Below are 115343 nucleotides of genomic sequence, written 5' to 3' on the forward strand. Positions count from 1 at the left end.
CCTCCATGCGTCAGCGGTTAATCGGTGGTCGTTCGTCGAAGTGGCTCAACGGTTACAGACAAATCACGGATTTGACCAAAATTACTTGCCACCGACTGGCAACGTTCCCGACAACGATTGCGTGAAAAAAGGCGTCGAATCCTTTTTTTTCGCTCAGAACGGTCAGTAACCTTACCGGGGATAACCGACCTGCGTGATGCACCTGTCAGCCGACTACGTCCTCAATCACCCGCCCGCCACGGCGGCTCAACGCCCCCCCGCTGCGCTGCTGCAACTGCCCGAAAAGGTGCTGCAATTTGGTACCGGTGCCCTGCTGCGTGGTCTGCCCGACTACCTGATCGACAAAGCCAACCGGCAGGGGTTGTTCAACGGGCGGATCGTCGCGGTGAAATCGACGGAGGGCGGCGATTTGGCGGCCTTTCGGCGGCAGGACAGCCTGTATACCCTTTGCATCCGGGGCGTCGATCAGGGGCAGCTGATCGACGAAACCGTTGTTTGCTCGGCCATCAGCCGCGTGCTGTCGGCCAAACGCGACTGGGCCGAAATCCTGCGCGTGGCCGCCAACCCCGACCTGCAACTGGTTCTTTCCAACACCACCGAAGTCGGCATTCAACTGGTGCAGGACAACATCCGGCAGGCCCCCCCGCAGTCGTTTCCAGGGAAGCTGCTGGCCGTACTCTATGCCCGCTATGGGGCGTTTGCGGGCGATCCGGCGCGCGGGCTGGTCATTGTCCCGACCGAACTTATCCCCGAGAACGGCACCCGGCTGGAGGCCATCGTGCTCGAGCTGGCCCACCGCAACGGGCTGGAGGCAGCGTTTATCGATTGGCTCGAATCGGCCAATACATTCTGTAACTCGCTGGTCGATCGGATTGTACCCGGCGCCCCGGATTCCGCCACGCAGCCGCAATGGCACGCCCGGCTTGGCTATACCGATGCCCTGCTGATCATTACGGAACCCTACCGGCTCTGGGCCATCGAACTGCCCACTGAGAGTGACTCCGAACAGGTACGTTCGGCCTTGTCGTTTCAGGCGGCCGACCGGGGCATCTGGGTGCAGCCCGACATCACGCTCTTTCGGGAACTGAAGTTGCGGCTGCTCAACGGGGCGCACACCCTCAGTTGCGGGCTGGCTCAACTCGCGGGTTGCCAGACCGTGCGCGACACCATGCAACACCAGACGCTGGCGGCTTATGTGCGCAGCCTGCTGCTGGCCGAACTCGTGCCGGGCATGCCCTACGCGCTGGACGACAAACTGGTGCAGCGATTCGCGCTCGACACCCTCGATCGATTCCAGAACCCTTATATCGAGCACCGCTGGCTGTCGATCACGCTGAATTATTCGGCCAAAATGCAGGCGCGCGTGGTGCCCACGCTGCTGCACTATCAGGCCCGTTTTAGTACGGTGCCGCGCTATATGGCGCTGGGGCTGGCGGGGTATTTGTGCTTCACCCGCCCCCTTTACCAGCACAAGGGTGTGTGGTACGGCGACGAGAACGGCACCCCCTACCCCATTCAGGATGAACGTGCTGCTTATTTCGCCGAGCTGTGGCAAACCACCCCGCCCGAGGCCCTCGTGCTCACGGTGTTACGAAATCGCTCGCTATGGGGGCACGACCTCACCCAACTACCCGGCCTGACCGACGCCGTAACCACGTACCTGACCGACCTGCTCACCGCCGGGGTTACGCCTACCGTGGCTACGTTGTTCACCCGCCCCGAATCGATCCCGCTATGACTCTACAGGAACGGCCTTGGCACAAGACCATCGGGGCAATCAGCAAGCGCGCCATCGACCCTGTACGGACCCTCGCTGGGCCACCAGATCACCCGCCCGATTGTGGTTCTGGAGCGGCTGACGCCAAAGCAGTTGGGGCGGTCCGTTCGGTAAACGGGCGGCCGTTGTTGCGGCCAGTGCAGGGGGTTCGGGCCAAGCCAACAAATTGGTTCACTAGTAGAAACGGCTACAATTGGGCTTAGGCAATGGTTCGGTATGCGTACCGACGCCGCCTGGCGACGGTTGCGCCCGTTCGCGGGTAAACCGGGCTTGCCCATCTAAATCTGTCGTTCCGCCTTTTTTCTAAACTAGTATGAACACACCTCCTCTTGGCCGATATCGGTGGACCATCGTTGCGCTGCTGTTTTTCGCCACCACCATCAACTACCTCGACCGACAAGTCATTGGCCTGTTGAAGCCCACGCTCGAAAAAGAGTTTAGCTGGACCGAAACCGACTTCAGCCGCATTGTGCAGGCGTTTACGCTGTCTTACGCGCTGGGGTTACTTATTTTCGGGCGGGTCATCGACAAAATCGGTACGAAACTAGGCTACATCATCTCGGTGGTTGTCTGGAGTGTGGCCGCCATGGCCCACGCACTGGCCGGTGGTCTGCTGGGTTTCGCCGTGGCGCGGTCGGTGCTGGGGCTGGGCGAATCGGGCAACTTCCCGGCAGCCATCCGGGCCGTCACCGAGTGGTTTCCCAAGAAAGAGCGGGCCTTTGCCACGGGTATTTTCAACTCCGGGGCCAACATCGGGGCGGTGGTTACGCCCGTGATGGTGCCCTGGATTCTGGGGGCGTATGGCTGGGAGGAAGCGTTCATCGCCACGGGGGCCATCGGCTTCATCTGGCTATTTTTCTGGTGGCGCTATTACGAAGTGCCCGCCCGGCACCCCCGCCTGACGCCCGAAGAAAACGCGTACATCCACAGCGATGTCGACGAAGCCGCCGTTGCCGGGCAGCCGTCGATTGGCTGGGGCAAGCTCTTTGGCATCCGGCAAACGTGGGCGTTCGTGGTGGGTAAATTCATGACCGACCCCATCTGGTGGTTTTTTCTCTTCTGGCTGCCCAGTTACTTCTCCACGACCTTCAACCTCGATCTGAAGAAACCCAGCCTGCCGCTGGTGGTCATCTACACGGCCACGACCATCGGCTCTATCGGCGGGGGTTATCTGTCGGGCTATTTCATCAACCGGGGCTGGACGCCGGTGCGGGCGCGGCGCACGGCCATGTTCCTGTTTGCGCTGGCGGTGCTGCCCATCGTGCTGGCTCAGTTTGCCACCGGCATGTGGCAGGTGGTGGGCCTTATCAGCCTCGCCGCCGCCGCCCACCAGGCCTGGAGCGCCAACATCTATACCACCGCGTCTGACTTTTTCCCGAAACAGGCCATCAGTTCGGTCATCGGTATTGGCGGCATGGCGGGGTCAATCGGCGGCTTCCTGTTCCCGTTCCTGATCGGCTACCTGCTCGATACCTACAAAGCGGCGGGTGACCTCAACGGCGGGTACAACCTCCTGTTTACCCTCTGCGGCTGCGCCTATCTGATCGCCTGGGGACTGATGTACTGGCTCACGCGCACGGGAAAACCCGTCGTATTGCCCACCAACCAACCGACGACCGTTGCCTGATTACGCGCTTATGACACAGTTTAGTAAACGCCACGCCTGTTCGCCCGACGAGATGCGCGGCATGACGACCCAGTCACTTCGGGAGCATTTTCTGATCGAGACACTCTTCTTGCCCGACGCCTGCTGCTGGACGCTCTCCTTCTATGACCGTTACCTGACTGGCGGCGCCATGCCTACGAGTCAGCCCCTGCCGCTGGACAACCCGGCCGACCTGCGGGCGAGTTACTTCCTCGAACGGCGCGAGTTAGGGATCATCAACGTCGGCGGTGCCGGGCAGGTGATCGCCGACGGGGTAACGTACCCAATGGCCTACAAAGAAGCGCTCTACCTGGGCCGGGGCACGCAGTCGGTCGTCTTTCAGTCGGATGATGCCGCCACGCCCGCCCGGTTCTACCTGAACTCCACGCCCGCCCACGCCACGTACCCCAACCGACTGGTTACGCGGGCCGACGCCGAGGTAGTCGAGTTGGGTAGCCCGGCCACGGCCAACCACCGGACGATCAACAAACTGCTGGTCAACAGCGTGTTGCCAACCTGCCAGTTGCAGATGGGCATGACCGAACTGAAATCGGGCAGCGTCTGGAACACCATGCCCGCCCACACCCACGACCGACGGATGGAAGTGTATTTCTACTTCGAAGTGCCCGAGGGGCAGGCCGTCTGCCATTTTATGGGCGAACCGCAGGAAACGCGCCCCATCTGGATGCAGAACCAGCAGGCCGTGATTTCGCCTTACTGGTCGATCCACGCGGGGGCCGGTACGTCGAACTACACCTTCATCTGGGGCATGGCCGGCGAAAACCTCGACTACGGCGACATGGACTTCTGCGCCATCACGGATCTACGGTAATTGAATGAATAATGTATGATGAATAATGCACAATGAGCTGACGCACAATTGAGTTGACGCCCCCTTGTACATTGTGCATCGTACATTATTCATTGTCCATCATACATTATTCATTACCTCACCCCTTTATTCATTACCTCACCCCTTTCTATGCAACAAGCGTTTTCCTTAGCGGGTAAAGTGGCGCTGGTAACCGGGTGCCGCCGGGGTATTGGCAAAGCGATGGCCGAAGGGCTGGCTGAAGCCGGAGCCGATATCATCGGTGTGTCGGCGTCGCTTGAACTGTCGGGTTCCGACGTCGAGCAGGCCGTGACGGCGCTGGGTCGCCGGTTCTACGCCTATCAGGCCGATTTTGGCAACCGCGATGCCCTGCGGGCTTTCGTTGAGCAGGTACGTGCCGACCACCCGATGATCGACATTCTGGTCAATAACGCCGGTACGATTCTGCGGCAGCCCGCCGCCGAGCATGCCGACGCCTACTGGGATGAGGTCATCGCCATCAACCAGACCGCGCCGTTTATCCTGACCCGCGAACTGGGCCGCGACATGATTGCGCGGGGGTCGGGTAAGATTATTTTTACGGCCTCTCTGCTCACCTTTCAGGGCGGTATCAACGTACCTGGCTACGCCGCCAGCAAAGGCGCCGTGGGTAGCCTGGTGAAAGCCTTTGCCAACGAATGGGCCGGGCAGGGTGTCAACGTCAACGCGATTGCACCGGGCTACATTTCGACCGACAATACCGAAGCCCTCCGCAACGACCCGACCCGCAGCGCCGCCATTCTGGGGCGTATTCCCGCCGGGCGCTGGGGTGAGCCCGACGATTTCAAAGGACCCACCGTGTTTCTGGCCTCCGACGCCGCCCGGTACGTCCACGGCACCATCCTGACCGTCGATGGCGGGTGGATGGGGCGATGACACGAACCGGTGCGTTCCAGCTCAGCCTTCTTTTGACCTCCTACCCGCATGCGACTCCTCCCTTTTCTGCTCCTGCTCACTACCACTCTCCACGCGCAGCAACCGCCTTACTCGCAGCGCATGGCCGATTCGTTTATGCGCTGGCATCCCGACTCCATCGTGGTGGGCAACCTGAAAGCGACCCGCTGGGATTATGAGCAGGGGCTGATGCTGCTGGCCCTGCAACGAGTCTGGGAACGCACCGCCGACGCCCGGTACGTCAACTACATCGTTCACGACCTCGATCTGTTTGTGGGAGCTAAAGGGCAGATCAAAACCTACCGCCCCGACGACTACAACCTTGACAACCTGACGCCCGGCCGGGTGCTGCTCATGCTGGCCCGGCAAAGCCTGCCGGGGCGCGAAAAATACCAGCTGGCCGCCCAGACCCTTCGTCAGCAACTGGCCGTCCAGCCACGTACCCAGGCCGGTGGTTTCTGGCACAAACAGCGCTACCCCAACCAGATGTGGCTCGACGGCTTGTACATGGCCGAGCCTTTCTACGCCGAGTACAGCCAGCTGTACGGCGAAACGGCCAATTTCGACGACATCGGCAAGCAGTTCGCCCTGATTGAGCAACACCTCGTCGATCCCAAAACGGGCCTGCTCTACCACGGCTACGACGAAAGCCGGCAACAGAAGTGGGCCAACCCGCAAACGGGTCAGTCGCCCAACATATGGGGTCGGGCGATGGGCTGGTACGCGATGGCGCTCGTCGACGTGCTCGACTACGTACCTGCCAGCCACCCGCAACACGCCAAACTGGTGCGCTACCTGCAACGGCTGGCCCCCGTGCTGGCCAAGTACCAGGACCCAAAATCGGGCGTCTGGTATCAGATCATCGACCAGGGCACCCGCGCCGGTAACTACCTCGAAGCGTCGGCCTCGTGCATGTTCGTGTATGCGCTGGCCAAAGCCGCCCGCCTGGGGTACATCGCGCCGACCTTTGCTCAAAATGCCCGCACCGGGTACACGGGTATCCTGAAAACCTTCGTCGCTACCGAACCGGACGGCACGCTGAGCCTCAACGGCACGGTCAGTGTCGGGGGCCTCGGCGGAAGTCCTTATCGCGACGGCAGCTACGACTATTACCTGAGCGAACCCATCCGCAAGAACGACCTGAAAGGCGTCGGGCCTTTCATCCTGGCAAGCCTGGAGGTGGAGCTGTTGCCCAGCCTGCGCATCGGTAGTGGCAAAACCGTCGGGGTCGACACCTATTTCAATCACGAGTTGCGGGCCAACGTGCTGGCGGCCAACCGCCCTGCAACCAACACGACCCTGCCGGAACGCGAGCCCTACCACTACACCTGGGAGGATCGCATGCACTCGGGTTTCTGGTGGTGGGGTAACCTGTTCCGGGATCGCGGAGCCAAAACGGTGTCGGTAAACGCGCCGACGGCCCAAAGCCTGGCGGGTATTGATGTGTACATCATCGTCGACCCCGACACGCCCAAAGAATCGCCGCAGCCCAACTACATCGGCCCCGCCGACCGCAAGGCCATTGCCGACTGGGTAAAGGCGGGTGGCGTCCTGGTGCTGATGGCCAACGACACGGCCAACTGCGAGATCCCGCATTTCAACGAACTGGCGAGCCAGTTTGGCATCCGGTTCACCAACAAAAGTCGCAACATGGTGCAGGGAACGAAGTTTGAGCAGGGCACCGTCAACATTGCACCGGGCAATCCGGTCTTCCCCACCACCCGCGTCACGTACCTGAAAGAGTTGGCCACGCTGGCCGTGCAGCCCCCCGCCCGCGCCATCGTATCGGCCGAATCGGATGTGATTATGGCGGTGGCAACGTACGGCAAAGGCACCGTTTTTGCCGTTGGCGATCCCTGGATTTACAACGAATATGTCGACGGGCGGCGCGTGGCGGCCCCTTTCCAGAATGCCCTGGCCGCGCAGGAACTGACCGACTGGCTGCTCGCTCAGGTACGTCGGCCAACCGCCTTATCACGTACTCCAAAACCCTAATCGTTTATGCGTCACTTTATGCTAACCGCTGCCCTGATTGGGCTGACGGCATCGGCCTCCCTGGCCCAACGTACCCAGGCGGGTATAGCCAAAGCCGTCGAGCAACTTCGGCTGGCGCTCATCGACCCCACCGAAGCCCGCCTCACGGCCTTAGTTGCCGATTCACTGAGCTACGGCCATTCGAGTGGCAAGGTCGAAGACAAAGCCGAGTTTATGCGGGCGCTGCTCAGCAACGACTCTGATTTCAAGACCATCAACGTAACCGACCAGACCATCACGCTGGTCGATCAGGTAGCGATGGTGCGGCACGTCTTGCAGGCCGAAACCGTCAACAAAGGCACGCCCGGCACCGCCAACCTGTCGGTGTTGCTCGTCTGGGTCTATCAGCGCGGCAGTTGGAAACTCCTCGCCCGGCAGGCTGTCAAGCGAGCCTAGCGTCATCAGGTATTCATCCGGTTCACTCCCTACTGCGTTGACCAGCCGACCTTCGGTTGCCTCACTGGCCCAGATGGTTTCAGTAATGGGGCATCCATTACTCACCCTGCCCTTGGGTGCCTTGGTTCTTCTGGTGCGCTACGAGACAACGGACCGAGCCATTGGCCTGTCGGCCTTGCTGATTGGGGCCCTGTTTATTCCCCTGGCGGTCGTTATGTACCGCAATCAGGCCAAAGGCACGTACACCAACTTTGACGTATCGGATCAGGCGCAGCGCCAGCGCTGGTATTGGTTGGCACTGAGCTTGTTGACCGGCGTTTCGCTGCTCGTTTTTATAACGAATCAGCCCTATCTGATACGGATCAGCCTTGCTTGTGCTACGCTCTTACTAGGCACGTCTCTTCTGCTTAACCTCCTCATCAAAAGCTCCTTACACGTCTCGCTGAACACGTACCTGGCCTGCCTCCTCTGCTTATTTGATCCCCAGGCAGGCGGGCTGTGGCTGGCGCTAGTCCCGCTGATTGGTTGGTCGAGGTACCAGTTGGGTCGGCATACACTCGCCGAATTAATGGTGGGCGGCATGCTCGGGTTAAGTGCTGGCGGTCTGTTCCTTTTTCTCGCCCAATAGCGCATCAATCGCGTCGATAACCTGCTGTTTCCGGGCGGCATACACGCGGCCCGACACCACGACGTAGTGGATGCCGCGCCGGGTCAGGGCCTGCTCGAATAAATGGTACATTTCCTCGCGGCGATCGCCCAGATCGCGGAGGCCGTCGGCGACCCAGGGTACGTCGGTATTGAGCAGAAAATACGCATCGAACTGCTCCTTCGCGGCCAGTTCGGTCAAGATGGGCGGATGCGCTACGCCGTAGACATCGGCGTACAGCTGCGTGGTAATCAGGTCGGTATCGCAGATCAGCACCCGGTTGGCCAGGGGCAGGGCGCGCGTTACGGCCTCGGTCTGCGCGACGGCAATGCGGGCGTAGTCGCTGCTGTTCAGTTCTACGTTCGTCAGGTCGCCCGACAGAATCAGATCGCGGGCGACTTCAGGTACGTATACCGTGTGGTAATGGTCGGCCAGCTGCTGGGCCAACGTGGTCTTACCAACGCTTTCGGGGCCGTAAAGGCAAATTTTTAGGGGGTCGGGCATGAGGGGTGGCGCCAGCCTGAGCACCCATCGGCGTACTCAGCAGTTGCGTAATATCGTCGTTATCGAGCAAACGTACCTCGCCGGGCTGCATCCCCGCCGCCGTCAGGGGCCCAATGGACCAGCGCACCAGCCGCAACGTCGGGAACCCCACGGCGGCCGTCATCCGACGGACCTGCCGATTTTTCCCCTCGGTCAGCGTCAGGGCGATCCAGGAAGTCGGGATGTTGGCCCGGAAGCGGATGGGCGGGTTACGGGGCGGCAGATCGGGCTCGTCGGTGAGGCGTTGGGCGATGGCCGGGCGGGTGCGGTGCGCTTTCCCATCCACGCTGATCGTGACCCCCTCGGCCAGCTGACGCAGCGCCTCGTCGGTGATGGCTCCGTCGACTTGCACGTAGTAGGTCCGTTCGTGGGCAAACCGGGGGTCGAGCAGGCGGTGGTTGATGCGTTTGTCGCTCGTCAGCAGCAACAGCCCTTCACTATCCGCGTCGAGCCGCCCCACCGGATATACGTCTTTCGCGAAGGCGAACGGCAGATCCGCCAGCGTTTGGTTTTCGCCTTCCGGCGAAAACTGCGAGAGCATCAGGTACGGTTTGTAGATCAGAACGTGCATGGAATAATGAGATAAAGAGTGAAAGAGCGAATGAGTGAATGGGCTGACGCGTTCATTGCGCCTGCGTCAGCCCATTCACTCATTCACTCATTCGCTCTTTCACTCTTTATCTCATTGATCGCTACCCAAACCGGGCCGTGGTCGGAGTGGACAGCTTCGGGGTGGTGACCGGCCGCCTGAATGCGGTCGGCGATGGACTCAGCGACGGAGATGTAATCGATGCGCCAGCCTTTGTTGTTGGCCCGCGCCCCGGCCCGGTAACTCCACCAGCTGTATTCAACGGCATCGGGATTTTTCGTCCGAAATGCATCGACAAAGCCACTGGCAAACCAGCGGTCCATCCAGGCGCGCTCCTCGGGCAGAAAGCCCGTCGTATTTTTATTGCGGGCGGGGTCGTGGATGTCGCGTTCGGTATGGGCGATATTGTAATCACCCACCACGATCAGGTTGGGGCGCGACTGCCGCAAGTCCTGCACGTAGTCGAAAAACTCGGCCAGAAACTGCATCTTCACCCCCTGCCGCAGTTCGCCCGTCGTGCCCGAGGGGAAGTAACAGTTCAGCACCGTGATGTCGTCAAAATCGGTGCGCAGGATACGGCCTTCGCAATCGTAATGCGCTAAGCCACAGCCCAGCACGGCATAGTCGGCGGGGCGTTTCGAGAACGTAGCCACGCCCGAATACCCTTTTTTCTCGGCCGCGTGCCAGTGGTAGGTGTAGCCCAGCGCCTCAAACAGGGCCAGGTCGACCACGTCGTGCGTGGCCTTCACCTCCTGAAAACAGAGTACGTCGGTCGGGTGCTGCTGCAGCCAGTCGATCAGGCCGTTTTTGATGGCTGCCCGGATGCCATTGACGTTGTAGGTAAGCAAGCGCATAGAGGCGCAAAGATACGCGCTGTAGAATTTTAAGGGGCGAAAGGTCGTTTGGTCTGTACAGTTTGTCGTCTGATGCTCGTCATGCCGACAACCACTATCCTGTACTTGTTAACTGTACGTTCATGCGCCTTTGCGTCATTGCCGCCACGCTGTTGCTTACCGCCTGTGCCGCCCCGAAACCGTTCGTGGCCGAATTAAAACCCAACTCCCTCAAAGCCAACAACCTGGAAGAAACGTTGAGCCGACGCGACGAAGTCATGCTGGCCTATTCGCTGGTGAGCTACGACGCCAAGAACAAAGCCGTGGGGGTCGTCAATGGCGGGTGGGGCGTGCAGTCGCTCAAAAAAGGGCAGCAGGCCGACCTCTCAAACGCCCAGACCATTCAGCTGCCCATCCCGCAAAACGGGCGTATTGTGGCGTCGCTGGTGCTGCTGGAAGTGGACGATTACAACCAGGCCTCGACCCTGGTGAGCAAAATTCAGCGGGTCAATAACATCGTCAGCGTACCGGCGGGCGTTTTATTGTCGAGTGTGGAAGCGCTGACGCCCCTGAAATACGTATCGGCCGGACTGGCGGCGGCGGGTTTTGGGCTTCAGTTTGCCAATCAACTCGACGACGATGATGTGTTGGGGCAAAGCAGCGTCGAGCTGACCGATGCGCAGTTGAAGCAGTCGAGCAAACGGTCGATGCGCGTACCGGTCCGGTTTACGGGCACGCACCTGCGCGATTCGTTCGATTACGAGCTGACCTACGATGTGGTGTTAAAAAACGTCAAAATCAAGCCATCTGGGCAAGATTGACTATCTTTGTAAGTTAGTTTTCAGTTGATGCGTCACCCCTTTCCGGTTGGTTTGCCGGCCAGAAATTGGGGTACTGCATACGCCAACTGAAAACGCTAAAAACTGGAAATTGAGCCTTTTCCCATTGCGTAATTCACTCGTTCATTCCGTCCGGCTTACTGGCCCCGCCCTGCTGTTGTTGCTGGCAGCGGCCTGTAAAACGTCGGCACCCGTCGCGACTACGGCTCCGCCGCCAGTACCCGCCAAACCGGCCGTGCTGACGCTGGGCGGCACCAAAGCCTTTTCGAGCGACGAGTTTTTCGATTCCTTCACGAAAAATCAGCTCTCGGCCGATTCGTCGCAGCGCACCGATATTCGTGGTTACCTCGATCTGTATACCAACCTGAAGCTGAAAGTGCTGGCTGCCGAAAAGCAGGGGCGCGACACCACCGAGGCGTTTCGGGAAGAGATGGCGACCTACCGCAAGCAGTTGGCCCAATCGTACCTGACCGACAAAACACTGGTCGATCAGCTCACGGCCGAAGCCTACCAGCGGATGCAGCAGGAAGTCAATGCCTCGCACATCCTGATTGGCGTGGCGGAAGATGCCGAACCGGCCGATACACTCGCGGCCTATCAGCAGGCCCTCTCGGTGCGGGAGCGGCTTCAGAACGGCGAATCGTTCGAGGCGCTGGCCCGGCAGGTATCGAAAGACCCGTCGGCGAAGCAGAACAGCGGCAACCTGGGTTATTTTACGGCCTTCCAAACGGTGTATCCGCTCGAAACGGCGGCCTACACGCAATCGCCGGGTACGTTGTCGACGCCCATCCGTACCCGGTTTGGCTACCACATTCTGCGGGTCAACGACCGCCGCCCGTCGCGCGGAAAAGTGCAGGTGGCTCACATTCTGGTGCGGCTCTCGCCCACGGCCGAGCCGCAGGGGGCCGCTGCCGCCAAAACCCGCATCGACGAAGCCTACGCCAAGTTGCAGGCCGGTGAGTCGTTTGAAACGGTTGCCCGCACCTACTCCGACGATACGCAGAGCAAAGGCGCGGGCGGTAAGCTGCCGGCTTTTGCCACCGGGCAGAATGTACCGGCCTTTGAAGAGGCCGCTTTTGCGCTCACCACGCCGGGCAGCTACAGCACTCCGTTCAAGACTAATTACGGCTGGCATATCGTGAAACTCATTGGCCGCCAACCGATGGAATCGTTCACCGAACTGGCCCCCGCCATCCGGCAGAAAGTTGTCACCGACTCCCGCGCCGACGTGCTCCGGCAGGCCACGCTGGCGCGCCTGAGCCGCGAGTACAAGGTGATCGAAAACGAACCGGTCAAAGACGCTGCCCTGGCCAAAGGCGATTCGAGCCTGTTTATGGGCAAATGGCGGGCGGGCAAATTCCTCGACGACCCCTTTACGACCCAGCCCCTGCTGACGATCGACAATCAGGCGATTCCGGCCCGGAAATTCTTCGATTATGTGGAGCAGAAGCAGTCGGCCCGGATGGAGCCGAGCGGTCCGCCGCGGGGCCTCATGCGCCGGTTCTACAACCGCTTCAAAGGTGATCAGCTGATCGCCGCCGAAGAAGCGAATCTGGACCGAAAATACCCTGAATTCCGCGCCCTGCTCAACGAGGTGCGCGATGGCGTGCTGCTGTCGCAGGTGATGGAAGAACAGGTCTGGGAACGGTCGATGGCCGATTCGCTGGGGCAGAAAGACTTTTACGAGAAAAACCGGGCGAAGTACCAGTATCCGGAACGGGCCGTGGCGACCATCATCGACGCCGCCGACGAGAAGCTACTGGCCGAAGCCAAAGCCCGGCTGGCCACCAGCCCCTACACCCTGAAACGGTCGGCACCCGGTCTGCAATTCAGTTCCAACCAGACAACCCTCTCGACGGAAGGCGACGAAGTGCTGTATGAGGTGATGGTGACGATGGTCAAGAATCCGGCCTACGTGGTGGAAGTGACGGCCTCGCGCGACGCCTCGGAAAGCGACACGGTCTCGACGGCCCGGCTGCGGAGGGTGGTAAACTACCTCACGAAAAACGGCGTTCAGTTAGCACGGATCACCGAAAAAGATGTGCAGGCGTTTCGACCCAATGCCAACGGTGCCGCCGCCCGGCGGGTCACGTTTACGTATGGCAGTACGTCGAAGCAGGACGTGGCGCGGGTGCTGAGCAGTCAGCAGCCCAACGCCGTCGTGATCACCGAAGGCATTTTCGCCAAAGGTCAGAATAAATTGGTCGATGAATTGCCCTGGCAGAAAGGTACCAGCACGTTTACGGCTAATAACCGGGTGGTGCAGGTGACCATCAGCCGGATCGATGCCCCCCGCCCGCGCACCTTTGCCGAAGCCCGAGGCGCCGTTATTAACGATTACCAGGCGTTTTTAGAGCAGCAGTTTATCGCCAATCTGCGCCAGAAATACCCCGTTCAGGTGAACGAGGACGAGTTAAAGCGACTAGTAAAGTAAGGTCAAGGTCTCCGGTTCAAGCGGTCCGCCGCTACGGGGTCGAGGTTAGCTGCCAAGTTAGCCAACCCCGGCCAATGAATCTGGGCCATTGAATCTTGAACAGACATCCATGAACAAGAGTCAAACCATTTCCCTGAGTGTGCTGGGCGTTACCCTAACGCTGGCTCAGGCCTTCAGTACGGGCGGTTTTGCGTCGCGGAAGGCGGTGTTGCCGCAGCCGCTCCGGTCGGAAGTAGCCGCGCGCGACACCATCGAAGACCCCAGCGCGGTCGTCCTGAACAAGATCATCGCCAAGGTCGACAACTACTACGTGTTGCAGTCGGACCTGGAGGAGTCATACAACTCGTATGCCGCGCAGGGGCAGCAGGCGCCCCAGAAGTGCCAGTTGCTCGAAAGCCTCGTCATCAACAAAATGATGCTGGCCAAAGCCGAGATCGACTCGGTGGTGGTCGATGATAAGCTGGTGGATAGCCAGCTCGACAGCCGGATGTCGTACATGATTCAGCAGTATGGGTCCGAGAAAAACATTGTCGAGCAGTTTGGTAAGAGCCTGGAGATGCTCAAGAGCGAGGTACGTACCCAGGTGAAAGACCAGATGCTGACCCGCAAGATGCAGGAGACGATCACGGCCAAAACCAAGGTGACGCCCCGCGACGTGCTGAAATTCTTCAACAGTATCCCGAAAGACAGCCTGCCCTACATGCCCGCCGAAGTAGAAGTGGGGCAGATTGTGCGGTACGCCAAAGTGAGCAAAGCCCAGAAAGACCAGCTCATTCAGCGGCTGCGTTCGTTGCGTGACAGCGTTGCGGCCGGGGCTGACTTCGCCGCCCTGGCTAAAGCCAATTCGGAAGACGTCGTTTCGGCGCAGAACGGCGGCGACCTCGGCTACGCCAAACGCGGGATGATGGTCGCTCCGTTTGAAGGGGCCGCCCTGAAACTCAAGCCCGGCGAGATGTCGGACGTAGTGGAGTCTGACTTTGGGTATCACCTGATTCAGTTGATCGAAACGCGCGGCGCCGAGTACCACGCCCGCCACATTCTGCTGCGCCCGGAATACGCCCGCCTCGACGTCAACGAGCCGACCCGTTTTCTGGACAGCCTGAAGCATCAGATCGAGATTGACAGCATCAAATTCGACAAAGCGGCCAAAGATTTTTCGGAAGACAAGGCTACGGCCGATGCGGGTGGCATCATTCGTGATCCGCAATCGGGAGGGTCGCGGCTGGCGATGGACGGCTCGATGGACTACGCCATGTTTACGATTCTCGACACAATGACGGTTGGCAAAATCACGCCGGTACTCCCCTACCGCTCCGACGACGGCAAAACCGGCGTGCGGATTTTGTACTACAAAACCAAAATCCAGCCCCACACGGCCGACTATAAGGTCGACTTCGAAAAGCTGCAGAATATCGTTTTGCAGAACAAGAAGAACAAAGCCATCGACGAGTGGTTTCGTAAATCAGTCAGTGACGTCTACATTACCGTCGATCCGCAATACACGGGTTGTCGCATCTTCGGCACCACCCAGACAGGCAGTGCCCAGGCCAGTAACAATTAATGAATAATGTACGATGCACAATGTACAATGGGAGCGCTCAGGTGACGTACCTGGCCGTTACGAGGTAGCCGCCCATTGTACATTGTGCATCGTACATTATTCATTCCTTACCCTACGTTCATTCTTAAACTCAACTACTAGTGCCTTATACTTCCGACGTGGCGGCTGCAGAAGCCCTGAAAGACGCTTATAAAAAGCTTAGTACTGAAATTGGTAAGGTCGTTATCGGGCAGGACGAAACCGTCCGGCTGCTGCTTACCGCTATGTTTTGTCAGGGACACTGCCTGCTGGTGGGCGTGCCGGGGCTGGCTAAGACGCTGCTGATTCAGACGATTGCCAACGCCCTGCACCTCGATTTCAACCGGATTCAGTTTACGCCCGACCTGATGCCGTCGGATATTCTCGGCTCCGAAACGCTCGATCAGGACCGGAACTTCAAGTTCATCAAAGGCCCCATTTTCGCCAACATCATCCTGGCTGATGAGATCAACCGGACGCCGCCCAAGACCCAGTCGGCCCTGCTTGAGGCCATGCAGGAATACAAGGTGACCATTGCCGGGCAGAACTACCCGCTGGGCCGTCCCTTCTTCGTGCTGGCGACGCAGAACCCCATCGAGCAGGAAGGGACGTACCCACTGCCCGAAGCGCAGCTCGACCGGTTTATGTTTAACATCTACCTCGATTACCCGTCGTATCAGTCGGAGCTGGCGATCGTGAAGAGTACGACCAGCGACGAGCGGTATCAGGTAAAACCGATTCTGACGGGCGAAGAAATCTCGGAGTTTCAGCACCTGGTTCGGCGCGTCCCCGTGGCCGACAACGTGGTGGAATACGCCGTAAAACTGGTGCACAAAACGCGCCCCAACACCGAATTGGCCGCCCCCGATGCCAACCAGTATCTGGAATGGGGCGCGGGTCCGCGGGCCTCGCAGTCGCTGATTCTGGCGTCGAAGTGCAATGCCTTGCTCAACGGCAAGTATTCACCCGATATCGAAGACGTGCGCGCCGTGGCGTTGCCCATTCTGCGGCACCGCATCGTCCGCAACTTTAAAGCCGAAGCCGAAGGCATCACCGTCGAGCAATTGGTGAAGAAGTTGATGTAGACTTTTGTAAGCTGGAAAGTCAAAAGTCCGGAGTCTGGAAAGTCCGTTTTTGTGATGCTTCTGCAAAACAAGTACTGGCAACTTTCCATACTTCGGACTTCATCTTTCTAAACCGACTTTCCAGACTCTACTTAATTGCCCAACGCCTCCACCTGCGCCCAATAGTCGAGGTCGACGGCGGCGGGTTCAAAGCCGATCTGAGCCAGGTCGGCTTTGTTTTTAATGATGACCCATTTGGGTGCTTTCTCGTCGGTGAGGGCGAGCAGCGCATCGGCGTAGGTACGTCGGAACAGGGCGGGCATGTGCACCTGATCGGCGTAGCGCGTGGCCACGATGCCTTTACCACTTTCATCCTGCGTGGCCACCAATTGCTGAAGCAGCGCGGGCGTCAGAAACGGCTGATCGCAGGGCATGATGACGAAGGCCTCGATGCTTGGCTGCATCATAAAGAGACCAACCATGCCCATCTTCACCGACGACGCAATGCCCTCGCTATAGGTGGGATTATCGATTAGGGTCACGCCCAAGCCGTCGAGTTCGGCGGCGACAGCCTCACGCTCATGCCCCAGCACGACCACTACAGGCCCGCCTAATTCGGCTGCCAACGCGACTTCGGCGGCCGTTCTGACGAGCGACGTGCCATTGATACTGAGTAATTGTTTGTTGATACCCCCAAAGCGTTTGGAAGAGCCTGCGGCGAGTACAATGATGCCTATTGTCATGAATGTCGTTTCTCAAAAACCGATTCGGGGTAGCTTACTTCGGTTAGGAACAGCCCATTGGGTGGTGCGGCCCGGCCTGCCCGCGTGCGGTCTTCGGCCTGAATAATGGCTTCAAACTCGGCTACGGTCATCCGCCCCTGCCCCACCTCCAGCATCGTCCCGACCAGGCAGCGCACCATCCCGTACAGGAAGCGGTCAGCCTTGACGTGGTAAACGAGGTGGTTGCCCTGCCAGCGCCACTCGGACCGCATCAGCTTGCAATGGTAATGGTTAACCTCCGTCCTGACTTTACTAAAGCTACGAAAATTGCTGTAGCGGAGCAGCGTAGCGGCCGCTTCGTTCATGGTGTCGACGTCGAGCGCAGGCCGGAAAATATAGGTCTGATGCGTATCAAACGGGCTTTTCTGCCGACAGATGTGGTATTGGTAGTAACGCGCCGTGGCCGAGAATCGGGCGTGATCGGTGGGGCCAACTGGAAAGATGTCGTAGATGGCGATGCCATCGGGCAGCATGTTGTTGAGCGAGTAGATCAGCAGGTCCGTCTCGGGCAGGTCGCCGTCCGTCTCGAAGTGGGCGAACTGCTGGGCCGCATGCACGCCCGCGTCGGTACGCCCACTACCCACCACGTAGATCGGGCGGCTCAGGCGCTTGGTCAGCGTTTCCTCAAGCACCTGCTGCACACTAATGCCGTTCGGCTGGTACTGCCACCCATGAAATTCGGTGCCTTTGTACGCTAACTCGATAAAATAACGCTGCATAGGGGAATGTCAGTAGGCTGCGCCGTCATTTGACTTCGTCGTCATTGGTGGTCATTGATTGTCATTTGTCGCAAAACAACGAATGACAATCAATGACCACCAATAACGCGAAGCAGATGACAGCGCAACCCACCTAATCAGTCAAATTTTCCGCTGATCACGCAAGGCCAGCATCGTGTTAACGACTAACTCGTTGTGGTTGAACGTTCCGCCAGCCATGGCATAGACCTGACCGGCGTCGAACTCATAGCGAATATCGCTTTGCTGCTCGAGCGTTTCGTAGTCTGGGTACGTTAGCAAACGGAATTGGGTGGTTGGCTCCATTCGTCAGGTACGTTGTTACGCCATGATCTTGCCCAGCGCGTTATTGTACAGCGGAGCGGCTTCGGCGGAGGTCAGCACGGTCTGCCCGTTCACCACAAAATCGGCGGGGGTTACGTTGCCGATCTGGCTGTAGGCGATGTGGGTACGTTCCATGAACTGCTCGAACGCCGACTGCTGCTCCGCCGCGACCGACACGACCACCCGGCTCTGGCTTTCGCCGAACAGGTACGCGTCGGTGCGGTAGTCGCCGTCGGTGGTGATGGCAAAGCCCGTGTTGCCCGCCATGGCCGACTCGGCAACGGCCACAAACAGGCCACCGTCGGAAATGTCGTGGGCCGAGGCGATCAGCTTCTTCGTGATCAGTTGTTTCACCGTCGCCTGCACGGCCAGTTCCTGCTCGATGTCGAAGGCCGGCGCGGGCGAGGCTTTCACCTTCCGGTACGAATAGAGGTATTCCGACGAGGCGATGTCGTTCTGCGGTGAACCGATCAGGTAGATCAGGTCGCCGCCCGCCGGCCGGAAGTTGAGCGTCATGCGGTTGTCGGGGTTTTCCATCAGGCCCAGCATGCCAATGGTCGGCGTCGGGAACACGGGGCCGTCGTCCGACGACTGGTTGTAGAAACTCACGTTGCCCCCCGTCACTGGCGTTTCAAAGCGGCGGCAGGCTTCGCCCATGCCTTTCACGGCTTCCACAAAGTGCCAGTAGACCTCAGGTACGTAGGGATTGCCGAAGTTCAGGTTGTTGGTCACGGCCAGCGGTTCGCCACCCGTGCAGACGATGTTGCGGGCGGCTTCGGCCACGGCGATCTGCGCGCCCACGTAGGGGTTGGCGTTGACGTACCGGCTGTTGCAGTCGACCGTAATGACGATGGACTTCTCGGATTTCGGGATACCGGCACCTTTCACCCGCACCACGGCCGCGTCAGACGGGGCGTTGGTGCTGCGGTTGCTGGTGCCCACCATCGAGTCGTATTGCTGGTAGACCCACTGCCGCGAGCAGATATTCGGGTGGCTCAGCAGGTGCGTAGCTACGGCCGATAGTTCAGCGGCTGGCACGTCGGGTACGCTCGCAATCTGAAACTTCCGGAATTCGTTGATGTAGGCCGGTTCTTTATAGTCGCGGCGGTATTGGGGCGCGCCGCCACCCAGCACCAGGTCATGAGCCGGCACGTCGGCAACGAGCTGTCCGTACCGGTAGAAATGCAGCCGTTGGGTGTCGGTCACCTCACCAATCTGGGCGCAGTGCAGGTCCCACTTGTCGAAGATCCCCTGGATGATGCCTTCTTTGCCTTTTTCGATCACGACCAGCATCCGCTCCTGTGACTCCGAGAGCAGAATCTCGAACGGGGCCATGTTGGTCTGACGGGTGGGCACTTTGTCGAGGTCGATGATCATGCCGTGTTCGCCTTTGGCACTCATCTCCGACGTTGAGCAGATAATGCCCGCCGCGCCCATATCCTGAATCCCGATTACATAGCCCGTGGCGATGATTTCGAGCGTGGCTTCAAGCAGCAGCTTCTCCATGAACGGGTCACCCACCTGCACAGCCGGCAGCTTGTCCGTCGAGGCGGCGGTAATGTCTTCCGAGGCGAACGTAGCGCCGTGGATACCGTCTTTCCCCGTGGCCGACCCGACGATGAAAACCGGGTTACCCACGCCATACGACGTAGCTTTGGCGACCTTACCTACTTCGACGATCCCCGCCGAGAAGGCGTTGACGAGCGGGTTGGTGTTGTAGCATTCATCGAAATAGATTTCGCCACCCACCGTCGGGATGCCGAACGCGTTGCCGTAGTCGCCAATGCCTTTTACCACGCCACGCAGCAGCCGACGTGTTTTGGGCAGGGTCAGGTCGCCGAACCGCAGCGAATTGAGCTGGGCGATGGGGCGCGCGCCCATCGTGAAGATGTCGCGGTTGATACCACCAACGCCCGTTGCGGCACCCTGATAGGGTTCGAGGGCCGAGGGGTGGTTGTGCGATTCGATCTTGAACGAGCACGCCAGGCCGTCGCCGATGTCGACCAGGCCCGCGTTTTCTTCGCCGGCCTTAGCCAGCATGCGCTCGGAGTCGCGGGGCAGGGTCTTCAGCCACACGATGGAGTTTTTATACGAACAGTGTTCCGACCACATCACCGAGAAAATGCTGAGTTCGGTGAAATTGGGCTGGCGACCGAGGATGGCAATGATCCGCTCGAACTCATCGGGCAGCACGCCCAGTTTACGGGCGGTTTCGACAGTTGGCAGGGGATCGAGGTTGATCTGCGGTTGTTCTGTGGCGTTCACGTGGGGCAAAAATTGAGATGAGAGAGCGATTAAACGACGACCGATGAGTCGTTCGTTATCAAGATTTTACGGGGGTTGACCACTGGCTTGACGCTGCAAAAATAGCCTTTTTTAGCCGTTCGGGGGCATTTTTTTCGGCATAGTGCTTGACAAGCGCCGGGATTTAGCCTACTTTTGCATCATCAATCACCCAGAGAGATGGCAGAGTGGTCGATTGCGGCGGTCTTGAAAACCGCTGACTGTAACAGGTCCGGGGGTTCGAATCCCTCTCTCTCTGCAACCTAAAGTGTTTATGACGAAGCCCGCCCACCACAGCGGGCTTTTTTTATGCCCTATCAGGCCAGAAACCGCTATTTGATCGTATCGGAAGAAACCAGCCGTACGATTTTGAGGTGGCATTAAAAGGGCCGAGGTGGCACTAAAAAATACCTTTCACAACTTCTTTCATATGTTTTAATGTAACTACATACGTTTGGTAGTTTCGTATCCTTTTTCTTTAAAAGAGGCAACGACTACCTATGAAACCATCTCGAATGGAAATGCTCTTTTGGGGCCATTCTTCTGCCAAAGACCCCGATATTATCTCTCTTTATTTCCGTGTTACGATCAATTCCCAACGGGCCGAACTCGGTTCTACTGGCATCAAAGTACACCGTAAGCAATGGAGCCAGGAGGGCCAGCGTCTAACCGCCCGCACACCTGAAGCCGGGCAACACAATCAAACGCTATCGATCTGGAAAACCCGCGTTCAAGCTATCTACAACGACCTACTACGGTCTGGTGAGCCTTTCACAGCATCGTACGTCAAGAAGCTTTTTCACCAGGAGGGCAAAGGATACTCCTTCATCCATCTATTCGATCATTACTTAGCGTCACTAGTAAAGAACCCGGACATAACAGAAGGGACACGCGAAACCTACGCTACTGTCAGAACAAAGGTAGGCCACTGGCTGGCATCGACTAAGCAAGGCGATCTGTTGGCGGAACGTTTTGGAAAAGCTGTACTTGAGCAGTATCGTACGTTCATGCGTAACGATGAAAGCCGCAAACCCGCCACAATTCGGAAGCACTCGAATACGATCAAACAAGTACTTTCCTACGGCTATCTAAACGACTACATTCAGCGCAATCCCTTGCAGGGCTACCGCGTCCCATCGGTTAAGCCAAACAAGCCCGTTTATCTAACCAAAGAAGAACTGGTCACGCTGATAAACTACGACTTTGGCCCCGACAAGGTATTGGGCGAAGTACGAGACTACTTTCTTATTCAGTGCTTTACTGGTCTCGCGTACTCCGACATTAAGGGTTTGCGTTACGACCACTTTTCGTATCAAGAACATGAGGAGATTGGCATGATCTGGTTAGAGAAAGACCGTGTAAAACCGGAAACACCGCCCGACAGCCGCTTCACCCCGTCGTTCAGTTCATCTTATCCAGCCGCTACGATGGCAAACCGGAAAACCTTCACGTTCGCCCAAACCAGAAAACTAACCTGTACTTAAAAGTGATTGCGTTGCGACTAGACATCGCCAAACGTATTACCACCCATACGGGCAGACGAACGTTTGCCAATCTGTGCCTGAACGGCGGATTATACGCGTCGATCTTCGCCCCAGGTGCCCGCTTGCTTGACACGGTACTTTCTAAAGAAAGCACGATAACCATGATGGGCCGTACATCGGCAAAAGGCTTGGAAGCTTACGCCAGCCCCGATGAACGGCGGATCATGCAGGAATTCAAGAAAAGCGCATAACCAAAACGCCCCGGCTAGTGTAGCCGGGGCGTTTCTGCTATTCGGTATCGTCTTCGCCGGGTTCGTCGGCTGGCATGGTTTCTTCGAGCAAAGCCAATGCTTTGTCAATACCGGCCCGTTCCCGAAGCGTCAACAGTTGCGCCGGAGTCCAAATGTCTCCATCAGCAACTGTTTCGAAGAAGTAAGCTACTGAGGCTTGTAAGGATTGAGCGGCTTCTTTAAACTCCTGGTGTTGTATGCTGATATTCTCCAGCTCGTACAGAATTGTCTCCAACGTCATCCTGATTGACATCTTTTATGGATGCAAAGGTAGCATTGTACGCGCTTACAACTCACAAACTAAAAAACTCAACGATTGGCAAATGAACCGTTATAGCAGAGCAATAACAATGCTACGTTCATGGTACTTATTATAAAAAAATTGCAGCTTAGTGACAAACGAAGCAATTCACACCTTATTCAGCTATCTTCAATAGCTATTTTTTGAAAAAATTGTGCGGTCAAATTGCTTCAATAAAGAGAAATCAACTAATTGATAATATTAGATTCATCTAACAATTAAGAACACAACACAATGGTCAAACGTTCCAACTTTGTATAGTATGGACTAGGTTCTGACGCCCTAACTCATACGCGATAAAAGGAGCGTTTTCTTGTAAATAGCTAAACTGAACTTTGTTTTTAACATAGTCTCTTATAATTCCAAGTCTGGCTTGAACTAAGTTATCATCAATATTGAGTTTCAATTTTCTGATTGTGAAATCCACTAAACTATATTGATTTGAATCAAGAAAATTAGGTTGGTTGTTTGGGTGAATAAGATAAGTTCTGAAATCCAAAACGAACCATCCATACTGAACAGTAAAAGGATCTACTATAGTATAATTTAGTTTTCGACTATTAAATCGCCTAGCAGCTAATCTAAAATTAGCCCATTCGTAAGCAAGGCTAGGGTCAACATCTCTAGATATATAATGATCTACCGTTGGATCACCAGTATGAGCAGGTATTTTTATTGCACAATATGCACAAATATTATCATAAGAAGTCTGTAACTCCGGTATACATTTCCTCCAATATTCTTTTCTAATCCATTCTGAACCTCTTGGTCTAGGTGTCGTTTTTAAGAATTTCAACCCTTTCTGACGAACTTTAATATCAAAATCGCCAGGTTCTTGCTTCGGAGTTACTGGTATCATCTCTGTTCAAATATTTTCAAAGTTTAATACCAAAGCTATCTGCATAACTACGCCACCTTGACCAAAAAATATCGAATGGACCTAGTACTTTTCTTAATTCGTTTGTTATTTTTTCTACATCATCCTTAGTAGCGTCTATATTACTCTGCATTTCGATCGCTTTGGAAATGACTTTCTCTGATTTAATACTGCCTCTCGGCTGATCTAGATTAAAGGCGTCCGAAGTTAACCACGAATCAATTGTACCTCTTTTTTCAAATTCAATGTCATTAATAGTGACATCTGCATTTTTACTATGCCTTTCACTGCTAATATCTAAGTGAAATAACCTATCCTTGTAATCGTCAAAGATGTTTTCTACAGAACCTGTTACAATTGGAGAATGTGTAGTTATCATAAACTGTATATCTAGTTCACTGCTTAGCTCACTAGAAACTTCTAGCATTGCAGGCAGTATCTTTCTTTGCCATTGTGGATGTAAGTGCACCTCTATTTCATCGATTAGAAAAACCATATTTTTGGCAATATCCTTTCGACTATTTTCTGAATATAGCTTATGTTCCTGCCAAGTCCAGACTATTAAATAGGCTAACGAAAGTATTCGTCTAACTCCTTCAGATGCGTGAATAACTGGTATTTCACCGTAAGGATGCTTGATAGTAGGCATTATTCGGCTGTCATAAGGCAATCGAACTAAGCTACCAGGTATTAATAAGCCTAAATCACTTGTATTTGGTGGAGAAAGCTGCTTGAGCACCCTTTTAAGGATGTCAAAAGACGAATCGTTAGCCTGCTGCCAAATTACCCAGTCATTAATTAGTCCATTGCAAAGATAAGTTGAAGCTCCTTTCCTTGACTTCAGGGAGTTTACGTCTCTTATATTTTCGACTAATCCTTCCCAAATTTCATTTTTAGTAAAAACTAAAGACCGGCCTTCTTTTTCTGCAAATGGGCTCGAATTAATATTGGGATCCATAACAGCGAATATACCGTTCGCTTTTGCATATATAATAAGGGCTTGATCTGAGCTTTCTTCTGTTTTTTGCCATTCTGAACTCCCCCTATTGTAAAAGGCGACCTGAAAGTTTGAAGCTCCATCATTCCCCTCTGTACCTGAAGAAATAATTGAAGGACCTTTCTTTATATTCTCAATACCTGGATAAAGAGGGTCATTTGTCCAAGTATTTGTCAACATCCACCATATAGATTCTAAAATAAACGTTTTACCTAAGCCATTATCACCAGTAATGATATTGAATCTTTTATTAAAAAAAAAGCTGAAAAGCATTAGCAGGGCCAACGTTTTCTATAGTTATGCTTTGAAGTGACTTTACCTTCTCCGCAGGGGCATCTACAGGAGCCGGAATAGAAAAAAAATTCCTGAATACCCCCCAATTAAATCCATCCGGCGACAATAAATTATTACCTCTATATTCTATAGGAATATCAAAATCAAAAAGCACAACCTCTTCTTCTGATATATTAAATTCTGTATAAAACAATTCTTTAATGGCCTCTAAGCTTAGCTTTGTTTCAATCCAATTATGATCTCTGTACAACCAAATTGCCAAACTGTAGAAAGGAATTTTATTGCCGTTTTGAAGATTATTAGCTAGTACATCAATATAATTTTCTGACCAGCCCCATAAGTTTGATCGTTTTGGATGAATGAATGCTTCGCCGAATTTCTGAGTTCTATTACTTTGTGAACCGCTATTAGCATAGTCGGACTTCAACCAAAACTTCTCTTTTTCTGACGGCCTAAATACTCTAAAAAAATACGTCGTATTAACTATTGGCTTGAAATGAATTTCTAAAAACTCCGCCTCTAAATGGCTGATCTGAAACTCTATCGTTCTTCCAATTGGCAACTTATTATGTTTGCATACTAAAAAGGTAATACCATAAAATGGCTGAACATTTTCTAAGTCAGCGAATGCTCTATGAACAGCATCTTGGCTAATGTACATAAATCAAATCGATCTTAATTGATTAACTGAGTAGTGGCAAAATTCTTCACTAATATCAATACCTGATACGTTCCGATTCATTGTTAAGCCTACTCTAGCAGTAGTTCCACTTCCTAGAAAAGGATCAAGTACCTTCCCCCCCTCAGGGCATCCTATATTTATGCATCTTTCAACAAGTTCGTCTGGGTATGGAGCTGTACCTAAATTTTGGGCTTTAGGACGGGCCGTGATTGTCCACATATCCTCTTGCGCGGCTTCCATCAGTGGAGCACGGTTAAAATAATAATCCTTATGCTTAGTCAACATAAAGATAAATTCATAACTGCGCCTTGGACGGTCTCTTACAGCTTCAGGCAGTGCATGCTGTCTGTACCATATGATTGTACTACGTAAAACCCATCCTCGACTCATCATCTCGTTTGTCACTCTCCAAGGTATTCCTATTAGAGATTTTGGCTTAATGCCGATACCCAGACCACCACTTTTGTCAACTGCTCGCAAACCGAACCTCCTCTTGCTGCTTTTCTTGTCTACTCCTTTTGATTCTCCCTTTCCTGAGTAATATGTATCTCCAATATTCATGAAAAACACACCTGATGGCTTCATGACTCGGTAGACCTCATCGAAAGTTTGGCATAAGTTATTTACGAATCCTTCGACAGAATCCTCTAGACCAATTTGATTCTCATGTCCGTAGTCTCGTAACCAGAAGTAAGGCGGTGAAGTGATAATAGTATCATAATGATTGCTCGGAAGGGTCTTCATTACGTCCCTCGAGTCACCATTATACACATTCCAAGTACATCCGTTTTTTGCAATTCCTTCGTGTGTTATGATTGTTGGCGTTGCTTTTCTCAATTCAGGTGATTCAGTAGTACTCATTAGTATCCTCTCAAAAATTCGTACCAAAATAGGGGTTACGGAACTCTCTATTCCTCTTTGAGCATAATTATATCAAGTTTTATCGTACTACTCTATCATAAGTTGTTATAAATCTGGCATTTGCACCACTTGAGCACTATGGGCCAAAATGTTGCACCCTTTTTTAAGTGCAACATTTTGGCTATCAAACATTTACACCCTGTACTCCCCCTTTTCAGACCGTATTTTACTCTCCTGACCCCGCCCTTTAGCATCTTGGAAAGTCGCACTTTCCATTTTTTCCGAATATATGAACCGGGGGGCTACATCATTTGAATATCAAAATCCCCCGCGCTTTCCTGCCTGCCGCCCTTCAACAGCCAAAGTACGTAGTAGTCTACCGTGTCGCTGTAGTGCGTCGCCCGCTCTTGCTCCATGCTGCTACTTTCGCTGCTCTTATCTTTCTCGAAGCCCCGCGTAACAGGTGAAGACGTTATCGATATGATAACCGACTTACACCGTATACCATCGAACAACAGCACATACCTTGCATCCTTACCGCTGAGTATGTCGTTGATCTTAACGTACTTGTCGTAGTGGCCGGGGTTGGTCTTAAGCGGGCTGGTACGCACTTTCCAGCCTGCCGCCTTGAGCACGTCGGCAAACTGTTGGAACATGCTTTTTGTAGAGCCTGCCGATTTATTGGCCCCGTTGCGGTCGCCTACCAGCGTTACGGTTTTGTTGCCGTGCCCGGCGTATTCGGTGGCGAATTTATGGGCCAACGTTTCCGACATCGTGAAGCCGGGGTCGGTCTCCTTTACGTGTAGCCCGTCGATGTTGCGGGCTTCCCGGCCTTGTACCTGCCAGGCCGTAAGGCTGGTAAAGTGGGCGTTGAAGTCGATACTTAAATCAATAGCCGCGCCCCGATCATAGAACGCCTTACCCTTGTAAACGGTAAAATCTTCGGTCTCGTGCTCATCGCTGACAACGTGCCGCTCGTGCTGAAACGAGGGGTAAAAACCGTTTGCCAGTCGGCTTATTCGCTTGCCTTCGACTTCGACTTCAAACACCAATTTTTGCAGCGACTTTCTAAGGGTGTCGATGTAATCAGCAGGCAAAAAGGCCATGTTGTCCCGCGTCATTATTTCCAGGTAGAAGTAGTTACCAGGCTCTTGCTTCGCCCATTCTTCGACCGAATGCAACCAAGCCGCGTCGGGTGTCCAGGGTGGCGACGAAAAGACCGCTAACGTATGGTGTAAGGCCGAATCGTACTTACCCACGTTGGCCCGGAGCGTCGGCAAGACGACCTTAAGCCAGGCTTCCCGAAAATTCAAGCCTTCGTCAATAATGTACAGATCGTAGTTACTGCCCCGGTTTTCGTCGCCGCCCAACAAAAAGCCTTCCATTTCGATCACGAAGCCATTGGGAAAGCTGATTACATTTTCCCAATTGTCGGGGCTTTCATGGGGCCGCTCGAAGTGCGGGGGCGGCTCGCGCCAAAGTACAAAACAGCCGACGCAGGTTTTAAAGTCGTATTCGGTTAGACCCCATTTTTTCCAACGGGCTTTTAAGCCTGCGGTTAATTTGGCCTTGCCTTTTTTGACGGTCTTAACGCCCCACCCACACCGCGCTTTGGGTAGGTCTTCCATTGCGTACATGAGGTAATCAGCCATTGTAACCGACTTGCCCCCGCCGCGCCCGCCGATCATGGCCGCTATCTTGTAATGATGGGTCGTAACAGCGGCCAAAAAGACCGCCTGTTTTTCGTTGACTTCGATTTCGATTTCTGCGGCATTTTCCAGAGCCGCTAAATTTTCGGGCATAGTGTTTTTTTGGGAAAGTCGGTTTTTTACTCGCTTTTTATCACTTCGTAGCCGACATCTTGCACCGCCCGTTTTTCGGGCGTCGCCTTGACGACCAACTTAATTTTGGTCGGCTTCTTGTATTCGTCAGTTTTCACTTCGGCGTCGTCTTTATAGGCTCCGTCGATCTTAGCGGCTTCTTTCAATAGCATTTGGAACGCCACGAATTCGCCCGCTTGCAGGGCTTCCATTGCCGCTTTGCGGAATAGCTCGGAATACAGAAACTTAACCCCGTCTTTGTCCTTGGACTGCCGAAGCTCGGCGAAGGTGGCGTAGGCCATGACCAAAATTTCGCGGCTTCGGCGGTCGGCCAAATGCTTGCTTTGCTTGAGCATGGTCAATACCTGACTATCGCTATAGCCTTCCCGGAGCCAGGCCCGCGCCGTGTCGATCTTGTCGAAGGTGTCGAACTGTGTCGGGGTTAGCTCTATCGTTTCATCGATTAGATACCGCTGGTAAACGGTCAATTCGTCGGCTACTTTTTGCAGGTACTTGTTATTCTGTCGCATGTGGTTTGATGAAGGAAGGTTTTGGGCGCAAATCCGGCGATTTACGCCCGTAAATGCCGCGCCGGGTTACTCGTATTGAATTCGTACCAGTTCGGCCCGGTAGTCGTTGATTAGGGCCGTTAGCCGGGCTACGTCGGCTTCCCAGGCTCCGGCCTTTTTGTCGCCGGGCTTGTCTTCGAGCTTGCGCCGGAGCTTGGAAAGGTTAACCTGGTTCTTTTGAATTTCTGCTTTGACTTGGGCTTCGCTCATGCCTAGCCGTATTTCGGTCGGCTTCGGGGCGTCGGTGGCCTGTTTGGGGGCTTCGCCCGTTTCGATCTCGTGCCGTACGGCTTTCCAGTTGGCCCGGATCGTCGTAAGCTCATCAACTACGGCTTTCCGGCCTGCTAGGTCGCCGGGGGCAAAATCGGCCAGCGTATTAGACAAAAGAGCGGCTTGCGTGTTGAGCCGGTCAGACTCAACAGCAAGCCGCTCTTTTCGGTCAGCCGTTACCGTTGCCGGGTTTACTCCGTGCTTTTTTTTGGTCGTCGTCGTTATCCTTCGCGTCGTCGTTGCTGGTTTTGGCCTTGCCGGTTTTTGCTTTGCCGGTGGCGTCGCCTGCTTCGTCGCCTTCGGCATCTTCGGCGGCCTGGTAAGCGGCCTTTGCTGCATCAAGCTCGCTTTGTGATTGCTCGCTTTGCTGGCTTTTGTGGTTCATTTCGGCTAGTTGATACTTAGCCCGGAGTTGTGCGGTTGTCATAACAGAATCTTATTTGGTTTTCGTGGAGCCAGGCAGCTCGTTTAACAGAATTTTATTTGGCCTATTCGGCCTTGCCGGGCTTTCCGGGTTTGTCTTCGATCTCTACGACTTCGACGTAAACGCCGGGGTAATGCTCGGCAATGTATTCGGCGTCGGCGACGTTCATTTTATCCGAAACGACTACGGTTTTTGGCCCTTTCTCGCCGTTAAGCTCGAAGTTGATGCCTTCGGCCTGGTTCAATACGATTACCGACCAAATGCACCACTACGCCGATGTCGGACGCTTGGACTAGAAAGGAGTTACCCAAAATCAAAACGTCGGGTACGTCGCTTGCGTCGGTTCCCTCAATGATTTCTGCCATTAGCTCAGGTGGTTAATACGTAGGCCGTTGTAGTGAGTGATTCTGTCGATAGCCAGGTTAAACGGTTGGTCGCTGTCGGCATCTTCGAGTAACAAAACGTGGTTAGTGTTCACGTTGCCCCGGTAGCCCGAAGCGCCGGGGCTTCGTTTGGTTGTCTTACGGCATCGGGCTTTATGGCCTATCGTTCCGTCAGCTTTGACGTAGGTAAGGGCGAATTCGTGAACCTGCCCGCCTTCCCGTACGGTTTGGTGAATCTCAGCGAATACGGCCCGTTTGGTTATCGTTTGCATGGCTCAAAATTCCCGCCTACGTGCCCGGCGCAAAGGACAGCCTACGCGGCCCGATTAGAACGTCCAAATCCAGCGAAGGGAAAGGGTTTTGTAGCTCCGGTAGCCGACGTAGTAAACCAGGCCCGCGCCGGTCAGGATCGTAACGGCCTGCCAACGCCTACGCCGGTTGGTTTCCAGCCCGGCCCTATCCTTTGCCTCGAAGGCATCAAAGGCTAAGGGCGTTGCCCCTTCCCGGCATTGGGCCAACCGAACGGCCAGCCGGTCTATGTGGTCGTTTGCTTTCTGTAGATCGCGGGTCAGGCTCGAAACTTCTAACCGGCGAAAGTGCAAGGCCGTAAGGCTGTCGAGCAAGGGCCGGGCGTTAGCTACGTAGTCGGCTACGATGTTTAGGCTATCAGTTACCGCGCCCGGCCTTGATTGCGCTGTTGATCTTGTGCATAGCATCAACAGTAGACAAATGGGCATTAGCCCGCATAGAATCTTTTTCCGCATGGTTTCGGATAATGGTTTTCAGTGAGTCAATCGTTTGATCTTTGGCCCGAAGGGCTACCGACGCCCGTAGGCTGTCGGCTTCGCGCTGGTTGACAAGGGCCGTGCTGAGTAAGTCCCGAAAGCCTTCTATCGGCGTCGGTTCGGTGGGCGTCAGCAGATCCACAAACAGGTACGTTAGGGTAGCCGTTATCACCGCGACAACGACTTCGCGAAGTAGATTTTGGATGTCCCTACGGCCTCAGAGCTTGAGCCTTTGAGAAACGAAAGCAATAAGTTTACATAGTGCATGTGGCCGTTTATGAGCGTTAGAACGGCTCAAAATTCCCCCCTCATACAGCGGGCCGAAAGGACAATTCTATATTTACAAACCAATCATAGTTAGTAGCTCTGACTAATGTTACCTATGCCAATAGATACACGAATGAGGGAATTTGGCGACTTACTCAAAGCAGCCAGAGGGACACGGCTTAAAGCTTTGGTGTCATATGAAATCGGCTCTACATGGTCCCGACTTACTGATATTGAAGAAGGCCTAGCCTTTCCCACACTCGAAGAGTTGGAGATACTTTGTTCATTCTACCATACTCCCGAAAGTGAAATAAAGCGTTTAAAAATATTATTAACATATTATATAACTATCATTTAAAACTTATCATATATCATGAAAATGTTGCGCCGTCAACCGAACCAGTTATCAACAAACTCAATTTATTTTTATAGCTATCCTACTGCTATGTCAAATAATATAGCTCGCAATCACAATATCTATACTATTTATATAGAACAGGTAGGTATAAAAAATCCGTTTACTGTGTTAACTCAGTTGTATTGTATTACATGTTTGCTAAACGTGCCACAAAATCGGTTAAATCAGATCATGTCAAAAAAACTAATCTAACCGTTTAATAAATTCGATAACAGTTAACATAAAGTTCTTTATCAGATTATATCATATTGCAATATGATATAATCTGATAAAGAACATGGTTGGAGATTTTTTTGTTTGGTGTGCGGGAACAGACACTAATGTATTGTCAAAGTGTGAAAATGCGGTCAGAACAAAACATATTGGTATGGGAACATTAGTTATTATCCCAGCATTGCTAGGTTTTATATCAATGTCATATGCATTGTCAACAATAGATAAGATAAACTCAAATCCATTTCTATACATTTTTGGAGGATTAGTTTGGGGGGCAATTATTTTTGCATTTGATAGGTTCATTGTATCAACCCATAAAAAACAGCAATACAATTCTCATGAGTTTAAAAACATCACGTTATATATAAGAATTTTATTCGCGCTCATACTCGGTATCGTAATTTCACACCCAATTGTATTATTATATTTTGACAGCAGCATAAAAGAAAGAATTATTAGAGATACTAATAATACGAGATTTGCCGAAGAATTAAAATTTCAAGATAATTATAAACTATTAACTATCAAACTCGACACATTAATATCAATAAAGAGATGTAATGAAAGGTTACTCACTGCGGAGCAGAGCGGAAATAAACTAAATCTTCCATGTGGTAGTTCTTCAGGCATTCCAAATATTAACGGGAAATTTCCAAGAACTAGAGAAATAAAAAACATCATCGACAAATTAGATAATGAAATAAATAAGGAAAAGGAATATATAACATTAAGATTAGATGAATTTCGAAGAGAAAAAGAAAAGTCCAAATCCGAAATATCAAACAACGTCAGTTTCGATTTCTTAAAAAGAGAAATTACATTATCTCAGCTAAAAAAAGAGTATGCAATAGTTGGCATAACTGAATTACTATTGATGATCGCCTTCGTTTTGGTAGATGTATTACCGCTTATCTTTAAAACCTTTTCTCCTTTCTCAATGTACGATAAAATTCTAGTTGATGACACTGAGATACTAAGAAACATAAATATAAATAGCAGAAAGGAATCATTGCAAAAAGCATACGATAAAATTAGCAAAATTTACACAGTAAGTAGAAGTTTAGATTCAACAAACGATTACAAAGATTTCATTGATAATCTTACTCAAAAATATAACCTGAGCAAAAGTACTATAACAGGAATAATATTGGGCTTATTTATTGGGCTATGTTCTTATTTATCAGGTTACATTGACATTACAAGTAAAGAATTATTCAGTATTGCTACCGTTTTGTCCATAATTGTTTCAGTTTTTTCTAATTTTGTAACAGATTTCATCAAGTTCTTATCAAAATTCTTCAAAAAGAAAGAATGAGAAAGTCATTAGTTTCATTTATAATAGTGGCAGTTATAAGCTTTATAACTGCATACTTACTTTTAAAAGTATTGGATAATTTTCCAAGTACTTCTGAAAGTAAAAATAAAAGTATTGATAAAACCAATAAAAATATTAGAAAGGATGACTCTATCAAATATAATAGTGCTGACACTATTCGTCAAATAGACAACAAGACTATTTCAGATTCATTACTCAATTCTGAAATTGAAAAGCAAAAATTAGAAACTGAGATATTATATAGTGCTGAACAAGCACAAAAATACACAAATAGTCCCAATAAGTCTGTGTCAATTTTAAACTATCACCTAGCCAAACTAGAAAAACTTTATAAAATAAAAGGATTATCAGATGAGCAAAATGATTTATTAAAAAAAACCATAATCAAAATCAAAAAGGTCAAAACCATAAAAAGGAACAGCCACCATAATTCCAGATCAGACAGTCTAAGTTCGAAAAATCTCAAAAAATAAATAATTTCCTGTCATTTTCCATACATTGTACTTATTGGTGGTATTACGCAAATCCTGTACTCTAAAATACCTTTGTGTCCATAGTTGAAAGCTTCGGCACATGCCGAATATAAAGGACCGTTCTTGATCCCGCTTTTGGGCAGTCGCTTACGTATTTCGCTTAGAAAACCTAGAATCGTTTGAAGAATTACATTCTTCGGCATGGCTTAGAAAAGTTTAGGTTGTTGATACTGGGTTTACTCCCGCTTTAGTTGGGCATTTTCAGCGGCAAGCATTTCGGCGGCATCGCAAACTTTCTCAATCGCTAACCGGGTAGTCTTTTCGGTGTCGTGTGAAATTGCACCGGTCTGTTTTGCTCGATTTAAGGCCATATTAAGACTACCGTGTAGCTTAGTATTTGATCGCTTCCATTGATTTAAACAGGGTTCACGCCGCGAACTATCGAAATAAGCCGGGCCGTTGTGTCATTATCAAGAATTAAGTTACATTCTTCAAACAGCAGGTCTTTTACACCCTTGCTAATCGCTTCGTCGTTCGGGTTTGCGTACTCCCAAACGTCGCCTTCGCCGATGCTTTGAACCACGCTTAACACCTTCGCTATTCGGTCTACGTCGTTCGCTTTGGCTAGTTTGTCGGCCAGGCTAACCAAGATTTGTTTAGCCTTCAAATAGATGCTTCGTTGCTCCGGCGTCAGTTGCGCCAACAGCTTGCCCCTTTGCCCTTCGGCGTACTTGTGTAGGTTCGATTTAAGGGGGCTATCGGACAGAATAAATAAGGCAAACTGGTTTAGAAAGTCGGCCTTTTTTTCTTTCTCTGTGCGGCTTGTATTCATTGCTGAGCGGCCTTTTTAGCAAATGACGCCGCCAGGATTTTGGTAAACTCAATGGGTGCCAGAATGAGCACGATAAACAGGCTTATCCCAATAAAAGCAAGGGAAATAAGCAAGCCAGCCAGCACCGAAGCAATACCCACGAGGGGGGCAAGACATAGGGTTTTCATTGCAGGAAAATGGTTTTTTTGTGAGGGGAAAGATTAGTAAGTGTGTTGTCGAGCTTCGCCAGCAGGCTTAGAAGCTCGTACCCGATAGACGCTTCGTTTAATTCGTCGCGTAGGGCCATTGCAGCGGCTAAGGGTATGTTTACTTTGAAGGGCTTATTATTGGGCCGTAGTCGCCACGTTTGGGCCATGTAAGGGGTTATTCGCCCGCGCCACTCAATTAGGATTAGTCGGCTTACCGTTTCGGTGGTTGCTTCGCGTAAGCTGTATAGGTCGGGCGAAGGAATCCAGGCCAGCAACGCTAAGAACTCATCGCGGTAAACCGACAGCGTTACTTTGTGCATTATTGCCGCCGCATGTTGGGCGTAATGTTTAGTTTTCCCTGTAAAGCCGCTACGGCGTTTTGGGCGTTTTTCACCATTTGCGCGTTATCGGCATCCATCGGCGGCAAGTCGGCGACAATGGCCGAAGCCGGGCGCACAATGGGCGATGTTTGGGGCTGCGATTGGTTGGCGTTGTAGTAGTGGCGGCATTTGTGATACCAGGCTTCTACCCGCGTCCGGCTGTAGCTCTTTGGCTCTGCCAGTAGTACCGTTTTACAGTACTCGATTAGGTGTTGCAGCGTCGGGAATTTCTCTTTGGTAAACTCGAAGTCTACCCGTTCCACTTCCCGGAATTTGCCCGTTGGCCGGGGTGGTAAGAGTTTGGCGTAATCTAAGCCGGTTTCGGTCTTACGGGCACCGTAAACCCGATCTAAGAAGTTTGCCGTTTGCAGATCAAGCGTTAATTCATCATACAGCTTGTAGGTATCTGCGAACAATTCCAGAATCAAAATATCCTTCGAGCGGTGCAAGAATGTGCGCTTAAAGAACTGCATTTGATAGCACTTATCTAAGTAGCCGTTATTCAACAGTCGGCTAATACAGTCTTGTAAAAGTGCCTGCTTATCCTGCTTTTCAGCCATGCCCACATTAGCACTATACCCGTCGAAGACGTAGCCGTTAGTCAAGTAAAGCTCCCAACGGTAGGTACTTGTTTCCTTGCAGCCGACGAAGCGGGGTTTATTGGTTTGCGTGAATGCCATTTTTTGAGGGGTTGGGAATTGCCGCCGCGTCCAAATGCGCGAAGCGGTGCGTTTCAGTTATTCAGTTAGGGGATAACTGCTTAGAATAAGCGGTTATACAAAGAGTTAATCAGCGTTACTCAAGAAGTACTTTGCTGTTAGTCTTAGGCTAACTTACTGGTTAACAATAAGTTAACTGGAAACTGGCCGAAAAAAAGCCGTTTTCAAGGGCAATAGCTTTCCACTCAGCCGAAACGGCTGTTTTTTCGAGTTTTCCGACTAACGGTAGTGTGTATACGTCGAAGGTTGTACCGTCCTTCGACTTGCGAGGCCACGCGCTGCAACGACCACACAAAGGGGGGCTTTTACATATCCCCCGGCTCAAGTGGCCGGGGGAATGCCGTTATTCCTAAACCCTTAACCTTTATGTGACTATCACATAGTCGGGGAAAACGGAGTCGAACCGCTGACCTTCGGGCGATAACCCGACGCTCTACCAACTGAGCTATTCCCTGATACCGAAGCCTTGCGGCTCCGGGTTGTGCTTCGCTGTCGAAGCGTTCGGGCGGCTGCAACCGCCCGGCCTGGTCTCTCCTATTGCAGTAGGCCCGGTTTTTCACGTTTCCGCTTTACTGGTAGCGGCCTGGTTTCTCCGGGTTCGTCGTTGGATGTTTATTTGTTGATGAAGTCGGGGGCAAAAGTGGGCGGTTAAGCCCGCGCCGAAAGGACAACTTTGTTAGGCCATTACAGCCGCTTCTTTGGGCAAGCCTGGTAGCTCCGGCATGGTGTTAGAATCAAACTGCTCATGGGTGAAGCCCATATATTGAATCATGCACGTACGAATCCAGGAAGGCAATGTCAGCAGGGTTACGCTACTAACTTTACTGACAACTGACCGCTCGAAATACCTTAACAGGTCTTCACCTGCTAACGCTGAGTTAAATTTCTTGTAGCTCTCATAGTCAGTCCGTTTCAAATGCTCGTAGTGCGCTCGAACGGTAGTTTTAGGCATAGGCGTTAGATAAATAATCGGTTAAAAATGAGACACATGAATAAAAATATATTGGACGCCTCACTTTTTGCCGCAAAATTTGTTACATTAATTGCAACAATATTTGTTACGTTTCCGTGAGGTGATGGACAAATGTAGATTAATCTAGATCGACAATGCAAGTTTATATAGAAAATAATTTTATATAAACTTATATTATTACCATAAAATTCTGTAAGTCAATGGAATACAAATTTGGAGACAAGGTAATTTCATTGCTCAAGGAGCAAGGGAAAACGAAGAAAAGTTTATACCTGCATCTAGGTATGACCGCTAACGGCTTTGAACAGATGCTAGAAAACAACACATTTTCGGCAGTGCGATTAGCTCAGATTGCCGCGTTCCTAGATGTTGACGTAACGCATTTCTATGATCTACCCGTTAGGCAATCGGAGCAAGTCGAGGCAAGTAGCTACTTGAAAGAGACGCTTAACCGTCTTGAAGCATCGTTTGCCCGGCAAGTTGAAATAAAGGATAGCCAAATTGCCGGACTGCAACGGACAATCGATTATTTGACTGGTGGGGGGCAACTCGCGCAAAAGTCTTTTAACGGGCCTGTCGCCATGACGGAAGATGAACCACGCGTTATAAAATTAAACTCAAAAAACAAAGGCTTGAAAACGGCCTAATTTTTTGGGTTTCGGTGGCATTTTCGGTGGCAGGCCGTTAGCGCACTTCGCTAACATCGTCATAAACACATACTTAGAACAGAAAGGTAAAATTCCTCTCTCTCTGCAAGAGCCATTTTTTAGAAGGTTGATATTGAGACCAAACCACGCGAAACCCGCGTGGTTTTTTCGTTTGGGCCTTTTTGTACCGCAAATCTGAACTGCCAAAGCCGATTTAACCCGGTTACGTCCGAGGTTACGGCAACCCCTAGCGGTTACGGCAAGCCCTTTTCTACGTTAACAATATTTAAGTTTCGTAGGATCATATATAGCACTCACCATTAGTATAGCAAACTGATAGACTAGATTACCCAATCTAGTCTATCCTATGTACAATATTAACCGAATGGCTCTCCTGTTCTGGTTTAGAAAATCCGAAACAATACCCGACGCAGGTCAGATCCAGATGCGACTGACCTACAACGCCGAACGAGCCGAACTCGGCTCCACTCACATCGATTGTAAAAAATCGCAGTGGGATCAACCTAATCAGTGCTTCAAGGGAAAGTCCGTCTGGGCCCAGGAGCAAAACGCCAAGTTGGCCAAGCTCACCAAACGCGTCGATGCGTTGGTGGAGAATCTGGAAAGAGATGGGCATGAACTGACCGCCGCGCTGATCAAGAATTTTTTTGCCCTGCAGCACCGCGCTGCCAAAGCCGGAGGCCCGACGGCTGGCATTGTGCACCGGCGCACCATCTTTCCCTTTAACGAACTGGCGCAACTGCATCAAGAGTCTCAGTCTAAGCGCCACAAGCTAGGCAAGATCACCCAGGCTACGCTGGACATCCAGGCTAACTATGCCGCCAACATCGCTGACTACTTCGCTCATCACAGACGCGACAAGTTGCCAGCCACCTCACTCAACGATGACTTCATGGAGCATCTGGAGATGCACCTGGCGGATGTAGAAGAGTTCGGCGGAGGTCACATTGAGAAGCACTTGAAGTTCGTCAAGCAGGTGATGAAGTGGAGCCTGGCCAAAGGCTACATCTCCAAAAACCCGCTGGCCGAGTACGTAGTCGAGGCTTATGATGAACAGCCTGACATCACTCATCTGAGCATCGACGAGTTGCAGCGGTTGATCGACTTCGACTTCCAGGCACTGGCGGATGAAGGGCGCATCAGCGCGCTGTCGGTGCCTGCGTTGAAAGAGGAGCGGGATGCCTTCGCCTTCAACTGCTTCACCGGAATGCACCACTGCGATTATACGTCCAAAACCTACACCATCGAAATTGATGAGGCGGGGGATCACTGGCTGACAGGCAAGCGAAGAAAAACGGGCAAGGAGTTCTTTATGAAGCTGCTGGAGCCAGCAGTGGCCATCTTTCAGCGCTACGGTTCGGATCTTGCCAACCTGCCAGTCAAGTCGAATCAGAAGCGCAATGACACGCTGAAGTTCATCGCGTTGTACGTGGAGCTCCCCTACAACCTGAGCACCAAGATTGCCCGCAAGACGTTTGCCGATCTGGCGCTAAACGAGATGCTGATCGCGGCGGATGACGTAGCCACGATGTTGGGCCTGACCAGCACCAAACGGCTGAAGCACTACGTACGTCCACGCCGTCAGCGCCTGTCGAAGCTGCTGGTGAGCTGGCAGCAGCTATCGAAAGTCGCTTAATTGATGAAAAGATAGTGCTTTGCCCACCTTCACTATCTATTTTAGTGCAGAGGTAGCTTTACCCTGAAGCCTTTTTGCCAGAGTGTGTAGTTAGATGACTGTTTCTGATCTAGAGAGAACGGGCGTTTATATTAGATCAAACCGTAGTGAAACAGGCTTGTTAAGTCCAACTGTACAGACGCACTGCCAATATCGCATGTTTGTAACGTCAGGGATTATATACGCAATCGGCTAAATTCGTTACTTTTGTTATATGTTGTCAAGTTAAGACTTTCGGACACAACGTTTGATTATACAACACTAAAATGGCTTCAAAAGAAGATAAGCAGAGAAAGAAGGGGATTTTGCAGGGTTTCAAAAGCCAAGAACAAGAAGCTAAGATTGCACAGATGCCTGTCTCTAAAACTGATCTGAGGGATTTATTCGACCACTTAGATTTAGCACTACAAGAGAAAGGTTGTGATAATTCGCTAACGCTCACTGATGCTTTTTTAGAAGAAAGACATTTACCAGTTGATCAAACAAAAGCTTGGTTGGCTCAATACGGTGGCTATTGTGACTGTGAGGTACTAGCCAATGTCGAAGACGAATTTTCTAAGGTCATCTGACATAGATTAGCAAAGGCAAGATTATACAACAGAAAATGGATCGTATAAATGGGGTTTGGATCTTTCATGGCGAAGGTGGCCGGTTCTCCAGTGGTGTGTTTTTAACCAAGGCAACAGCAGAAGATTGGATTAATCAACGTCAGCTATCGGGTACGCTTACTTTGTATCCGCTTGATATAGGCGTATATGATTGGTCACTCGAGAAGGGCTATTTTGTCATAGAAAAGGAGGAGCACAATAAGGCGACTTTTATCCAGCGATTCACGACAGGTAGCCAAGAGCATTACCATTATGAAGATGGTAGATTGGACTAGCCGATTAACATATTTCCACTTATACAACAAAGTCTTCTCTGATTAAACCTGACCATTTTTCACACATAACTTCTTTTCAATGAAAGTAAGGAACCTCAGTCAATACTACCTTACGCTCGTTCCATTTGTCGTAGCTATACTCGGGTTTGCCTTAGGACACAGCAGTTATAAGCTGTACATCCCCCTTTGGCTCATTAATGTCTGCTTGATGGTCTGGGCTACCCGGACGTTGAGTAAACAAGCCATCAAAAACCCCAATGAGCGTGGAAGCCATCTCCTAATTAGCTCCTTGTTTCTGATAGCTCCTTGGCTATTTATCTCCGTCTTTGCGGGTATGGGGCCGCCACCCAATACGGCGGCAAGCTGGGTAACTACGGCTGCCGAACAGCAAGTTCGCTATGTTATTCTGCTGCTTAGTGGTGTATTAATTACCATTGGGTTTACCTTTTTAAGAGCCCGACTAAACCTAGCTGGTGAGGAGGTTTATTCGTTACTTGGGCTGGTAATTATTTTTTTGGCCATGCCTCTATTTATGCTCAATATGACATATTGGGGTGGCTTTCTGACGGAATCCTTCCGGATTTTTGAGGCTTCTAATTTGGATAAAAGACCCGACTGGTATTTACCTTTGAGAGAACTGTTTGCCTGGATAAGCGGAGTTGAAGTCGGATTGACCTACTTAGCCACTGCTGCCTTCGGTGCCTCTCTGAAAACAACTCGTTGGTTTAAGCCACGAACCTGCTGGATCTATATCGGTGTTAGTCTGTTGGGCTTTCTATTAAGCGTTTTACCTGAGATTTCCTTTATGCCCCTAACAGTCGGCTCTTATCTGGTATCAATCCCAGCTATTCCTTTCATCATGCCCTACTTGATAGCAGTCAATCTATTGAGCCTTTCCACTACTCTAACCGGCTCAACAAATTAAATTATTTCGATAAAGCAGATTTAATACTGTTCGGCAATTTCCTGAAAAATTCCCTTTACATAATGGTAGTTATCTAGTAATTAGCAGAAAAGTACAAATAAGCGAACAGGCTGACGTTTGTATTTTTCGCAGATTACTCCTCCCGAATGGCGCTTTTTAAGAAGTTGCACCTTTTCACTCAGCGAAATACCAGACTGACAGGCAATTACAGCCCCCCCCTCCCGGGCCTCGCTTTTCTGTGAGTTGACCCCGCCCTTTAGCATTTTGGCAATCGCCAATTTCCATTTTTGGCGAATAGCTGAACGCCCAGGTACTGACGGATCGTGCCGATCGCGCCAGCGCCTGGGCTTTCCCATTTTACAATTATACGTGGCTCGGGCTTAGACGAACGAGATATCAAAATCGTCCAGCACCCGGGTGATCCCCACCTTCTGGCGACGGATGATGTAGTAGTCGACTGTATCGCTCAAGTGGCTCGCCCGCTCCTGCTCGATGTCAACACTCTCGCTGGAGTAGTCGGGTTCGGTCGAGTCATGCGTTCCGTCAATGTTGCAGAACCGCTTCTGCGATTGCTTCGGGCGAGTAGAACATCATCATATTGGGTTGGGCGGCCAGCACATCCGGGCGCGTATATCCCCAGGCAACACCACCGAAGGCCGTCGCTGCTTTTTGGGCCGCTTCCTTATCCCGCACTTCGTCGCCGATACAGAGCGTTTCCTCAGGCTTCACGTTTGCCTTCGCCATAGCCCGTTTAAACTTGTGCTGCTTCATAAAAAGCGAAGTGCCACATCCGTAATAACTGATCAGAGAGGCACTTTCATGTCCCAGCACCTGCCGGACGTTTTCCTCGCTGTTGGAGCTGACAATAGCCAGCTTAACCCCCTGAGTCGCCAGGTTTCGTAATAGCTCAGGTATACCGTCGAATAACCGGATCTGGTCAATATCACGCTTCATCAGCTGAATAAACGAGCGGGCAATAAGCGGCACCTTCCAGGCTGGCAGATTAGCCCGTTTCATCATCTGTCGGGCATCCAGCCCCCGCAGTCGATCCACATCCGTGGTATCAATTGTCGGGAAGCTGTACATCGTGGCCAACGTATTCATCGTCCGCAGGAAATAGGGAAATGAGTCGGCCAGGGTGCCGTCGAAGTCGAAGATAATCAGCTTGTAGGTCATGATGGGGTACGTTCTCCGGGGTCAGTTCGCGGGTGTGGATCAGTCACAAAGCAAAGTTGACAAAAGAGACGACGTACCCAAACGCAGGTTTTCCTGAACTGACGGACTATGGGCTCGACCCAACGATTCCCCAGCATCAATCGGTACGTATTGGTACCCGATCGGCCTGTACTATACCAGCGACCTTGGTCGAGCGCGCCACGGTTCGTTCCTCCAATGCGCGTCCATTGCTGTGTCGACCTGATTGTCGCTAGCCTTTGTCTCCTCACGGATGAAGTAATTCATCAGTTCCTTGCGTATAGTCTCGATTATATCAGGATTCGATTTATTTGCCATCGCGTCCTGTTGTCAATGCGCTTATGACATTTCCTCAGCCTTTGCCTGCCACACCCGATCTACGCCGTCTGCTGCTGTTCGCTACGATCTGGTTCTTTGCTCACCCGTTGCTTGGCCAGCGAAGCAACAAAACGCCCTCGCCGATTACCCCTACGATTCTTTGGAAAATTAGCGGTAAAGACTGCCCGCGCCCCTCCTATCTATTGGGGACCATGCACCTGTCCGATGCTGATTGGCTGTTTGCGTATCCGGCTGTGCAACAGGTCATTGACAATACCGAGACGATTCTAACCGAGGCGTATACTACTGATACCACAAGATTGCCGTCAGCCGATGTTGCGAACCCGTTGAAAGCGTTGCCCTTGCTTAGCCGCAACCAATATCAACTGGTGGATTCCTTCTTCGTGGCCCGAGTGGGTGAAGGCATCACTGGCAATGCCGAAGCCGAAACCATGACCGTCGCGCAGCTTGGTGATGCGATTCTGTTGACGTTGGCGTCTCAAACCACAGGAACCAACGGTACCACCAAAACCATGGACCTGGACCTGTTCAACCGGTACAGGCAGTTGGGCCGGAAAGGCGATCGCCTGGATCGGGTGGCCGTCACCGCCTTTGATTCGACCACGATCGATGAGGCCAGGCAATACCTGGCTCGTTCATTGGCTTATATCGAAGGCAGCGACAAACCCGACTGGAACCCCTACCACCAGGCTGGCGTGCAACAAAGCATCGTTGGGTACAAGCAGATGCGGTTTGCTTATAAGCTCGATCAGCAGCCCCAACCCGAACAGGTATCACCCTATTTCGATTTTGTCCCCCTAAACGTGCGCAACCGCAATTGGCTGGGCAAGATCACCGCCACGATCGCCAGGCAACCTACGCTGATTGCCGTGGGAATGGCCCACTTGTTCTATAAAACCGGGCTGATCGTGTTGTTGCGTGAGCGTGGTTATCAGGTCGAACCCGTGTTGCTACAGAGCCGTAACTGAGGGTGTGATTTTGAGCCACCCGCTAGCCGTACGAAATAGTCTCCGACTCAGTAAGTAGAACGTGAACTAGAATCGGCTGTGCTCATCAATGAAAAAACCAGCTTCGCGTAAGAGAAGCTGGTTTCTAAAGAACATAATGCGGTGATGCTATTGCGGATTTTTCAGGAAGTACGGGCTACCATCATTGAAGAACAGGCGGGTATAGCCGTTGAGTTGCGTGGGCGTGCCGGCTGGATTTTCCAGGCCGTCGGTTCCCGAGTCGCCAGCGGCAAAGCAATAGCGGCGGCCGATGTCCCACGGATCGGCGAAAAAGCCCACGTCGGAGCGGAGCAGGATGTTGCGGCCCCGAACAATAAAGGCATCCCGACCTTGGCCAGCTTCATTGGTCACGTTCTGGCAAACCCACCATTTGTTGTCGAAATAACGGGCCTCGAGTAGGGCGTCTGGATCGGGCCCAAGCCAGCTGGCGATGTAAACGCGCGATTCTACCGTTCCACCCGAACCGAAACGGGGGCTACAACTCACCCGAAACGAATTGCCCGACGGCCCCGGCTCAAAACCGGCTGGTGCCTGAAACGTGCTGACGGTGAATCCCTGCGCATCACCGGGGTCCCCCTCGAAGCACTCGATCTGACTTTCGCTGTAGGCTTTGTTGGCGATATCGCCCCGCCGTAGAAATTCTTTGCCCCGGATATAGAACTCGTTATCGCCGAAGATCTGCGCGACGTATTGGTTGTTGCCGTTGATCAACACCTGCAACCGGCTGCCCGTAACCGTCCAGGTACCCAGAAATTTGCCGTTGGTAAAGCCGCCGCAACCAGCCTGATCGAGCCGTCCACTGCGGCCTACCGATGCATTTGGTTTGACTGCCGCATCCTGCTGACGGTCGCAACTGACGGGGATAGTGAGCATCCCGCCCAGTAGAAGATAGGCGCCGATCCGTATCAGGCCTGTTTTGTAGCTGTTCATAAACGATACATTGAGTGTTTGATAACTCAACAAAAGTCTATTTCATCTACAGGTAATACAATCGGCAAATTCACTGATTTTACGTGGAGCCGCTAAGGGCATTCCACTACCAGTGCGGGATCGGGCCAAGTTAACTGTAAATTGTTGCCGGTAGCTAGATCCCTATTTTGCCTTATGTGGCCCAACGCCACACAAGGCCGGATGCTGCGTTGTTTTCTCGATCCGTTGCAGCTTCGCCATTTTTCCTATGCCGAAAAAGCCGCAGGTTCAGGTATAAACCGGTCGCTCTACTTCTTGACGCAGTTACAGCTTACATCAGAGTTGCTAACCTGCGTTTGGTGCCCATTGGCCCCAACGATGCTGTAATTCGCGGAGTTCAGGGTGATAGACAGGGTTTTGTTGTCCAGTCGGCCATTACCTGAATAATAATTTGACAGGTACGTGGTAATTCCTCCTGTGGTGTAGCTGGTCGCTATCTCAAACTGGGGAATGATAACCGATTCACCGGCAAGCGTCAGCGGGAATGTAAGTTCGCCGCTGCCCTGCTGTGTAGTCAGGCTAAGTTGCAGCGATCGCTCGCCGGTTTCAGTCATTTTGCCACTATAGGTCTTGGTTTCAACTTGTTCACTGGCTTCGGCTAGCCGGGCTGTCTTGTTGACTAACGTGCAGTCGTACGTTCCTACGTAAGCGGCGGTTGGGTTAACAGTGGGTTCTACGTGGCAACTGGTCAGTGAAAGTGAGATAGCACTACAAGCGATTAGGTAAGCGTACAAGCGCATGGTGGTATGTATTGGCTAAGTTGAAGAAAGCGATAGACCGATATGTGCGCTAAGGAACTACGTGTATTACTCAATAGAAATCCTCAACAAACTATCTGACACTATAGACATTTACACCCAGCCAAAAGTCACCATGAAATGCAATAGTTATTTTCTATAGTAAATCTACTTAGCACCCTTTCGATCGTTTATAAACAGCGCTTCAGCGACGGCAAACATTAGCAACCCAATTCCAATACAGGTACTGACTGACCGCGCGTTCTCGAGCGGGCTAGACAAAAAAACGCCCGACACCTTAACAGGGCCGGGCGTAACTACCTACTAACCAAAGCCATATGGCTACTTAACAAACAGCAGCTCACGGTATTTGACCAATGGCCAGTCTTCGTCGTCGATGAGCAGTTCGAGTTTATCGACCTCGTAACGGATGACGTCGAAATACTCTTTGACTTCCGTCGCGTACAGCCGCGCCATTTCCGTTGTGTCAGGTACGTTGTTGGCCCGTTTGCGGGCGTCGATCATCGCTTCCACATTCTTCTTGATCGTCACGACCCGGCTCGACAGTTCGCGGATGATGCCTTTCACTGGTTGGGCTTCGTTGACCATGTCCAGATCGACCAGCGACTTGGCCGTGCTGGTGAGTTGATTCATGTATTTCAGCGCCGTCGATACCACATGGTTGATGGCCAGATCGCCCATCACGCGTGACTCGATCTGCACGTTCTTGATGTACTTCTCCAGCTCGATCTCGTAGCGGGCTTCCACTTCAGCGTGGTTCATGATGCCCATCCGCTCAAACAGGGCCAACGAGTCGGGTTGGGTGTAGACGTTGAGCGCCTCGGGCGTCGAGCGGATGTTGGAAAGGCCGCGCTTTTCGGCCTCGGCGACCCAATCGTTCGAGTATCCATTGCCTTCAAACAAGATGCGTTTCGACGCGCGGTAATACTGCTTCAGCACCTCCACCACAGCCAGTTCTTTCTTGTCGAACTGCTCCAGCTGGGCCTCAAGGTCTTTGCGGAACTGCACCAGTTGGTTGGCCACGATGGTGTTGAGCACGATCATGGTCGAGGCGGAGTTGGCCCCACCACCCACGGCCCTGAACTCGAACTTGTTGCCCGTAAAGGCGAAGGGCGACGTCCGGTTGCGATCGGTATTGTCACGAATCAGGGCGGGTACGCGGTTCAGCCCGAGTTTGTAATAGACATTGTCGCCTTTATTGAGCGCAATTTCCGACTTGTTGTCGAGGTCTTCCAGCGCCTTCGTGAGCGTTTCGCCCAAGAAAATCGACATAATGGCGGGCGGGGCTTCATTGGCCCCCAGCCGGTACTCGTTGCCCGCCGAGGCGATGCTTGCCCGGAGCAGATCGGCGTGGTCGTGAACGGCTTTGACCACGTTGACCACAAACGTAATGAACCGCAGCGTTTCTTTGGGCTTACTGCTGGGCGCCAGCAAGTTAATGCCCGTATCGGTGGCCAGTGCCCAGTTGTTGTGCTTGCCCGACCCGTTGATGCCTGCAAACGGTTTTTCGTGAAACAACACCTTGAAACTGTGTTTCTCGGCCACTTTATCCATCAGGTCCATCAACAGCGCGTTGTGGTCGATGGCGAGGTTGACCTCCTCGAAGGTCGGGGCCACTTCAAACTGACCGGGGGCCACTTCGTTGTGCCGGGTACGTACCGGAATGCCCAGTTTGAGCGCTTCAAACTCAAAATCGACCATAAACGCGTTGACGCGCGGCGGTATGGAGCCAAAATAATGGTCTTCGAGTTGCTGCCCCCGCGCCGGCTGATGGCCAAACACGGTGCGGCCCGCCATGACCAGATCGGGGCGGGCGACATAGAGGGCTTTGTCGACCAGAAAATATTCCTGCTCCACGCCCAGCGTCGGGATCACCTTGTCGATGTTGCGGTCGAAATACTGGCAGACGGCGGTGGCGGCTTTATCGAGCGCCGCCAAGGATTTGAGCAGCGGCGTTTTGTAGTCGAGCGCCTCGCCGGTGTACGAGATAAACACCGACGGAATACAGAGCGTCTTGCCGCCCGCGCCGTTGTCCATCAGGAAAGCCGGCGACGACGGGTCCCAGCCCGTGTAGCCGCGGGCCTCGAAGGTGTTGCGCAGCCCACCGCTTGGAAACGACGAGGCGTCGGGTTCCTGCTGCACGAGCGCTGAGCCCTTGAACTTCTCGATAGCTTTGCCGTCGGAGGCCAGGTCGAAAAACGAATCGTGTTTTTCGGCTGTCGAGCCGGTGAGCGGCTGAAACCAGTGGGTGTAGTGAGTCGCGCCTTTGCTGAGGGCCCACGACCGCATGGCGTTAGCGACCTCATCGGCAATGTCGCGGTCGATGCGGGCGTTGTTGTCGATGGCCTCGGTGATGCGTTTGTAGGCATCGGCCGACAGCAACGTCCGCATGGTTTCTTTATTGAAGGTGTAGATGCCGTAGTAATCAGCGATGCGCTCAGCGGGGGGCGCTACCGGGATAGCCTGCCGATTCTGGGCGGTAGTGAGGGCGGAAAAGCGAAGGTTGGCCATTGGGTACGTTCAAAAGTGGTGGTCCGGTCTTCAACGGCCTCTACCGACTGTATGCGCTGGGAAAACGATCCCTCGACGACATACCGGGTTTTGTATTTTGGCTATTGACTATTGGACTGATCGACTCCAAACATACAAAGCATAGCTATACAAACCACAGCCATACCCGAGCTGTGTCGGCCTGCTCGTTGAGCCATCGGTTCCTCCCCCTGCCCTTATTCGCTCCCGATGACAGACTCATCGGCCCGATCTGCGCCAAAAAATAGCGGGAACCGGGGGGACTCAATCAGAATGCACCCTGGGTTTTATCCCAAAACGCCCTTCGTAGCGCCTCACCCGGTTAGCGCCCTTTTCTTGCAGCGCAATTGTGTAGGGCAACCCACCTCCCCGAAAAGCAGGCCGTAGTTCAGTCCATCTTTAATCATGGGCACGTTGATCGAAGGTGGTGTGAAGTCGGCTTATTCGCTTGTTACCGTGCTGCCGCCGCTTAGGTTCTGATTTAGTTGCGGGGTTCCTTTGTAGTAGAGGCGACTGCCCCCGGAAGCCGTTATCGTCAACGTACCTGACGCGGCCACCCGTGCCTCACTCCCACCCGACAAAGCCACGGTGGCGTCGGTAACGGGCGTACTGTAGCCCTCAAAACGGGAGCCTCCCGTGAGCGTCAGCAGCAGCTTTTGCACGGTGCTACTCAGCGTAACCGATGAACCACCTGACTGGCTGATCGGCAACGTACCTGTCGTAAAGCCAGCTATCGTGGCGGCTACGCCCCCTGAAAAGTCGGCCCCGGTCAGTGTTGGCATCGTGATGTCGACGGTACCGATAGCTGATTTACTGGCTTTATTGCGAATCTCGACCACCAACGTGTTGCTAGATTGCGTCACCGACAGAGTACGCTCATCCACTGAAGGCACCGAAATAAGTACCTGCCGGGCCGTGCCCTGACGAATTGTCGTCCGGAAGCCACTGCCAATCTGGACATTCGTGAACGTATTGAATTGCGAAAAGTCCTTTACGGGCGTCAACGTTTCGTCCGTGGCGCTACAACTCGCCAGGAGTAGCGTAGTCAGGGTAATCAGGCCATAACGTTGGTTGCTTAAAAAAGCGCGGCAAATGCGTGACATAACTGAATGCTTGTTGATAAACGCCGCAAAGCTAGGGCAGGCCAACAGGTCTGGCCAGCGGCAAGTCGTCCAGCCGACCCGGTACATCAACAGATTGGCTTTAAGCGCAAGAATTCAGACGCCGATGTTAAGATACTGGACTTTGTTTCGCCCGATACTGAGAGGGCGTTTGACCGGTCAGGCGTTTAAAAGCAGCCTGATATGTCGATTTGGCCCCGAAGCCGGCTTCCAAACCTAACCCTTCCAGGGTGTAATGACGGTAGGCGGGATCGGTCATCAGCCGCTTAACGGCGTCGACCCGGTACGTGTTGACCAGATCGATGAACCCCGCCGGTTGAAACTGATTGATGATGCGGGACAAATAAGGAGGTGAAACTGACAGCCGCTCGGCCACATCGGCAAGCTTCAGGTTCGGTTGCCGGTACAGTTGTTCGCTTTCGAGCAGTTCGATCATCCGCTGGTAGAGCTGTGCCTGCGCCGATGGAGTCTCGGCGGGAATCGGGGGCTGCTCCGTCATTGCTGGCGGTGAGGTACGTTCGTGCCGGATGAACCCCCAGATACCGGCAAACAGCAGAAAGAGACTACTGCTGATCCCCAGTGGATAATAGTTTTCCCGGCCAGGCCGGAAGCCGAGCAGGCTGACCGCAGTCGGGAACAGGGCCAGTATCACCAGCATGCTTAGTCCAGCCCAGAGCCGGTAAAACCACTGATGCATCGCGCGCTGGTCAGGCCCATCGGCAGATTGCTTACACAGGCTGATGACGTTATACAACACCAGGCAACTAACGATCACGATTGGCAGTGCGGTGAGCGTGAGCCAGTTCCGTACGCCTTTGGCAAAAGCAAAAACAGTGCTGTCGATAGACTGCTGGTAGAGGGCGGCCCCGGCCGGCAACAGGTAAAGCGCCACTTCTAACCCCGCGCCAACCATCAGAAAGCGCCGGAATGTGCTGAACCGGCCCGCCGCCCCCGATACACTATACACGTAGCTATAGAGCAGGTAAACTGGCAACAGTATCAGGTTCATTGGCAGCAGTATCAATACCTTCCAGCCCAGCTGCCATTTGGTCCAGTAAAGCCACATGTAGATATTGTTGAGCGCATGCACGGCGAGGGCCCAACCCAGGTATCGACTGCCTGACACAGGGGTACGTCGAAAGGCATGCACCAGCCCAATCAGCAAGCCTTGGAGGCCACCAAGTAGAATGACTAACTGGATGAACGTTGTCAGCACGGTGCGTTGCGCCTGGTTGTTGACAAAAGTAACGCACACCTATAAAAAACGGCCTATCATCGCTGACAGGCCGTTTTGATTCACAGGTTGTACGCTGAATTTAGGCGGGTACTTGCGCTGATTTCACCGTCGTGATAATCCGGGCAGCTACTTTATAAGGATCGGCAGCCGAGTTGGGGCGGCGATCTTCGAGCCAGCCTTTCCAGCCGCGTTCTACAGTAGCGATGGGGATACGGATCGACGCACCCCGGTCTGAGATACCGAACGAGAACTGATCGATCGACTGCGTCTCGTGTTTGCCGGTGAGGCGGAGGTGGTTGTCGGCACCGTAAACTTCGATGTGCTCTTTCACCACCGGGCGGAAGGCTTCGCAGATGGTATCGTACACTTCTTTCGAACCGGCCGTACGCAGCGTTGAGTTCGAGAAGTTGGCGTGCATACCTGAGCCGTTCCAGTCGGCGTCGACACCCAGGGGCTTGCAATGCCAGTTGATCCAGACACCGTATTCTTCACCGATGCGCTCCAGCAGGTAACGGGCCACCCAGATCTGGTCACCAGCTTCGCGGGCACCTTTGGCAAAAATCTGGAATTCCCACTGACCGGGGGCTACTTCGGCGTTGATGCCTTCTACGTTCAGACCGGCTTCGAGGCACACGTCGAGGTGTTCTTCGATGATGTTGCGGCCAAACGCGTTCTTTGCCCCTACCGAGCAGTAGTATGGACCTTGCGGACCGGGTTCGCCCTCTTCGGGGAAGCCCAGCGGCTTGTTGGTTTCGGTGTTGTAAAGGAAGTACTCCTGCTCGAAACCAAACCAGAAATCGTTGTCGTCGTCTTCGATCGTGGCGCGGCCGTTGGTGGCGTGGGGGGTACCATCGGCGTTCAGTACTTCACACATGACCAGGAAGCCATTCTTACGCTGCGGGTCAGGGCAGATGAAAACGGGCTTCAGCAGGCAGTCTGATGAGCCACCGGGAGCCTGTTCGGTCGATGAGCCGTCGAACGACCACATGGGGCAATCGTCGAGCTTACCTGAAAAATCAGCTTCAATTTTGGTTTTTGAACGCAGGCTTTGGGTGGGCTTATAACCATCGAGCCAGATGTACTCCAACTTGGACTTTGCCATGATTTGTAGAGGTCGTTTAAAGAGATACGTGTTTCGGTGTACTACTGTCGGGCTCAAATATAGGCGGCTTTAACAAAAGAATAATAGGCGTTTCAAGCCTTTAACAGGATTTTATACCACCAAATCAGCACAATTAAACTATTTATCCGTTAAATCCTATTTTAACCAATTATGGTTTGGTTAGCATATGAATTTGGATTAAACCAAATCAGCGCCGAAAATCGACTTTTGCCGCGCATAGACGGCTTATTATCACCAGACTGGGGCTATATGGGCTGGATTTATACTCAAAACCGGCCAAAATGAAACCAGCTACCCCTGCTGAGGTACGTTTAGTCAGACCGACCGGATCAGCTCATTCGTTTTTTGAACTGAAGCGGGTTTTCACCCGTAACGCGCCGGAATATCTTGTTGAAATACGACAGACTCTCAAACCCGCTGGCCTCGGCAGCTTCCGTTACGGTATGGTTCGCCAGCAGTAATTTCTGCGCCTGATTAACCCGATACTGGTTCAGCAACTGCGTGAAGGTGAGGCCCGTCAGTCGTTTGATGTATCGGCAGAAAGCCGCCTCGGTCAGGCTCACGAGGCTGGCAACCTCAGGCACACCGATGCGGCGGCTGTAGTTGGCCTCGACAAACTGATACACGCGCCGGAGCCGTTGCTGTTCGGCCAGGTTATACGTACCCACAATGGGTTTCCCCTGCAACGAACTGACTTCCGGGCTGACTGCCAGTTGTTGCAGGCTATTGAGCAGGGCCATCATCCGCCCAAACGGCGGCAGGCCGGCCAGTTCTTCCAGTTGCTGCCCAACGGTGTCCTTGGTGACCCCACTAAACGACAACCCCGCCCGGGCGCGCTCAAACAGATCGGCGATGGCGGCCAGTTCGGGGGCCTGCCAGAAGCCCTCGCCCCAAAAGCCCGGCGCCAGTTGGATCACCACCTTGCGGTAGTCGGTGGTGACGCCATAGTCGAAATTCAGGTGGGGCAGGTTAGGCCCGATAAACACCAGGTCGCTGCCTTCGTAGCGCGAAATATGGTCGCCGACGTGGCGGGTCCCGCTCGCGCCAACGATATAGACCAGTTCGTATTCGGGGTGATAATGCCAGAAAAACACCTCGTTCAGGTGCGGGGTCAGCAACAGGTGAAACGAGCTGTCGGTATCGGGGCGGATCTGTTCGAGGGCGACTTTCATTTTTGCTCAAATCTGGCCCACAAACAGGAGTTGGGCTGATTCGGGAGCAAAATAGTGCAAAAAGGGGTCAGAGTTGTGTTAACGCTCTGCACTTCACGATCCATAGCTTTGTCCTATTCATTCACCAAAAAAACAAAACCCCATGCAGCCGACCGAACCCATCGCCACCATGCAGCCCACGATGATTCCCGACAATGCCCATACCGACATTCCCGGCAACCCATCGACCGCCATCAGCAGCCAGCTTCCGCTCAACGACCGATCGAATGGCAAGCCCCTACGCGTGCTGTCGGAGGAAGACTGGGCCTTTTGGATAAACAACGGGTACGTGGTCATTAAACAGGCCGTACCCCGCGAGCAAGCCGAACGACTGGCGCAGACGATCTGGGAGTTTGAAGAAAAAGACCCCAACGATCGGGCCACCTGGTATGCGCCGCCCCGCGCCGAGATGCGCATGAAAGAACTGATTGGCTCGGGTATGGTCGAGCTGTATAACCATCAGCACGAATGGGACAACCGGCAGACGCAGCGCCTGTATGATGCCTTTGTGGACGTGTGGGGTACCGAAAAGTTGTGGGTCACCATCGACCGCGCCAACCTGAATTTTCCGGCCGACCCCAACAAGCCGTTCAAGGGTTTTATCCACTGGGATTATGACCCCGAAACACGCCCGCAAAACGTGCAGGGTGTCCTGGCGCTGGCCGATCAGACCGACGAGAACATGGGCGGTTTTCAGTGCCTGCCCGAGCTTTACCGCACCTACGATACCTGGAAGCTAACCCAACCCGCCGACCGCGACCGCTTCAAACCCGACACGACGGGTTTCGACTTCGTGAAGGTGAAGCTGGAAGCCGGCGACCTGCTGATTTTCAACAGTACGCTCCCGCACGGCATTCGGCCCAACCACTCAACAGACAAGGTGCGCATCGCCCAGTACATCTCAATGATGCCCGCCCAGGAAGACAACGAAGCGCTGCGGCAGTGGCGCATCCGGTCGTGGCGCGACCGGCAGGCGCCCGAAGGCTACGCTTTTCCGGGCGACCCCCGCAATTGGGAAAAAACCCGCTACCAAACCGCCGAACTCTCCGACCTCGGCAAAAAACTGCTCGGTCTGGAACGGTGGGAAGGTTGAGCATGAGTAATGGACAATGAATGATGTATAATGAATGATGGACAATGAAGGGTGGATGCTGGCTGATGGATTGGTACTGTTGGTGCGTTAGTCCATCATACCGCAGCGGCCTGGCGCCCCCGGCGGACCGCATTGTTCATCATCCATTGCCCATCATCCATTATTCATTGTACATTGTCCATTGTCCATCATACAGTATTCATGCCCATGCGTCCTCTCCTACTCCTCCTGCCCTTGGCGGTTGCCTGCCAGACTAGCCCCAAAGCCACTGAAACCGCCGCAACGAAACCGGATACGGTAGCGGTTGACCTGAACAAGATGCCGGGCCGGGATGCGCCGCGCTCAGCCGCTGACCGGATGGTGCGGGCGTTGTATTTCGAACACGACAAGGAAGAAAATCCGTTTCTGGAGGCGGGCAACCCCACGCTGGCAACCCAATATTTTACCCCGTCGACGGCCAAACTGGTGCAGGCCAAAGCGGCGAAACTGGGCAAACAGAAACGCCACGCCATCAATCCGCTGTACAACGTACCTGATAAGCAGGTGACGAAGATGTGGGTAATGCCGGGTAACGTGGCGGGCGACAAGGCCGTGATTTTCGTGACCTACACCGATGCCAACACCGGCAAAGAACAGGCCATGCGTTGCGAAGCCGAACTGATCGAGAAAGGCCGCTGGCGCATTTCTGACATCGTCTACGGCGACGGCAAACGCCTGACGGAGGTGCTGAAGTGAAACGTCGGTCAAAAGCCAACGGCCGACGTTAGCTTTTGGGCCCGAGCCTTGACCATTGAACCTTTCCGCTCCCCTCAGACTTTTGTATTTTTGCAGGACAGATGGCCCCGTTGTGGGATAGAATGCGCGTCGATTATGAAAAAAGTGGCCTTTTATACGCTTGGTTGCAAGCTAAATTTCTCGGAAACCTCGACCCTCGCCCGGATGATGGAGCAGCAGGGCTACGAGCGCGTGGAATTCAATCAGCAACCCGATATTTTCATTATCAACACCTGCTCGGTGACGGATAATGCCGATAAGAAATGCCGCAAAATCGTGCGTGAGGCGCAAAAGATCAACCCCGACGGGTTTGTGGCCATTCTGGGGTGCTATGCGCAGTTGAAACCGACCGAGATTTCGGAGATTCCGGGGGTGGATGCCGTACTGGGTGCCGCCGAGAAATTCCGGCTGGCCGAGTTGATGCCCACCTTTACCAAAGCGCCCACCGGGCAGCCGGGCCGCGTACTCAACGCCAACATCGAAGAGGTAGTCGATTACCACGCCGCTTACTCGCTCAACGACCGCACGCGCACCTTCCTGAAGGTGCAGGACGGCTGCGATTACCCCTGCGCCTACTGCACCATTCCGCTCGCACGGGGCAAAAGCCGCTCCGACACGGTCGAGAACGTGGTGCGGGCGGCCCACGAGATTGCGGCGCGGGGCGTGAAAGAGATCGTGCTGACGGGCGTCAACATCGGCGATTTCGGGCTGGTCAACAGCGGCGGGCCGATGATGCGGCGCAACGAGACCTTCCTGGACCTGATTCAGGCGCTCGACGAGGTAGACGGCATCGAGCGGTTCCGGATTTCGAGCATCGAACCCAACCTGTTGACTGACGAGATTATTGCGTTTGTCGCGCAGTCGAAGCGGTTTGTGCCGCACTTCCATATCCCGCTGCAATCGGGCAGCAACCAGGTGCTGGGTCTGATGCGCCGCCGCTATAAACGCGACCTCTACGCCGACCGGGTAGCGACAATCAAGGCCCTGATGCCCCACGCCTGCATCGGTGTCGACGTAATTGTGGGGCACCCCGGCGAAACCAACGAGCTCTTTCTGGAGACGTACCAGTTCCTCAACGAACTGCCGGTGTCATACTTCCACGTCTTTACGTATTCGGAACGCCCCAATACCACCGCCCTGACGATCAAACCCGTGGTGCCGGGCCACGTCCGCGCCGAGCGTAGCAAGATGCTCCACATCCTGTCGGATAAAAAACGGCGGGCGTTCTACGAATCGCAGGTGGGTCGCACGGCTACGGTCTTGTTTGAAGACGACGTCGACGAAGCCACTGGCCGGATGCAGGGGTTCACCGAGAATTACGTCCGCGTGGTCGCCAACTACGATCCCCTCCGCATCAACGAACTGGTGCCGGTGCAACTGACCGCCATTAACGCCGACGGGCTGGTTGAGGCAGAAGACGCCAACGTACTGGTGACGCACTAAGACAGCGAATCACTTATATTCCTACGACAACAACGGCCTGACATTCGCTTCAGGCCGTTGTCATGTCAGCACAACACCTTCGTTCGCTGTTTGGCTAGAAAGCAGGCAGCGCAGCGGGCCGTTCGGGCTGGCTAGCTGACTGATGGCGTGTTGCCATTGCCTGCTCACCGTCATACAGCGTCAGCAGCGGCACGCGCGGCGCGAAGGCCAGCGAGCGGGTTACGCTGTTTTGGAGCAGCACGTCGAAGAACCCTTTGTGATGCGGAATCAGCACCAGCAGGTCGGTGCGGTGCTCGTTCAGATACAGGTCGATCCCGTGCAGCGCGTCATCGTCGTAGATAAAATAGGGGTTGGCCTGTACACTGTCGAACGCCTGCTCCACCACGTCGCGCGTCAGGGGCGACAGCGGCTCGCCGGGTAGCCCCTTCTCGATGGTAAGGAGTGTCAGGTTGGCCCCTTTGCGACTCGCCAGTTCGTTCAGGAACGTAAGCGATTCGGTATGATTGACCGACCGGTAATCGGTAGCCAATACAACCTCCTGCACGGGCGTGATGGGCGCCCGCGTCGGCACCACCAGTACGTTCGTTGGGGCACTCCGCACCAGCCCCGTCGCTACACTACCGAACAATTCGGCAAAGCCCGTGCCCGATGCGCCCACAACGATCAGGTCGAACTGCTCATCGGTAAGTAGTTCATCGACAGCCCCAACCGGACCACCCAGCGCCACCATCGTGCGGTACGTATGGTAATCGGGAACGGGCTGTTGGGTGATTTTTTCCTTGAGTTGGCGCAATTGGGTTTCGGCAACCGCTCGGTCCTCGGCCAGCATCAGAGCACCCGCGTAGCTTTCTTCAAGCCGGATCGGGTACGTATGCAGGAGGCAGAAATTCGTAGCTGTATCGGCAAACAGCGCCTGGGCAAACGCAATGGCGTGTTCCGAAGCGGCCGAAAAGTCGGTCAGTAATAAGAGCTTATACATGGTGATGGGTTGGTTTAGAGGGCAAAATCCAAGTTAGACAGGTCGTCGATCAGCCGGGGTTCATCGCTGTGGCCGTCGTCGTAGAGCACCATCAGGGGCACGGGTGGCGTGTATGCCAGCGAGCGGGTTACGCTGTTGTTGGCCAGCACGTCGGACCAGCTTTTGTGTTTGGGAATCGTCACCAGCAGATCTACCGGGTGGCCGTTCAGGTACGTGTCGATACCCTGCCGGGCGTCGGGGGCCTGCGCCAGCGTCACGCTCGGCTCAATGGGCGCCAGAAACTGCCGGATGCGGGCTTCCTGGTCGGCGTAGACAATCTTTTTACCGGGAGTTTTCACCGTCAGCAGCGTCAGGTTCGCCCCTTTCAAGGCCACCAGTTCTTTGAGCGGCTCCAGCAGCCTGCAGTTTTTCAGACTGGCAAAATCGGCGGCCAGCACCACCTGCCAAACGGGCCGGATGGGTGCGTCGACGGGCACCACCAGCACGTTGGCGGTCAACTGCCGGATCAGCGCCGTGGCGCTATTCCCAAACAAGGCATTGGTCCCATCTTTTTTCGCGCCGATAACGACCCAGTCGTAGGTTTCGACGCCAACAGCCTGCGTGGCTACTTCGAGCAACGTACCTGGATACGCCGAACTGCGAAACGTATGCCAGTCGGTGGGGGCTTCGTGGCGCAGTTGTGCCACCACTTCGTGCAGTTGGTCGGCGAAGGCCGTATGGGCGGCCTGCGTTACGTACTTACGGCTGTAAAAGGCATCGGTTTCCACCGGATACACACACATGAGATGAAAGTCGGCAACGGTGTCGCCAAACAGCGAGCGGGCAAACTGAAGGGCATGGCGCGAGGCGTCGGAAAAGTCGGTGAGCAACAGAATCTTTTTCATAACACAAGGGGCTTATCGGCAGGGCAACGTCCCGGCTCAGACAAAGTTGGATCGACTGACTGGCTCCGCTCATGACACCCGTCAGTCGCTAACCTGATAGAATTCAACCCCTTAACTGAAGACCATCACGCGGTCAGCGGATGGGGTGAGCCATCTTTGCCACCAACGAACCTGACCTGCCCATGCGCCGCTCTCTTGCTGTTTTTCTGCTGTTGTTGACCGTATTTCCGGCAGTTGCCCAAACGCCCGGCGACTGGGTACGTCTCCGGCAATACGCCCACTCGATTGGGGTTGATAGCCTCTGCGCCCAACCCGATGCCGCCTGCCTGACCCGCTATTTCACCCAACTGGTGTATGGCCGAACGCCCCGCCGGATGGGTTATCAGGGGGTGGCGGAACAGCTCGACACGGTGCGGCTCCACCGGCTGACGCGGCTCTTTCTGGCCGGAGGCGACTGGTGCCCGCTGCTCGACTCGCTGGAGCCGCACGACCGGCGGTACCGGCAGCTAACGGCTTATTGCCTGCGCTGCCTCATCGACGATTACCTGGGTGATTCGCTGACGATCGGGCAGGTACACGAAACGCTCAATACATACCGCTGGCTCAACCGGTTTCCCGTTGCGCAGCGCGTGGTCGTCAATATTCCGTCGGCTACGTTGCGGCTGATCGATGGGCGGGGCGATACCCAGTTTAGCAGCCGGGTGGTGGTGGGTAAACCCAGCACGCCCACGCCCGTATTCGCCGCCTATATCCCCAGTCTGGTCATGTACCCGTACTGGACCATTCCCCGCTCCATATTGGCCGAATACCTGCCCAAGATTCGGAAGAACCCCACGGCCGCGCTCAATCAGTTTGGGCTTCAGGTGCTGGATAACAAAGGACAACTACTGGACCCCAGCCGGGTCGACTGGACGGTGTCGGCGAGCGCGTTTCCGTATCGGCTGCGCCAGTCGACGGGCTGCGACAATGCGCTGGGTCTGCTGAAATTCAGCATCAATAGCCCGTATGATGTGTATTTGCACGACACCAACGTGCGGCGGGCCTTTTCGCTGGAAAACCGGTTTCTAAGTCACGGCTGCATTCGGGTAGAACGCCCCGCCGACCTCGCCAACCGGCTGCTGGGCCGCGCGCAGTTCAGCGCCGATTACCTGACGCGCTGCCCGATCAACGCCAGCCCGAAAACCATCGTACTCCCCCGCCCTATTCCGGTCATTACGACCTACAACGTGCTTGACCTCGACGACGACGGGGCCATTCGGGTATATCCCGATCGGTATGGCTGGTGGCGGTTGGTGCTGTAGGGACGCGGTGCCGGTCAGAACTGCACGACAAACTCGGCGCCGCCGTTACGGCTATAGCTGAGTTGTCCCTTGAGTTGCTGCGTCAGCGCCTTGACCAGCCGCATCCCCAGGGACGTACCTGGCTGATCGACCAGTTCGTCGGGCACGCCGGGCCCGTTGTCGCGCACAATCAGGCGATTACGCCCGTCGGCCGACTGATCCAGAATCAACTGGATGGCGCAATTGTCCATCTTCCGAAAGGCGTGTTTAAACGAGTTGGTAATCAGTTCGTTCACAATCAGGCCCAGCGGTACGGCGGTATCGAGCGGCACCCGGAGCGCCGCATAATCCTCCACCTGAATCGCCACGTTGGGCGTCAGTTCGGCATGGTGGCTGGCAATGATCTCGATGAGCTCTTCCAGATAAGCGCACAAATCAACGCGGCTCACGCTTTCGTTGCAGTACAGCTTTTCGTGAAGAATAGCGATGGATTCGAGGCGTTTTTCGCTTGTCCGCAACGCTTCGAGCGCCCGCACATCGGTAACAGACGCGGTTTGCAGGCGCAGGATCGAGGCAATGACCTGCAAGTGATTGCGCATCCGGTGGTGGCTTTCCCGAATCAGCAGTTTTAACTCCTCGGTCTCGGCCGTGGCCCGGCGATCGACCTCCGTCAGGTAATTGCTCCGGTCGAAAAACAGGAAGAACAACGATACGAGAGCCCCGAAGAAAAAAGAGCAAACCACCAGATAACCGATCGACGAGAAAGGAGCGAAATCAATCCACTGAGCGTAGAAATACATCGATACGGTGATGCAGACCGTGATGAGGTTGCTGATCAGGATTTGCTTCCAGAGCGTCCAGTGCTCCTGCTCGCGTCCCCAGAATGAGGGAAAGCACCGCGGCACCAGTACGCCCAGCAAACCGACCCACACGAAAACAGGAACCCCAAACCCCAACAATACCCACACCTTATAGGGATGCTGAAAGGAGCTTAACCCAAACGGCTGAAACGTTAGGTTAACCAGTGAAACCAGAATGCCAGCCAGCAGTGCTTTACGGAAGGCCTTGCTGACGTCGAATGGTTGTGGATACGGTGCCTTTAGCTTTCGTAGCAGAGTTTGCGGGCGAATCATTTTTTACGAAATGAAACAACCTGTGAATATAGGTAACTTTTAGTTTATATCAATCTGACATCGATACTTCCTTGTAGTTCATCACCCGGATTCAACACGGTCAACCCTTCGCCGTTATTAAACGCATTGGCGTTGGCCGTCTGGGGTTCGATGGCAATGCTATCCCGGCGCAGTGGGGTGTAGACCACAATGTAGGGCAGCGATTCGCTCTGGGTTAGTTCGAGTGCCACGTTTTCCTCGGGCCAGCGCAACGTAGTGACGGCCTGTTTTTTCCCGTTTTCGTCGCTAAACTGCGCTTCGAAGGGCGTGTCAAGCTGTACATTCTGCATGGCAAACGTACCCAGCCGGTCGGCGGGAACGGGCCGCTTTCCGGTCGGGATCATGTGCTGATCGAGCTCGACGATGGCGCGCACGGGCAGGGTCAATTCCAACTCATCGACAGGGGCGTTGTTGAGCGTAAAATAGGGGTGCCAGCCAAACGCCGCCGGGCAACGCGTGGAGCCGGTATTGCTGGCTTTGAACGAAACCCCCAGCCCCTGCGCCGACAGCGCGTAGGTAACCACCAGCGAAAACGGGAATGGGTAGCCAGGTACGTCGCCCGTGTAGTTAAACTGAATCGTCAGCGAAGCATGGTGCAGATTGGCTTCCTGATGAATCACCCGAAACGGTTTCTGGTGCACAAACCCGTGCAGGGCATTGTCGCGCATGACTTCGTTCAGGGGCAACACGTAATCGTTACCTTCGAATTGATAGATACCATGCCGAACGCGGCTGGCAAACGGAAACATCAGCGCGCTGGCGTAGGTCTCATCGGCCAGCAATGCCTGTGCCGACGCCGGGCTGTCCACCACTTTGTAGCGGGTATCGCCTTTCCGAAGCACCAGTTGGCGCAGAATACCACCAAAACCGGGGAGCACCGTTGCCCATTCGCCGGTGTCGGGGTTGCTTAAAATGTAGTCTGTGAGGGTCTCTGTACCTTCAATAGGCCCAATCTGGCGTGTTTCAATCGTGAACATGGAAGCGAAAGTAAGTTGCGATAGTCAGTTTGGCGCGATCGTATAGGGGCTGGTTCGTTGTTTTTTGGTCTGGTACAAGCAACCCCCTACCCGATCATCGCCGCTACTTTCCTACCTAACTAATAATACACCGCCGTGTTCTGCGCTTCCAGTTGATCGATCACTTTTGCATAGGGGCCAATTTTGGCGTCGTCGCGGGTGACGGGGTTGCTGCGCAGGAAAAGGTGCTTCAGGCTCGAGAGCTGCGTGACGCTGGTGGGCAGCACCTGAATGTTGTTACCGCTAAGGTCAACTGACTCCAACGTTTTCAGGTCAACCAGTTGATCCGGGAAGGCGCTGAGCCGGTTGTAACTCAGATCGAGCAGCCGAATGGCTTTGAACCGGTTGAACGCAGTTGGCAAGGTAGCCAGCGGGTTATGATGCGCGTAGAGCGTATCGAGGCGGCGCAGCCTGGCCAGCTGCGGAGGCAGGCTCGTGAGCTTGTTATGGGCTACCGCCAATTGCTCCAGTCGGCGCATGTTACCAATCTGTTTCGGCAGCGTAGTGAGTTCGTTGTAATACAAGTCCAGTACCCGCACGTGTTTCAGTTTCCGGATCTGTTTGGGCAGGCTCGTCAGCCCGGCGTTGTAGAGATTCAGGTCGTAGAGGTGCTTTAGCCGCTTAATCGCCTTTACGTTCAGTTCGGCCAGCTTGTTGTTGCCCATCCAGAGGCTTTCCAGGTTGCGGGCGTTGCGCACGCTCGTCGGAATGCGCGTCAGTTTATTGCCCTGGAGCGTCAGGGCGAGCAGGTGTTTGTTGGGCGTAATGAACACGCTGTCGTTGCCAATCTGGTTGAACAACACGCTCAGACGCCGCAGTTGGGGCAGGTCGGCTGTGAGGCGGGCGGGGAGTTTTACCAGGCCGTTTTTTGACAAATCCAGTTCCTCCAGATTCGGAAATCGATAGACGACGTCAGGTACGTTCTTCAGATCCAACTGATTGAAGTAAACGTACTTGACGGTATCGGGCCGGGTGGTAGCAGCAGCGGCTTCGAGCGTACTGATGGTGCTGTCGCCAGTACGAACGGCCCGTTTCTCCCGAGGACGACCGAAGTTGGTGAAATACTCATTGCTGTAAGGGGAAGCCATCGGTTTGGCATACCGATCGGTCTGATAGAAGACAGTCAGGCGGCGAAGTAACTCATCGAGCGCTTTCCGGTTTGGCTCGCCCATCGGGCTGATGATGATCCAGTCGGCTCGGCCGTTGGCAGCAAACAGTTCCGTAACGTTATAAAAAAAACCGTCGGCGGGCTGACTACCCTGGCTCTCGACGGCTGTATTCTTTTCGTTACTATGTTCCATCAGCGCATCGGTCACCTCTTTTCGCTTCGCGGGAGGCAATGCATCCACTTTAGTTTCAATTGGTGCGTAGGTACGCATCAACTCGGCGGGGCTTATGTTGTGCGCGGCCGAATCGGCCCAAAGAATTACCCGCGTGGGCGAAGCTGGTGGTGCGCCAGCGCTGACGGTCTGTTGAGCAAACGTAAGCCGGCTACCAGCGAGCAGTAGGGTGAAAAGGAGGGCACGTACCATACCTAAGCGTTTAGTTTACTTAGCGATGCGGCCCGTGCCCACTTTCCACAAAAAAGGCGGCTTCTATTTTTTTAAAGGCCCGAAAAATAGTCGTAGCCCTGTTCGGCCCAGAAGTCGCGGGGCGGCTGGTCGGCAAAGAAAATGCGCCCGATGCATTTGAGGTTTTTGATGCCGTATTTGATCGGAATCAGCAGCCGCAGGGGTGCCCCGTGGTTGGCCGAAATGGGTTCGCCGTTCAGTTCGTAGGCCAGCAGCGTTTGCGGGTGCAGCGCACTGGCCATATCGATGCCCACGTAGTAGCCCCGGCTGGGTGTTTCCATGCCCACGTACCCGTAGCGATCGGCCGGGTCGGTTTTACTGACGGGCTTCCCCGTACGCGCACCGGCCCCGTAGCGGTCCAGCACATCGACCAGCCGCACGCCACCCCAATGCTGAATCTGGCTCCAGCCTTCCACGCACTTAAACTCAATTACTTCCTCGTGCTTCGGCAAGGCCCGGATGTCGTCCATCGTCAACACCTGGCTGTCGGTGGGGCTGCGCTCCAGCCGGAGTTGCCAGTCGGTGGGCATGGCGGGCGTCAGGCCAATACCCCCGTTGACCCGTGCGGGTTTGGCGGCCATGTCCAGCGGAAACGTAGGCGCCAGCCGGCCGGGACCAATCAGTCCCTTGAAGACCTTTGCATTGGCCTTGTGGGCCTCTAGCAACGGCTGGGGAGCCCCGCCGCGCGTGGGCTGGGAACGTACCCAGCGCCAGACACTCACCGGTACGAGCGCGGCCAAACCAAGCCCGACAAAGGCTTTGATGGTCCGCCGGCGCGCCTGCTGCTCAACCGTCTGGTCGTCGGCGGGCGGGTTGGGAACGGGTTGATCGGTGGTCATAGAGGCTGGTCGGTTGAGGGTTGTAACGATGACGAATCAGCACGCGGTGGCCGGTCGGCCGTTGGGGTGCCGTCAGGTACGTTGGTCAGTTCGAAGCCCGCCACCATAGCTCGGAAGTTATTCCAGCCGGCGCGGATCACCTGCGCAATGTGCACCACAAAAAACAGCAGATAGCCCATCGTCAGGGCGAAATGAATAACGCGCGCCGTTTTGTAGCCACCGCAGAGCCACGTCAGCCACGAAAACTGAATGGGTTTGTAGATAGCCAGCCCGGTCAGCAACGACCCGAACCCCATCAGCACGACGCCGGTGTAGGCAATCTGCTGCGCCCCGTTGAACTTCCGTTGGGGCGGCAGTGGCCCTTTGCGCAGGCCCAGATCGTGCAGCGTGACCTGGATGGCATCGCGGAACGAATGGCGATTGGGCACCAGTTGCCGCCATTCGCCCGAGATGAGCGTATAAAGCACATAGGCCACGCCGTTGATGACAAACACCCACATCAGCGCAAAGTGCCAGGCCATCCCCTCGGCCAGTCGCCGTTTCAGGTGCAGGGCATTGAAGACCCATTCCGGAAAAAACGAGATGAGCGTGTAGCCCCCGATCTGGATTTTGTAGGGATGGTAGGCCCAGTAGATAAGCAGCCCGCTCCAGATCATGGCAAACAAAACCGGGAAGTTCACCCAGTGAAACCACCGGATGGCCAGTGGGTGTTTTTCAACGATTTTCTTCATGGTAAAGGCAGGCTGCTGTTCTTGTGGAAAGGTATGTAATTCTACTCTTTTTTACCACTCCCCTGCTCGGCTGCCGGTGCAGCGGGCTTATCGACCACGGCTTTTTTTGCTTTGGCGAAATCACCGGCTTTCACAATCACCAGCTTGTTGTAATCGATGTATTTCTTGACGGCCGTATTTACCTGCTCGGGCGTCAGGGCGGCTATGCGCTTTTCGAGCTCGGCATCGTAGGCAAAGCTACGCCCTTCGGCTTTTGTCAGGTACTGCGCCCAGGTATCGGCCAGCAGGCCATCCTGTGACCGCTCCACCTGCTTGTTCTGCAACACCGCCGCTTTGGCCGTTTTCAGTTCGTCGGCCGTTACGCCGTCGCGCACCAGCTTGTCGATTTCGTCTTTGTAGGACGCTTCGAGGCGGTCCGAGTTTTCAGGGTTATAAATAGCATACGAGCCGAACGTACCCACGGCGTCATTATCGTCGGCATACAGATACGACCCCACGCCATAGCTTACGCCCTCTTTTTGCCGGATGCGGGTAGCGAGCCGGGAGTTCAGGAAGCCGTCACCCAATATGTAGTTAGCCATGTATAGGGCGGCGTAGTCGGGATGGTCGTCGCGCATCGGAAACTTCAGGCCCGCCGACAGCGCGGCATTGGCCTTGTCGTCGGTCTGCATGGCTTCGGTGCCGGGTTTCACATCGGTGAAGAGCTGGTACGGCACACGGCTGTAGGGCCTGGGCGCTTTCCAGTTGCTCAGGCCCTTGATGGTCTTCATCACGGCGGCCTCATCAAAGGCACCGACCACCGACACCACCGCCTGCTGCCCGCCGTAGAAATTTTTATAGAACGCCTTCACGTCATCGAGGGTCAGCTTCTTGATGTTGTCGATTTCTTCGTCGAACGTTTCCAGGTAAAACGGGTGGCCTTTGGGGTACGGGCTCAGACGCCGCCGGATCTGGTTCTGGGCAATCGACTGGGGCTCCTGCTTTTGTGACTCGATCTCAGCCAGCCGCTCTTCTTTCAGTTTCTTAAATTCGGCATCAGGGAAGGTCGGATTGCGCAGGTAGTCGGTCACGATCGCCAGCACGGCAGGCAGGTTTTCTTTCTGCGTCTCGACACTCACGATTGCACTCTGCCCGTATCCATACACGTAGACCTCCGCTTTGAGCTTTTCCAAGCCGTCGCGGATTTGCTGGTAGCTGCGCGTTTTGGTACCCCGCTCGAGCATCGACGCCGCAAAACTGGCCGCCGTGCTCTGGTTCATCAGGCTTTGCGCATCGCCCATCCGCAGCCGGATCCGCATGTGTACCGAGTTGCCGCGCGTGCTTTTCTGCAACAGGCCGTAAGTCAGCCCATTGGCTTCCTTCCCCCGTTTGGTACGCGCGTCGATGTTGGCGGGCGACGGGTCAAACGCCTCACCAGCGGCAACCATCGCTTCGCCCTTGTAGCCGTTGACCAGCGCCAGCACGTCGGGCGTCGCGGAGATTGTGGCGCGGTCAGGTTTCTGGTCGGGGATGAACGTACCCACGGTGCGGTTGCTGGGTTTCAGATAGGCCTGCGCCACGCGCTGCACATCGGCGGGCGTAACTTTCCGCAGGGCATCGCGGTAGAGGAAAAGGAGTCGCCAGTCGCCCGCCGCCATGTACTCGCTGAGGTTCAGCCCCACCCGGTCGACTTGCTTGAACAGCATATCGATCCGGCTCAGGAGCTTGGTCTTGGCCCGTTCCACTTCCTCAGCCGTGGCCGTTTTTTGGGCCATCTCGTCCAACGTACCCAGCATGATCGCGCGCGCCGAGTCGAGCGATTGTTCTTTGCGTAGTTCGGTGTAGAAGTAGGCGAAGCCGGGGTCGTAGAGGGCGGGCGTCCAGCCCCACTGCGTGGCGGCTTTCTTGTTTTCGATCAGCGCCTTGTACAGCCGACCCGACGGCTCGTTGGTCAGTACGTCCATGAGCACATCCATCGGCGCGTAGTCGGGGTGGGCACCGGCGGGCGTGTGGTAGGCCACGGCAATGCCCTGCGTATCGCCCACGCGGCGCAGGGTCACGGCACGTTCGCCATCCTGCACGGGCTCGACGGTGTAGGTTTTCGACAGCACCCGGTCCGGCTTCGGAATGGGGCCGTAGAGTTCGCTGATCATCGCCAGCGTTTTGGCTTCGTCGAACTTACCCGCCACGAGCAGAATGGCGTTGTCGGGCTGGTAAAAGCGCTTGTAAAAGGCTTTAAGGCTCTCGATGGGCACCCGCTCGATGTCTTCCCGGGAGCCAATGGTCGATTTGCCGTAGTTATGCCACAGGTAGGCCGACGACAGCACGCGGTCCATCAGCACCGATTGCGGCGAGTTTTCGCCCATCTCGAACTCATTGCGCACCACCGAAAACTCGGTATCGAGGTCTTTTTTGTCGATGAAGCTATTCACCATCCGGTCGGCTTCGAGGTCGAGTGCCCAACGCAGGTTCTCGTCGGTAGCCGAAAACGTTTCGAAGTAATTGGTGCGGTCAAACCAGGTGGTACCATTGGGCCACGAGCCATGTTCGGTCAGTTCCTGCGGGATGTTCTTGTGGCGCGTCGATCCTTTAAACACCATGTGTTCGAGCAGGTGGGCCATGCCACTTTCGCCGTAGCCTTCGTGCCGCGACCCCACCATGTAGGTGATGTTGACCGTTACGGTTGGTTTGGAAACGTCAGGGAAGAGCAGCACCCGAAGGCCATTTTTGAGCTGGTATTCGGTAATGCCTTCCACCGATGTTACACGGGTCATGCCATCGGGCAGCGACGGGGCGGCCGGTTGGGCTGTGGCGTGGGGACGTAATCCCGACAGACACCCAACGGCGAGGGCGGCCGTCAGCAGCTTCCTGAGCAGGTAGGGTTTGGTTTTCATACAACGTATCGAGTTTAACTGGTTGGATGCGTTTACCCGCAACCTTCCACAAGGCCCGAAACGGCGTGAATGGGTTGTCACACACGCCGACTGCTCGTCCGACGTTTACGCTTTTTTAACAGCCGCCGGTCGAACGTACCCAGGTGATAGGCAATCGCGAAAGCGATTGTACCTTGCGGCCACCGAAACCCCGTATCCTTCCTGCCCCCACCATGCCGCCCCTGCTGTTGCTAACCTTGGCCATTCTGGCCATTATTCTGCTGAGTTCCTGGTACAAACTGAACACGTTTGTGGTACTGCTCGGGCTGGCGGTGCTGGTTGGGTTGCTGGCGGGTATTCCCGGCGAGACGGTGCTCACCCACATCCGCACGGGCTTCGGCCACACCCTCGAAAAAGTTGGGTTGCTGATCGTGCTGGGCACCATGCTCGGCAGCCTGCTCGACCGCACCCACGCCACCACCGATCTGGCCAATTTTATCCTGCGCACGGTGGGCGAATCGGCCGGCCGCGCCGACCGCACGCCGCTGGCCGTCACGCTGATCGGCTTCCTGATCGGCCTGCCCATCTTCTGCGATTCGGGTTTTATTGTATTGAGTGGCCTGGTGCTGACCTTGGCGCAACGGCTGGGCCGGTATCACCTGCGGCTGATGCTCAACCTGGCCGGGTCGCTCTACGCCGTGCACTGCCTGGTGCCGCCCCACCCCGGCATAACCGCCGCCGTCGGGATACTCAACCCCGATTCAGGCCAGGATAGCCTGGGCCAGATGATGTTGCTGGGTACGTTGCTGGCCGTGCCAGGTACGTTGGTCAGTTACCTGTGGGCCAGGTACGTCGATCGGGGCGACCAGACGACAGCACCGCGCCTGCCCGTTGACCAGGCGAACGAGTCAGCCCCGCAGCAGCGCGGCGCGTCGGTACCCGTCGGGGCATTTTGTGCGGTGCTGGTGCCCATTGCGCTGATTGCCGCCAAGCCCCTGTTCCTGCTGGCGCCCGACCGGGTCCCGCCCCTGCTGCTCACCCTCATCCGCTTTGTGGGCGACCCGGTAATGGCGCTGGCGATCGGGATGCTGATCGCCCTGACGCTATTTCGCCGCATCGACAAAGCAACGGTCAACGCCGTGCTCGACGATGCCATCCACAAAGCCGGGCCGGTGCTGGCGATCGTGGCGGGTGGCGGTGCCTTTGGCGAAATCATCAAACACATCGGCCTGGAGTCGACCATCACCAACTGGGCCACAGCGACGGGCGGCACGGCGGGCCATATTCCGCTATGGCTACCCTTTCTGCTGGCGTTGGTGTTCAAAACGGCGCAGGGCTCATCGACCGTCGCTATCATGTCGGTGAGTGCCATTGTGTTGCCGCTCCTGCCCGCGCTGGGCGTTCAGACCGACTTCGACCGGTTGCTGGTGCTGGGCGCGATGGGCGCGGGATCGATGAGCGTTTCGCACGCCAACGACGCTTATTTCTGGGTAGTGTCGCGCTTTGGCCAGATCGACACGCCTACGATGGTCCGCTCCTACAGCCTCATGACCCTGCTGATGGGCCTGGCTACCTTCGCCACGCTCTGGCTGATTAGTCTGTTTACAGCGGGGCTATAACCTTGTAAGACGGACGGGACCTGCCCACCAAACGGCCTTCCAACCAGGTAGCGAAGCCGTACTGTTCACTGGCAACTTTTACAATTCCTTTAGTCTGTTTTTCGCTTCTTCATTATCGGGATTTAACTGAAGCGTTTTCCTGTAGAAGTTGATAGCATCCTCTTTTCTGTTCAACGCCAAATAGATATTGGCCATTGACAGGGCAACGAGGTCGCGGTCAGGAAATTCCCGTACGTTATTCTCCGCAATCAGGCGGGCATCCTCGTAACGTTTCAAGCTTAATAGTTTTTCGCCAAGGTAATACAACTGCAGCCAATCTACGGAATAATGGGCGGTATCAGCCTTCATACGTTTGTAGGCAGCTACGGCTTTTTCTGCAGTAGAACTGGCTATAATCGATTCCATTTTTTTATGAACCGGCTCTTTCAACACAACCGGTTTATCGTACAAAACCCTTACTATGTTTTTCGTAATACCAAAGAAATCAGTTGGGGCACTATTGCATAAAATAACGGCCATACTATTGGTGTCAGGCATCCGAATCATAAAGGAAATGAAGCCTTCCGTGGAGCCCAGGTGGTAATTCGCCTTGACACTGTCTGTGGGCGTATATCGGAACAGCTGGTTAAACCACCCATAACCATATCGGGCGGGTCGGCTACCGGGCGTCAGCATGGCTTGCGTCAATTCTTTATTGAGCAATGTATGGTTGGCAATGGCCATGTGAAACGTGAACAAATCCTCCACGGTGCTGTACAAATCCCCTGTTCCCATCGTGTTGGACTGGTCCCTGAAGTCAGCGCTCACGTAGTTTCCGAATCCGTAGTCGTAGCCCGATGCCCGTTTGGGCACAATTTGCGTGTGCGCGTAAGAACCAGAGCTTTTCATGTTCAGTTTACTAAAAATCTCCTCGTTCATAGCCTGCGCGTAGGTCTTCCCCGTTACTTTTTCGATGATACACCCCAAGGTAAAATAGCCCCAACTACTGTACAGATAACGCGTGCCCGGAACAAACGCCAGAGCCGAGTCGCTATACACGGTCAAATAAGCAGCTCTGGTAAAATACTGGCGGCTAATCCGTGGAAAGAAATCGCTGATGATATCATAATTAGGCATTCCCGACGTGTGGTTCAGCAATTGCCGGATCGTCACGTTGGCAGCCGGTTTATTCTTAAAGGCGGGCAGGTAATAAGCAACGGTTTCATCCAGGTCTATAAGCCCTTTTTGAACCAGTATCAATACTAATGTTGCGGTAAGGGGTTTAGAAATTGACCCAAGCATAAACTTGGTATCCGTTGAATTAGGAATAGCCCATTCTCTGTTGGCTAATCCATAGGCATCTTTGTAAATAACGTGGCCATTTTCTGCCACCAAGACGGCACCGTCGAACATGTTATAGCCATGATATGTTTTCATCAGTTCGGATAACCGATCGGCCTTGGTCTGCGCCAGCAGCACCTGCGTCGATAGCATAGCCAATACGAATAGAGCGTGTTTCATGACCCAATCAATGTAGTAGTTGCCAGTGTAGCTACACAAAGCTATATGCCCTGGTTTATGATCGGGAAATAGGGCGGCCTTTTGATCGTTTGGTAAGTTGGGACGGCGGCGATTCGCGGGAATCTGTCTTCATCATTTCTTTTGAAGCAAGCCGTATTACCTGGTGTCTGGTTAGCAACAGCGCGATCTACAGGCAGAAGCGCATACTAAGCGGCGGTCCGCTTAAAAATTCGGTTAAAATACTGACCCGGCACAGCCAACTTACCCGTTAACTGACTGATTGTTTGCCACTCTACGAAGCCGATGCTCTACAGCCACTTTTGTGATCGATCAATTAGTACATACTAGCTGGATTTAGTAGTACATTTAGCTTTACGAGTACATCCTCTTTTTCAAACCTAGTGCTGTGAATCGTCTTTCCCTGCCTGACCCAACCCGACCCGATCTGGTCAGGAAGGCAACACTGGTGCTTGCATTCGGCCAACCGGCAAACGCATGCAGGGTTATACAAGCGACAATTGATGGGCGGGCCTTACATAGCGACCTGATGGGTGCCCAACTGGACCAGTTACCCCTGCCATTCAGTACCCCGGCCTTGATCGAACGGCTAGAGTCGGCGGTCCATCAGGCCTTACCTACCCAGTTTACGTTTGCCCATCCCGCCGACGGCACCTACCACTGCGATCTCATGCAGGTTGACGATTGCCGGCTGGTGCTTTCGTTGGAGCGACGTGACCCCGAGGAGCCGCTGGCCCTGGCCGACATTGTGGAAACGATGCCAAGCGGCCTTGTCGTCTTCCGGGCGATCCGGGATGAACACCAGGTCATTGTTGATTTCCAGGCCATCCTCTGCAATCAGGTTGGGGCCGATATCGTCGGGCAAAGCCGGGAGACGATTCTGACTCAACCCATCAGTAAGCGCTACGAAAAGATGCAGGAATACGCGTTTTTTCATCAGTACGTAGCCGTCGTTGAATCGGGTAAGCCGCATGACCAACTGCTGCACCTGCCTACGCTGGACCTCTGGCTCGACGTCTCGGTGGTGAAGTATGGCGATGGGCTGCTGGTCTCGTTTCAGGACGTTACCGTAGGGCAAAAAACCGCGTCACTGCTGGCCAGCGTGATGAACAGCTCACCAGCGGCGGTTCGGTACTACGAAGCCATCCGCGATTCGGATGGCCAGATTATCGATTTCATGACCAGCACTGGCAACGAACTGGCGGCGTACCGTGACTTCCGCCCGTATCCGTCGACCACCGGGCGGCGCTTGCTGGACCTGTATCCTCATCTGAAAACAAACGGCATCTTCGAGCGCTACGTAGCCGTGGTGGAATCGGGCGAAAGTCAGCGCTTTGAAACGACCTACGAAGGACCATCGCAGCTGTCCTGGTTCGATAGTACAGCAGTCCCCCACGGCAACGGGTTCGTGATCACGAACCTGGACATTACCCCCTTCAAGCGGGCTCAGCTGGCCCAACAGCGCCAGTCGGAACTGATCACGGAGGTGCTCAACAGTTCGGCCACCAGTATTCTGGTGCTCGAACCGCTGTATGACGAAGCGCATCAACTCACCGACTTTCGGATTACGCTGGCAAACCCGGCCACACAGACGCTGTTTGCCCCCTTCGTTGGCCGTGACTTTACGCACGAGTCGATCCGGCAGCAAAACCTGCTGACGCTTTTTCCGGCGATTCGGGAGCGCGATCTGTTCAAAGCGCTGACGGCGGTGATCAGCACGGGTCAGCCCCTTCAGGAGGCCGTCGACTACCCGCAGCTGGGCATTACCTACGATTATGCCATCTCCCCTTTTCAGACGGGTGTGCTGATGATCACCACCGACATTACGCCGCTGCGGACGTACCAGCAGCAACTGGAAGCCAACAATGCCGCGTTGGTGCGCTCGAATGATTATCTCCAGCAGTTTGCCTACGTCGCTTCGCACGACCTACAGGAGCCCCTGCGCAAGATTTACGCCTTTGGCGATCTGCTGCTGAAACAGTACACCCCTGTGCTGGATGCCAACGGCCAGGATTTGTTGCAGCGAATGCAGAGCGCAGCCATTCGCATGCAGACGCTGGTCAAAGACCTGCTCGACTACTCGCGCCTCACTACGCTACAGACTCCGTTTGAGCCCGTGTCATTACAGGACCTGCTTCGGGCCACTCTGGACGATCTGGAAACGACCATCCAGGCCACCAAAGCAACCATCACCCAAAGCGGTGACGCCCTGCCGGCCATCCCGGCAGACAAAACCCAGATGGGGCAATTGCTGCAAAATTTACTGACCAACGCCCTGAAATTTACCCGGCCCGGTGAGCCACCTCAGGTACGTATCACCACCCACTTGCTCGAGGCCGATCAGCTTCCGTATCCTGCCCGGCAGTCGGCCAGCAACCAGTGGGTCAGCCTGTGCGTAGCCGACGCGGGAATCGGGTTTGATGAAGCTTACCAAGAGCGTATTTTTGAGCTGTTTCATCGCCTGCATGGCCGCAGCAAATACACCGGAACGGGCATTGGTCTGGCGGTCGTCAAAAAAGTAGTCGACAATCATCACGGGCTGATCACCGCCAGCAGTCAGCCGGGGAAGGGGGCTACCTTTACCGTTTATCTACCACAACATTAAACCTGTTACCCATGGCCTCCCTGCGTCAGCTGACGGCGTCGCTCTACCAGATCAGTCTGGGTGTCGTCAATGTGTTTGTCATTGACGACCGGGCCGATGGGCTGACCCTGATCGATACCGGCTACAAAGACAGCAGCAAGGCCATCGTCTCGGCCCTTCGCCAGGCAGGTAAAGACCCAGCCTCCCTCAAGCGGATCATCCTGACGCACAGCCACCCCGACCACGCAGGCAGCGCGGCCGCCCTCGGCGCCGAGTGGGGCATTCCGGTCTGGGCGTATCACCTGGACGTCCCTTTGCTGGCGAACGGAACCGCTGGCGAAGCCCCCATTCACCGGTCGCCGGGCGTGATCAACTGGCTGGTCTACCACCTGTTCATCAAACGGGGCAGCCCGGCCATTGACCCCGTCACAGTCGACCGGCCCCTGACCGACAAGGAGGTGCTGCCGATAGCGGGCGGGCTTCAGGTGCTACACACGCCGGGGCACAGCAGCGGGCATATTTCGTTGTGGTTGCAGCAGGAAGGCGTCCTGATTGCCGGCGACCTCTGCGCCAACGTAGCCGGGCTGGATTTCAGCACCGTGTATGAAGACCGAGCCCTCGGCCTAAGCAGTATCTTGGCCGTTTCTCAGCTTCCGTTCGACAAAGCCGTATTCGGCCATGGCAAGCTGCTGGCACCCAGAGCCAATGAAAAACTAGCCTCGAAGTTCGGCGCGCTGTAAGCCCTGTCTGGCGTTGGCCGTTGGCAACGCCGCTAGTTTACTGAAATCCAAGGCAGATGTCCTCCAGCTATGCTCTACGCCAACTGAAGACGCCCTCGTGTTCACCAACGGCCAGGTATGTTAGACGTACCCAGTTTCATAAAATGACCGACTGGACCATGGCTCGCCCAACGCGCTGACTGGTATCTTAGCAGTGCCATTGTGCATTATTCATTGTGCATTGTTCATCAATACTCATGCCCGATTTCCGCAGCGATACCGTAACCCGCCCAACACCCGCCATGCTGGCCGCTATGATGGCCGCCCCCGTTGGCGATGATGTCTTTGGCGAAGACCCAACCGTAAATGCCCTCGAACAGAAAGCCGCCAGCCTGTTTGGCATGGAAGCGGCCCTGTTTTGTACCTCCGGCACGATGACCAACCAACTCGCCATCCGCACGCACGTGCGCCCCGGCGACGAGGTGATTTGCGATCAGCTCTCGCACGTGTACCTCTACGAAGGCGGTGGCATTGCCGTCAATGCGCTGGCCTCGGTAGCGCTGCTGGCGGGCGAGCGGGGCAAGCTCACGCCCGAACTCATCGCGCCCGCGATCAACAACCCAGCCGACGTACACCGGCCCATCTCGCGGCTGGTGTGCCTCGAAAACACCGTCAACAAAGGTGGTGGGGCTTATTATACCGTCCCGGAGATTGCGGCCATCCGTCAGCTGTGCGACGAACGCGGTCTGGCGCTGCACCTCGACGGCGCCCGGCTGTTCAACGCGCTGGTCGAAACCGGCGATGCCCCCGAAGCCTACGGTCGGTTGTTTCATTCGATCAGCATTTGTTTGTCGAAAGGGCTGGGTTGCCCGGTGGGGTCGCTGTTGTTGGGCTCAGGTACGTTCATTGCCCAGGCGCGGCGGTTCCGCAAGCTCATGGGCGGTGGCTGGCGACAGGCCGGTTTCCTGGCGGCGGCGGGCATTTACGCCCTCGACCACCACGTCGAACGCCTGAAAGTCGACCATTCGCGCGCCCGGCAACTGGGTCAGCTGCTGGCGAAACAACCCGAGGTGGTCGAGGTGCTCCCCGTCGATACCAACATCGTTATCGGGCGGCTCACCGACGGTCTCAGCAGCGCCGAGTACGTCGACCGGCTGGCGCAGCGCGGCATCAAGGCGGTCTCGTTCGGGCCGCAGCTGGTGCGCTTCGTGACCCACCTCGACCTGACAGACGCCGACATGGCCGCGTTTGAAACGGCCATGCAGGCGTAAATAGCAGCCGTTTCAACAAAAGGAATAAACCAGTTGCCCCGGTTTTCAGACCGGGGCTTTATGTTTACAGAAATTGCGGCTGTATGCGATCACTTTTCCTCTTTTGCCTGCTGCTTCTTGGGATCAACAGCGTTGCTCAGCGGGCAACGGCGCCCTTTCGGGTCGATTCGATTCCCAAAAACGGGCTGTCTTTCAAAACAGACTGGCGGTGGCGGGCGGGCGACGAGAGCGCCTGGGCCAGCCCGACCCTTGACGACAGCCGCTGGGAGACCGTCAAACCCACCCGGCGCATTGGCCGCCTGCCGCAGGTCGCCGAGGCGGGCATCAGTTGGTTTCGGCTGGCGTTTCGGCTCGACTCCGCCCTGGCCCGCGAATCACTGGCCTTTGATGTCTTTCTGAACGGCGCCGCCGAGTTATACCTCGATGGTACGTTGTATGAGCGGTTGGGAACGGTGAGCGCAACGGCCGCGGGCGAGCAACGCTACAAACGGGTTCGGGGCGACATCATGATGCTGCCTAAACTGGCGCCGGGGCTGCATACGCTGGCGGTTCGGTTTTCTACCCACCCCACGCCCTGGTGTATGCCAGCCTACATCGAGAATAAGGAAACGCTCGAGGTAACCCTCTGCCGGCCAGAGTCGTACATGCAGCACCGGGTTGCCAAAACGCACAGCGACACGCTCATCGAATACCTGCTCATCGGGTCGTTTCTGATGCTGGGGGCCATCCATTTTCTGTATTACGTGTACCGCCGCCAGACCATCAACCTGGTGTTTGGGCTTACGGCCCTGCTGTATTGCCTCAACGGTGTCGCCAACAATGCCACACCCTACATCCATTCACTGCCCCTGACCAGTTGGGTGGATTACATCGGCAGCCTGTGTAGCTACTCGTTCCCGCTCATGCTGTCAGCCACCTATTACCTGTACCTTCAGCACAAACACGGGCGGGTCTTCTGGTCGGTCACGATCATATCTATCGTCTGCCTGCTCCTGATGTACAAGGCCGATTATCAGAAAGGCGGCCTGCTTTCCGAATTACCACGCATTGGGCTGGGCATTGGGGCGGTAGTTCTCATCATCGACGGGCTGCGCATCACCACGATCGCCATGCGCCAGGTACGTACCCGCGAAAAAGCCGTCGTTATCCTCGTTAGCTTCTCGGCGCTGGTGGCGGTGCTTATTCTGGGGGCCATCTGTGTGCTGTTTGTGTTCTGGAAGACGCCCAGTCTGGCCGACGAAGCACTCGACGTGCTCCGCACCGTGGCGGGCTTCGGCATACCCATTACGCTGGCGTTTTTGCTGGCTAAAGAGCACGACCAGACCAACTCGGATCTGCAAAAACGACTCGCCGAAGTGGAGAAGCTGTCGGGCGAAAAAGAGGCGATCCTGACCCAGCAGAAAGAAACGCTCGAACGGCAGGTAGCCAAACGTACCCAGAAGCTCAACCAGTCGTTGCAGGAACTTCGTGAGACTCAGACGCAACTGGTGCAGCGCGAAAAGATGGCGTCGCTGGGTGAACTCACGGCGGGCATCGCCCACGAGATTCAGAACCCGCTCAACTTCGTTAACAACTTCTCGGAAGTCTCGGTCGAACTGCTCGATGAACTCCGGCAGGAACAGGCCCGCCCCGCCGATCAGCGCGACCCGGAACTGGAAGCCGAACTGCTCAACGACATCCACCAGAACGTGGGCAAAATTGGTCACCACGGGCAGCGGGCGGCGAGCATCGTGCGGGGCATGTTGCAGCACAGCCGGGCCAGCACCGGCGAGAAAAACCGCACCGACCTCAACGCCCTCGGCGACGAATACCTGCGGCTGAGCTACCACGGCCTGCGCGCCAAAGACAAGGCCTTCAACGCCAACCTGCACACCAGCCTCGACCCGGTGCTTGAACCCGTGACGGTGGTGGCGCAGGACGTGGGCCGGGTGCTGCTCAACCTCTTCAACAACGCCTTCTACGCCGTCTGGGAAAAAGCCCGCACCCAGCCCGCCGGCCAGTATCACCCCACGGTCTGGCTCTATACACGGCAACTCGACGGACACGTCGAGATTCGGGTACAGGATAACGGCAACGGTATTCCGGCCGAGTTGCAACGCAAGATTTTCCAGCCCTTTTTTACCACCAAACCCACCGGGCAGGGCACGGGGCTGGGGCTATCGCTCAGCTACGACATCATCACCAAAGGCCACGGCGGCACGCTGTCGGTCGATACGCAGCCTGGCGAATACACCACCTTTATCATCACGATTCCCGTGGATGAGGCCCCGGCACTCGGCAATTAAAAGCCGGGACGGTTATCTTTGAGGAAATTAGTCTGACGTTTGGCGGTTACTGGTTACGGTTGGCGCGGGCCAGCGCAGCAGCGTAAGGTGGGTTGAGCCCTATCAACCCGTCGACCTCAAACGTCAAATCTGCTTACCATGCTTGACAAAATCACCGAACTATACGCCGAAATCGACGCGGCGACCGTCACCAGCAAAGACGAACTGGAGCAGTACCGGCTGCGGTATCTGAGTAAAAAAGGAGCCGTCACGGAGCTGTTCGACGGGCTGAAAACCGCCCCCGCTGATGAGCGCCGGGCGCTGGGCCAGCAACTCAACGGCCTGAAAAACCGGGCGCAGGAGCGGTTCGCGGCCTTTCAGGAGGTCGTAGACGCCCAGCAGCAGGCCGCCGCTGCCCAACCCGCCGTGGACCTTACGCTGCCCGTTATCCCCAACCTGACCGGCACGCAGCACCCGCTGAGCATCGTGCGGCAGCGGATCATCCAGATTTTCGAGCGCATTGGCTTCAACGTGTCAGACGGCCCCGAGATCGAAACCGACTGGTACAACTTTGGCGCGCTCAACTTCCCCGATAACCACCCGGCCCGCGAAATGCAGGATACGTTTTTCGTCCAGAAATCGGCCGAGAACCCCTCTGCCGACGTGCTGCTACGTACCCACACCTCCAACGTGCAGATTCGGCTGATGGAGCACGTCCGCAACAGCTCCGCTGGCCAAATTGGCGGGTTCAAGCCCATCCGATCGATCATGCCGGGGCGGGTATACCGCAACGAGGCCATTTCGGCGCGGGCGCACTGCCAGTTCCACCAGGTCGAGGGCATCTACGTCGACCGGAACGTGGGCTTCAAAGACCTTAAAGACACGCTCTATCACTTCGTGAAAGAGCTGTTTACGAAAGACACCAAAATCCGGTTCCGGCCGTCGTACTTTCCCTTCACCGAACCCAGCGCCGAAATCGACATTTCGTGCCAGATCTGCGGCGGCAGCGGCTGTAACGTCTGCAAATACACGGGTTGGGTCGAGATCGCCGGCTCGGGCATGGTCGACCCCAACGTGCTGGAAAACTGCGGCATCGACCCCGACGAATACACCGGCTTCGCCTTCGGGATGGGCATCGAGCGCATCACCATGCTCAAATACCAGGTACGTGACCTGCGCCTCTACTTCGAAAACGACGTCCGTTTCCTGCGGCAGTTTGAAGGACTATGAGGAATGAGTGAAAACGATAAGGAGCGAACGAGTGATTGGCTGACGCCAGAGAAGCACTCCTTCGCTCTTTATCGCTTTCACTCTTTACCAATCTTTCTCTTCGCATCCAATTCTCCCTTTTTACGTATATACCTAAAAGTCCTTCTCCATGCAGACGTATTATGACCCCGCCGATCTGAAGAAGTTTGGCAAGATTGGTGAGTTCCAAAAGGAATTGGCCGATAAATTTTTCAGCTATTACGGGGCCGTTTTTGCGGAAGGTGCCCTTACTGCCCGCGAGAAATCACTCATCGCGCTGGCGGTGTCTCATACCGTGCAGTGCCCCTACTGCATCGACGCCTATACCTCCGATACCCTCGAAAAGGGCTGCTCGGAAGCCGAAATGATGGAAGCAGTTCACGTAGCGGCCGCTATCCGGGGCGGGGCCTCGCTCGTTCACGGCGTCCAGATGATGAACAAAGCCAAAGACTTGAGCATGTGAAGTGAAGGATGTAAACTGTATAATGAATAATGGACAATGGTAGCCGGTAGTGCACTTGTGCGTTAAGCCCATTATATATCATTCATTATACATTATTTCTCCCCCTGTCTACTGGATGAAATCACTCCGGGCTTCTAACCATACCCTAGCCAGTGCGGCGGCGCAGCTGGATGTCATTGAAGGCGACGCGTTTGGCAAACTGGGCTTACCCACGTTCCGCGAGCAGCTCGCCCCCATTGGCCTGTTTCCGCTTCGTCCCACTCAGATCGATATTTTCCAGATCAACGTGGGGAAGATGTGCAACCAGGTGTGCCGCCACTGCCACGTTGACGCGGGGCCGGATCGCAAGGAGATTATGACGCGCGAAACGATGCAGCAATGCCTCGACGCCCTGGCTCCGACCGACATCCGGACGGTGGACCTGACGGGCGGCGCGCCCGAAATGAACCCCGACTTCCGCTGGTTTGTCACGGAACTGCGCAAGCAGGGCCGCCACATCATTGTGCGCTGCAACCTGACGATCATCGTGGCCAACCCCAAATACCACGACCTGCCCGAGTTTTTCCGGGACAACCAGATCGAGGTAGTCAGCTCGTTGCCGTTCTACAATGCCGATAAAACCGACCGGCAACGCGGGCAGGGTGTTTTCGCCGACTCGATCCGGGCCATGCGCATGCTCAATGCCGTGGGGTATGGCCAAGAGGGAACCGGCTTGCTGCTGAATCTGGTGTATAACCCCAACGGAGCGTTTTTGCCGGGTAGCCAGGAGGGCCTGAAACGGCAGTTCAAGCGGGTACTCGCCGACGAGTTCGATCTCACGTTCAACGATTTGTACGCGATCACCAACATTCCCGTCAGCCGCTACCTCGATTACCTGCTGACGTCGGGCAACTACGACGCGTACATGGAGAAGCTGGTCAACGCCTTCAACCCGGCGGCCGCAGCGGGCGTCATGTGCCGAAACACCATTTCAATTGGTTGGGACGGGCAGCTCTACGACTGCGATTTCAACCAGATGCTCGACCTGAACGTAAACAGCCCCATCCGGCACGTGCGCGATTTCAACGCCGAAGCCCTCACCCAGCGCACCATCATCGTCAGCGAGCATTGCTACGCCTGCACGGCCGGTGCCGGGTCGAGCTGCGGCGGCACGACAGCCTAACGGTATAAACCAACCCTTCAACGCTCCCCATCCATGTCGTACCTGGATACAACCATCGACGTCTATAAGCAGGCCGCCGAAACGCCCGACGTTGGCCTTTGCTGCACCACTAACCCCGTCTGGCAACTGCCGGGCCTGAGCATGCCCAAACGGATGCTCGACATGAACTACGGCTGCGGCAGCACCGTCAACCCCCGCGATCTGGTCAACGACCCCACGGTGTTGTATGTGGGGATTGGTGGCGGCATGGAACTGCTTCAGTTTGCCTACTTCAGCCGTCGGCCGGGGGCAATCATTGGTGTCGATGTGGTCGATGAAATGCTGGCGGCCTGCGGCGAAAACCTGATCGAAGCCGAAGCGCAAAACGACTGGTTCCGGCGCGACTTTATCGACATCCGCAAAGGCAGCGCCCTCGACCTGCCCGTTGCCGACAATAGCGTCGACGTGGCGGCGCAGAACTGCCTGTTCAACATCTTCAAGGCCGACGACCTGCGCGTGGCCTTGCAGGAGATGTACCGGGTGCTGAAACCCCACGGCCGCCTCGTGATGTCGGACCCCACCTGCGAGCAACCCATGTCCGACGAACTGCGCAATGACGACCGCCTGCGGGCGCTCTGCCTCACCGGCTCGCTGCCGCTGCAAACGTACCTGAACGTGATCACCGGCATTGGCTTCGGCACCGTTGAGGTACGTGCCAAACGGGCCTACCGCGTGCTGTCGCCCAACCATTACCGCACCAACGAGCTCATCTACATTGAGAGCGTTGAGATCTGCGCCATCAAAGACCCGATGCCCGCCGACGGCCCTTGCATCTTCACCGGACGCACGGCCATCTATTTCGGCAACGACGATCATTTCGACGACCACAAAGGCCACGTGCTGCTACCTAACCAGCCACTCGCCGTTTGCGACAAAACCGCCGGTGCGCTTGCCGCCCTGGGTCGCGATGATATCTTTATTTCGCCATCCACTTATTTTTACGACGGCGGCGGTTGCTGCTAAAATCAGTAGGCAGTCTTCAGTTTACAGTAGGCAGTTGGCCCACGCCTGAGTAGGTTTGCAACTGCCTACTGTAAACTGAACGTTATGTCTCCCATCCGCCTCTCCGACCTTGCCTATACGATTGATGCCGTGCTGGAAGACAGCTTTGGCGGCAAGGCCATGTGGGTCATCGCCGAAACGAGCGATATCAAAAACTACCCCGACCGGCAGTACTGTTTTCTGACGCTCGTGGAACGCGAAGGCAACCAGACCGTCGCCAAGCTCGACGCCGCTATCTGGCGCAAAAACTACCCTATCATCCGGCAGTTCGAAACGGCCACCAGCGTGGCCTTTGCGCGCAATATTCAGTTATTGCTGCTGGTGTCGGTGAGCTACCACGCCACCTATGGGCTCCGGCTGGAGGTGCATCAGATCGACCATGCTTACACCCTCGGCAACCTTGAACGCGAACGGCAGGCCGTGCTCGATACCCTCGTGCGCGACCATTCGCAGGTTGTCTGGCTGGACCAGGGGCAATACATCACCTCCAACCAGATGCTCGACCGCCCGGCCGTCTGGCAACGCATTGCCCTGATTACCGCCCCCAACTCCGACGGCTGGCGTGACTTTCGGCAGGAACTGGCCAACAACCCCTGGGGCTACCGGTTCGTAGTCGACGAATACCTCACCCAGATTCAGGGGCAGGGGGCCGACAAAGCCATCTGCGCCCAGCTTGAGCAGATTGCCCGCGCCGACGTACCCTACGACGGGGTCGTGATCGTGCGGGGCGGCGGTTCGCAGCTGGATTTTGGTGCCTTCGACACCCTGCGTATGGGCGTGGCCGTTGCCAGTTTTCCCTACCCCATTCTGGCGGGCATCGGTCACGACCGCAACGTGAGCATTACCGACATGCTGTGCCACCTGAGCGTGAAAACGCCGACCAAAGCCGCCGCCTTCCTGATCGAACAGAATCGGATTTTCGAGGAAAACTGCCTGCAAATGGCCTATCGGGTGGCCGAAGCCAGCCGCACCGCCCTGCAAAATGCCCGCGAAGAGGTAGAGTGGCTTACCGACCGCTTCCGGCACGGCACGCAAACGTACCTGCGCAATCGCCACATCGACCTCACCGAAAAAGCCACCACCGTGCGCCACCTCGATCCCATCAACGTGTTGCGTCGTGGGTACGTTATGCTGAGCCAAGAGGGTAAAATTCTGACCCGTGCCGCGCAGTTTCAGCCCGGCGCGGCGGTGCAGGCCCAATTGGCCGATGGCGTCGTGGACCTGACCGTTGCCGCCCCGACCGAATCGGCTTCGTAATCCTGTCCCGCCACTTTCAGACTTAAATTCCGACGGAATCCCGTACTTTCGGCTTTTCAATCTTAATCCTCTCAAAATCAACCAATCGCATGAAAACACCCCTACTGATCCGGTTTAACCTGCTGGTGCTGGCCCTTTTGCTCACGGGCATGGCCCAGGCCGCCCGCCCCATCACACCAGTTGCCCAATTAACGGCCGACTGGCAGCGGGCCAAAGAATACACGAAGGAGTATCTGGACGCCATGCCCGAAGACGGGGTCGGTTTCAAGCCCACGGCGGAGATCCGCAGTTTTGCCGAGCAGTTGCTTCACCTTGCCAACGCCAACTACAATTTTGGCGCAATGGCCAGTGGCAAGCCCAATCCGATGCAGGGCAAGAGCCTCGAAAAAATGGACGATCTGAAATCGAAGGCTGCCCTGACCAAAGCCGTCATGGACAGCTACGACTTTATGATCGACGCCGTAAAAGGCATGACGGATGCCCAACTGGCCGAAGTGGTGAAAATGGGGCAACGCGAAATGAGCCGCGAAGTCTTGTTGGCCAAAGCCTTTGAGCACCAGACGCACCACCGCGGGCAGTGCACGGTGTATATCCGGCTGAAAGGCGTGAAGCCCCCCAACGAAAAATTGTTCTGATCAAAAAAGGCCTGCCAATGCGGGCCTTTTTTATGGATAAATGCCCGTATCCTGTCGTTGAGGCGTGGTTTATCCGGCAGCCTGCCGAGCGGTTCCTCACAATTCACTCGTATATTACCTGCTATGACTTATCAGGAAGCATACGAACAATTGACCTCACTCGTTGACGAGATAGAAAACGAAACGGTTCCGCTGGATGAACTACCGGGAAAAATCAGGCAGGCAACCGAACTCATTGCCTTTTGCCAACAACGATTGCGGGCCGTCGACGACGATTATCAGCTGGCTTTGCAGCAGTTGCAGAAACGATAAGGCCCGCCGTTGCACCAGCCGCAAGGCTCCGACAAGCCGGTCTTTTTGGGCCGCCTCAGCTACCCTGACGGGCTACGACGACGACCAACTCACTAAATTTATCAGAGGGTTCAGTTGTCGCTAAGGGCAAGTCTGGCTAATTTTATCGGCATAAATTCACTTTGCACCAGCCGAACGTCCCAGCAAGAACAGTGCAGCACAGCATCGAGAGGGAACGACAAGAGGGCATTCGCAGCGTAACTGTATACTGACCAACCATCATGACATTATTTGGTGCATTCAACGAGGTATTGACCCCTGAAATACTGGCTAAAATTGCCCTGTATGAGGACGAACCTGCGGAGAAAACCACAAAAGCCGTCGAAGGCTTAGTACACACTGTGTTTGGGGGCTTACTCAAACGCACCACCACCGAGATTGGCGTTAATCAACTATACAGTCAACTTCAAAAGAGTGGGTATGATGGCGCGCTGGCGGCCAATCTGAACGCCGTCCTGAAAGACGCCACCCAAACGCATACAGTCATCACCAACGGCAACGAGGCGATTAGTCGGCTGTTGCCCGCCATGAAAAGCTCCATTGCGAGCATGATTTCCAGCTACGCCGGTATCCGTAACTCATCGGCCATTTCGCTGTTGGGCCTCACGGCGGCCGTTGTGCTCGATGTGCTGGGCAAACAGGTTCGGGAGAAAAAACTCGACGCTGATGGCCTTGCAGCCTCGCTCTTCGATCAGCGTGAAGCGTTTATCAATGCCGTACCGGAAGGGTTATTCCCCCAACTTGTTGAAAAGGTTGGTATTCAGCAAATTGTAGCGGGGGTAGCCACCCCGGCCAAACGGGCGGCCCAATCGCCTCCCCTGCGCAGTACGGGCACCGCCACGCGCCCCGTCCCCCCCTCGACGGTATCGTTTGAACCCGACCCGGATGAAGACGGCGGCAATTCGCTCAGCAAGTGGCTCATCGGGCTTATTATTCTGGCCGCCCTCGGCGGGCTGGGGTACTACGCCTGGCAAAATACCCAGCAACATTCGGCCTCGACCGATACCGGCCTGGACGGTGCCCTGGTTTCCAGCGATACCGCCCAGTCAGACACCGTAGCCCGCTCTCTGGCCGTTCCCGTTGACACGACCGCCGCACGCCCGGCGTCCGCAACGGCAGGCGCTACATCGGCCACGACCGCGACCGGAATCGGAACGGCACCGACGGCGGGTGGCGATGCGGCCTTCAACACGGCCCTGACAACGTACCTGAACGACGCCACACAGCCTAAAGGCCGCATTTTTGAGCTGTCGGGCGTCACGTTTGCGCCAGCCTCGTTCAGCCTGACACCCGCCGCACAGGGCCAGATCAACACGTTGGTTCAGCAGCTCAAAGCCCGCCCCACGATGCAGGTGCAGTTGCAGGGCTACGCCAACGACGCACCGGGCCTCGGCCTGACCAATAAAGCCCTGTCGTTCAAGCGGGTCAACGTGATCAAACAGCAGCTTGTTCTGGCGGGTATCAACTACCTGCGCGTGGATGCCATCGGATTGGGTACCGGCGTTAAACCCGGCGATCTGGGCAAGCAGCCCCAGAAGAAGATCAACGTCAAGATTATTTCGAAGTAATCGACGCGCAGAAAGCGGTCGCGGGCTTCACAGTGGTTAGCCAGACCCGGTGAAGCCCGCGACCGCTTTCTCGTATTTTGGCCGTTCCGTTTAGTAGGAACTATCCATAGCTTTCTTTGATGCTATGTGAAAGATCAGGCAAAAAACATAACTTTAGTGCGTCAAGTGTACGAAACGTCACCGGCACTGACTATTCCCGAACCTCATCAAAAGGAAAGCCTCAGTCGCAGGCAATTCCTTTCCCTGGCAGGTTTGTCGGCGCTGGCCATCGGGGCTGGTGCCGACAGCTTCGCCTACTCACGAGCCAAATCAGGCGTACAAATTGCGTACTCAGCCATCACGTGGGGCGGCAACGATCAGCAGGCAATCACCGATCTGGCGGGTCTGGGCTATCGGGGCATTCAGTTGCGCGCCAATACCTTCGGGCCCTACCGCGCCAAACCCTCGGAACTGCGCGCCCTGCTGGAACAGCACAACCTACAGCTTGCCATGTTTTCGAGTGGTAACGTCGAAATCGATCCGGCCAAGTACCAAAGCACTATCGATCAGCACGTTGCCCATGCCTCGTTTGTGAAAGCGCTGGGCGGGTCGGCCATTCAGCTCACCAATTCGGCCCGGCCCAAAGACCGGCAACCCACCACCGACGAACTAAAACGGCTCGCCACGGTGATGAACGAAATTGGCAAACAAACGGCTGATCTGGGTGTGCAGGCGGTGTACCACAATCACATGCATCAACTGGGTGAAACCCCGGCGGAAGTCGACGTGATTGTGCAGGCCATGAACCCCAGCGCGGTGAAGCTGCTGCTCGACATTGCCCACTACCGGCAGGGTGGCGGACAGCCCGAAAAAGCCGTTCGGCAATACCGCGACATCCTGCACTCGCTCCACCTGAAAGACACGAAGTCGCCCCTGCCCGACCGGCCCAACGACCCCAACGCCTACAAATTCGTGGAACTCGGGCGCGGCAACGTCAACGTACCGGCCGTATTCAAAGCCCTGAGCGATATTAATTTTAACGGCTGGGGTATCGTTGAACTCGACGGCGTGCCCGATCAGGGACGTACTGCACTCCAGTGCGCCCAAACCAACAAAGACTACATCACCCAGACCCTGAAGGTCAAACTTTAATTATGCTTAACGTAACGAAATACGTACCCCTGGCGGCCCTGGCCGTTGCTGTTCTCGTTCAGCCCGCTGCGGCTCCCGATGCGCCCAACACCCTGACTAAACAGGAGCAACGCGACGGCTGGAAACTGCTGTTCGACGGCAAAACCACCAAAGGCTGGCGCGGAGCTTACAAAGAAAGTTTTCCCCAGCGCGGCTGGTCGGTCAACGACGGGACGCTGTCGATTCAGAAAACCGACGGGTCGGAATCGACCAACTTCGGCGACATTGTCACGACGGACGAATACAGCCAGTTTGACCTGCGCTTCGACTTCAAACTGAGTGAAGGCGCCAACAGCGGCCTGAAGTACTTCGTGGCCGAGCAATCGCCCAAACCGGCGGGGTCGGCCTTCGGACTCGAATACCAGGTACTCGACGATGAGCGCCACCCCGACGCCAAGATGGGCCGCGACGGCAACCGCACCGTAGGCTCGCTGTATGACCTGATTCCCGCCAAAGACAAAAAAGTAAACCCGATCGGGCAATGGAACAGTGGCCGGGTGCTGGTGCGTGGCAACCATGTGGAACACTGGCTCAATGGCAGCAAGGTGGTTGAGTATGAGCGGGGCAGCGACGCCTTTCGTGAACTGGTAGCCAAGAGCAAATACGCCGCCCCGCAGTATAACAGCAATGGGCGGTTTGGCGAAGCCCCCAAGGGCCACATCCTGTTGCAGGACCACGGCGATCACGTCGAATTCCGTAACATCAAGATTAAAACGTTGTAGCACCAAAGCTCCAGCTTTGGTAAAACCCTTAACAACACCGGCGCTGGAGCGCCGGGCTACTTCCATGCAAAACCGTCGTGATTTTATTAAATCGTCGGCCCTCGCTGGCCTCGGCATGAGCTTCTCGGCGAGCAGCTATGCCCGTATTCTGGGCGCCAATGAGCGAGTACGTGTTGGCGTTATCGGCTTCTCGGACCGCTTCCGTCAGTCGCTGGCCCCCGCTTTCGCTGGTCATTCCAAAGAGATGAACTTCGCCTTCGTGGGCGTATCGGACCTCTGGAGCCGCCGCCGCGACGAAGCCAAAGCCTTCCTGACGGGTAAAGGCTGGGCCGATGCGGGTAACTTCTCGATGAACCGCAACAATGATGAACTGCTCGACCGCAAGGACATCGACGCCGTCATCATCAGCACCGCCGATTTTCAGCACGCCATTCACTGCGCCGAAGCCGTTGAGGCGGGCCGCGACGTGTACGTGGAGAAGCCCTTCGCCGAATCGATGGAAGACGCCCGCAAGGCACTGAAAGCCGTCGAGAAGTCGAAGAAGATCGTGCAGGTAGGCTCGCAGCGGCGGTCGGCTCCCAACTACCACGCAGCCAACGAATACATCAAATCGGGTAAGTTTGGTGACGTATCGATGGTTGAAATGACCTGGAACGTCAACCAGCCCGGTCGCTGGCGCCGGCCCAAACTGGTGTCGGAGATCCGGCAGGAAGATACCGATTGGAAACGCTTCCTTATGAACCGGCCCGCCGAGGCGTGGGACCCGCGCAAATACCTCGAATACCGGCTGTTCTACCCCTATTCGTCGGGCATTCCGGGGCAGTGGATGTCGCACCAGATCGATACGGTACACTGGTTCAGCGGCTACGATCACCCCCGTTCGGTGGTGGCCAACGGAGGCGTATATGTCTGGAAAGACGGGCGCGTCAACCCCGATACGTTCACGGCCGTTTTCGATTACGGCCCGGACAACGACAAGGCAAAAGGCTTCCAGGTGCTCTACTCGTCGCGGATGCATAACGAGGCGGGCGGCACCAAGGAATACTACTACTCAAACGGGGGGATGATCAACCTCGACACCAACAAGATCACGCCAGAGGGCGGTCTGGAGGAGCGCTACGCCAAAGAAATGGGCATGAAAGCGAACCTACTGCCAACGATGTCACTTGGCGAAACAGCCCGGATGGAGACAGGTGCCAACACCGGCGGTGATCCTATGACGTCGCTGCACATGCGCAACTGGATGGAATGCGTGCGCAGCCGCAACGAACCTAATGCACCCGCCCGTGTCGGTTTCAACCACTCAGTAGCCAACATCATGGCCACGAAAGCCTACCAGACCGGCCGCCGTGTCACCTGGGACAGCCAGAAATCGGATATAGTGGTGTCGTAAGCCACCAATAAAGAGAGTCGATTAAGAAAAGAAGTCCGGAGTCTGGACAGTCGTTTTAGTGTTGCTTACGCGAAGCGTTCACATTGAAATGACTGTCCGGACTCCGGACTTCTTTTCTTAATCGACTTTCCAGCCTTCTGTCTGTTTACTCCTCTTCGATGGCTTCGAGCACGTCCATGAGTGCCCCGAAGTCTTTGCTACCAGGGCGTTCTTCCGTGCCGCCCGTCAGCGCGATACCGGCTACCGGTACGTTGTCGAGCAGCGTATGAATAGCGTCGGCGGCGATGCCGATGCCCAGCAACACAGGGTGGCGCCGGGAAAGGCGCGTCAACGAGGTTGTCAGATCAGCATCGAGATGCAGGGGCGAGGGGCTTTCGAGCAGCAGGTAATCGATGCCGGGCAGTTCCGTGTTGGCGAGCGTATCCAGTTGATCCAGTGTCGTAACAATCAACTCGACGCGCAGGATCAGCGGTTTGCCGAACGTACCCAGGTACGGCAACAGCGCGGCTTCATCCACCTGCAACACGTCGGGTTGGTAGGTGTTCATTAGCTGCTCAATGACGTCGGGGTCGTCGCTTTGGGTTTCGCCTACGATGTGGACGCCCGCCACCCAACCACGCATCTCGTTGAAACGCGCCGGATCGACGTAGTCGGGCGATTCGGCATCCATCGAGAAGCCCAGCAGATCGACGCCCATGCCCGCGCAGTAGCGGGCGTCGCTTAAATTGGTTACGTTACTGATTTTTACCGTGGTCTGTAGCGCCATGCTGTAAACAGGTCAAGGGATTAATGGCCGGGGCCAGGTACGTTGGTTTGCGTTTATACGTTTACACCCGCATACAACTCGGCCACTTTGGCAACGGCGTAATCGACCTCCTCAGCGGTATTGTATTTACCGAAAGAGAACCGCACATTGGCCCGGTTCGGGTCGATGCCGGGTAAGGCGTTCAGTACGTGCGAGCCCACATCGGTGCCACTCGAACAGGCCGATCCACCGGATACCGATATCCCGGCAATGTCGAGGTTGAAGAGTAGCATGTCGTTAATGTCGGAAGGCGGCAGGCTGACGCTCAACACGGTGTACAGGCTTTTGTCCAGATCGGCCGAATCACCATTGAACAGCACGGGCCCGCCAGCGTGCTCGCCGAACTGGGCGCGGAGCTGATCGATCATGCGTTGTTTCAGCCCTTCGATATGGCGACGGTGCTCGGCCATGTCGGCATAGGCGATTTCCAGCGCTTTGGCCAGGCCCACGATACCATAGACGTTTTCGGTGCCGCCCCGCCGGTTACGCTCCTGCGAGCCACCGTGGATAAACGGCTGAATAGGCTTGCGGGCCGTCGGGCGGGCGTAGAGAAACCCAACGCCTTTGGGACCGTGAAATTTGTGGGCGGCGCCGACCAGAAAGTCGACCTTGAGCTCCTGCACGTTGTGCCGATAGTGACCCATCGTCTGGACCGTATCGCAGTGCCAGACCGCGTTATACTGCTCCCGCAACGTACCCACGCGGTCCATGTCGAGCAGGTTGCCGATTTCGTTGTTACCGTGCATGAGCGACACCAGCGATCCGCCGGCGGCCGCTCCCGCCTGTAACAGCGCTTCCAGGTGATCGTAGTTGAGGCGACCACGCGCATCCACTTCGACCAGATCAAGCTTAATCTTGCCCTCATGAGCCAGGTGTTGCAGCGTGTGCAATACAGCGTGGTGTTCCAGCGGCGACGTGATGGCGTGCGTCAGGCCGTAGGTTTCGATGCTCCCGCAGATAGCCGTATTGTCGGCCTCGGTACCACCCGAGGTAAAAACGATTTCGGCGGGAGCCGCATGGAGCAGCGACGCCACCGTTTTACGCGCTTTTTCGATGGCCGACCGGACCACACGCCCGTGCCCGTGGATAGACGACGGATTACCAAAATTGTCCTGCATCAGGGGCAGCATGGCCTCCAGCACGGCCGGGTCGAGCCGGGTGGTGGCGGCATTATCGAAATAAACGCGTTGCATAGGTTGTGAAGAGATCGGGACACAAAACTACGAATCCTCTGTCGACTTAACCACCGCATACGCCGATCGGGTTCATCAGCGGTCGGTTTGGGGCCATCAGTTGGTTAGGTACGTCGACCGTATCATCCGATCATACCGCATTTGCTGATGCGCCGCCCGTCTGATTACCAGCGGTTTTCCAGCGTGCCACGCGCGGAAGGCCGTTTGCCATTCGCTTACGGGGATTCACTACATCGCCCTGCCGGATCGGGTCGGGGGCGGCCGGCTCATGCGGGCAGAGTTTCGGCGTTGGCCCCTACTCTACCTGACCAGCCTGTTGATCTGACGCTTTTATCGGCACTAAGCCAATCGGAAAGGGCGTATTTTTGTCCGATGCGAACAGTGAACAACCCCTCCACGGCCATCACGGCCCCTACGTTTACCTTTCTGGCCGAACTGGTCCAGAACAACAATCGCGACTGGTTTCAGGCCAATCGGGCGCGTTACGATGCCGCCAAAGCCGAGGTCGAAGGCCTCACCATCCGCCTGATTCAGGGCGTTTCGACCTTCCAGCCGTTGCCCAACACTGCCCCCAAAGACTGTATTTTCCGGATCAACCGCGACATCCGGTTTTCGAAAGACAAAGCGCCCTACAAGCCCAATTTTGCCATCGCCATCGGGCCGGGCGGTCGGCATTCCGGGCAGATCGATTACTACCTGCACATTCAGCCGGGCAACGAGTCGTTTCTGGGAGCAGGCATGTGGCAGGCGACACCCGCTCAACTGGCGCAGTTCCGGCAGGAAATCGACTACAATGTGGATTCGCTCAAACAGATCATCGACAACCCGACGTTTCGGGCGTACTTCCCCGACGTTTGGGGCGAATCCACCAAAACCGCTCCGAAAGGCTATTCGGCCGACCATCCCGACATTGATTTACTGAAGCGGAAACAGCTGTTTTTCATGCACCGCTACTCCGACAAGGAGGTGCTGAAACCCAACTTTGCCGACGAGGTGGTCCGGGGTTGCCAGCTCATCAAACCTTACTGCGACTGGCTGAACGAGTTGTTCGGCGAGGTAAGCGCAACCTAATGATTGTAGAAAACTTGCCGTAAGGCAGAGGCCCGCCGAACGGCACAAAGAATTCAATTCTTTGTGCCGTTCGGCGGGCCTCTGCCTTACTCTGTGGTACGGCCTACTACGGTTAGTTCTTCGCTCCGGCAGAAATCAGGTTGGCGAACAGGCGATAGGCACCGGGCACGCCGTTGGGCAGCTGCCGGAAAAACGCCAGACCGGTGTAGATGAAGTGGCCACGGCCGTAGTTGGCGTAGATGAGGCTGCCGAGTTTAGGCGACTCACCGGCATCATTCATCGAGAAGAGCGACTCGTACGACCGGTCATAATCCTGCGCGAAGTACAGCCCGCGTTCCTGGATCCAGCCTTTGAAATCGTCGTCGGTTATCTTGTTCGGGCGGTTCAGTAGCATGTGGCTGGGGTTGAGCATCGTCACGGTGGCGTCTTCCTCAGCGACCCGGTCACGGCCCACCGTAAACGGAAACGGCCCGATCTGATTGACTTTCAGCCCCGATTGCGTAATACCGCCCCCGCCGGGCGTGGCGTATTGCACCACCAACGTACCCCCGCGCTGTACGTAGCTCATCAGCTTATCCTGATTAAAGCGGAGCCGATCTTCAGTATTGTAGGCCCGAACCCCCACCACGATGGCGTCGAAGCGCGACAGGTCTTTGCTCAGCTCGGCCTCGTCGAGCATCGTCACGGTGCAGCCCATTTGCCGAAGCGCCGCCGGTACGTCGTCGCCAGCCCCGGCGATGTAGCCGATATTTTTGGCTTTCACGACAATGTTAAGCCGCTCCACTTTGGCTTCGGCGGGCGGAAACAGCGACTGCGGCGGGATGTGCGGGTAGCTGATGGTGCGGAGACCAGTGGTAACCCGCCCCCCCGGCGTCTGCGCGCTCACCCGCAGCCGACCTTCGGGGGCCGAACTGCTCATGGGCATCAGCGAGAACGTGAAACGCTGCTCCTGGTATTTCTCGCCCAGCGTAAACGTCTCGGAATTGGGCGATACGCGCCAGCCCGTGGGTACGTCGACCGACAGCGTACCGCTCACGTTGGCCCGGTTGGCTTTCACCAGCACCTCCACCGTTTTGGCCTGATTGTCGGCGAACGCGTACACCCGCTCTGGCAGGTTGATCGACACCTCGGGCCGTACCTCAAATGAACGGTACAATTCACCCTCAACCGGATCGGTGTATTTGTAGAGCCAGGGGCGGGTAAACGTAAAGGGCAGGCCTTCCACCTCTACCGTGAATTCGGCCGTGAGGGCCGGCGGGTTTTCGGGCAGGCCAATCAGCCGCTGATCGCTCACGTTGAACAGGCCGCGTTCGATGGGTTTTTCGAGCCAGTAGGGTTGCGAGAGCCGCAGATTCGTGGGCAATTTGGCCGACATCGTAAACAGGTGCTGCTCGTTGGCCTTCAACGGCATCGCCATCGCCGTGTCGCGGCCTAGCTGCGGCAGGCGGAGGCGGGTGAGTTTCACCGGAAAATTGGTGCGGCCCAGGCCCGTCAGCCGAATATCGACGGTGCCGCCGGGTGTGCCTACGTAATCGAGGGGCAGCGCTTCAAACACCAGCCCAAGGCACTGTTGCAGCAGCGTTTCCACTTCCTGCCGTTTGGTGCGCACATAGAGTTGGGTAGTATCGAGCTGGCTAATCTCGCGGTGGAGCGTTACCAGCGTCGCGACGATGCTCGTTGGCTGCGCGGGCACAAACTGCGAATTCAACTGGTAAATCAGCTCCTGCACCCGCTCGGAATTAGGCACCCGGTTCCAGCTCATATCGATGCCCTCCACGAGGTCGACCTGTGGTTTGTCGCCGCCTTTCAGCAGCAGGTAATCCATGCGGGCGCCGCGGTTGGCCCCTACGCCAAAGCCCTGACTCTTGTGCTGGCTCCGGCTCTCGGCAGCCAGTTCGCCGTACGATTTGCCCAGCAGCGGGTTGTACAGGCCCGTTTCGAGGCCCAGCAGCGTGCCGCTTTCGCTCGGCTTCTCGTTGGACTGAAACCGGCCGGGCGTAAAGGCATTCCAGAACAGCCGTTTGGCCTGCCAGGGTTTTACGTAGCGCAGTTGTTCGGGATACGATTTGGGGTCATTGGAGAGCTTGAAGGCCTCTTCGGCTAGAAAACCCGATGCACTGTGGTGGCCGTGCCCGGCGCGCGGGTCGGGTGGAAAGCGCGTGATAATCACGTCGGGCTGGAACTTGCGGATCAGCCAGACGATGTCGCTGAGTACCTGATCGCGCCCCCACGTTTTGACGGCCTCGTCGGTCGATTTGGAAAAGCCAAAGTCATAGGCCCGGGAAAACAACTGTTCGGGGCCATCGATGCGGCGGGCAGCCAGCAATTCCTGGGTACGTATCACGCCGATGTTTTCACCCTGCTCCGGACCGATCAGGTTTTGGCCCCCATCGCCCCGGGTCAGCGACAGGTAGGCAGTGCGCAGGTTGCGCTCGTTGTGGAGGTACGTGAGCAGCAGCGTATTTTCATCGTCGGGGTGAGCGGCGATGTAGAGCACACTGCCCAGTACGGCGAGCCGTTTGATGCCCAATTGAATGTCGCCGGGTGTGGCGGGGCGGGGCTTCCCAAACGGAACCTGCGCCCGGACAGCCGTAGACAACGCAACGTACAAGCAAAGAATGGTGAGTATAGATCGCTTTTTCACAAAGTGGTCAGAACAGGGTTACAAGACAAATAAACGGGCTGTACAGTTGTAGCGCAATGCCGGGTAACAAAAAAGGGAAATGGGCATCCAATTAGTCTACGCTTCGATTTAGTCGGTATCGGTACGCATGACTTTGCGCACAACCTGCTGCTGGCCATCGGTGCAACGGAGTAGCCAGAACGGTTGCCGGCCGCCAACGGGCAGTTCGATACGCCAGGAACTGGCAGTCAGTTGACTAGCCCGTCCGGCCCAGCTCCGGCCCTGCCCGTCGAGCCAGTCGAACCGGACCTGTTTGGGCGTGGTGGTCTGGTGCTGCACCGTGATCGGCCCGTCGGCGGGGTTCGGGTAAACCAGCCAGTCGGCAGTAGGTTCGGTGGCCAGCGGCGTGACGCCGACCACCGACGTAAACGAGCACAACTGCCCAACGGACTGACGCATCGCGCCCAGCCGGGCATATAAGTTATTGCCAGGGCATTCGGTGGCGCAAACGCCGTCGCGGTGGCCCGAAATGCGGTTCAGTACCTTAGCCGAACTGGCATGCAACGCCTGTCCGACAGGCTCCAGCCCTTCTTTTCGCAGCTTCCACCCAATCAGCTGATTAACAGCAGCCAGCGCGGTATCACTGGGCTGTACATCGTTGTAATTGCCGAGCATACAGATGCCCATCGTGCCGGTGTTTGTACTGCAAAAATGAGCGCCCAGCACATTGTCGCCGTCCAGCACGCCCTGTCCATCGCGCCCTTCGTAGACTACGCCATCGCGGCCCAGCAGGAAATTGTAGCCCACATCGTTCCAGCCGTTTACGGTGGTGTGTTGCAGGTAAATGTTGCGCACCTCGTCCAGGTAATTGGTCGCGGTGTTGCTGGTGGCCGAGTGGTGCACGATCACAAACTGCACCTTGTTGGGGGTAGGTGGTTCTTTAGGCGGGGCCAGCCCTTTCCGCCAGACCAACACCGGCACCACGGCCGGCTTGTCGCAGTCAGTCGCCCCCGCGCGGGCGGCACGTACCTGCGCCGCCACGTAGTCGGCAGGCAGCGGTGGCGCATAGAGTGTAATGAGTTCAGCCGATAGGTAGGTCAATTGGGTCGACAGCAGGGTCACGGCCCTGACGGGCTGCCGAAATACACACAGCCCCGATACGGTGTTGCTGTCGCTGTGCGGCTCAGGGCGCAGGGTGATCGTATCGCCATCGGCCACTAAGTAGATCCCGTCAAGTGGCTGACCGGGGGGCAGTCGCAGCAAAGCGCTCGAATAGGGTTGGTCGAACGGCACCCGAGCGGGGCGATTCAGGGGCAGTAAAACCGGCCATTTTGCCACCGATCGGAGCGACTGCGCCTGTACCCCAACCTGCATGAGCAGTAACACTAGCCCGACTACGCTTTTCATAACTGATTGTGACCGACTTACGGGTAAGTACCCAACCGAATGATTGTTCAGGTACGTTAATTTATATTGAAAAGACGCAAAATAACCTCGTTAAAAGTCAAAACGAACATGGTTATGCAAGGGCAAATTCTATCTTTGCGACCAATCAAACAACCTTTTTTCCTTTTAGTATGCAGAATAGTCTTTACATCGTCCCCTTACTCGGATTAGTGGGATTGGCGGTGATGATCGCCAAGTTTAGTTGGGTGAACCGACAGGAAGCCGGTGACGCCCGCATGCAGGAAATTGCTGGGTATATCGCCGATGGCGCCATTGCGTTCCTGAAAGCCGAGTGGCGGGTGCTAATCGTTTTCGGCCTGATCGTTGGCGTACTGCTGGCCTTTGCCGGTTCGCAGGTCGAAAATTCACACTGGACCATCGGGATAGCCTTTGCTGTCGGGGCGTTTACCTCGGCCTTTGCCGGTTATATCGGTATGAAAGTCGCAACCAAAGCCAACGTCCGCACGGCCCACGCCGCCCGCACCAGCCTCACCCGCGCCCTCGACGTCTCGTTTACGGGCGGTTCGGTGATGGGCATCGGGGTAGCTGGTCTGGCTGTACTGGGGCTGAGCGTGCTGTTCATTATTCTCTACAACTACTTCGTAGCGGGCGTAGCCCCGGTTGATGGTGTATTGGCCGTCAACGGCGTGCCGATGGAGAAAGCCCTCGAAGTACTGGCGGGTTTCTCGCTGGGTGCCGAGTCGATTGCCCTATTTGCCCGGGTAGGGGGTGGTATCTACACCAAAGCGGCCGACGTTGGCGCCGACCTCGTGGGTAAGGTTGAAGCCGGCATTCCCGAAGATGACCCGCGCAACCCCGCCACCATCGCCGATAACGTAGGCGACAACGTGGGCGACGTAGCCGGGATGGGTGCCGATTTGTTTGGCTCGTACGTGGCCACGATTCTGGCGACGATGGTGCTGGGCCGCGAAATTGTTATTCCCAACGATACGATCATGGGGCACGCGCCCATTGTACTACCCGTGCTGATTGCGGGGATGGGGCTGATTTTCTCGATCCTGGCCTGCTACCTGGTGCGCGTGAAAGACGACAACGGAAACGTGCAGGGGGCGCTGAACCTGGGCAACTGGGGGTCGATCATCCTGACGGTCATTGCGTCATATTTCCTCGTAAACGCCATCCTGCCCGATACGACCATGCAGATTCGTGGCGTGGAGTTTACCCGTAGCGACGTGTTCTACGCCATCCTGACGGGCCTGGCGGTTGGTGCGCTGATGTCAACCATCACCGAATACTACACGGCCATGGGCCGTCGGCCGGTCTTGTCAATCATCCGGCAGTCGGCTACGGGCGCGGCGACCAACATCATCGGCGGTCTGTCGGTGGGTATGGAATCGACGGTACTACCCATTCTGGTGCTGGCGGCGGGTATCTATACCTCCTATCACTTTGCCGGTCTGTACGGCGTGGCCATTTCGGCCGCGGGCATGATGGCCACCACGGCAATGCAGTTGGCAATCGACGCTTTTGGGCCCATCGCCGACAATGCGGGTGGGATTGCCGAAATGAGCTACCTGCCCGAAGAGGTTCGTGGCCGCACCGACATCCTGGATGCCGTGGGTAACACCACCGCCGCCACGGGTAAGGGTTTCGCCATTGCCTCGGCGGCCCTCACGGCGCTGGCGCTGTTTGCCGCGTTTGTGGGTATTTCAGGCATTTCGAGCATCGATATCTACAAAGCCGACGTGCTGTCGGGCCTGTTTGTGGGCGCCATGATCCCGTTCATTTTCTCATCGCTGGCGATTGCGGCGGTCGGTCGCGCAGCCATGTCGATGGTGGAAGAAGTGCGCCGTCAGTTCCGCGAGATTCCGGGCATCATGGAAGGAACGGGCAAACCGGAGTATGACAAGTGCGTCGCCATTTCCACGCAGGCGTCGATTCGGGAAATGATTCTGCCGGGGGCTATTGCGCTGTCGGTGCCCATCATCATCGGGTTCATCTTCGGCCCCGAAGTGCTCGGCGGTCTGCTGGCGGGCGTCACCGTATCGGGCGTGCTGATGGGGATTTTCCAGAACAACGCTGGTGGTGCCTGGGATAACGCCAAGAAATCGTTCGAGAAAGGGGTGCTCATCAACGGCGAGATGTTCTACAAGAAATCGGAGCCGCACAAGGCGTCGGTGACGGGCGATACCGTTGGTGATCCGTTTAAGGATACCTCGGGCCCGTCGATGAACATCCTCATCAAACTGATGTCAATTGTTTCGCTGGTCATTGCCCCGTACATCGCCATCAAGTCGAGCGATCAGGGGGCTCACGCCCGCGAGAATGTCACGGCAGCGGGTGGCGTAGCGGGCGTTGATCTGGAAAAATCGACGGCCGCCGACAATGCCAACGTTGCCACCCCCAACCGAGAGTTTACTCCGACTGATCTGACACTGGACGGCGGCACTTCGCTGAAGGGCGTCGATGTAGATGGCATCGAAGCCAACCTGCTTACGTTCATCAAATCGGACAAGGCCGTTGATAAAGACACCTGGTTTGATTTCGACCGGCTGACGTTTGAGACGGGCAGCGCCACGCTGAAGCCCGAGTCGCAGGAGCAGCTGAGCAACATCGCTGCCATCCTGAAAGCCTACCCCAACGTGAACGTGAAGCTAGGTGGCTATACCGACAACACCGGCGATGCCAACGCCAACCTGAAGCTGTCGAACGACCGCGCCGCCAGCGTGAAAGCGGAGCTGGTCAAGATGGGTATCGCCAACAGCCGACTGGAATCAGAAGGCTACGGCCAGGAACACCCCGTTGCCAGCAACGACACGGAAGAAGGCCGCGCCCAAAACCGCCGCATCTCGATCCGCGTGACGAAGAAATAAACGAATCATTGTTCGTTCATTCTATCGGGCCAGTTTCTAGCGCAGAAACTGGCCCGATTTGGTTTAACGTGCTTAAAAAGCATTAGAGATACGTAGTCCCCTGAAACTGCTGCTTGTACTGCCTTTATCAACTACGGCTACAAACCGCCAATGCCTGCCAGGCTTGCACCAATAGCTGCTCGACCTGTGTCCAGTCGGCCTCGGTGATGGCGTTGCCTTTCCGGTCCCGAAGAAGCATGGCTTGCGTGCGCAGGCGGCCATAATCGGCGCAACGGGCGATGGGTACGTGGTAAATACCCGCCACGATCCGGGTTTGCAGGGTTGCCCATTCGTCGGGGGTATATTGATCACGCTCGCGCCGGATCACCCACCATTCCAGTTCGTCGCGGGCGGCCTCAGGTACGTTCAGGGGTTGATCGCTTAGTTTGGCAATGGCCCCGTAAAACGCTTCCAGATCGGGCAGGGCGCGGGCGTAGTCGGGGCGTCCCCGGCCGTCTTTGAATAGGAAAGCGGCTTTGGCGGCATGACCCGCAATGACAAACGAACGCCAGAACGGTGCCCCCAATTGGTGCCGACATAACTGCGCCGACTGCCAGAACAGCGCCAGTGGTTTACGGTCGTAATACGATCGCCACATGGCCGCATCGAGCCGAGCCACTTCGGCGGGATCAAACTGCCGCAAATCGATGCGACGAGGCCAATAGAGATCAACCAGAACCCAGCCGACAAGCAACCCCGCCGTTAGCCCAATCATCATACGCTTCATATAGGTACAACCCCTCGCCTGTGCGAATGTTACCCAGCCGGTGATCAGTGGCAAATCGAGGAACTACCAGATTGTCGGGCAGGCGACAGCCTGCCCGACAATCGGCAACGTCATGGCCTACTACTGGCTGCGAACGAAGTTGGTTAACGTACCTGAATCAGCTAAACACAGCCTCGTAGACATCGGGTTTGAAACCGAGCGCCACAATCTGCCCGTCGGCCTCGATGAGCGGGCGGCGGATAACCGACGGTTTGTCCAGCATCAGTTCGATAGCCCCGTCGGCGTCGGTTGGCTTTTCGGCATCGGGCCGCTTTTTCCAGGTGGTACCAGCCCGATTCACCAGGTCTTCCCAGGGGCGCTGCGTCAGCCAGTGGGTCAACGTGGCGCGGTCGATACCCTGCTTCTTATAGTCGTGAAATTGGTAGCCTACCTGGTGTTGATCCAGCCACAGCCGGGCTTTCTTTACGGTGTCGCAGTTTGGGATAGCGTAGAGCCTGTACATGCGTGACGAAGTTGGTTGATTCCACAAAGAAAGCGAAGGAGGCAGTTGGCCCAACACCCTAGCCACCTCAGCGCGTTCGGCTGACTACAGGCGGAAAAGCCGCTCCTTTCATCCGGTTATTCTGCCACTCGTACCAGCCAAGGTGATTTCATGAGCAAGTACCTTGCATCACAAAGTACCTTACACTATGTTTGTATCATCCATTGACCGCATTCCTACGTTGGCCTATGAATATCGAAAACGCGCAGGTTCAGATGCGAAAAGGCATCCTCGAATTCTGCATTCTCCACATCATATCGCGCGGCGAGATATATGCCTCCGATATGCTCGATGAACTTACCTCGGCCCGGATCATGGTGGTCGAAGGAACGCTCTATCCATTACTCACGCGCCTGAAAAACGCAGGTTTGCTCGACTACAAGTGGGTCGAGTCGACATCGGGGCCGCCGCGCAAATACTACATGTTGACCGAACTGGGCCGCAACTCGCTCGAAGCCCTCAACGAAACCTGGCAGGAACTGGCCGACTCCGTCCGGATGATCATCGACTCCCGAAACGGGAACGGCAACGGGGCTGGCAAAGCCTCAACGCCCGTGCAGCCCGTTCCGGTAGCCCCAGCGCCAGTCACGGCTGGCCCGCCTGCCTCTACGCCTAATCTTGACATTGTGTTGCCTGAACCTAAACAGCCGCAGTAATCGCGTTCCAGACCATGAAAAAGACCATCAGCATCAACATTAGTGGGGTGATCTTCCACATCGAGGAAGACGGTTACGAAAAACTCAAACAGTACCTCACCTCAATTCAACAATACTTTTCGACCTACGAAGACAGTCAGGAGATTGTTACGGACATCGAAAACCGCATCGCCGAAAAACTGCTGGCGACACTTAAAGGCGACGAGAAAACACCCGCCCGCCAGGCTGTTACGCTCGAGGATGTCAATGGCCTGATCGCCCGCATGGGTACCGTGGCCGACTTCGAAGCGGTAGAGAAAGAAGAAATTCTGGTTGCCGGCGGCACCCGTCAAAAGGCCGCCACCGGCAACGTACCTGCGAGCGGCCAACCTGCTTTCAGCTCGACCGGAAGCCAGTCTGAGCGCCAGCAGACCACCACGGAAAACCCAACGCGTCCCCGCGACCGCAAACTGACGCGCGATACGCGCCGGAAAACGCTGGGCGGCGTCGCGTCCGGGCTGGCCCACTATTTTCAGATCGACCCGGTCTGGGTGCGGGTGTTGCTCATCAGCGCGGTGATCGGCTTCCCGGTGATCGGCGACGGCATGGGCGATGGCAACGGACTGTTCAGTTCGCTGGGTGGTTTCACCGTGATTGCCTACATCCTGCTCTGGATCATCCTGCCCGGCAGCAACGATTTGCAGGAAGAAAAGGGCATCAAGAAATTCTACCGCAACCCCGACAACAAAGTGTTGGGCGGGGTGGCCTCGGGGCTGGCGGCGTACTTTGGCGTCGATACCAGCGTGATCCGCATTGCCTTGGTATTCAGCGTATTTGTTTTCGGCTTTGGGGTACTGGCCTACATCGTTTTGTGGATGGTGGCGCCGGAAGCCCGTAGCGTCACCGAGAAGATGGAGATGATCGGCAAACCCATCACGCTCAGCAATATCGAAAGCAGCGTGAAAAGCAACCTGAACGTAGCCCCCACAGCCCCCGAAAGCGGCCTGACCCAACTGCTACTGTTTCCGTTTCGGGCCATCGCGGCCATCTTCGGTGCACTTGGGCAGCTCTTCGGCAAAACGCTGGGCGGGTTGGGTACCGTAATCCGGGTGCTGTTTGGCCTGCTGCTGCTGCTCATCGGCTTTAGCTTCACCATCGCCTGCCTTACGGTCTTTGGCGCCGGCCTCGGCATACTGGCAGGTACTAATTTTGGCCCCGGCGATGGCATTCCGATGTCGATTCTGCGCGAAGACATCAGCATCCTGACCCTAATCGCTGGCTTTGTCGTTGGCATTCTGCCCAGCGTAGCCATCATGCTTACGGGGCTGCTCGTCATCACCCGTCGATCGCTGATCTCGGGCAACACGGTACTCACGCTATTCGGCGCCTGGGTCATTAGTGGGGTCATTCTGGCCACGACCATTCCGCAGGTTGTTGGTGAATTCAGGAAGTACGGTCGGGTCGAAACGACAACCATCGTGACGCCTGCCGGTATGCCCACGTTCACAATGAACGAGCGCTACAACGACGGGGAGTTCAACATCCGACCGCATATCGAGCTGGAAGGCTACAATGGCACCGACATTAAAGTGGTGATGACGGCCTCGGCCCGGGGACGTACCCGCGACGACGCCCAGGCCAACGCCCGGCAGATTCGCTACAAACCCGTTGTCAAGGACTCGACGGTCGACTTTGCCGAAGAGTTTGACCTGCCCGAAAATGCCCGCTTCCGGGATCAGGAGCTACGCGTAACGGTGTATGTACCCTTCAACAAGCCCTTCCGCATGACTGAAGATTTCGGCCGGTTTATTGACAATCGCTTCGACGACACCGAACTCGAGGGCATGCCCAACAACCTCTGGCAGTTTACGACCAACGGGCTAATCGGCGTCGGCTTTGAACGTACCTACGATCGGGACGACACCGATACGAACGACAACGACGATAGGCTGAACGACGACGATGTGGAGGTTTCTACCGATGGTCCGCAAACCAAGGCGCTGGAGGTAGGGACGGTGGCACCCAAAGTGGTGTCGGTATCGGGCAACTTCGGCGTTCGTTTCCAGAAAGGCACGCAGTTTAAGGTCGTGGCCGATGGTGAAGGCTGGATGCTCGACCAAACCACGGCTACCAACGAAGACGGCACCCTGCGCGTCGAAAACCGGAACAACAACGATCGCCGGGTAGGGCTCACCGTTACCCTGCCGTCGCTCGAAACCATCCGGCTGTCGGGTAGTTCGAACGCCCGCCTGACCGAGTTCGACAGCTTTACGGCCCTGACCGTCGACCTATCGGGCAGCAGCGAGTTGTTGCTCAAAGCGACCGTTGGCTCACTCACCACCGATCAGACCGGCGCGACGAAGTTGATTCTGCGCGGGAAAGCCGATCAGATGCAGGCCACCCTCTCGGGAGCCAGCCGCCTGAACGCCACCCAGATGCGCCTTAAGAAAGCCGATGTGAACACCTCAGGCGCCGCCGCCGTACGCCTCAGTGAGGTCGCCAACCTGACCCAGAAAGCCAACGGTACCAGCCGAATCGAGCGCGAAACCGGGAAATAGGGCCTATCTTTGAATGAACAATGGATACTGTACAATGTACAATTGGCTTCCTTAGACCAGCCATTTCCATTGTTCGTTATTCATTGTTCATCGTACATTCATTTTCCTATGCCAACCTGGTTTATCGGCAAAATTCGCTACCAGCAAACCGACGATTCGGTGGCCGTTGATACGCAGAAAGACGGCTCCCCCGAAGCGCCGAAGTTGAAAACCATCAACGAGACGTACCTGCTCGACGCCGTTTCCTATACCGACGCTGAAGCCCGGCTGTACCGCGTGGTAGCCGACAATACGCCCGAGTTTGAGATCACGGCGATCCGGCCCATGCGCCTCAGCGACGTGTTTCACATCGAAGGCGGCGACAACTGGTATAAGTGCAAGACCTACTACATGACCGAGGATGACAAGGGTCGGCAGAAGAAGGTCGTCAGCAACATGCTCATCAACGGGGCCAACCTGCGGGAGGCCCATCAGCGCCTGGCCGATAACCTGAGCACGATGCTGGTGCCCGTCGAAATTACCGACATCAACCTCACGCCCATTCTGGAAGTGGTCCCCTACGATGCGCTGGAGCCAGAGATTCCGGCCAATCTGAAACCACTGGCGCAGGTGCAGGCCGAAGCCGAAGTGAACACCTAGACAGACGAAGTCAACATAAAGGGGGTGCCCCGGTTGCTTTTCGAGTGAAAAGCAACCGGGGCACCCCTTGTCATATCTAATTGGCAGAAGACACGGCCTACGCGTGGGCCGTATTTCCTTACTTCACTTCGTGATGAACCAGCACCGGCGCTTTCGAGTCCGAAAGCAGTTTCTCCGTTGGGTCGGAGCTGAGCAGGCCGTCCAGGAAGCCTGTTTCGCGGCGCTGGATGATGTACAGATCCGGCTTGTACTCGTCAATCTCTTCGGGCGGCACGATCGTCAGGTGCGCATCAAACGAATCGACGATCGGGTCGGTCTGGGCGCTGACCATCTGCTGGGTAATGTTTTGTTGCAACACATACACCACCGATCGAATGTGCGGCTCCGTGCGGGTCGTTTGCGGAATGTACAAGACCGGGCAGGGCGCCGAACGGGCAATGTCGCCAGCCGAGCTGCCAGCCAGCCGGTCGAAAAAACCCGCGGCGGGGGTGCGGTGCGTAATCAGCAGATCGGGCTGGTATTGCCGGGCTGCCTCCACGACCTCATCATCGACCGTTCCCATGCGCCAGTCGCCAACGGCCTCCAGCCCTTCCGCCTGTAGTTCGTCGACAAACCGGTTCAGGTGTTGCTGACTGATCGATTCCAGTTCGAGTTCGGTCGAGGCGGAGCCAAGTGTATCGAAGGTTGGTGTGGCTAGCGCGGGGTCGTTGAAGGTGGGCAACGTGCTGGCCGAAATAAGTGGCTGGTACACGTGCAGCACCACCACACGCGCCTCCCAGGCGCGGGCCAGCAGGCGCAGGTAGTTCAGCGCAATGGCGTGATTATCGGAAATATCCGTTGGAAACAGGATCGTCTTCATAACTAAAAGTGCGTTCGGGCGGTAGCTTGTTCGGGGCATAGCCAGTAACCAAACCCTAAAAAGTAGCGGATGGTTATACAATCCCGCTTGCCATCTGGCACGTAAATTGAATAAGTTTGCCTGAACCCATCCGTTATGAAGTCCCGCCCTACCCCGACTCTGTTGGCCGAGAAGCCTACCCGGAGGGCTGCTTCCCAGCCCATACCACCGGCCAGTCCGGCCCCTACGCTTGTCCCTCACATCGATTGGTACTGGCTGCTTACCGTTGCGCTGGCCATTACCGCTACCATCTATTGGCCCTCGCTACGCAATGGCCTGACCAACTGGGACGACCCCGACTACCTGACCAACAACCCGCTACTCGACCTGCAAAAAACACCGCTGCGGGCTTATTTCACCACCGTTGTGTCGGGCAACTGGCACCCGCTCACGATGCTCTCACTGAGCCTCGACTACGCGCTGGGCGGCACCGATCCCCATCAGTACCACCGCACCAACCTGCTGTTGCACCTGCTCAACGTAGCGCTAACCTTCGGGCTGGTGTGGCTGTTGTCGGGTCGCAAACGGCTGGTTGCCTTTGCCGTAGCGCTGTGGTTTGGCATTCATCCCATGCATGTGGAGTCGGTGGCCTGGATTGCCGAACGGAAAGATGTGCTCTACGGCAGTTTTTTCCTGCTCTCGCTCGGCCTGTACTGGCTGTTTCTGGAACGGAAACAGTGGGGCTGGCTACTGCTTAGCCTGCTGGCTGGGCTACTCGCCAACCTCGCCAAACCGGCGGCCGTAATCCTGCCCGCCGTGCTGATACTGCTCACCTGGTGGTATCACCGGTCGACGTCGCTGGGCCAGCTGGCGCAGCAGGCCTGGGGCACGTTGCCTTTCATTATCATGTCGGCGGTGTTTGCGTACGTTACGCTCTGGGCGCAGCAGTCGGCTACCGCCATCAACGACGAGTTCTCGCTCTGGCAACGTACCCAGCTCGCCGGTTATGGCCTGATCAACTACCTGCTGAAACTGGTTTGGCCGGTTGGCCTGTCGGCGCTTTATAGCCGCCCTGGCGCAGGTGCGCCCTTTCCCACGATTTTTCTCGTTTACACCCTACTGAGCGTCCTGGTATCGGCGGGGCTGGTCTGGCTGTACCGACGTTCGGCACTGTGGTTTTTCGGGCTGGCCTTTTTTGGGCTGAATTTGCTGCTGACGCTCCAACTGGTGAAAGCCGTAGGTAGCGCCGCCTACGCCGACCGATACACCTACATCGCCTATACCGGCCTATTTTTCGCCATCGCTATGACCCTCGATCAACCCCGGGCCAAGCGGACTCGTTGGGCGCTGCTGGCCGTAGCGGGGTTGTTTTCGCTGGCCTGCACCCTGCTGTCCCTTCAGCGCATCGGGGTCTGGAAAAATTCGGAAACGCTTTGGACCGATGTATTGAAAACCCAGCCTCTGTCGGCCACCGCCTACAGCAACCGGGCGCTGTATTACGAGCAGAACGACCGCCTCGACGACGCGCTCGCCGACTACAACAAAGCCGTCGAGATCGACGCCCGCCCGCTGTTTCGGGCCAATCGGGCCTACCTGCTGTCGAAACTGAAGCGCCCGGCTGAGGCCGCCAGCGATGCCGATTTTCTCTTGACCCAAAACCCCAACGACGTGGTGGCCTTGACGATCAAAGGCACGGCGCTCGTAGGCAACGGGCAATTGGCGGAAGCGATCGGACTGCTCGAAAAGTCGTATGCGCTCGACTCTACGTACCTGAACACGCTGGTGAACCTGGGGTCGGCCTATTTCATGAGTGGGCAGTTTGGCAAGGCCATTCCGTTCTACCAGAAAGCCATCCACCGCGACCCCGGCAATGCCGAACACTGGACCAATCTGGGCGCCGCTTACTTGCAGAGTCGGCACTATGCTGAGGCTATCAAAGCGTGTCGGCAGGCCATTGCCCTGAACCCGGCCAACGGACCGGCCCACCTGTATGCGGCCTACGCACTCCAAAAAGCCGGACAGACCGACGAGGCGAAGCGGGAGGCCGCGCTGGCCAAACAGCTTGGACAGACCGTCGATGCGCGCATCTGGCAATAGGCCAGCCTACTCCAGCCCGGCCACTTTCATATCGACCTTGCCGCTGGCATACACCACCGCCACCAGCGCGGTAGGCGTTAAGTACACCTGATCGGGGCGGATTTCGTTGAGCGTACCTTTCAGCGTGACACCCTTGGCCAGTTGGTAGTTGCGGAGCCGATCCTGCACCGACGCCCGCACGGCGTCGATCTGGTCGCCAACGGGGAAGTTCAGGTTTTTCTCCAGGGTGCGCGCCAGGGTGCCCTGCAGGAGCCAGCTCGCGGCCCGCTGCAACAGGTTTTTCGTGTCGAGGTCGTAGACCAGATTTTTGAGCGACACCGTTTTCGTGGCGGGGTCGTAATAAGGTTGGCCGCGCAGGTAGATATCGCCCGTAACGCTGCCGGTAATGCCCGCCTTGATGATGAGGTTGTCGTTTTGGCCGTACAGGTCCAGGCTGGCCACGGTGATGGAATACGCCCCGTCGCGGAAGCTGAACGACTTGCCCACGACCTGTTTCTGGGCCAGCGCGGCAATCTCCGGGTACGTTACTTCACCGATGATCCCCACCCGAAAATCATCCTTCACCGTGTTCACCACCGTCAGGTCGGGCAGCGTGGTGGTGGGGCGGACTACCGGCTTCGGTCCCACCGTCGTGAGCGTGTGGCCTTCCAGCCCGATGCTCGTCCGGATTTCGCCCTGCTCGAAGCGCAGCGGCGTGATGAGCACCCGGCGCGGCACCACCGACAGCCACGTTTTGAATTCATCGGAGAGCAGGTAAGGCTCCCGGATAAGGTTCCAGGCGCGCAAGACGGGCGTGCGCAGGTCGATCTGGGTACGTACCTGCTTGTCGAGCGCCTGCGTGATGGTGCCGAGGTTGCTGTCGATGGCTTTGCTGACCAGCCCGGTAATGGGTACATCGAAGCCGACGATGCGGAGGGTGGGTTTGGTGACGTACTCGTAGCCCTCGGCTTTGGTCTGGGTACGTACCGACCAGTCGGGGTCGATGGAGAAGCGTGTGGCAAACCGAATGTCGATCTCAAAGCTGGTTTCGCCGGTCTGCATCAGGCCCAGCACTTTCTTGCCCGCTCTGGCCCAGATTTTCAGCGGTACGTTGAAATAAAACAGGCTATCGCCCTGCACCACGCCCGCTTTCACACCGATAGGCGCGCGCTTCCAGACTTTCGTCATGAAGGGCGTACTGCCATCATCGTCGAACGTATTGTCTTCGTAGATGAGCCCGTTAACCTGATTGTTGATTTGCCGTTCTACGTCGGCGAGGGCAATACCCACCGGGATATTGACCGTCGAGAGTAGGGCTTCATTTCGAACGTCCATGATGGTGGTGGTATAGGCTGCCTTGGGAGCAGCCGGGTTCAGCCGGCCCGTACGGTTCGGCTGGCAGGAGAACAGTGAAAGAGTGAACGAGATAAAGAGTGAAAGGGTGAAGACAAGACGTCCCCCCGACTCCACTTTTTCACGCTTTATCTCGTTCACTCTTTCACTTAAGCGTAACCTTGGTGGCACCGTAGCCAAATTTCTGTTTCTGGGCATCCTCGAAAAAACGAACGTTGGGGTGGCGGCTCAATTGCCGGTGAATCTCCTGCCGCAGCTTGCCACTACCCACGCCGTGAATAAACGTAATTTCACCCATCCCCGACGCGATGGCATTTTCTAAATTTTTCTCAAAGGCCCGCAACTGAATATCCACCAACTGCCCCGGCGACTGACTGCCCGGCCCCGCAGGCAGGAGCTTTTCGATGTGCAAATCCACCACCGACGTGGGCCGGTCGACCACCACGAGGGGCTGTTCGTCGGTGGGCGACAGCATCGCTTCTTTGATCTGCTCGGGTTGGCTGGGCAGACTCGCCGCGCCAGCTTCGTCGTCGAGCAGAAACACGTGGCCCGGCTGGTTGAGTACCGGTACGTTCTGCTTGTTTTTGTAGAACTGCTGCGCCCGGGGCTTCAGGCGTTTCACCAGCGGCATCCGGGCAGGTTGCCCTACGCCACCCCGGAAATACACCGCCTGCACCAGCAACGTAGGCCATTGCTCAAATCGCTCCATCTGGTATTGTTCGAGCAGTTTGGTTTGCGTCTTGGCTTTCAGCGTCAGGCTTTGCAGGCCCCGGTAGCGGCCTTCGCGCTCTTCGGCGATGGTCAGCAAAAGCTCCCAGTCGGTGTTGTTGACAACGTGCAGGGCCACGTCGCGGTCGTTCTGTGACACGAAGGCCAGATACAGTCCCACGTTCGCCAGAATCTGCCCTTTTGCCGTTGCTGCCGATCGTTGAGGGGCGATAGTCTCCCGCAGTTCGGCCGCGGCCGTCGACGGTTTGAAGCGTTCGGCCTCCATCGGCGACACCACCACAATCTCCGATTGCAACACGGGGATGCGGAAGCCATCTTCAATCTCAATTTCAACGCGCCCGCCCGACAGAAAGCGGGTTACCACCCCCTGTTCGGTAGCCCGTACCATGCGTACTTTATCGCCGATGTTCATAGTAAGTTGTTATTGGTGGTCATTGGTAGTCATTGGCTGCGCGTCATTCATTGTCATTGCTGGTCATTCGTTGTCATTGATAGTCATCCGTAGTAAAAACAATCAATGACCACCAATGACAATGAATGACGCGCAGCAAATGACCCGCCACTATTTTATTCCCAACCGCAACCCTACCGTAAAGTTTCGGCGGGGGGCGGCGTTGTAGTAGCGGTTGCCCACGGCGTTCAGGTCGTAGCCGATGCTGTAGGTCTGGTCAAGCAGGTTGTCGCCGCCCGCATACAGATTGGCCGTCAAGTGTTTACCGATGGCCCGGCGATACCCAACCGTTGCCTGTAACTGCCGCGTCGGGTCGCTCATGGCCGTGTTGGCATCGTTGAGGGCAAAGGGCGGCAGAAACTGGAAGGTCACGTAGGCGTAGAAGCCCGCGGGCAACGCCGCATCGATCCCCCAGACACCCGCCACCGGCGCTACGCCCGGCACCCGATTGCCCGACAGGTCGGTGGTCAGTTGCTGGTAATCGCGGTAGCGGTAGTTGCTCAGCGTCAGGCTCTGCCACAGTTTCAACGACGCGCCCCGCTGCCCCGGTTCGGGCCGCAGCAGGTCGTAGCTCAGGTACGTTTCCAGGCCATACTGATCGGTTCGGCCCGCGTTGACGAAGAATTCGGCTCCATTTTCCTGCGATCGCCGCACGATGGTTTCGCGCAGTTTCAGCGTATAGCCGACCAGATCGAATTGAAGCCGATCAACTAGCCGTCCACGCAGTCCCAATTCAGCCTGTTGGCCCCGCTCAGGATTGAGTGTAGCATTGAAAAAGCCTGCCGACGACAACATTTCCTGGCTCGTTGGGCCTGAGTAGCCACTACTCACATTCAGGTACAGACCAGCTTTTTCACCCAGCGCCTTTAAGACTGACAACCGCCCTAGCCATACTGGATCAAACGCCCGATTTTGTGGTCCGGGTCCGGGAAAACGCCCCTGCCGATAACGTGTAAAGTCGTAGGTAAGCTGATTACGACTCACACCCGCCGTCAGGATCAGACCATAGGGCAGCGTTAATTCGCTTTGCAAAAACAGAGAACCCTGGGTAGCCCAAAGGGCATCGTCGGTCTGTAGCGTGTCGATTTGTCCGCCCCGGTTGCCGTAGTTCAGGGAGCCCGTCCGGTTCCGTTGTAATTCGCCGCCGAAACTCGTCACTAGGCCGAAGCCCCCCTCAATGGGCTGGCTAAACCGCGCTACGACTCGTCCACCGTAACCGCGATCGGTTCGTTTTTCGTAGTTGGTAATAAACGGGTTTTCGAGGTTCGTCAGTGAGCCGTACACAACCGCGTTCGTTTGCCAGTGTGTGTTCCAGTTGGCGGTATGCACCAAGCCCGCGTAACCCGTTTTCTGAAAAATACCCGCCTGTTGCTCCACGCTGCCGGGCAAGGTGCGGGTGGCAGGCCGGGCCGCCCGCGGATCGGTGCGAAACTGCGCTTCGGTGAGGCCACCCGGCGTCTGGTAGCGCAGGTCGGTGTAGAGTAACAGCGCCGATAGCGACTGCTTTTCACCCAGCCCGATTTTCCCCGTAAAGGCCACGTTGTCGCGCGTCATCAGGCTCTGGGTGCGGTAGCCATCGCTTTGCAAATGATTGACCGAGAGCGTCGCGTTGGAGCGATCGCCCGCCGTTTGCGCCAGCGCCGAAAAACCCCGCAGCCCATAGGCTCCGGCCAGGTACCCTACCTCGGCCGACTGCGTGCCGGGCGTAGCACTGGGACCGCCCAGCAGCACCGTTCCGCCCGTATTGGCCCCGTAGAGGCTCCCCGACGGCCCTTTGATCACCTCGATCCGGCCCAGCATGCGCGGGTCGAGGCTGTTGAGCGGCGTGTTGCCACCGGCATCGGTCAGTGGCATGTTGTCGTAATAGACTTTGACGTTGCGCACCCCAAACGGTGACCGGATAAGGCTACCCCGGATGGAGAGGCGGTAGCTACCCGGTGAGCGTTCGTCCATCCTGACGCCGGGCAGTGTGTTGAGGGCAGGCACCAGCGTAGGCGTGGCAAAGCGCTGATTCAAATCCCGCTGCGACAGCACGCCGATGGCGGCGCCGGTAGACAGCAAGGACCGGTTCGATTCGTAGGCGCGTACAACGACTTCGGTGAGCGGGCGCGCCGTCAGGGTATCCTGCGCCACTTCAGCCGCCTGTGTCAACGGTTGTGCCGCGACGGGCATCGAAAAAAGCCACAAAAAGCCGTTTCGTAAAGTACAGATATGCATGGGGCGGTAAAAGTAGAAAAGATGCAACGGATGCGTCCCGTAAAGGACGCTTTTTTCATATCATTGACTGGAAACCGGTCCTTACTGATACGTCTGATTGAGCCTTAAGGTTTAGTATTTAAACGCCTTTTTCGGACCGTTTTAGCCCGTTCTGGTGTTTTCTATATGATGACAGATGTGCGGTTGAATCGTGTGGAAATAACGCCCAAAGCAGACCTTCGGTCGGCGCGGGTATGGATGCCAAAGCGGGTGATCTTTACGCCCGACACCCTGAACGAACCGTTCGGGCAGCAGATCTATGAACGGGTCGAGGCGCTGAATCTGCCCATCGACGTCATGAAGTCGAACCGGCTTTCGGGCCTGCGTGGGGCCGACGACCGCGAGACGTACCGCATCGCCAAGAATACGCTGGCGGTGGTTAACGCCCCGCCAAGCGCCCTGCGCCTGCAACCTATCCCCCCTTCTGCCGACTGGCAGATGAATCTGGCCGAAGGTTGTCCCGCGCACTGCCAGTATTGCTACCTGGCCGGTAGCCTGCAAGGGCCACCGGTGGTGCGCGCGTATGCCAACCTCCCGACGATGTTGCAAGGCACCGCCACCTACGAGGGAACGTACCCACCCAACGCCAGCTGGCAGAACACGCCCGGCAACGCGCAGCGGCCCACTACCTTCGAGGTGAGCTGCTACACCGACGTGCTGGGTATCGAACACCTGACGGGCAGTCTGGCCGAATGCATCCGGTATTTCGGGCAGCGCGAGATGGGACAGTTGCGGTTTGTGACCAAATACGATCAGGTCGATAGCCTGCTGGGGCTGGCACACAACGGACAGACCCGCGCCCGGTTCAGCCTCAACGCCGAGTCGGTGGCGCGGCGGCTCGAAGGGGGTACAGCCTCGGTGGAAGCTCGCCTTCAGGCGCTCCGTAAACTGGCGCTGCCCGTAGCACAGGGCGGTGGCGGCTACCCCATCGGCGTAGTGATTGCCCCAATCATGCCCATTCCCAACTGGCGCGATGAATACACCCACCTGCTCGATCGGCTCTACGAGGTGCTCGATTACGCCAACAACGCCGATCAGTTGAATATGAACGCCGAGTTTATCAGCCACCGGTTTACGCCCGGCTCCAAAGACGTGCTGATGCAGTGGTACCCCAACACCTCGCTCGACATGGACGAGGCCACGCGGGCGCAGAAACGCAACAAGTTTGGCGGCACCAAGTATGTCTACCAACCCACCGACATGCAGGCCCTCAAACGGTTCTTCTACGACGAATGGACCCGCCGCTTCCCCACCGCCCCGGTGCTCTACTGGACTTGAGTATTTGGGGATAAGCTTGGTTAACGCCTAAATAAGACGCGTTAGCCAAGCTTATCCCCCAAACTAAAAACGTCAACTCACTAGCTCTTTCTCTTCGTCCATCAGGCTGGCTTGATGTTGCCACATATCGCCAAATAAGGCTGATTGCTGGCGTAACTGCGGGAACGTACCCTCATCGACCACCTGCCCATCGCGGAGGATGTAGATGTAATCGAACATGGGCAGCAGGTGCAGCCGGTGCAGCGACGACACCACTACTTTGTCGGCAAACTGCGCCAAGAGCCCGTGGTAAATCAGGTATTCAGTTTTGGGGTCGATGCTGCTCGTGGGTTCATCCATCAGCACAATGTCGCTTTGGCGGGCGGCCAGAATACCCCGCGCCAGGGCCAGCCGCTGCTTTTGCCCACCCGACAGGTTCAGCCCTTTCTCCTGCATGGACGTACCCAGCCCGTTGGGGAGATGCCGGACGACGTCGGAGAAACGGGCCAGTTTGCACACTTGCTCCACCTCGTCGTCGGCAAACGGGAGACCCAGCGTGATGTTGTAGGCGACGGTGTTTTCAAAAATTTCCGGCTCCTGCGGGAACAGGGTCACCGTCTGCCCAATCGACGCCCAGGGTAACTCCGCGCCATGATCGTCTACTGTCCAGTGTACGGCATCGGGTTCATACAAGCCCCGCAACAGGCTCAGCAGCGTGCTTTTGCCCGAACCCGACTCCCCGATCAGGGCGATGCGCCGACCGCGCTGCAACTGAAGCGACACCCGATTCAGGGACGACGGCCGACGAACCGGTTGCGCGGGGTTAGCCTCATCGACCAGAAAACGGGGCGTGCTGTACTGAAACGACAGCTCGCGGATCGACAGCGTCTGCCAGCGGGCGGGCAGAGCGGGTGGGTCCGAGGTCAGCCCCCGGTGTTGCCGGAAGGTGTCGCCAATGCCCCGCGCCGTCTGCACGTCGGTGTTGTACTGCACGATCTGCGTGTATTGCCAAGCCACATCGGTGAATACGCTCGTGAACTGGTTAACGTACCCAAGCAGCGTTACCAGCCCACCCACGTAGAAAACCTTGCCAGGTACGTGGTGGTCATAAACGTACCCAACCGTGATGACGAGGTACACCAGCGCAATGAGCATCGTGGCCACGAACCACTTCCACTCGTTGATGCGAATCTCGCGCCGGAACGGCACGTTGATGGCAGCCACCCGGCCCGAAAGGCTTTGCTCCATCCGGCGTTCGAGGCGCAGCGTCACCACGGTGATGATGTTCGACAGGCTATCGAACAACGACGAGGCCATCTGATGCTCGCGCTCGTTGGTCTCCTCCAGGGCGGCTACAAACGGCTTGTCGAAGCGCCGAATCACCCAGACGGTGAGCGCCCCCAGCAGCAGACCGATGGTGCCGTAGAGCGGCGCGAAATAGAGCATGGCGCCAAACGACAGCACGAATTTGGCCACCACGTGCAGGTACGTAAAGCCATTCTGGAAAAAGGCTTTCAGCGCCACGTAGGCCTTGTTAATCCGGTTGATGGTGGCTCCGCTATGGTGGTGCTTGTGCCACGCTACGGGCAGGTGCAGCGTCTGGTGATACAGTTCCTGCAAAAAGTTACGGCTCAGGTCAAATGCCAGTTGGCGCTCCAGAATGCGGGCGGGTCCGTGAAACGCCCATTCGAGCAGTTTCAGCCCCACGAAGGCGGCGGCATAGTAGAGCGTGCTGGCCAGTACCGCGCCCGAGTCGCGCTGGATGTGGTCGACAAACCAGCCAAACAACAGCGGGTGGCAGGCGACTACCAGGTTCGCCCCAATAAACAACAGATACACAAGGAGATAGCGGCCTCGCTGCTCACGGGCATAATGCCAGGCCGTACGCAGCAGGGCTACGTAAGGATTATTCATGATTATAAATACGTTACGGTATGGCGAAATTGCTGCATTTTTCGTGCAAATAGGGTTGTGCCATAGGCTTAGTAGAAAATTTAATCTGGCACTAACCCCGCGCCCGCTCCACCCCTCTTCTGAAGGGCTACCAACACACTCGTAACCAAGCCTGACAGCCCATTTTCTGGCTTCCAGCCGGTTTTTTGGCGTTTTTTTTGTATCTTTAAGGGGGCAAGGGGCTGCTCTTGCCAATCGCGATCCTACCCATTTTTTCACAGTAAATCAGGTTCACAAACCTCGTAAAACCGCATGGTGAATGACCAACATCAGGAGCCAACTGATGACCTAACAACAAATACAGATGAAGTCAAGGAAGTCCTGCACGACCAAACGGTGGTGTCGGGCCTCTACGAAACCTATTTTCTCGATTATGCCTCGTATGTCATCCTCGAACGGGCCGTGCCGGCTATTGAAGACGGGCTCAAGCCCGTGCAGCGCCGCATTCTGCACGCCCTGAAAGAGATGGACGATGGCCGCTTCAACAAAGTGGCCAACGTGATCGGGCAAACGATGCAATACCACCCGCATGGCGATGCCTCCATCAACGAGGCTATCGTGAACATCGGGCAGAAAGAATTGATTTTCGACACCCAGGGTAGCTGGGGCGACGTCAGGACCGGCGACGGGGCGGCGGCGGCCCGGTACATCGAGGTGCGGCTGTCGAAGTTTGGCGGCGACGTGGTGTTCAATGCCGATACCACCGAATGGCAGCTATCGTATGATGGCCGCAAAAAAGAGCCGGTTACGCTGCCGGTGAAGTTCCCGTTGCTGCTGGCGATGGGCGTCGATGGCATTGCCGTCGGGCTCTCGACCAAGATTCTGCCGCACAACTTCAACGAGCTCATCGACGCCTCGATTGCGATTCTGAAAGACAAACCGGTGTCGCTCTTCCCCGACTTCCAGACGGGCGGCTACATCGACGTCAGCAACTACAACGACGGCCTGCGGGGCGGTAAGGTCCGGGTACGTGCTCGCATCGAAGAGATCGACAAAAAGACGCTCGCCATCCGCGACGTGCCCTACGGCGTGACCACCTCGACCCTCTGCGATTCGATCGTTAAAGCCGCCGAGCTGGGCAAAATCCGGATCAAGTCGCCGGGTAAGAATATTGCCGCCGTGGTCGACAATACGGCCAAAGACGTGGAGATCATCGTGCACCTGCAACCCGGTGTGTCGCCCGACGTCACGATCGACGCGCTCTACGCCTTCACCGATTGCGAGGTGAGTATTTCGCCCAATGCCTGCGTCATTATTCAGGACAAACCGCATTTCGTAACGGTCACGGAAATCCTGCGCTACAACACCAACCAAACGGTGTCGCTGCTGAAGCAGGAGTTGGACATCCGGCGGCGGGAATTGATGGAGAAACTGCTCTACGCCTCGCTGGAGAAGATTTTCATCGAAAACCGCATCTACCGGAAAATCGAAGAATGCGAAACCTTCGAGGCCGTGCTTGAAACGATCGATAAGGGCCTTAAACCGCATAAGAAGCTTTTCTACCGCGACATCACGCAGGACGACCTGATCCGCCTGACCGAAATCCGGATCAAACGGATCTCGAAGTACGACGGGTTCAAAGCCGACGAGCTGATGCGCCGCCTGGAGCAGGAACTGGCCGAGACCGAAGACAACCTCGCCAACCTGACGCGCTACGCCATTGCTTATTACAAAGACCTGCAAAAGAAGTATGGCAAAGGCCGCGACCGCCGCACCGAAATCCGGGCGTTCAACACCATTGCCGCCAACGTGGTCGCCGCCGCCAACCAGAAGCTCTACGTCGACCGCGAAGGGGGCTTTATCGGGTATGGCCTGAAGAAAGACGAATTCGTGTCGGACTGCTCCGACATCGACGACATCATCGTGTTCCGGCGCGATGGCAAGTGCGTGGTGACCAAGATTCAGGAAAAAACCTTCGTGGGCAAAGACATCATTCACGTGTCGGTGTTCAA

103 protein-coding genes and 2 tRNA genes (2 of these 105 only partly in view) are annotated in these 115343 nt (G+C 55.7%); 50 read left to right on the forward strand and 55 right to left on the reverse strand.

Going from position 1 to position 115343, the window contains the following annotated elements; all coding sequences use genetic code 11:
- Window positions 1-7, reverse strand: the 5' portion of a protein-coding gene (locus FAES_RS18905; RefSeq protein ID WP_015332829.1) for a LacI family DNA-binding transcriptional regulator. It extends 1022 nt beyond the left edge of the window; only the first 7 of its 1029 coding nucleotides appear in the window; the start codon lies at window positions 5-7; its stop codon lies off the left edge, out of view.
- Window positions 8-196: 189 nt separating this feature from the next.
- On the opposite strand from FAES_RS18905, the gene FAES_RS18910 reads away from it, so the two are divergent.
- The 7 genes from FAES_RS18910 to FAES_RS18940 all read left to right on the forward strand — a co-directional run bounded on the left by FAES_RS18910 (window position 197) and on the right by FAES_RS18940 (window position 8245).
- Window positions 197-1738: a tagaturonate reductase gene (locus FAES_RS18910; protein WP_015332830.1), complete on the forward strand. Its 1542-nt coding sequence runs from the start codon at window positions 197-199 to the stop codon at window positions 1736-1738.
- 352 nt (window positions 1739-2090) lie between these two features.
- Window positions 2091-3404, forward strand: a complete 1314-nt coding sequence (locus tag FAES_RS18915) for an MFS transporter (RefSeq protein WP_015332831.1) — start codon at window positions 2091-2093, stop codon at window positions 3402-3404.
- A gap of 10 nt (window positions 3405-3414) precedes the next feature.
- Window positions 3415-4254 carry a 5-dehydro-4-deoxy-D-glucuronate isomerase gene (gene kduI / locus FAES_RS18920; RefSeq protein ID WP_015332832.1) on the forward strand — a complete coding sequence of 280 codons (840 nt, stop codon included), beginning with the start codon at window positions 3415-3417 and terminating at the stop codon, window positions 4252-4254.
- A gap of 150 nt (window positions 4255-4404) precedes the next feature.
- Entirely contained in the window at window positions 4405-5169 is a 765-nt protein-coding gene (locus FAES_RS18925) for an SDR family oxidoreductase (RefSeq protein WP_015332833.1), read from the forward strand.
- A gap of 48 nt (window positions 5170-5217) precedes the next feature.
- The gene (locus FAES_RS18930) at window positions 5218-7182 is read left to right on the forward strand and encodes a glycoside hydrolase family 88 protein (protein WP_015332834.1); all 1965 of its coding nucleotides are present in this window, start codon (window positions 5218-5220) and stop codon (window positions 7180-7182) included.
- A 6-nt stretch (window positions 7183-7188) separates the two neighbouring features.
- Window positions 7189-7617: a nuclear transport factor 2 family protein gene (locus tag FAES_RS18935; RefSeq protein ID WP_015332835.1), complete on the forward strand. Its 429-nt coding sequence runs from the start codon at window positions 7189-7191 to the stop codon at window positions 7615-7617.
- 37 nt (window positions 7618-7654) lie between these two features.
- Window positions 7655-8245 carry a hypothetical protein gene (locus FAES_RS18940; RefSeq protein ID WP_148289402.1) on the forward strand — a complete coding sequence of 197 codons (591 nt, stop codon included), beginning with the start codon at window positions 7655-7657 and terminating at the stop codon, window positions 8243-8245.
- Here FAES_RS18940 and FAES_RS18945 read toward each other — a convergent pair.
- The 3 genes from FAES_RS18945 to FAES_RS18955 all read right to left on the reverse strand — a co-directional run bounded on the left by FAES_RS18945 (window position 8207) and on the right by FAES_RS18955 (window position 10249).
- Window positions 8207-8767 (reverse strand): AAA family ATPase, encoded by a 561-nt coding sequence (locus FAES_RS18945; RefSeq protein ID WP_015332837.1) that lies wholly within the window; start codon window positions 8765-8767, stop codon window positions 8207-8209. The genes FAES_RS18940 and FAES_RS18945 overlap by 39 nt on opposite strands.
- Window positions 8718-9377 (reverse strand): pseudouridine synthase, encoded by a 660-nt coding sequence (locus FAES_RS18950; protein ID WP_015332838.1) that lies wholly within the window; start codon window positions 9375-9377, stop codon window positions 8718-8720. Before FAES_RS18950 ends, FAES_RS18945 begins: the two co-directional genes overlap by 50 nt.
- A gap of 83 nt (window positions 9378-9460) precedes the next feature.
- A complete protein-coding gene (locus FAES_RS18955) occupies window positions 9461-10249 on the reverse strand; it encodes an exodeoxyribonuclease III (RefSeq protein ID WP_015332839.1) in 789 nt (262 codons plus the stop codon).
- 122 nt (window positions 10250-10371) lie between these two features.
- Here FAES_RS18955 and FAES_RS18960 point away from each other — a divergent pair, with 122 nt between their 5' ends.
- From FAES_RS18960 to FAES_RS18975, 4 genes are all read left to right on the forward strand, one after another.
- On the forward strand, window positions 10372-11049 hold the full coding sequence (locus tag FAES_RS18960; protein WP_015332840.1) for a hypothetical protein: 678 nt from the start codon (window positions 10372-10374) through the stop codon (window positions 11047-11049).
- Between the two features lie 124 nt (window positions 11050-11173).
- A complete protein-coding gene (locus FAES_RS18965; RefSeq protein ID WP_229364503.1) occupies window positions 11174-13501 on the forward strand; it encodes a peptidylprolyl isomerase in 2328 nt (775 codons plus the stop codon).
- A gap of 109 nt (window positions 13502-13610) precedes the next feature.
- Complete coding sequence (locus FAES_RS18970; RefSeq protein ID WP_015332842.1) at window positions 13611-15062, forward strand: peptidylprolyl isomerase; 1452 nt, start codon at window positions 13611-13613, stop codon at window positions 15060-15062.
- Window positions 15063-15202: 140 nt separating this feature from the next.
- Window positions 15203-16165: an AAA family ATPase gene (locus FAES_RS18975; protein WP_015332843.1), complete on the forward strand. Its 963-nt coding sequence runs from the start codon at window positions 15203-15205 to the stop codon at window positions 16163-16165.
- 131 nt (window positions 16166-16296) lie between these two features.
- On the opposite strand, the gene FAES_RS18980 is transcribed toward FAES_RS18975, so the two are convergent.
- The 4 genes from FAES_RS18980 to purL all read right to left on the reverse strand — a co-directional run bounded on the left by FAES_RS18980 (window position 16297) and on the right by purL (window position 20261).
- Window positions 16297-16887: a nucleotidyltransferase family protein gene (locus tag FAES_RS18980; RefSeq protein ID WP_015332844.1), complete on the reverse strand. Its 591-nt coding sequence runs from the start codon at window positions 16885-16887 to the stop codon at window positions 16297-16299.
- Window positions 16884-17645: a tRNA pseudouridine(38-40) synthase TruA gene (truA, locus tag FAES_RS18985; RefSeq protein ID WP_015332845.1), complete on the reverse strand. Its 762-nt coding sequence runs from the start codon at window positions 17643-17645 to the stop codon at window positions 16884-16886. The genes FAES_RS18980 and truA overlap by 4 nt, the downstream gene beginning before the upstream one ends.
- Window positions 17646-17786: 141 nt before the next feature.
- The gene (locus FAES_RS18990; RefSeq protein ID WP_015332846.1) at window positions 17787-17969 is read right to left on the reverse strand and encodes a PDDEXK family nuclease; all 183 of its coding nucleotides are present in this window, start codon (window positions 17967-17969) and stop codon (window positions 17787-17789) included.
- A gap of 15 nt (window positions 17970-17984) precedes the next feature.
- Window positions 17985-20261 carry a phosphoribosylformylglycinamidine synthase subunit PurL gene (purL, locus tag FAES_RS18995; RefSeq protein WP_015332847.1) on the reverse strand — a complete coding sequence of 759 codons (2277 nt, stop codon included), beginning with the start codon at window positions 20259-20261 and terminating at the stop codon, window positions 17985-17987.
- A gap of 183 nt (window positions 20262-20444) precedes the next feature.
- On the opposite strand from purL, the gene FAES_RS19000 reads away from it, so the two are divergent.
- From FAES_RS19000 to FAES_RS19010, 3 genes are all read left to right on the forward strand, one after another.
- Window positions 20445-20529: transfer RNA gene (locus tag FAES_RS19000), tRNA-Ser, on the forward strand.
- 241 nt (window positions 20530-20770) lie between these two features.
- Entirely contained in the window at window positions 20771-21754 is a 984-nt protein-coding gene (locus FAES_RS19005; RefSeq protein WP_015332848.1) for a phage integrase SAM-like domain-containing protein, read from the forward strand.
- Window positions 21755-21756: 2 nt separating this feature from the next.
- Window positions 21757-22005, forward strand: coding sequence for a site-specific integrase (locus tag FAES_RS19010; RefSeq protein ID WP_015332849.1), 249 nt, complete (start codon window positions 21757-21759; stop codon window positions 22003-22005).
- A gap of 37 nt (window positions 22006-22042) precedes the next feature.
- Here the strand turns inward: FAES_RS19010 and FAES_RS19015 are convergent, their stop codons facing one another.
- The 13 genes from FAES_RS19015 to FAES_RS19070 form a co-directional block, all read right to left on the reverse strand.
- Window positions 22043-22279 (reverse strand): hypothetical protein, encoded by a 237-nt coding sequence (locus FAES_RS19015; RefSeq protein WP_148289403.1) that lies wholly within the window; start codon window positions 22277-22279, stop codon window positions 22043-22045.
- A 304-nt stretch (window positions 22280-22583) separates the two neighbouring features.
- Window positions 22584-23204: a hypothetical protein gene (locus FAES_RS30140; protein ID WP_148289404.1), complete on the reverse strand. Its 621-nt coding sequence runs from the start codon at window positions 23202-23204 to the stop codon at window positions 22584-22586.
- 16 nt (window positions 23205-23220) lie between these two features.
- On the reverse strand, window positions 23221-24492 hold the full coding sequence (locus FAES_RS19020) for an AAA family ATPase (RefSeq protein ID WP_041258117.1): 1272 nt from the start codon (window positions 24490-24492) through the stop codon (window positions 23221-23223).
- Window positions 24470-25174 (reverse strand): hypothetical protein, encoded by a 705-nt coding sequence (locus tag FAES_RS19025; protein WP_041258119.1) that lies wholly within the window; start codon window positions 25172-25174, stop codon window positions 24470-24472. The genes FAES_RS19020 and FAES_RS19025 overlap by 23 nt, the downstream gene beginning before the upstream one ends.
- A 3-nt stretch (window positions 25175-25177) precedes the next feature.
- Complete coding sequence (locus FAES_RS29660) at window positions 25178-26056, reverse strand: DNA-methyltransferase (protein WP_083891500.1); 879 nt, start codon at window positions 26054-26056, stop codon at window positions 25178-25180.
- A 302-nt stretch (window positions 26057-26358) separates the two neighbouring features.
- On the reverse strand, window positions 26359-27858 hold the full coding sequence (locus FAES_RS19035; protein WP_015332853.1) for a terminase large subunit domain-containing protein: 1500 nt from the start codon (window positions 27856-27858) through the stop codon (window positions 26359-26361).
- A 26-nt stretch (window positions 27859-27884) separates the two neighbouring features.
- The gene (locus tag FAES_RS19040) at window positions 27885-28406 is read right to left on the reverse strand and encodes a hypothetical protein (RefSeq protein WP_015332854.1); all 522 of its coding nucleotides are present in this window, start codon (window positions 28404-28406) and stop codon (window positions 27885-27887) included.
- A 66-nt stretch (window positions 28407-28472) separates the two neighbouring features.
- Window positions 28473-28829, reverse strand: coding sequence for a hypothetical protein (locus FAES_RS19045; RefSeq protein ID WP_041258120.1), 357 nt, complete (start codon window positions 28827-28829; stop codon window positions 28473-28475).
- Between the two features lie 55 nt (window positions 28830-28884).
- Entirely contained in the window at window positions 28885-29142 is a 258-nt protein-coding gene (locus tag FAES_RS19050; RefSeq protein ID WP_041258122.1) for a hypothetical protein, read from the reverse strand.
- Between the two features lie 61 nt (window positions 29143-29203).
- The gene (locus tag FAES_RS19055; RefSeq protein ID WP_015332856.1) at window positions 29204-29383 is read right to left on the reverse strand and encodes a hypothetical protein; all 180 of its coding nucleotides are present in this window, start codon (window positions 29381-29383) and stop codon (window positions 29204-29206) included.
- 120 nt (window positions 29384-29503) lie between these two features.
- The gene (locus tag FAES_RS19060) at window positions 29504-29794 is read right to left on the reverse strand and encodes a hypothetical protein (protein WP_015332857.1); all 291 of its coding nucleotides are present in this window, start codon (window positions 29792-29794) and stop codon (window positions 29504-29506) included.
- A gap of 54 nt (window positions 29795-29848) precedes the next feature.
- Window positions 29849-30145, reverse strand: coding sequence for a hypothetical protein (locus tag FAES_RS19065; RefSeq protein ID WP_041258124.1), 297 nt, complete (start codon window positions 30143-30145; stop codon window positions 29849-29851).
- A gap of 43 nt (window positions 30146-30188) precedes the next feature.
- Complete coding sequence (locus FAES_RS19070) at window positions 30189-30479, reverse strand: hypothetical protein (RefSeq protein WP_041258125.1); 291 nt, start codon at window positions 30477-30479, stop codon at window positions 30189-30191.
- A 790-nt stretch (window positions 30480-31269) separates the two neighbouring features.
- Here FAES_RS19070 and FAES_RS19075 point away from each other — a divergent pair.
- Both FAES_RS19075 and FAES_RS19080 read left to right on the forward strand, forming a co-directional pair.
- Entirely contained in the window at window positions 31270-32523 is a 1254-nt protein-coding gene (locus tag FAES_RS19075) for a DUF4407 domain-containing protein (RefSeq protein ID WP_015332859.1), read from the forward strand.
- On the forward strand, window positions 32520-33017 hold the full coding sequence (locus FAES_RS19080; RefSeq protein WP_041258128.1) for a hypothetical protein: 498 nt from the start codon (window positions 32520-32522) through the stop codon (window positions 33015-33017). The genes FAES_RS19075 and FAES_RS19080 overlap by 4 nt, the downstream gene beginning before the upstream one ends.
- Window positions 33018-33432: 415 nt before the next feature.
- On the opposite strand, the gene FAES_RS19085 is transcribed toward FAES_RS19080, so the two are convergent.
- From FAES_RS19085 to FAES_RS19105, 6 genes are all read right to left on the reverse strand, one after another.
- On the reverse strand, window positions 33433-33849 hold the full coding sequence (locus FAES_RS19085; RefSeq protein WP_015332860.1) for a hypothetical protein: 417 nt from the start codon (window positions 33847-33849) through the stop codon (window positions 33433-33435).
- Complete coding sequence (locus tag FAES_RS30425) at window positions 33846-34016, reverse strand: hypothetical protein (RefSeq protein ID WP_015332861.1); 171 nt, start codon at window positions 34014-34016, stop codon at window positions 33846-33848. Before FAES_RS30425 ends, FAES_RS19085 begins: the two co-directional genes overlap by 4 nt.
- On the reverse strand, window positions 34013-34357 hold the full coding sequence (locus tag FAES_RS19090; RefSeq protein WP_015332862.1) for a hypothetical protein: 345 nt from the start codon (window positions 34355-34357) through the stop codon (window positions 34013-34015). The genes FAES_RS30425 and FAES_RS19090 overlap by 4 nt, the downstream gene beginning before the upstream one ends.
- Complete coding sequence (locus tag FAES_RS19095) at window positions 34357-34866, reverse strand: hypothetical protein (protein WP_148289405.1); 510 nt, start codon at window positions 34864-34866, stop codon at window positions 34357-34359. The genes FAES_RS19090 and FAES_RS19095 overlap by 1 nt, the downstream gene beginning before the upstream one ends.
- Before the next feature lie 653 nt (window positions 34867-35519).
- Window positions 35520-35591, reverse strand: a tRNA-OTHER gene (locus FAES_RS19100).
- Between the two features lie 221 nt (window positions 35592-35812).
- Window positions 35813-36088, reverse strand: coding sequence for a hypothetical protein (locus FAES_RS19105; RefSeq protein ID WP_041258130.1), 276 nt, complete (start codon window positions 36086-36088; stop codon window positions 35813-35815).
- 221 nt (window positions 36089-36309) lie between these two features.
- Here FAES_RS19105 and FAES_RS19110 point away from each other — a divergent pair, with 221 nt between their 5' ends.
- The 5 genes from FAES_RS19110 (at window position 36310) to FAES_RS19130 (ending at window position 40260) form a co-directional block, all read left to right on the forward strand.
- Complete coding sequence (locus FAES_RS19110) at window positions 36310-36756, forward strand: hypothetical protein (protein ID WP_041258132.1); 447 nt, start codon at window positions 36310-36312, stop codon at window positions 36754-36756.
- Window positions 36757-37141: 385 nt separating this feature from the next.
- Entirely contained in the window at window positions 37142-38413 is a 1272-nt protein-coding gene (locus FAES_RS19115; protein ID WP_148289406.1) for a site-specific integrase, read from the forward strand.
- 305 nt (window positions 38414-38718) lie between these two features.
- Entirely contained in the window at window positions 38719-39021 is a 303-nt protein-coding gene (locus FAES_RS19120) for a DUF2695 domain-containing protein (RefSeq protein WP_041258134.1), read from the forward strand.
- A gap of 35 nt (window positions 39022-39056) precedes the next feature.
- The gene (locus FAES_RS19125; RefSeq protein WP_041258136.1) at window positions 39057-39335 is read left to right on the forward strand and encodes a DUF7710 domain-containing protein; all 279 of its coding nucleotides are present in this window, start codon (window positions 39057-39059) and stop codon (window positions 39333-39335) included.
- Between the two features lie 79 nt (window positions 39336-39414).
- Window positions 39415-40260, forward strand: a complete 846-nt coding sequence (locus FAES_RS19130; RefSeq protein WP_041258137.1) for a hypothetical protein — start codon at window positions 39415-39417, stop codon at window positions 40258-40260.
- Window positions 40261-40803: 543 nt separating this feature from the next.
- Here the strand turns inward: FAES_RS19130 and FAES_RS19135 are convergent.
- Window positions 40804-41436 carry an HAD hydrolase-like protein gene (locus tag FAES_RS19135; RefSeq protein WP_015332866.1) on the reverse strand — a complete coding sequence of 211 codons (633 nt, stop codon included), beginning with the start codon at window positions 41434-41436 and terminating at the stop codon, window positions 40804-40806.
- A gap of 359 nt (window positions 41437-41795) precedes the next feature.
- Between FAES_RS19135 and FAES_RS19140 the strand changes: the two genes are divergently transcribed.
- Window positions 41796-42761: a TraB/GumN family protein gene (locus FAES_RS19140; protein ID WP_015332867.1), complete on the forward strand. Its 966-nt coding sequence runs from the start codon at window positions 41796-41798 to the stop codon at window positions 42759-42761.
- 147 nt (window positions 42762-42908) lie between these two features.
- Here the strand turns inward: FAES_RS19140 and FAES_RS19145 are convergent, their stop codons facing one another.
- The 7 genes from FAES_RS19145 to FAES_RS19175 all read right to left on the reverse strand — a co-directional run bounded on the left by FAES_RS19145 (window position 42909) and on the right by FAES_RS19175 (window position 51709).
- Window positions 42909-43730 carry a hypothetical protein gene (locus tag FAES_RS19145; RefSeq protein ID WP_041258138.1) on the reverse strand — a complete coding sequence of 274 codons (822 nt, stop codon included), beginning with the start codon at window positions 43728-43730 and terminating at the stop codon, window positions 42909-42911.
- A gap of 287 nt (window positions 43731-44017) precedes the next feature.
- On the reverse strand, window positions 44018-44509 hold the full coding sequence (locus FAES_RS30145; protein ID WP_015332869.1) for a hypothetical protein: 492 nt from the start codon (window positions 44507-44509) through the stop codon (window positions 44018-44020).
- A 339-nt stretch (window positions 44510-44848) separates the two neighbouring features.
- Window positions 44849-47038 carry a glutamine synthetase III family protein gene (locus tag FAES_RS19155; protein ID WP_015332870.1) on the reverse strand — a complete coding sequence of 730 codons (2190 nt, stop codon included), beginning with the start codon at window positions 47036-47038 and terminating at the stop codon, window positions 44849-44851.
- A gap of 458 nt (window positions 47039-47496) precedes the next feature.
- Complete coding sequence (locus FAES_RS19160; protein ID WP_041258141.1) at window positions 47497-48159, reverse strand: GIN domain-containing protein; 663 nt, start codon at window positions 48157-48159, stop codon at window positions 47497-47499.
- Between the two features lie 127 nt (window positions 48160-48286).
- Window positions 48287-49393, reverse strand: a complete 1107-nt coding sequence (locus tag FAES_RS19165) for a helix-turn-helix domain-containing protein (RefSeq protein WP_148289407.1) — start codon at window positions 49391-49393, stop codon at window positions 48287-48289.
- A 100-nt stretch (window positions 49394-49493) separates the two neighbouring features.
- Window positions 49494-50516 (reverse strand): glutamine synthetase beta-grasp domain-containing protein, encoded by a 1023-nt coding sequence (locus FAES_RS19170; protein WP_015332874.1) that lies wholly within the window; start codon window positions 50514-50516, stop codon window positions 49494-49496.
- A 350-nt stretch (window positions 50517-50866) separates the two neighbouring features.
- Window positions 50867-51709 carry an AraC family transcriptional regulator gene (locus FAES_RS19175; RefSeq protein WP_015332875.1) on the reverse strand — a complete coding sequence of 281 codons (843 nt, stop codon included), beginning with the start codon at window positions 51707-51709 and terminating at the stop codon, window positions 50867-50869.
- 142 nt (window positions 51710-51851) lie between these two features.
- Here FAES_RS19175 and FAES_RS19180 point away from each other — a divergent pair, with 142 nt between their 5' ends.
- From FAES_RS19180 to mtaB, 3 genes are all read left to right on the forward strand, one after another.
- Complete coding sequence (locus FAES_RS19180) at window positions 51852-52841, forward strand: phytanoyl-CoA dioxygenase family protein (RefSeq protein ID WP_015332876.1); 990 nt, start codon at window positions 51852-51854, stop codon at window positions 52839-52841.
- Between the two features lie 207 nt (window positions 52842-53048).
- The gene (locus FAES_RS19185; protein WP_041259192.1) at window positions 53049-53576 is read left to right on the forward strand and encodes a hypothetical protein; all 528 of its coding nucleotides are present in this window, start codon (window positions 53049-53051) and stop codon (window positions 53574-53576) included.
- 135 nt (window positions 53577-53711) lie between these two features.
- On the forward strand, window positions 53712-55058 hold the full coding sequence (mtaB, locus tag FAES_RS19190; protein ID WP_015332878.1) for a tRNA (N(6)-L-threonylcarbamoyladenosine(37)-C(2))-methylthiotransferase MtaB: 1347 nt from the start codon (window positions 53712-53714) through the stop codon (window positions 55056-55058).
- Between the two features lie 94 nt (window positions 55059-55152).
- Here the strand turns inward: mtaB and FAES_RS19195 are convergent, their stop codons facing one another.
- Entirely contained in the window at window positions 55153-56037 is an 885-nt protein-coding gene (locus FAES_RS19195; RefSeq protein WP_015332879.1) for a universal stress protein, read from the reverse strand.
- Window positions 56038-56051: 14 nt separating this feature from the next.
- Entirely contained in the window at window positions 56052-56921 is an 870-nt protein-coding gene (locus tag FAES_RS19200; RefSeq protein WP_015332880.1) for a universal stress protein, read from the reverse strand.
- 182 nt (window positions 56922-57103) lie between these two features.
- Between FAES_RS19200 and FAES_RS19205 the strand changes: the two genes are divergently transcribed.
- Window positions 57104-58222 (forward strand): L,D-transpeptidase family protein, encoded by a 1119-nt coding sequence (locus tag FAES_RS19205; protein ID WP_015332881.1) that lies wholly within the window; start codon window positions 57104-57106, stop codon window positions 58220-58222.
- 14 nt (window positions 58223-58236) lie between these two features.
- Here FAES_RS19205 and FAES_RS19210 read toward each other — a convergent pair whose 3' ends face one another.
- The 6 genes from FAES_RS19210 to FAES_RS19235 form a co-directional block, all read right to left on the reverse strand.
- Window positions 58237-59334, reverse strand: coding sequence for a sensor histidine kinase (locus FAES_RS19210; RefSeq protein ID WP_015332882.1), 1098 nt, complete (start codon window positions 59332-59334; stop codon window positions 58237-58239).
- A gap of 44 nt (window positions 59335-59378) precedes the next feature.
- On the reverse strand, window positions 59379-60350 hold the full coding sequence (locus tag FAES_RS19215) for an aldose 1-epimerase (protein WP_015332883.1): 972 nt from the start codon (window positions 60348-60350) through the stop codon (window positions 59379-59381).
- 119 nt (window positions 60351-60469) lie between these two features.
- Window positions 60470-61921, reverse strand: a complete 1452-nt coding sequence (locus FAES_RS19220; protein WP_015332884.1) for a leucine-rich repeat domain-containing protein — start codon at window positions 61919-61921, stop codon at window positions 60470-60472.
- Between the two features lie 71 nt (window positions 61922-61992).
- On the reverse strand, window positions 61993-62799 hold the full coding sequence (locus FAES_RS19225; RefSeq protein ID WP_015332885.1) for a molybdopterin-dependent oxidoreductase: 807 nt from the start codon (window positions 62797-62799) through the stop codon (window positions 61993-61995).
- Complete coding sequence (locus FAES_RS19230; protein WP_015332886.1) at window positions 62796-63530, reverse strand: cytochrome b/b6 domain-containing protein; 735 nt, start codon at window positions 63528-63530, stop codon at window positions 62796-62798. The genes FAES_RS19225 and FAES_RS19230 overlap by 4 nt, the downstream gene beginning before the upstream one ends.
- A gap of 41 nt (window positions 63531-63571) precedes the next feature.
- The gene (locus FAES_RS19235; RefSeq protein WP_015332887.1) at window positions 63572-66403 is read right to left on the reverse strand and encodes a M16 family metallopeptidase; all 2832 of its coding nucleotides are present in this window, start codon (window positions 66401-66403) and stop codon (window positions 63572-63574) included.
- Window positions 66404-66615: 212 nt separating this feature from the next.
- Here FAES_RS19235 and FAES_RS19240 point away from each other — a divergent pair, with 212 nt between their 5' ends.
- The gene (locus FAES_RS19240; protein WP_015332888.1) at window positions 66616-68001 is read left to right on the forward strand and encodes a GntP family permease; all 1386 of its coding nucleotides are present in this window, start codon (window positions 66616-66618) and stop codon (window positions 67999-68001) included.
- Window positions 68002-68079: 78 nt separating this feature from the next.
- On the opposite strand, the gene FAES_RS19245 is transcribed toward FAES_RS19240, so the two are convergent.
- Entirely contained in the window at window positions 68080-69501 is a 1422-nt protein-coding gene (locus FAES_RS19245) for a serine hydrolase (protein WP_015332889.1), read from the reverse strand.
- 547 nt (window positions 69502-70048) lie between these two features.
- Between FAES_RS19245 and FAES_RS19250 the strand changes: the two genes are divergently transcribed.
- From FAES_RS19250 to FAES_RS19320, 15 genes are all read left to right on the forward strand, one after another.
- The gene (locus FAES_RS19250; protein WP_015332890.1) at window positions 70049-72124 is read left to right on the forward strand and encodes a PAS domain-containing sensor histidine kinase; all 2076 of its coding nucleotides are present in this window, start codon (window positions 70049-70051) and stop codon (window positions 72122-72124) included.
- 11 nt (window positions 72125-72135) lie between these two features.
- Window positions 72136-72843 carry an MBL fold metallo-hydrolase gene (locus FAES_RS19255; RefSeq protein ID WP_015332891.1) on the forward strand — a complete coding sequence of 236 codons (708 nt, stop codon included), beginning with the start codon at window positions 72136-72138 and terminating at the stop codon, window positions 72841-72843.
- 236 nt (window positions 72844-73079) lie between these two features.
- A complete protein-coding gene (locus FAES_RS19260) occupies window positions 73080-74093 on the forward strand; it encodes a threonine aldolase family protein (RefSeq protein WP_015332892.1) in 1014 nt (337 codons plus the stop codon).
- Between the two features lie 83 nt (window positions 74094-74176).
- Window positions 74177-76378, forward strand: a complete 2202-nt coding sequence (locus FAES_RS30655; RefSeq protein ID WP_015332893.1) for an ATP-binding protein — start codon at window positions 74177-74179, stop codon at window positions 76376-76378.
- A 138-nt stretch (window positions 76379-76516) separates the two neighbouring features.
- Window positions 76517-77587: a phenylalanine--tRNA ligase subunit alpha gene (pheS, locus tag FAES_RS19270; protein ID WP_015332894.1), complete on the forward strand. Its 1071-nt coding sequence runs from the start codon at window positions 76517-76519 to the stop codon at window positions 77585-77587.
- Between the two features lie 148 nt (window positions 77588-77735).
- Complete coding sequence (locus FAES_RS19275) at window positions 77736-78068, forward strand: arsenosugar biosynthesis-associated peroxidase-like protein (protein WP_015332895.1); 333 nt, start codon at window positions 77736-77738, stop codon at window positions 78066-78068.
- A 115-nt stretch (window positions 78069-78183) separates the two neighbouring features.
- Complete coding sequence (gene arsS / locus FAES_RS19280) at window positions 78184-79230, forward strand: arsenosugar biosynthesis radical SAM (seleno)protein ArsS (protein ID WP_015332896.1); 1047 nt, start codon at window positions 78184-78186, stop codon at window positions 79228-79230.
- A gap of 33 nt (window positions 79231-79263) precedes the next feature.
- Window positions 79264-80232: an arsenosugar biosynthesis arsenite methyltransferase ArsM gene (arsM, locus tag FAES_RS19285; protein ID WP_015332897.1), complete on the forward strand. Its 969-nt coding sequence runs from the start codon at window positions 79264-79266 to the stop codon at window positions 80230-80232.
- A gap of 84 nt (window positions 80233-80316) precedes the next feature.
- A complete protein-coding gene (locus tag FAES_RS19290) occupies window positions 80317-81528 on the forward strand; it encodes an exodeoxyribonuclease VII large subunit (RefSeq protein ID WP_015332898.1) in 1212 nt (403 codons plus the stop codon).
- An 89-nt stretch (window positions 81529-81617) separates the two neighbouring features.
- Window positions 81618-82163, forward strand: coding sequence for a DinB family protein (locus tag FAES_RS19295; RefSeq protein WP_015332899.1), 546 nt, complete (start codon window positions 81618-81620; stop codon window positions 82161-82163).
- Window positions 82164-82286: 123 nt separating this feature from the next.
- On the forward strand, window positions 82287-82475 hold the full coding sequence (gene xseB / locus FAES_RS19300) for an exodeoxyribonuclease VII small subunit (protein WP_041258143.1): 189 nt from the start codon (window positions 82287-82289) through the stop codon (window positions 82473-82475).
- A gap of 260 nt (window positions 82476-82735) precedes the next feature.
- A complete protein-coding gene (locus tag FAES_RS19305; protein ID WP_015332901.1) occupies window positions 82736-84082 on the forward strand; it encodes a DUF937 domain-containing protein in 1347 nt (448 codons plus the stop codon).
- Window positions 84083-84334: 252 nt separating this feature from the next.
- The gene (locus FAES_RS19310) at window positions 84335-85213 is read left to right on the forward strand and encodes a sugar phosphate isomerase/epimerase family protein (RefSeq protein ID WP_015332902.1); all 879 of its coding nucleotides are present in this window, start codon (window positions 84335-84337) and stop codon (window positions 85211-85213) included.
- Window positions 85214-85215: 2 nt separating this feature from the next.
- On the forward strand, window positions 85216-85974 hold the full coding sequence (locus FAES_RS19315; protein ID WP_015332903.1) for a 3-keto-disaccharide hydrolase: 759 nt from the start codon (window positions 85216-85218) through the stop codon (window positions 85972-85974).
- 64 nt (window positions 85975-86038) lie between these two features.
- On the forward strand, window positions 86039-87367 hold the full coding sequence (locus FAES_RS19320; protein ID WP_041258144.1) for a Gfo/Idh/MocA family protein: 1329 nt from the start codon (window positions 86039-86041) through the stop codon (window positions 87365-87367).
- A 145-nt stretch (window positions 87368-87512) separates the two neighbouring features.
- Here the strand turns inward: FAES_RS19320 and trpF are convergent, their stop codons facing one another.
- Together trpF and FAES_RS19330 are read right to left on the reverse strand one after the other, a co-directional pair.
- Window positions 87513-88133 (reverse strand): phosphoribosylanthranilate isomerase, encoded by a 621-nt coding sequence (gene trpF, locus FAES_RS19325; protein ID WP_015332905.1) that lies wholly within the window; start codon window positions 88131-88133, stop codon window positions 87513-87515.
- Window positions 88134-88186: 53 nt separating this feature from the next.
- The gene (locus tag FAES_RS19330; protein ID WP_015332906.1) at window positions 88187-89365 is read right to left on the reverse strand and encodes a cysteine desulfurase family protein; all 1179 of its coding nucleotides are present in this window, start codon (window positions 89363-89365) and stop codon (window positions 88187-88189) included.
- Window positions 89366-89737: 372 nt separating this feature from the next.
- Here FAES_RS19330 and FAES_RS19335 point away from each other — a divergent pair, with 372 nt between their 5' ends.
- Window positions 89738-90436, forward strand: coding sequence for a DUF2461 domain-containing protein (locus tag FAES_RS19335; RefSeq protein ID WP_148289408.1), 699 nt, complete (start codon window positions 89738-89740; stop codon window positions 90434-90436).
- Window positions 90437-90548: 112 nt separating this feature from the next.
- Here FAES_RS19335 and FAES_RS19340 read toward each other — a convergent pair whose 3' ends face one another.
- Both FAES_RS19340 and FAES_RS29165 read right to left on the reverse strand, forming a co-directional pair.
- On the reverse strand, window positions 90549-93080 hold the full coding sequence (locus FAES_RS19340) for a PIG-L family deacetylase (RefSeq protein ID WP_148289409.1): 2532 nt from the start codon (window positions 93078-93080) through the stop codon (window positions 90549-90551).
- Between the two features lie 108 nt (window positions 93081-93188).
- The gene (locus tag FAES_RS29165) at window positions 93189-94466 is read right to left on the reverse strand and encodes an N-acetylmuramoyl-L-alanine amidase (RefSeq protein WP_015332909.1); all 1278 of its coding nucleotides are present in this window, start codon (window positions 94464-94466) and stop codon (window positions 93189-93191) included.
- Between the two features lie 170 nt (window positions 94467-94636).
- Between FAES_RS29165 and FAES_RS19350 the strand changes: the two genes are divergently transcribed.
- On the forward strand, window positions 94637-97339 hold the full coding sequence (locus FAES_RS19350; RefSeq protein ID WP_015332910.1) for a sodium-translocating pyrophosphatase: 2703 nt from the start codon (window positions 94637-94639) through the stop codon (window positions 97337-97339).
- A 127-nt stretch (window positions 97340-97466) separates the two neighbouring features.
- Here FAES_RS19350 and FAES_RS19355 read toward each other — a convergent pair whose 3' ends face one another.
- Together FAES_RS19355 and FAES_RS19360 are read right to left on the reverse strand one after the other, a co-directional pair.
- Window positions 97467-98105, reverse strand: coding sequence for a hypothetical protein (locus FAES_RS19355; protein WP_015332911.1), 639 nt, complete (start codon window positions 98103-98105; stop codon window positions 97467-97469).
- Between the two features lie 157 nt (window positions 98106-98262).
- Entirely contained in the window at window positions 98263-98607 is a 345-nt protein-coding gene (locus FAES_RS19360; protein ID WP_015332912.1) for an ArsC family reductase, read from the reverse strand.
- A 227-nt stretch (window positions 98608-98834) separates the two neighbouring features.
- Here FAES_RS19360 and FAES_RS19365 point away from each other — a divergent pair, with 227 nt between their 5' ends.
- From FAES_RS19365 to FAES_RS19375, 3 genes are all read left to right on the forward strand, one after another.
- A complete protein-coding gene (locus FAES_RS19365) occupies window positions 98835-99302 on the forward strand; it encodes a PadR family transcriptional regulator (RefSeq protein WP_015332913.1) in 468 nt (155 codons plus the stop codon).
- Between the two features lie 14 nt (window positions 99303-99316).
- Entirely contained in the window at window positions 99317-101839 is a 2523-nt protein-coding gene (locus FAES_RS19370; protein WP_015332914.1) for a PspC domain-containing protein, read from the forward strand.
- 108 nt (window positions 101840-101947) lie between these two features.
- Entirely contained in the window at window positions 101948-102478 is a 531-nt protein-coding gene (locus FAES_RS19375) for a DUF4494 domain-containing protein (protein WP_015332915.1), read from the forward strand.
- 118 nt (window positions 102479-102596) lie between these two features.
- Here the strand turns inward: FAES_RS19375 and FAES_RS19380 are convergent, their stop codons facing one another.
- A complete protein-coding gene (locus FAES_RS19380) occupies window positions 102597-103337 on the reverse strand; it encodes a universal stress protein (protein WP_041258145.1) in 741 nt (246 codons plus the stop codon).
- Between the two features lie 135 nt (window positions 103338-103472).
- Between FAES_RS19380 and FAES_RS19385 the strand changes: the two genes are divergently transcribed.
- Window positions 103473-105413 (forward strand): tetratricopeptide repeat protein, encoded by a 1941-nt coding sequence (locus FAES_RS19385; RefSeq protein WP_015332917.1) that lies wholly within the window; start codon window positions 103473-103475, stop codon window positions 105411-105413.
- Window positions 105414-105419: 6 nt separating this feature from the next.
- On the opposite strand, the gene FAES_RS19390 is transcribed toward FAES_RS19385, so the two are convergent.
- The 3 genes from FAES_RS19390 to FAES_RS19400 all read right to left on the reverse strand — a co-directional run bounded on the left by FAES_RS19390 (window position 105420) and on the right by FAES_RS19400 (window position 110142).
- Window positions 105420-106727, reverse strand: a complete 1308-nt coding sequence (locus tag FAES_RS19390) for a DUF4403 family protein (RefSeq protein ID WP_041258149.1) — start codon at window positions 106725-106727, stop codon at window positions 105420-105422.
- Window positions 106728-106890: 163 nt separating this feature from the next.
- On the reverse strand, window positions 106891-107886 hold the full coding sequence (locus tag FAES_RS19395) for a DUF8465 domain-containing protein (protein WP_015332919.1): 996 nt from the start codon (window positions 107884-107886) through the stop codon (window positions 106891-106893).
- Between the two features lie 150 nt (window positions 107887-108036).
- The gene (locus tag FAES_RS19400) at window positions 108037-110142 is read right to left on the reverse strand and encodes a TonB-dependent receptor (protein ID WP_015332920.1); all 2106 of its coding nucleotides are present in this window, start codon (window positions 110140-110142) and stop codon (window positions 108037-108039) included.
- A 192-nt stretch (window positions 110143-110334) separates the two neighbouring features.
- Between FAES_RS19400 and FAES_RS19405 the strand changes: the two genes are divergently transcribed.
- Window positions 110335-111459 (forward strand): spore photoproduct lyase family protein, encoded by a 1125-nt coding sequence (locus tag FAES_RS19405; RefSeq protein WP_229364506.1) that lies wholly within the window; start codon window positions 110335-110337, stop codon window positions 111457-111459.
- A gap of 72 nt (window positions 111460-111531) precedes the next feature.
- Here FAES_RS19405 and FAES_RS19410 read toward each other — a convergent pair whose 3' ends face one another.
- Complete coding sequence (locus FAES_RS19410; RefSeq protein ID WP_015332922.1) at window positions 111532-113352, reverse strand: ABC transporter ATP-binding protein; 1821 nt, start codon at window positions 113350-113352, stop codon at window positions 111532-111534.
- 291 nt (window positions 113353-113643) lie between these two features.
- Between FAES_RS19410 and FAES_RS19415 the strand changes: the two genes are divergently transcribed.
- Window positions 113644-115343: the 5' portion of a DNA gyrase/topoisomerase IV subunit A gene (locus FAES_RS19415; RefSeq protein ID WP_015332923.1), read on the forward strand. It continues 955 nt past the right edge of the window; only the first 1700 of its 2655 coding nucleotides appear in the window; the start codon lies at window positions 113644-113646; its stop codon lies beyond the right edge, outside the window.

Origin of the sequence: Fibrella aestuarina BUZ 2 (assembly GCF_000331105.1) — a bacterium.
In the GTDB taxonomy this organism is placed as follows: Bacteria; Bacteroidota; Bacteroidia; order Cytophagales; family Spirosomataceae; genus Fibrella; species Fibrella aestuarina.

Excerpts from the sequence above, each read along its gene's own strand:
- FAES_RS18910 (WP_015332830.1), top strand. The coding sequence starts at position 197 with ATGCACCTGTCAGCCGACTACGTCCTCAATCACCCGCCCGCCACGGCG.
- FAES_RS18915 (WP_015332831.1), top strand. The coding sequence starts at position 2,091 with ATGAACACACCTCCTCTTGGCCGATATCGGTGGACCATCGTTGCGCTG.
- kduI (WP_015332832.1), top strand. The coding sequence starts at position 3,415 with ATGACACAGTTTAGTAAACGCCACGCCTGTTCGCCCGACGAGATGCGC.
- FAES_RS18925 (WP_015332833.1), top strand. The coding sequence starts at position 4,405 with ATGCAACAAGCGTTTTCCTTAGCGGGTAAAGTGGCGCTGGTAACCGGG.
- FAES_RS18930 (WP_015332834.1), top strand. The coding sequence starts at position 5,218 with ATGCGACTCCTCCCTTTTCTGCTCCTGCTCACTACCACTCTCCACGCG.
- FAES_RS18935 (WP_015332835.1), top strand. The coding sequence starts at position 7,189 with ATGCGTCACTTTATGCTAACCGCTGCCCTGATTGGGCTGACGGCATCG.
- FAES_RS18945 (WP_015332837.1), bottom strand. The coding sequence starts at position 8,767 with ATGCCCGACCCCCTAAAAATTTGCCTTTACGGCCCCGAAAGCGTTGGT.
- FAES_RS18950 (WP_015332838.1), bottom strand. The coding sequence starts at position 9,377 with ATGCACGTTCTGATCTACAAACCGTACCTGATGCTCTCGCAGTTTTCG.
- FAES_RS18955 (WP_015332839.1), bottom strand. The coding sequence starts at position 10,249 with ATGCGCTTGCTTACCTACAACGTCAATGGCATCCGGGCAGCCATCAAA.
- FAES_RS18960 (WP_015332840.1), top strand. The coding sequence starts at position 10,372 with ATGCGCCTTTGCGTCATTGCCGCCACGCTGTTGCTTACCGCCTGTGCC.
- FAES_RS18970 (WP_015332842.1), top strand. The coding sequence starts at position 13,611 with ATGAACAAGAGTCAAACCATTTCCCTGAGTGTGCTGGGCGTTACCCTA.
- FAES_RS18980 (WP_015332844.1), bottom strand. The coding sequence starts at position 16,887 with ATGACAATAGGCATCATTGTACTCGCCGCAGGCTCTTCCAAACGCTTT.
- truA (WP_015332845.1), bottom strand. The coding sequence starts at position 17,645 with ATGCAGCGTTATTTTATCGAGTTAGCGTACAAAGGCACCGAATTTCAT.
- FAES_RS18990 (WP_015332846.1), bottom strand. The coding sequence starts at position 17,969 with ATGGAGCCAACCACCCAATTCCGTTTGCTAACGTACCCAGACTACGAA.
- FAES_RS19005 (WP_015332848.1), top strand. The coding sequence starts at position 20,771 with ATGAAACCATCTCGAATGGAAATGCTCTTTTGGGGCCATTCTTCTGCC.
- FAES_RS30140 (WP_148289404.1), bottom strand. The coding sequence starts at position 23,204 with ATGATACCAGTAACTCCGAAGCAAGAACCTGGCGATTTTGATATTAAA.
- FAES_RS19020 (WP_041258117.1), bottom strand. The coding sequence starts at position 24,492 with ATGCTTTTCAGCTTTTTTTTTAATAAAAGATTCAATATCATTACTGGT.
- FAES_RS19025 (WP_041258119.1), bottom strand. The coding sequence starts at position 25,174 with ATGTACATTAGCCAAGATGCTGTTCATAGAGCATTCGCTGACTTAGAA.
- FAES_RS29660 (WP_083891500.1), bottom strand. The coding sequence starts at position 26,056 with ATGAGTACTACTGAATCACCTGAATTGAGAAAAGCAACGCCAACAATC.
- FAES_RS19035 (WP_015332853.1), bottom strand. The coding sequence starts at position 27,858 with ATGCCCGAAAATTTAGCGGCTCTGGAAAATGCCGCAGAAATCGAAATC.
- FAES_RS19040 (WP_015332854.1), bottom strand. The coding sequence starts at position 28,406 with ATGCGACAGAATAACAAGTACCTGCAAAAAGTAGCCGACGAATTGACC.
- FAES_RS19050 (WP_041258122.1), bottom strand. The coding sequence starts at position 29,142 with ATGACAACCGCACAACTCCGGGCTAAGTATCAACTAGCCGAAATGAAC.
- FAES_RS19060 (WP_015332857.1), bottom strand. The coding sequence starts at position 29,794 with ATGCAAACGATAACCAAACGGGCCGTATTCGCTGAGATTCACCAAACC.
- FAES_RS19075 (WP_015332859.1), top strand. The coding sequence starts at position 31,270 with ATGGTTGGAGATTTTTTTGTTTGGTGTGCGGGAACAGACACTAATGTA.
- FAES_RS19080 (WP_041258128.1), top strand. The coding sequence starts at position 32,520 with ATGAGAAAGTCATTAGTTTCATTTATAATAGTGGCAGTTATAAGCTTT.
- FAES_RS19085 (WP_015332860.1), bottom strand. The coding sequence starts at position 33,849 with ATGAATACAAGCCGCACAGAGAAAGAAAAAAAGGCCGACTTTCTAAAC.
- FAES_RS30425 (WP_015332861.1), bottom strand. The coding sequence starts at position 34,016 with ATGAAAACCCTATGTCTTGCCCCCCTCGTGGGTATTGCTTCGGTGCTG.
- FAES_RS19090 (WP_015332862.1), bottom strand. The coding sequence starts at position 34,357 with ATGCACAAAGTAACGCTGTCGGTTTACCGCGATGAGTTCTTAGCGTTG.
- FAES_RS19105 (WP_041258130.1), bottom strand. The coding sequence starts at position 36,088 with ATGCCTAAAACTACCGTTCGAGCGCACTACGAGCATTTGAAACGGACT.
- FAES_RS19110 (WP_041258132.1), top strand. The coding sequence starts at position 36,310 with ATGGAATACAAATTTGGAGACAAGGTAATTTCATTGCTCAAGGAGCAA.
- FAES_RS19115 (WP_148289406.1), top strand. The coding sequence starts at position 37,142 with ATGGCTCTCCTGTTCTGGTTTAGAAAATCCGAAACAATACCCGACGCA.
- FAES_RS19120 (WP_041258134.1), top strand. The coding sequence starts at position 38,719 with ATGGCTTCAAAAGAAGATAAGCAGAGAAAGAAGGGGATTTTGCAGGGT.
- FAES_RS19125 (WP_041258136.1), top strand. The coding sequence starts at position 39,057 with ATGGATCGTATAAATGGGGTTTGGATCTTTCATGGCGAAGGTGGCCGG.
- FAES_RS19130 (WP_041258137.1), top strand. The coding sequence starts at position 39,415 with ATGAAAGTAAGGAACCTCAGTCAATACTACCTTACGCTCGTTCCATTT.
- FAES_RS19135 (WP_015332866.1), bottom strand. The coding sequence starts at position 41,436 with ATGACCTACAAGCTGATTATCTTCGACTTCGACGGCACCCTGGCCGAC.
- FAES_RS19140 (WP_015332867.1), top strand. The coding sequence starts at position 41,796 with ATGACATTTCCTCAGCCTTTGCCTGCCACACCCGATCTACGCCGTCTG.
- FAES_RS19145 (WP_041258138.1), bottom strand. The coding sequence starts at position 43,730 with ATGAACAGCTACAAAACAGGCCTGATACGGATCGGCGCCTATCTTCTA.
- FAES_RS30145 (WP_015332869.1), bottom strand. The coding sequence starts at position 44,509 with ATGCGCTTGTACGCTTACCTAATCGCTTGTAGTGCTATCTCACTTTCA.
- FAES_RS19155 (WP_015332870.1), bottom strand. The coding sequence starts at position 47,038 with ATGGCCAACCTTCGCTTTTCCGCCCTCACTACCGCCCAGAATCGGCAG.
- FAES_RS19160 (WP_041258141.1), bottom strand. The coding sequence starts at position 48,159 with ATGTCACGCATTTGCCGCGCTTTTTTAAGCAACCAACGTTATGGCCTG.
- FAES_RS19170 (WP_015332874.1), bottom strand. The coding sequence starts at position 50,516 with ATGGCAAAGTCCAAGTTGGAGTACATCTGGCTCGATGGTTATAAGCCC.
- FAES_RS19175 (WP_015332875.1), bottom strand. The coding sequence starts at position 51,709 with ATGAAAGTCGCCCTCGAACAGATCCGCCCCGATACCGACAGCTCGTTT.
- FAES_RS19180 (WP_015332876.1), top strand. The coding sequence starts at position 51,852 with ATGCAGCCGACCGAACCCATCGCCACCATGCAGCCCACGATGATTCCC.
- FAES_RS19185 (WP_041259192.1), top strand. The coding sequence starts at position 53,049 with ATGCGTCCTCTCCTACTCCTCCTGCCCTTGGCGGTTGCCTGCCAGACT.
- mtaB (WP_015332878.1), top strand. The coding sequence starts at position 53,712 with ATGAAAAAAGTGGCCTTTTATACGCTTGGTTGCAAGCTAAATTTCTCG.
- FAES_RS19195 (WP_015332879.1), bottom strand. The coding sequence starts at position 56,037 with ATGTATAAGCTCTTATTACTGACCGACTTTTCGGCCGCTTCGGAACAC.
- FAES_RS19200 (WP_015332880.1), bottom strand. The coding sequence starts at position 56,921 with ATGAAAAAGATTCTGTTGCTCACCGACTTTTCCGACGCCTCGCGCCAT.
- FAES_RS19205 (WP_015332881.1), top strand. The coding sequence starts at position 57,104 with ATGCGCCGCTCTCTTGCTGTTTTTCTGCTGTTGTTGACCGTATTTCCG.
- FAES_RS19210 (WP_015332882.1), bottom strand. The coding sequence starts at position 59,334 with ATGATTCGCCCGCAAACTCTGCTACGAAAGCTAAAGGCACCGTATCCA.
- FAES_RS19215 (WP_015332883.1), bottom strand. The coding sequence starts at position 60,350 with ATGTTCACGATTGAAACACGCCAGATTGGGCCTATTGAAGGTACAGAG.
- FAES_RS19220 (WP_015332884.1), bottom strand. The coding sequence starts at position 61,921 with ATGGTACGTGCCCTCCTTTTCACCCTACTGCTCGCTGGTAGCCGGCTT.
- FAES_RS19225 (WP_015332885.1), bottom strand. The coding sequence starts at position 62,799 with ATGACCACCGATCAACCCGTTCCCAACCCGCCCGCCGACGACCAGACG.
- FAES_RS19230 (WP_015332886.1), bottom strand. The coding sequence starts at position 63,530 with ATGAAGAAAATCGTTGAAAAACACCCACTGGCCATCCGGTGGTTTCAC.
- FAES_RS19235 (WP_015332887.1), bottom strand. The coding sequence starts at position 66,403 with ATGAAAACCAAACCCTACCTGCTCAGGAAGCTGCTGACGGCCGCCCTC.
- FAES_RS19240 (WP_015332888.1), top strand. The coding sequence starts at position 66,616 with ATGCCGCCCCTGCTGTTGCTAACCTTGGCCATTCTGGCCATTATTCTG.
- FAES_RS19245 (WP_015332889.1), bottom strand. The coding sequence starts at position 69,501 with ATGAAACACGCTCTATTCGTATTGGCTATGCTATCGACGCAGGTGCTG.
- FAES_RS19250 (WP_015332890.1), top strand. The coding sequence starts at position 70,049 with ATGGGTGCCCAACTGGACCAGTTACCCCTGCCATTCAGTACCCCGGCC.
- FAES_RS19255 (WP_015332891.1), top strand. The coding sequence starts at position 72,136 with ATGGCCTCCCTGCGTCAGCTGACGGCGTCGCTCTACCAGATCAGTCTG.
- FAES_RS19260 (WP_015332892.1), top strand. The coding sequence starts at position 73,080 with ATGCCCGATTTCCGCAGCGATACCGTAACCCGCCCAACACCCGCCATG.
- FAES_RS30655 (WP_015332893.1), top strand. The coding sequence starts at position 74,177 with ATGCGATCACTTTTCCTCTTTTGCCTGCTGCTTCTTGGGATCAACAGC.
- pheS (WP_015332894.1), top strand. The coding sequence starts at position 76,517 with ATGCTTGACAAAATCACCGAACTATACGCCGAAATCGACGCGGCGACC.
- FAES_RS19275 (WP_015332895.1), top strand. The coding sequence starts at position 77,736 with ATGCAGACGTATTATGACCCCGCCGATCTGAAGAAGTTTGGCAAGATT.
- arsS (WP_015332896.1), top strand. The coding sequence starts at position 78,184 with ATGAAATCACTCCGGGCTTCTAACCATACCCTAGCCAGTGCGGCGGCG.
- arsM (WP_015332897.1), top strand. The coding sequence starts at position 79,264 with ATGTCGTACCTGGATACAACCATCGACGTCTATAAGCAGGCCGCCGAA.
- FAES_RS19290 (WP_015332898.1), top strand. The coding sequence starts at position 80,317 with ATGTCTCCCATCCGCCTCTCCGACCTTGCCTATACGATTGATGCCGTG.
- FAES_RS19295 (WP_015332899.1), top strand. The coding sequence starts at position 81,618 with ATGAAAACACCCCTACTGATCCGGTTTAACCTGCTGGTGCTGGCCCTT.
- xseB (WP_041258143.1), top strand. The coding sequence starts at position 82,287 with ATGACTTATCAGGAAGCATACGAACAATTGACCTCACTCGTTGACGAG.
- FAES_RS19305 (WP_015332901.1), top strand. The coding sequence starts at position 82,736 with ATGACATTATTTGGTGCATTCAACGAGGTATTGACCCCTGAAATACTG.
- FAES_RS19315 (WP_015332903.1), top strand. The coding sequence starts at position 85,216 with ATGCTTAACGTAACGAAATACGTACCCCTGGCGGCCCTGGCCGTTGCT.
- FAES_RS19320 (WP_041258144.1), top strand. The coding sequence starts at position 86,039 with ATGCAAAACCGTCGTGATTTTATTAAATCGTCGGCCCTCGCTGGCCTC.
- trpF (WP_015332905.1), bottom strand. The coding sequence starts at position 88,133 with ATGGCGCTACAGACCACGGTAAAAATCAGTAACGTAACCAATTTAAGC.
- FAES_RS19330 (WP_015332906.1), bottom strand. The coding sequence starts at position 89,365 with ATGCAACGCGTTTATTTCGATAATGCCGCCACCACCCGGCTCGACCCG.
- FAES_RS19335 (WP_148289408.1), top strand. The coding sequence starts at position 89,738 with ATGCGAACAGTGAACAACCCCTCCACGGCCATCACGGCCCCTACGTTT.
- FAES_RS29165 (WP_015332909.1), bottom strand. The coding sequence starts at position 94,466 with ATGAAAAGCGTAGTCGGGCTAGTGTTACTGCTCATGCAGGTTGGGGTA.
- FAES_RS19350 (WP_015332910.1), top strand. The coding sequence starts at position 94,637 with ATGCAGAATAGTCTTTACATCGTCCCCTTACTCGGATTAGTGGGATTG.
- FAES_RS19355 (WP_015332911.1), bottom strand. The coding sequence starts at position 98,105 with ATGAAGCGTATGATGATTGGGCTAACGGCGGGGTTGCTTGTCGGCTGG.
- FAES_RS19360 (WP_015332912.1), bottom strand. The coding sequence starts at position 98,607 with ATGTACAGGCTCTACGCTATCCCAAACTGCGACACCGTAAAGAAAGCC.
- FAES_RS19365 (WP_015332913.1), top strand. The coding sequence starts at position 98,835 with ATGAATATCGAAAACGCGCAGGTTCAGATGCGAAAAGGCATCCTCGAA.
- FAES_RS19370 (WP_015332914.1), top strand. The coding sequence starts at position 99,317 with ATGAAAAAGACCATCAGCATCAACATTAGTGGGGTGATCTTCCACATC.
- FAES_RS19375 (WP_015332915.1), top strand. The coding sequence starts at position 101,948 with ATGCCAACCTGGTTTATCGGCAAAATTCGCTACCAGCAAACCGACGAT.
- FAES_RS19380 (WP_041258145.1), bottom strand. The coding sequence starts at position 103,337 with ATGAAGACGATCCTGTTTCCAACGGATATTTCCGATAATCACGCCATT.
- FAES_RS19385 (WP_015332917.1), top strand. The coding sequence starts at position 103,473 with ATGAAGTCCCGCCCTACCCCGACTCTGTTGGCCGAGAAGCCTACCCGG.
- FAES_RS19390 (WP_041258149.1), bottom strand. The coding sequence starts at position 106,727 with ATGGACGTTCGAAATGAAGCCCTACTCTCGACGGTCAATATCCCGGTG.
- FAES_RS19395 (WP_015332919.1), bottom strand. The coding sequence starts at position 107,886 with ATGAACATCGGCGATAAAGTACGCATGGTACGGGCTACCGAACAGGGG.
- FAES_RS19400 (WP_015332920.1), bottom strand. The coding sequence starts at position 110,142 with ATGCATATCTGTACTTTACGAAACGGCTTTTTGTGGCTTTTTTCGATG.
- FAES_RS19410 (WP_015332922.1), bottom strand. The coding sequence starts at position 113,352 with ATGAATAATCCTTACGTAGCCCTGCTGCGTACGGCCTGGCATTATGCC.